The 114,252-nt window shown below is 70.2% G+C and carries 109 protein-coding genes (1 of these 109 only partly in view); 52 read left to right on the top strand and 57 right to left on the bottom strand.

Translation table 11 applies throughout. The features are described from left to right. The 4 genes in view from IT780_RS36375 to IT780_RS36360 are tightly spaced (at most 1 nt apart) and all read right to left on the bottom strand, a layout consistent with a single transcriptional unit that may run on beyond the window. Positions 1-303: the start of an ATP-binding protein gene (locus IT780_RS36375; protein ID WP_199516394.1), read on the bottom strand. Its footprint begins 1,860 nt before the window's first position; the window shows 303 of its 2,163 coding nt (coding positions 1-303); the start codon lies at positions 301-303; the stop codon falls past the left edge of the window. Continuing rightward, the gene (locus IT780_RS36370; RefSeq protein ID WP_199516393.1) at positions 296-868 is read right to left on the bottom strand and encodes a GNAT family N-acetyltransferase; all 573 of its coding nucleotides are present in this window, start codon (positions 866-868) and stop codon (positions 296-298) included. Before IT780_RS36370 ends, IT780_RS36375 begins: the two co-directional genes overlap by 8 nt. Continuing rightward, on the bottom strand, positions 865-1,404 hold the full coding sequence (locus tag IT780_RS36365) for a DUF6879 family protein (protein ID WP_199516392.1): 540 nt from the start codon (positions 1,402-1,404) through the stop codon (positions 865-867). The genes IT780_RS36370 and IT780_RS36365 overlap by 4 nt, the downstream gene beginning before the upstream one ends. Before the next feature lies 1 nt (position 1,405). Next, on the bottom strand, positions 1,406-1,609 hold the full coding sequence (locus IT780_RS36360; protein WP_199516391.1) for a hypothetical protein: 204 nt from the start codon (positions 1,607-1,609) through the stop codon (positions 1,406-1,408). Between the two features lie 222 nt (positions 1,610-1,831). On the opposite strand from IT780_RS36360, the gene IT780_RS36355 reads away from it, so the two are divergent. Beyond that, the gene (locus IT780_RS36355; RefSeq protein WP_199516390.1) at positions 1,832-2,236 is read left to right on the top strand and encodes a hypothetical protein; all 405 of its coding nucleotides are present in this window, start codon (positions 1,832-1,834) and stop codon (positions 2,234-2,236) included. 146 nt (positions 2,237-2,382) lie between these two features. Here the strand turns inward: IT780_RS36355 and IT780_RS36350 are convergent, their stop codons facing one another. After that, positions 2,383-3,000: a hypothetical protein gene (locus IT780_RS36350; RefSeq protein WP_199516389.1), complete on the bottom strand. Its 618-nt coding sequence runs from the start codon at positions 2,998-3,000 to the stop codon at positions 2,383-2,385. Positions 3,001-3,578: 578 nt separating this feature from the next. Here IT780_RS36350 and IT780_RS36345 point away from each other — a divergent pair. Further along, complete coding sequence (locus IT780_RS36345) at positions 3,579-5,180, top strand: tyrosine-protein kinase domain-containing protein (protein ID WP_199516388.1); 1,602 nt, start codon at positions 3,579-3,581, stop codon at positions 5,178-5,180. Here the strand turns inward: IT780_RS36345 and IT780_RS36340 are convergent. Beyond that, on the bottom strand, positions 5,164-5,745 hold the full coding sequence (locus IT780_RS36340) for an arsenate reductase/protein-tyrosine-phosphatase family protein (RefSeq protein WP_233414070.1): 582 nt from the start codon (positions 5,743-5,745) through the stop codon (positions 5,164-5,166). The genes IT780_RS36345 and IT780_RS36340 overlap by 17 nt on opposite strands. A 42-nt stretch (positions 5,746-5,787) precedes the next feature. On the opposite strand from IT780_RS36340, the gene IT780_RS36335 reads away from it, so the two are divergent. The 5 genes from IT780_RS36335 (at position 5,788) to IT780_RS36315 (ending at position 9,645) form a co-directional block, all read left to right on the top strand. Then, a complete protein-coding gene (locus tag IT780_RS36335; RefSeq protein WP_199516387.1) occupies positions 5,788-6,915 on the top strand; it encodes a DegT/DnrJ/EryC1/StrS family aminotransferase in 1,128 nt (375 codons plus the stop codon). After that, the gene (locus IT780_RS36330) at positions 6,915-7,559 is read left to right on the top strand and encodes a sugar transferase (protein WP_199516386.1); all 645 of its coding nucleotides are present in this window, start codon (positions 6,915-6,917) and stop codon (positions 7,557-7,559) included. The genes IT780_RS36335 and IT780_RS36330 overlap by 1 nt, the downstream gene beginning before the upstream one ends. After that, on the top strand, positions 7,552-8,193 hold the full coding sequence (locus IT780_RS36325; protein WP_199516385.1) for a NeuD/PglB/VioB family sugar acetyltransferase: 642 nt from the start codon (positions 7,552-7,554) through the stop codon (positions 8,191-8,193). Before IT780_RS36330 ends, IT780_RS36325 begins: the two co-directional genes overlap by 8 nt. Positions 8,194-8,425: 232 nt before the next feature. Further along, complete coding sequence (locus tag IT780_RS36320) at positions 8,426-9,175, top strand: helix-turn-helix domain-containing protein (protein WP_199516384.1); 750 nt, start codon at positions 8,426-8,428, stop codon at positions 9,173-9,175. Further along, positions 9,172-9,645 (top strand): NUDIX domain-containing protein, encoded by a 474-nt coding sequence (locus IT780_RS36315; protein ID WP_199516383.1) that lies wholly within the window; start codon positions 9,172-9,174, stop codon positions 9,643-9,645. Before IT780_RS36320 ends, IT780_RS36315 begins: the two co-directional genes overlap by 4 nt. A 106-nt stretch (positions 9,646-9,751) precedes the next feature. On the opposite strand, the gene IT780_RS36310 is transcribed toward IT780_RS36315, so the two are convergent. The 8 genes from IT780_RS36310 to IT780_RS36275 all read right to left on the bottom strand — a co-directional run bounded on the left by IT780_RS36310 (position 9,752) and on the right by IT780_RS36275 (position 20,382). Then, positions 9,752-10,957 (bottom strand): hypothetical protein, encoded by a 1,206-nt coding sequence (locus IT780_RS36310; protein ID WP_199516382.1) that lies wholly within the window; start codon positions 10,955-10,957, stop codon positions 9,752-9,754. A gap of 119 nt (positions 10,958-11,076) precedes the next feature. Beyond that, on the bottom strand, positions 11,077-12,255 hold the full coding sequence (locus tag IT780_RS43560; protein WP_199516381.1) for a polysaccharide pyruvyl transferase family protein: 1,179 nt from the start codon (positions 12,253-12,255) through the stop codon (positions 11,077-11,079). A gap of 1,253 nt (positions 12,256-13,508) precedes the next feature. Further along, positions 13,509-14,705: a glycosyltransferase family 4 protein gene (locus tag IT780_RS36300; protein WP_199516380.1), complete on the bottom strand. Its 1,197-nt coding sequence runs from the start codon at positions 14,703-14,705 to the stop codon at positions 13,509-13,511. A 2-nt stretch (positions 14,706-14,707) separates the two neighbouring features. Next, positions 14,708-15,337, bottom strand: coding sequence for a glycosyltransferase (locus tag IT780_RS36295; RefSeq protein ID WP_199516379.1), 630 nt, complete (start codon positions 15,335-15,337; stop codon positions 14,708-14,710). Positions 15,338-15,885: 548 nt separating this feature from the next. After that, complete coding sequence (gene wecB, locus IT780_RS36290; protein ID WP_199516378.1) at positions 15,886-17,013, bottom strand: non-hydrolyzing UDP-N-acetylglucosamine 2-epimerase; 1,128 nt, start codon at positions 17,011-17,013, stop codon at positions 15,886-15,888. Then, a complete protein-coding gene (locus IT780_RS36285; RefSeq protein ID WP_199516377.1) occupies positions 17,010-18,254 on the bottom strand; it encodes a glycosyltransferase family 4 protein in 1,245 nt (414 codons plus the stop codon). Before IT780_RS36285 ends, wecB begins: the two co-directional genes overlap by 4 nt. After that, positions 18,251-19,336 carry a polysaccharide biosynthesis C-terminal domain-containing protein gene (locus IT780_RS36280; RefSeq protein WP_199516376.1) on the bottom strand — a complete coding sequence of 362 codons (1,086 nt, stop codon included), beginning with the start codon at positions 19,334-19,336 and terminating at the stop codon, positions 18,251-18,253. The genes IT780_RS36285 and IT780_RS36280 overlap by 4 nt, the downstream gene beginning before the upstream one ends. Next, on the bottom strand, positions 19,333-20,382 hold the full coding sequence (locus tag IT780_RS36275) for a polysaccharide biosynthesis protein (RefSeq protein WP_307831566.1): 1,050 nt from the start codon (positions 20,380-20,382) through the stop codon (positions 19,333-19,335). Before IT780_RS36275 ends, IT780_RS36280 begins: the two co-directional genes overlap by 4 nt. Positions 20,383-20,840: 458 nt before the next feature. Between IT780_RS36275 and IT780_RS36270 the strand changes: the two genes are divergently transcribed. The 3 genes from IT780_RS36270 to IT780_RS36260 all read left to right on the top strand — a co-directional run bounded on the left by IT780_RS36270 (position 20,841) and on the right by IT780_RS36260 (position 26,092). Beyond that, positions 20,841-22,580 (top strand): DUF4012 domain-containing protein, encoded by a 1,740-nt coding sequence (locus tag IT780_RS36270; protein WP_199516375.1) that lies wholly within the window; start codon positions 20,841-20,843, stop codon positions 22,578-22,580. Positions 22,581-22,909: 329 nt separating this feature from the next. After that, the gene (locus tag IT780_RS36265) at positions 22,910-24,730 is read left to right on the top strand and encodes a polysaccharide biosynthesis protein (protein ID WP_307831564.1); all 1,821 of its coding nucleotides are present in this window, start codon (positions 22,910-22,912) and stop codon (positions 24,728-24,730) included. 72 nt (positions 24,731-24,802) lie between these two features. After that, a complete protein-coding gene (locus IT780_RS36260) occupies positions 24,803-26,092 on the top strand; it encodes a nucleotide sugar dehydrogenase (protein ID WP_199516373.1) in 1,290 nt (429 codons plus the stop codon). Between the two features lie 19 nt (positions 26,093-26,111). Here the strand turns inward: IT780_RS36260 and IT780_RS36255 are convergent, their stop codons facing one another. The 5 genes from IT780_RS36255 to IT780_RS36235 all read right to left on the bottom strand — a co-directional run bounded on the left by IT780_RS36255 (position 26,112) and on the right by IT780_RS36235 (position 28,696). Further along, positions 26,112-26,669, bottom strand: a complete 558-nt coding sequence (locus tag IT780_RS36255; RefSeq protein WP_199516372.1) for a VanZ family protein — start codon at positions 26,667-26,669, stop codon at positions 26,112-26,114. A 71-nt stretch (positions 26,670-26,740) separates the two neighbouring features. After that, positions 26,741-27,073: a hypothetical protein gene (locus IT780_RS36250; RefSeq protein WP_199516371.1), complete on the bottom strand. Its 333-nt coding sequence runs from the start codon at positions 27,071-27,073 to the stop codon at positions 26,741-26,743. A gap of 103 nt (positions 27,074-27,176) precedes the next feature. Beyond that, on the bottom strand, positions 27,177-27,569 hold the full coding sequence (locus IT780_RS36245) for a hypothetical protein (protein WP_199516370.1): 393 nt from the start codon (positions 27,567-27,569) through the stop codon (positions 27,177-27,179). Further along, positions 27,566-28,066, bottom strand: a complete 501-nt coding sequence (locus IT780_RS36240; RefSeq protein ID WP_199516369.1) for a hypothetical protein — start codon at positions 28,064-28,066, stop codon at positions 27,566-27,568. Before IT780_RS36240 ends, IT780_RS36245 begins: the two co-directional genes overlap by 4 nt. Before the next feature lie 3 nt (positions 28,067-28,069). Further along, positions 28,070-28,696, bottom strand: a complete 627-nt coding sequence (locus IT780_RS36235; protein ID WP_199516368.1) for a hypothetical protein — start codon at positions 28,694-28,696, stop codon at positions 28,070-28,072. Positions 28,697-28,787: 91 nt separating this feature from the next. On the opposite strand from IT780_RS36235, the gene IT780_RS36230 reads away from it, so the two are divergent. From IT780_RS36230 to IT780_RS36215, 4 genes are all read left to right on the top strand, one after another. Next, entirely contained in the window at positions 28,788-29,351 is a 564-nt protein-coding gene (locus IT780_RS36230) for a hypothetical protein (protein ID WP_199516367.1), read from the top strand. 61 nt (positions 29,352-29,412) lie between these two features. Next, complete coding sequence (locus tag IT780_RS36225) at positions 29,413-29,970, top strand: hypothetical protein (protein ID WP_199516366.1); 558 nt, start codon at positions 29,413-29,415, stop codon at positions 29,968-29,970. A 111-nt stretch (positions 29,971-30,081) separates the two neighbouring features. After that, complete coding sequence (locus IT780_RS36220; protein WP_199516365.1) at positions 30,082-30,699, top strand: flavodoxin family protein; 618 nt, start codon at positions 30,082-30,084, stop codon at positions 30,697-30,699. Beyond that, positions 30,696-31,061, top strand: coding sequence for a DUF3253 domain-containing protein (locus IT780_RS36215; protein ID WP_307831563.1), 366 nt, complete (start codon positions 30,696-30,698; stop codon positions 31,059-31,061). The genes IT780_RS36220 and IT780_RS36215 overlap by 4 nt, the downstream gene beginning before the upstream one ends. Here IT780_RS36215 and IT780_RS36210 read toward each other — a convergent pair. Next, entirely contained in the window at positions 31,042-33,126 is a 2,085-nt protein-coding gene (locus tag IT780_RS36210) for a bifunctional polysaccharide deacetylase/glycosyltransferase family 2 protein (protein ID WP_307831562.1), read from the bottom strand. The genes IT780_RS36215 and IT780_RS36210 overlap by 20 nt on opposite strands. After that, positions 33,123-33,674 carry a hypothetical protein gene (locus IT780_RS42360; protein WP_233414069.1) on the bottom strand — a complete coding sequence of 184 codons (552 nt, stop codon included), beginning with the start codon at positions 33,672-33,674 and terminating at the stop codon, positions 33,123-33,125. The genes IT780_RS36210 and IT780_RS42360 overlap by 4 nt, the downstream gene beginning before the upstream one ends. Before the next feature lie 206 nt (positions 33,675-33,880). On the opposite strand from IT780_RS42360, the gene IT780_RS36205 reads away from it, so the two are divergent. Continuing rightward, positions 33,881-35,167, top strand: coding sequence for a methyl-accepting chemotaxis protein (locus IT780_RS36205; protein ID WP_199516363.1), 1,287 nt, complete (start codon positions 33,881-33,883; stop codon positions 35,165-35,167). A gap of 2 nt (positions 35,168-35,169) precedes the next feature. Here the strand turns inward: IT780_RS36205 and IT780_RS36200 are convergent, their stop codons facing one another. Next, the gene (locus tag IT780_RS36200; protein WP_199516362.1) at positions 35,170-35,913 is read right to left on the bottom strand and encodes an EAL domain-containing protein; all 744 of its coding nucleotides are present in this window, start codon (positions 35,911-35,913) and stop codon (positions 35,170-35,172) included. A gap of 89 nt (positions 35,914-36,002) precedes the next feature. On the opposite strand from IT780_RS36200, the gene IT780_RS36195 reads away from it, so the two are divergent. Together IT780_RS36195 and IT780_RS36190 are read left to right on the top strand one after the other, a co-directional pair. Continuing rightward, positions 36,003-37,409 carry a glycoside hydrolase family 5 protein gene (locus tag IT780_RS36195; protein WP_199516361.1) on the top strand — a complete coding sequence of 469 codons (1,407 nt, stop codon included), beginning with the start codon at positions 36,003-36,005 and terminating at the stop codon, positions 37,407-37,409. 12 nt (positions 37,410-37,421) lie between these two features. Next, a complete protein-coding gene (locus tag IT780_RS36190) occupies positions 37,422-38,648 on the top strand; it encodes an ROK family protein (protein ID WP_199516360.1) in 1,227 nt (408 codons plus the stop codon). A 78-nt stretch (positions 38,649-38,726) separates the two neighbouring features. Here IT780_RS36190 and IT780_RS43345 read toward each other — a convergent pair whose 3' ends face one another. From IT780_RS43345 to IT780_RS36170, 4 genes are all read right to left on the bottom strand, one after another. Further along, on the bottom strand, positions 38,727-40,004 hold the full coding sequence (locus tag IT780_RS43345; protein ID WP_307831560.1) for an EAL and HDOD domain-containing protein: 1,278 nt from the start codon (positions 40,002-40,004) through the stop codon (positions 38,727-38,729). 63 nt (positions 40,005-40,067) lie between these two features. Further along, positions 40,068-40,289 (bottom strand): hypothetical protein, encoded by a 222-nt coding sequence (locus IT780_RS36180; RefSeq protein WP_199516359.1) that lies wholly within the window; start codon positions 40,287-40,289, stop codon positions 40,068-40,070. A gap of 125 nt (positions 40,290-40,414) precedes the next feature. Beyond that, positions 40,415-40,867, bottom strand: coding sequence for a G5 domain-containing protein (locus IT780_RS36175; protein WP_199516358.1), 453 nt, complete (start codon positions 40,865-40,867; stop codon positions 40,415-40,417). Between the two features lie 94 nt (positions 40,868-40,961). Continuing rightward, positions 40,962-41,177 carry a hypothetical protein gene (locus IT780_RS36170; RefSeq protein ID WP_199516357.1) on the bottom strand — a complete coding sequence of 72 codons (216 nt, stop codon included), beginning with the start codon at positions 41,175-41,177 and terminating at the stop codon, positions 40,962-40,964. 172 nt (positions 41,178-41,349) lie between these two features. Here IT780_RS36170 and IT780_RS36165 point away from each other — a divergent pair, with 172 nt between their 5' ends. From IT780_RS36165 to IT780_RS36155, 3 genes are read left to right on the top strand one after another with little or no spacing between them, the layout of a single operon-like run. Then, positions 41,350-41,784 carry a glycosyltransferase family 2 protein gene (locus IT780_RS36165; protein ID WP_199516356.1) on the top strand — a complete coding sequence of 145 codons (435 nt, stop codon included), beginning with the start codon at positions 41,350-41,352 and terminating at the stop codon, positions 41,782-41,784. Between the two features lie 18 nt (positions 41,785-41,802). After that, a complete protein-coding gene (locus IT780_RS36160) occupies positions 41,803-42,771 on the top strand; it encodes an RNA polymerase subunit sigma-70 (RefSeq protein ID WP_199516355.1) in 969 nt (322 codons plus the stop codon). 27 nt (positions 42,772-42,798) lie between these two features. After that, entirely contained in the window at positions 42,799-43,560 is a 762-nt protein-coding gene (locus IT780_RS36155; protein ID WP_199516354.1) for an SDR family NAD(P)-dependent oxidoreductase, read from the top strand. Between the two features lie 2 nt (positions 43,561-43,562). On the opposite strand, the gene IT780_RS36150 is transcribed toward IT780_RS36155, so the two are convergent. The 7 genes from IT780_RS36150 to IT780_RS36120 all read right to left on the bottom strand — a co-directional run bounded on the left by IT780_RS36150 (position 43,563) and on the right by IT780_RS36120 (position 48,154). Then, positions 43,563-44,303: a class I SAM-dependent methyltransferase gene (locus IT780_RS36150; RefSeq protein WP_199516353.1), complete on the bottom strand. Its 741-nt coding sequence runs from the start codon at positions 44,301-44,303 to the stop codon at positions 43,563-43,565. A gap of 69 nt (positions 44,304-44,372) precedes the next feature. After that, on the bottom strand, positions 44,373-44,753 hold the full coding sequence (locus tag IT780_RS36145) for an SRPBCC family protein (protein ID WP_307831559.1): 381 nt from the start codon (positions 44,751-44,753) through the stop codon (positions 44,373-44,375). Beyond that, positions 44,750-45,064 carry an ArsR/SmtB family transcription factor gene (locus IT780_RS36140; protein WP_199516352.1) on the bottom strand — a complete coding sequence of 105 codons (315 nt, stop codon included), beginning with the start codon at positions 45,062-45,064 and terminating at the stop codon, positions 44,750-44,752. Before IT780_RS36140 ends, IT780_RS36145 begins: the two co-directional genes overlap by 4 nt. Positions 45,065-45,103: 39 nt before the next feature. Next, the gene (locus IT780_RS36135) at positions 45,104-45,766 is read right to left on the bottom strand and encodes a hypothetical protein (protein ID WP_199516351.1); all 663 of its coding nucleotides are present in this window, start codon (positions 45,764-45,766) and stop codon (positions 45,104-45,106) included. Beyond that, positions 45,763-46,284 (bottom strand): RNA polymerase sigma factor, encoded by a 522-nt coding sequence (locus tag IT780_RS36130; protein ID WP_199516350.1) that lies wholly within the window; start codon positions 46,282-46,284, stop codon positions 45,763-45,765. Before IT780_RS36130 ends, IT780_RS36135 begins: the two co-directional genes overlap by 4 nt. A 9-nt stretch (positions 46,285-46,293) precedes the next feature. Further along, the gene (locus IT780_RS36125) at positions 46,294-47,211 is read right to left on the bottom strand and encodes a phosphotransferase enzyme family protein (RefSeq protein ID WP_199516349.1); all 918 of its coding nucleotides are present in this window, start codon (positions 47,209-47,211) and stop codon (positions 46,294-46,296) included. A 19-nt stretch (positions 47,212-47,230) separates the two neighbouring features. Then, positions 47,231-48,154, bottom strand: coding sequence for a LysR family transcriptional regulator (locus IT780_RS36120; protein WP_199516348.1), 924 nt, complete (start codon positions 48,152-48,154; stop codon positions 47,231-47,233). Positions 48,155-48,225: 71 nt separating this feature from the next. On the opposite strand from IT780_RS36120, the gene IT780_RS36115 reads away from it, so the two are divergent. After that, positions 48,226-48,918, top strand: a complete 693-nt coding sequence (locus tag IT780_RS36115) for a type 1 glutamine amidotransferase domain-containing protein (RefSeq protein WP_199516347.1) — start codon at positions 48,226-48,228, stop codon at positions 48,916-48,918. Here IT780_RS36115 and IT780_RS36110 read toward each other — a convergent pair. From IT780_RS36110 to IT780_RS36100, 3 genes are read right to left on the bottom strand one after another with little or no spacing between them, the layout of a single operon-like run. After that, the gene (locus tag IT780_RS36110) at positions 48,915-49,484 is read right to left on the bottom strand and encodes a mycothiol transferase (protein WP_199516346.1); all 570 of its coding nucleotides are present in this window, start codon (positions 49,482-49,484) and stop codon (positions 48,915-48,917) included. The two genes, IT780_RS36115 and IT780_RS36110, sit on opposite strands and share 4 nt — an antisense overlap. Further along, complete coding sequence (locus IT780_RS36105; protein ID WP_307831556.1) at positions 49,481-49,813, bottom strand: winged helix-turn-helix domain-containing protein; 333 nt, start codon at positions 49,811-49,813, stop codon at positions 49,481-49,483. The genes IT780_RS36110 and IT780_RS36105 overlap by 4 nt, the downstream gene beginning before the upstream one ends. Then, positions 49,810-50,541: a hypothetical protein gene (locus tag IT780_RS36100; RefSeq protein ID WP_199516345.1), complete on the bottom strand. Its 732-nt coding sequence runs from the start codon at positions 50,539-50,541 to the stop codon at positions 49,810-49,812. Before IT780_RS36100 ends, IT780_RS36105 begins: the two co-directional genes overlap by 4 nt. Before the next feature lie 111 nt (positions 50,542-50,652). On the opposite strand from IT780_RS36100, the gene IT780_RS36095 reads away from it, so the two are divergent. The 6 genes from IT780_RS36095 (at position 50,653) to IT780_RS36070 (ending at position 57,661) form a co-directional block, all read left to right on the top strand. Beyond that, positions 50,653-51,501: a phosphatidylinositol-specific phospholipase C/glycerophosphodiester phosphodiesterase family protein gene (locus IT780_RS36095; protein ID WP_199516344.1), complete on the top strand. Its 849-nt coding sequence runs from the start codon at positions 50,653-50,655 to the stop codon at positions 51,499-51,501. Between the two features lie 295 nt (positions 51,502-51,796). Next, positions 51,797-53,398, top strand: coding sequence for a glycosyltransferase family 2 protein (locus IT780_RS36090; protein WP_199516343.1), 1,602 nt, complete (start codon positions 51,797-51,799; stop codon positions 53,396-53,398). After that, positions 53,399-54,400, top strand: coding sequence for a glycoside hydrolase family 26 protein (locus tag IT780_RS42355; protein WP_199516342.1), 1,002 nt, complete (start codon positions 53,399-53,401; stop codon positions 54,398-54,400). Beyond that, a complete protein-coding gene (locus IT780_RS36080; protein WP_199516341.1) occupies positions 54,397-55,941 on the top strand; it encodes a glycosyltransferase family 39 protein in 1,545 nt (514 codons plus the stop codon). The genes IT780_RS42355 and IT780_RS36080 overlap by 4 nt, the downstream gene beginning before the upstream one ends. 83 nt (positions 55,942-56,024) lie before the next feature. Next, positions 56,025-56,990 (top strand): hypothetical protein, encoded by a 966-nt coding sequence (locus IT780_RS36075; protein WP_199516340.1) that lies wholly within the window; start codon positions 56,025-56,027, stop codon positions 56,988-56,990. Between the two features lie 86 nt (positions 56,991-57,076). After that, positions 57,077-57,661 (top strand): hypothetical protein, encoded by a 585-nt coding sequence (locus tag IT780_RS36070; protein ID WP_199516339.1) that lies wholly within the window; start codon positions 57,077-57,079, stop codon positions 57,659-57,661. Here IT780_RS36070 and IT780_RS36065 read toward each other — a convergent pair. After that, a complete protein-coding gene (locus IT780_RS36065; protein WP_199516338.1) occupies positions 57,576-58,826 on the bottom strand; it encodes a S8 family peptidase in 1,251 nt (416 codons plus the stop codon). The two genes, IT780_RS36070 and IT780_RS36065, sit on opposite strands and share 86 nt — an antisense overlap. A 379-nt stretch (positions 58,827-59,205) precedes the next feature. Between IT780_RS36065 and IT780_RS36060 the strand changes: the two genes are divergently transcribed. Beyond that, positions 59,206-68,421 (top strand): LamG-like jellyroll fold domain-containing protein, encoded by a 9,216-nt coding sequence (locus IT780_RS36060; protein ID WP_307831555.1) that lies wholly within the window; start codon positions 59,206-59,208, stop codon positions 68,419-68,421. Positions 68,422-68,448: 27 nt separating this feature from the next. Next, positions 68,449-68,985 carry a suppressor of fused domain protein gene (locus IT780_RS36055; protein ID WP_199516336.1) on the top strand — a complete coding sequence of 179 codons (537 nt, stop codon included), beginning with the start codon at positions 68,449-68,451 and terminating at the stop codon, positions 68,983-68,985. Between the two features lie 22 nt (positions 68,986-69,007). Here IT780_RS36055 and IT780_RS36050 read toward each other — a convergent pair whose 3' ends face one another. From IT780_RS36050 to IT780_RS36040, 3 genes are read right to left on the bottom strand one after another with little or no spacing between them, the layout of a single operon-like run. Next, positions 69,008-69,664, bottom strand: a complete 657-nt coding sequence (locus tag IT780_RS36050) for a response regulator (RefSeq protein ID WP_199516335.1) — start codon at positions 69,662-69,664, stop codon at positions 69,008-69,010. After that, on the bottom strand, positions 69,661-70,815 hold the full coding sequence (locus tag IT780_RS36045; RefSeq protein ID WP_199516334.1) for a sensor histidine kinase: 1,155 nt from the start codon (positions 70,813-70,815) through the stop codon (positions 69,661-69,663). The genes IT780_RS36050 and IT780_RS36045 overlap by 4 nt, the downstream gene beginning before the upstream one ends. Next, on the bottom strand, positions 70,812-71,648 hold the full coding sequence (locus IT780_RS36040; RefSeq protein WP_199516333.1) for a CPBP family intramembrane glutamic endopeptidase: 837 nt from the start codon (positions 71,646-71,648) through the stop codon (positions 70,812-70,814). The genes IT780_RS36045 and IT780_RS36040 overlap by 4 nt, the downstream gene beginning before the upstream one ends. A gap of 145 nt (positions 71,649-71,793) precedes the next feature. Between IT780_RS36040 and IT780_RS36035 the strand changes: the two genes are divergently transcribed. Next, on the top strand, positions 71,794-72,408 hold the full coding sequence (locus IT780_RS36035; RefSeq protein ID WP_199516332.1) for a hypothetical protein: 615 nt from the start codon (positions 71,794-71,796) through the stop codon (positions 72,406-72,408). Here IT780_RS36035 and IT780_RS43340 read toward each other — a convergent pair. Both IT780_RS43340 and IT780_RS43335 read right to left on the bottom strand, forming a co-directional pair. Then, the gene (locus IT780_RS43340) at positions 72,394-72,900 is read right to left on the bottom strand and encodes an SDR family NAD(P)-dependent oxidoreductase (protein WP_307831553.1); all 507 of its coding nucleotides are present in this window, start codon (positions 72,898-72,900) and stop codon (positions 72,394-72,396) included. The genes IT780_RS36035 and IT780_RS43340 overlap by 15 nt on opposite strands. Continuing rightward, positions 72,867-73,220, bottom strand: a complete 354-nt coding sequence (locus IT780_RS43335) for an SDR family NAD(P)-dependent oxidoreductase (RefSeq protein ID WP_307831552.1) — start codon at positions 73,218-73,220, stop codon at positions 72,867-72,869. The genes IT780_RS43340 and IT780_RS43335 overlap by 34 nt, the downstream gene beginning before the upstream one ends. Positions 73,221-73,317: 97 nt before the next feature. Between IT780_RS43335 and IT780_RS36025 the strand changes: the two genes are divergently transcribed. After that, entirely contained in the window at positions 73,318-74,112 is a 795-nt protein-coding gene (locus tag IT780_RS36025; protein ID WP_307831551.1) for a helix-turn-helix domain-containing protein, read from the top strand. A gap of 4 nt (positions 74,113-74,116) precedes the next feature. Here IT780_RS36025 and IT780_RS36020 read toward each other — a convergent pair whose 3' ends face one another. Further along, on the bottom strand, positions 74,117-74,959 hold the full coding sequence (locus IT780_RS36020; protein ID WP_504739630.1) for a DUF72 domain-containing protein: 843 nt from the start codon (positions 74,957-74,959) through the stop codon (positions 74,117-74,119). A gap of 69 nt (positions 74,960-75,028) precedes the next feature. Here IT780_RS36020 and IT780_RS36015 point away from each other — a divergent pair, with 69 nt between their 5' ends. The 3 genes from IT780_RS36015 to IT780_RS36005 all read left to right on the top strand — a co-directional run bounded on the left by IT780_RS36015 (position 75,029) and on the right by IT780_RS36005 (position 78,198). Then, complete coding sequence (locus IT780_RS36015; RefSeq protein WP_199516330.1) at positions 75,029-75,826, top strand: SDR family NAD(P)-dependent oxidoreductase; 798 nt, start codon at positions 75,029-75,031, stop codon at positions 75,824-75,826. 183 nt (positions 75,827-76,009) lie between these two features. Further along, the gene (locus IT780_RS36010; protein WP_233414068.1) at positions 76,010-76,990 is read left to right on the top strand and encodes a glycosyltransferase family 2 protein; all 981 of its coding nucleotides are present in this window, start codon (positions 76,010-76,012) and stop codon (positions 76,988-76,990) included. A gap of 5 nt (positions 76,991-76,995) precedes the next feature. Then, positions 76,996-78,198, top strand: coding sequence for a mannosyltransferase family protein (locus IT780_RS36005; protein WP_199516329.1), 1,203 nt, complete (start codon positions 76,996-76,998; stop codon positions 78,196-78,198). Here IT780_RS36005 and IT780_RS36000 read toward each other — a convergent pair. Beyond that, the gene (locus tag IT780_RS36000; RefSeq protein ID WP_199516328.1) at positions 78,170-78,979 is read right to left on the bottom strand and encodes a class I SAM-dependent methyltransferase; all 810 of its coding nucleotides are present in this window, start codon (positions 78,977-78,979) and stop codon (positions 78,170-78,172) included. The genes IT780_RS36005 and IT780_RS36000 overlap by 29 nt on opposite strands. Before the next feature lie 112 nt (positions 78,980-79,091). Here IT780_RS36000 and IT780_RS35995 point away from each other — a divergent pair, with 112 nt between their 5' ends. Then, a complete protein-coding gene (locus IT780_RS35995) occupies positions 79,092-79,784 on the top strand; it encodes a winged helix-turn-helix transcriptional regulator (protein ID WP_199516327.1) in 693 nt (230 codons plus the stop codon). 53 nt (positions 79,785-79,837) lie between these two features. On the opposite strand, the gene IT780_RS35990 is transcribed toward IT780_RS35995, so the two are convergent. After that, positions 79,838-80,404, bottom strand: coding sequence for a hemerythrin domain-containing protein (locus IT780_RS35990; protein WP_199516326.1), 567 nt, complete (start codon positions 80,402-80,404; stop codon positions 79,838-79,840). Positions 80,405-80,479: 75 nt separating this feature from the next. Next, complete coding sequence (locus IT780_RS35985) at positions 80,480-81,343, bottom strand: alpha/beta fold hydrolase (RefSeq protein ID WP_199516325.1); 864 nt, start codon at positions 81,341-81,343, stop codon at positions 80,480-80,482. Between the two features lie 28 nt (positions 81,344-81,371). On the opposite strand from IT780_RS35985, the gene IT780_RS35980 reads away from it, so the two are divergent. The 3 genes from IT780_RS35980 (at position 81,372) to IT780_RS35970 (ending at position 84,682) form a co-directional block, all read left to right on the top strand. After that, positions 81,372-82,094 (top strand): TetR/AcrR family transcriptional regulator, encoded by a 723-nt coding sequence (locus IT780_RS35980; RefSeq protein ID WP_233414067.1) that lies wholly within the window; start codon positions 81,372-81,374, stop codon positions 82,092-82,094. A 38-nt stretch (positions 82,095-82,132) separates the two neighbouring features. After that, positions 82,133-82,435, top strand: a complete 303-nt coding sequence (locus tag IT780_RS35975; protein ID WP_199516323.1) for a DUF1905 domain-containing protein — start codon at positions 82,133-82,135, stop codon at positions 82,433-82,435. Positions 82,436-82,750: 315 nt separating this feature from the next. Next, complete coding sequence (locus IT780_RS35970; protein WP_307831550.1) at positions 82,751-84,682, top strand: cellulose binding domain-containing protein; 1,932 nt, start codon at positions 82,751-82,753, stop codon at positions 84,680-84,682. Positions 84,683-84,691: 9 nt separating this feature from the next. On the opposite strand, the gene IT780_RS35965 is transcribed toward IT780_RS35970, so the two are convergent. From IT780_RS35965 to IT780_RS35955, 3 genes are read right to left on the bottom strand one after another with little or no spacing between them, the layout of a single operon-like run. Continuing rightward, complete coding sequence (locus IT780_RS35965) at positions 84,692-85,792, bottom strand: DNA glycosylase AlkZ-like family protein (RefSeq protein WP_199516321.1); 1,101 nt, start codon at positions 85,790-85,792, stop codon at positions 84,692-84,694. A gap of 2 nt (positions 85,793-85,794) precedes the next feature. Further along, entirely contained in the window at positions 85,795-86,859 is a 1,065-nt protein-coding gene (locus IT780_RS35960; RefSeq protein ID WP_199516320.1) for a threonine aldolase family protein, read from the bottom strand. A gap of 47 nt (positions 86,860-86,906) precedes the next feature. Beyond that, entirely contained in the window at positions 86,907-87,278 is a 372-nt protein-coding gene (locus IT780_RS35955) for a hypothetical protein (protein WP_199516319.1), read from the bottom strand. A gap of 162 nt (positions 87,279-87,440) precedes the next feature. On the opposite strand from IT780_RS35955, the gene IT780_RS35950 reads away from it, so the two are divergent. Both IT780_RS35950 and IT780_RS35945 read left to right on the top strand, forming a co-directional pair. Next, complete coding sequence (locus IT780_RS35950; RefSeq protein WP_199516318.1) at positions 87,441-87,827, top strand: ArsR/SmtB family transcription factor; 387 nt, start codon at positions 87,441-87,443, stop codon at positions 87,825-87,827. Then, positions 87,802-88,329 carry a GNAT family N-acetyltransferase gene (locus IT780_RS35945; RefSeq protein WP_199516317.1) on the top strand — a complete coding sequence of 176 codons (528 nt, stop codon included), beginning with the start codon at positions 87,802-87,804 and terminating at the stop codon, positions 88,327-88,329. Before IT780_RS35950 ends, IT780_RS35945 begins: the two co-directional genes overlap by 26 nt. On the opposite strand, the gene IT780_RS35940 is transcribed toward IT780_RS35945, so the two are convergent. From IT780_RS35940 to IT780_RS35930, 3 genes are all read right to left on the bottom strand, one after another. Next, entirely contained in the window at positions 88,295-89,533 is a 1,239-nt protein-coding gene (locus IT780_RS35940; protein WP_199516316.1) for an aminotransferase class I/II-fold pyridoxal phosphate-dependent enzyme, read from the bottom strand. The genes IT780_RS35945 and IT780_RS35940 overlap by 35 nt on opposite strands. A 71-nt stretch (positions 89,534-89,604) precedes the next feature. Further along, the gene (locus tag IT780_RS35935; protein ID WP_199516315.1) at positions 89,605-92,823 is read right to left on the bottom strand and encodes a bifunctional diguanylate cyclase/phosphodiesterase; all 3,219 of its coding nucleotides are present in this window, start codon (positions 92,821-92,823) and stop codon (positions 89,605-89,607) included. A 128-nt stretch (positions 92,824-92,951) separates the two neighbouring features. After that, a complete protein-coding gene (locus IT780_RS35930; RefSeq protein ID WP_199516398.1) occupies positions 92,952-93,992 on the bottom strand; it encodes a DNA polymerase III subunit beta family protein in 1,041 nt (346 codons plus the stop codon). Positions 93,993-94,159: 167 nt separating this feature from the next. Here IT780_RS35930 and IT780_RS35925 point away from each other — a divergent pair, with 167 nt between their 5' ends. After that, complete coding sequence (locus IT780_RS35925) at positions 94,160-94,540, top strand: helix-turn-helix transcriptional regulator (protein ID WP_199516397.1); 381 nt, start codon at positions 94,160-94,162, stop codon at positions 94,538-94,540. Between the two features lie 5 nt (positions 94,541-94,545). Then, entirely contained in the window at positions 94,546-94,962 is a 417-nt protein-coding gene (locus IT780_RS35920; RefSeq protein ID WP_199516314.1) for a VOC family protein, read from the top strand. A gap of 12 nt (positions 94,963-94,974) precedes the next feature. Here the strand turns inward: IT780_RS35920 and IT780_RS35915 are convergent, their stop codons facing one another. Together IT780_RS35915 and IT780_RS35910 are read right to left on the bottom strand one after the other, a co-directional pair. Beyond that, the gene (locus IT780_RS35915; RefSeq protein WP_199516313.1) at positions 94,975-97,665 is read right to left on the bottom strand and encodes an alpha/beta hydrolase family protein; all 2,691 of its coding nucleotides are present in this window, start codon (positions 97,663-97,665) and stop codon (positions 94,975-94,977) included. A gap of 43 nt (positions 97,666-97,708) precedes the next feature. Further along, positions 97,709-98,302 (bottom strand): LysE/ArgO family amino acid transporter, encoded by a 594-nt coding sequence (locus IT780_RS35910; RefSeq protein WP_199516312.1) that lies wholly within the window; start codon positions 98,300-98,302, stop codon positions 97,709-97,711. A 66-nt stretch (positions 98,303-98,368) separates the two neighbouring features. Between IT780_RS35910 and IT780_RS35905 the strand changes: the two genes are divergently transcribed. From IT780_RS35905 to IT780_RS35895, 3 genes are read left to right on the top strand one after another with little or no spacing between them, the layout of a single operon-like run. Next, positions 98,369-99,226 (top strand): LysR family transcriptional regulator ArgP, encoded by an 858-nt coding sequence (locus IT780_RS35905; RefSeq protein ID WP_199516396.1) that lies wholly within the window; start codon positions 98,369-98,371, stop codon positions 99,224-99,226. Positions 99,227-99,283: 57 nt separating this feature from the next. Then, positions 99,284-99,811, top strand: a complete 528-nt coding sequence (locus IT780_RS35900; RefSeq protein WP_199516311.1) for an RNA polymerase sigma factor — start codon at positions 99,284-99,286, stop codon at positions 99,809-99,811. Further along, the gene (locus IT780_RS35895; protein WP_199516310.1) at positions 99,811-100,692 is read left to right on the top strand and encodes a LolA-like protein; all 882 of its coding nucleotides are present in this window, start codon (positions 99,811-99,813) and stop codon (positions 100,690-100,692) included. The genes IT780_RS35900 and IT780_RS35895 overlap by 1 nt, the downstream gene beginning before the upstream one ends. A 5-nt stretch (positions 100,693-100,697) precedes the next feature. On the opposite strand, the gene dapD is transcribed toward IT780_RS35895, so the two are convergent. Next, positions 100,698-101,645, bottom strand: coding sequence for a 2,3,4,5-tetrahydropyridine-2,6-dicarboxylate N-succinyltransferase (gene dapD, locus IT780_RS35890; protein WP_199516309.1), 948 nt, complete (start codon positions 101,643-101,645; stop codon positions 100,698-100,700). A gap of 46 nt (positions 101,646-101,691) precedes the next feature. On the opposite strand from dapD, the gene dapE reads away from it, so the two are divergent. After that, positions 101,692-102,765 carry a succinyl-diaminopimelate desuccinylase gene (dapE, locus tag IT780_RS35885; protein WP_199516308.1) on the top strand — a complete coding sequence of 358 codons (1,074 nt, stop codon included), beginning with the start codon at positions 101,692-101,694 and terminating at the stop codon, positions 102,763-102,765. Positions 102,766-102,786: 21 nt separating this feature from the next. Here the strand turns inward: dapE and IT780_RS35880 are convergent, their stop codons facing one another. Continuing rightward, the gene (locus tag IT780_RS35880) at positions 102,787-102,945 is read right to left on the bottom strand and encodes a hypothetical protein (protein WP_199516307.1); all 159 of its coding nucleotides are present in this window, start codon (positions 102,943-102,945) and stop codon (positions 102,787-102,789) included. 200 nt (positions 102,946-103,145) lie between these two features. Between IT780_RS35880 and IT780_RS35875 the strand changes: the two genes are divergently transcribed. From IT780_RS35875 to IT780_RS35855, 5 genes are all read left to right on the top strand, one after another. Beyond that, positions 103,146-103,922, top strand: a complete 777-nt coding sequence (locus IT780_RS35875) for an LOG family protein (protein ID WP_199516306.1) — start codon at positions 103,146-103,148, stop codon at positions 103,920-103,922. Between the two features lies 1 nt (position 103,923). Next, positions 103,924-104,472, top strand: a complete 549-nt coding sequence (locus IT780_RS35870; protein ID WP_199516305.1) for an LOG family protein — start codon at positions 103,924-103,926, stop codon at positions 104,470-104,472. 472 nt (positions 104,473-104,944) lie between these two features. Next, the gene (locus IT780_RS35865; RefSeq protein ID WP_199516304.1) at positions 104,945-105,958 is read left to right on the top strand and encodes a LacI family DNA-binding transcriptional regulator; all 1,014 of its coding nucleotides are present in this window, start codon (positions 104,945-104,947) and stop codon (positions 105,956-105,958) included. A gap of 38 nt (positions 105,959-105,996) precedes the next feature. Next, positions 105,997-109,602 (top strand): ATP-dependent helicase, encoded by a 3,606-nt coding sequence (locus IT780_RS35860; RefSeq protein WP_199516303.1) that lies wholly within the window; start codon positions 105,997-105,999, stop codon positions 109,600-109,602. 11 nt (positions 109,603-109,613) lie between these two features. Continuing rightward, complete coding sequence (locus tag IT780_RS35855; protein ID WP_199516302.1) at positions 109,614-113,174, top strand: ATP-dependent helicase; 3,561 nt, start codon at positions 109,614-109,616, stop codon at positions 113,172-113,174. A gap of 24 nt (positions 113,175-113,198) precedes the next feature. Here the strand turns inward: IT780_RS35855 and IT780_RS35850 are convergent, their stop codons facing one another. After that, the gene (locus tag IT780_RS35850) at positions 113,199-113,564 is read right to left on the bottom strand and encodes a pilus assembly protein CpaE (RefSeq protein ID WP_233414065.1); all 366 of its coding nucleotides are present in this window, start codon (positions 113,562-113,564) and stop codon (positions 113,199-113,201) included. 268 nt (positions 113,565-113,832) lie between these two features. Here IT780_RS35850 and cspE point away from each other — a divergent pair, with 268 nt between their 5' ends. Next, the gene (cspE, locus tag IT780_RS35845; protein WP_015625344.1) at positions 113,833-114,036 is read left to right on the top strand and encodes a transcription antiterminator/RNA stability regulator CspE; all 204 of its coding nucleotides are present in this window, start codon (positions 113,833-113,835) and stop codon (positions 114,034-114,036) included. The last annotated feature ends 216 nt before the right edge of the window (positions 114,037-114,252 follow it).

The raw sequence follows: 114,252 nt of genomic DNA, 5'->3' as shown, positions 1-114,252 counted from the left end.
AGCGGTTTTTCCTACACCGGCCGGTCCGGAGAGAGCCGATATGACGACCGCGGAGTTCTCCGCACCAGAGGCGCCAAGCGATCGATCCAGAGCGGCGTCCAACCTGCGCAGGTCGAACGTACGGTTGACGAAGGCGGGCACCGACGGTGGTAGCTGCCGCGGCCGCGGAGAGCCGAGCTTGCGCGGCATCTGCAGATTGAAGGTGCCGCCCACAGTGCCAGCCTGAACGACTGTATCGGCCCGCCCGGAGAAGTCGTTCCGCAGCGGCGGTGTGACTGGCGATCCAGTGTCGAAGTCAGTCATCTGAAGCCTCGCCGCTGCCAAACTTTCTTCTGAACTCGGTGTCCAGAATGCCCATGACGACCACGTCGCAGTAACGGCCTTGAAAGAACTCCTGCTCTCGGAGGCGTCCCTCGTCGACGAATCCAAGCGACCCGTGCAAGGCGATCGATGCATGGTTGAAGTCGTAGATCGAAACCGTGCACTTGTGATAACGGCGCTCGTCGAACATGTACCGAAGCAACAGCACGGCTGCCTCAGAGGGGAAGCCTTGCCGCTGGTGCGACCTCTCGATCGCCACGCCGTACTCAAAGCTGCCGGCTCTCGGGTCGACCTTTCGGGTGGAGCAAGCGCCGACGAGAATGCGCTGGTCGTTCCGCTCGATACCGAGCGCGAGAGTGTCTCCGCGCGGGAAATTATCGGCGACTTCGGTGGCCTCGCGCCGGTACGCCTCGTCGGATTTCGGTGGCTCGATCATGTACACGCTGCGTGAATCCTGAGAGCTGGCGTTGAAGCGCCTGTAATACTCCCAGTCAGCGCCGGACATTGCGCGCAGGGTGATGAGTTCTGCGGTCCAGACAGAGGTCACCTATGCCCAATTTTCTGATTGTTCATGATGGACAGGTACGCCTGGTATGAAAGTGCGTTTCGCCACGCCACTTCGCGGGCCGAAGCGTACGGTGCCACTTTTACCGGATCGGTAATCGGTTTCGTCCCACTGAACTGATCGTCGTCATTGAAGTTCAGGATGAGGACAGCGCGAGCGTCAAAGAGCCAGAAGTCTTCGTTCGGGAGCGCGAGTTCCTCTGCGGCGCCTCGCGGCAGATAGCGAATGTCTTCTCCCGCCTCGAGGTTGTAGGGCGTGACGGACAACTCGAAGCGCAGGAAGTTGCTTGGAGGTTCGTCGACGACCCGTACCCGCTCGATCCTCCTACCGGCTGCGGTCTTCTCTCGGACGCCGCCGAGCCAGTCGCTCAGCCAATCGGCTCCTGGATCGTCGCCGGCTAGAAATGTCTGGAAGGCGGCGTCTTCCGACGGGATGCCGTACGACCTCCGGACCTCCAATCTGAAGGCGGCTGTGCGGAAGTGTTCCATGAGATATTCGAATGACGTCGGGTCTTCCACTTCACTCCTTGTGGGGAAGGTTGCTCAGCAACTGTCGCGGCACGCGGACGATGCTCTCGCCTGCGGGCACGACGCCGATCTCGCCCATGGTGCCGGAGTCCTCGACCACGAATCCTTGGACGATGAAGTCGCCGGATTCGGTCTCGTAGACGGTGGGGCAGGTCCCACCGTTGCACCCGGTCGTGCTGACAACCTTCAATGTCATTGCCGGCTCCTCGCGCAGGGCTGACAGGTATCGATAAGAACTCCCTAAGTCACCGCGTGAGAGGATGTCAAGGTTCCGGTGTTTGTTTGCGGCCAGTAGCCACATTGGACTGCTGATCTTTTACCCTAGCGAGTGGTCTGCTGGCGGATGCCGTCTGGGTGGTGTGGGCTTGGTAGGGTGTATGGACATCTCGCCGTGGGAGTTCAGACGTGGGAGAAGTTCATGGACCCGGCGCTGCTGGCAGCGATTACTTCCGCGGTGACTGCCACTGCTGCGGCCGCGGGAACGGACGCCTGGAAAGCCTTTCGCACACTTGTTGATCGCGCGACGGTCGGCCGGCAAGATCGACCACAAATCCTGGCCCAATGTGAGACAGAGATCGTTGGTGAAGAGGCGACACGCGTCATCTCGGCCGTCTTGGCGGGCCAGGCCGAGAGTGATCCGGTTTTCGACGCCGACGTGAGAACGTGGCTGAAATCCGCCTCGTCGACGAGTGACGTTCACAATGTGGTGAGTGGATCGGCGCAGGTGAGCGGTCCAGTATTGCAGGGTCGAGACTTCAGCGGCACGTTCCATTTCGGCCCGGCTCCCGAGCCGCGAGGCAGCATCGGACCCGCGTCGAGCTGATTCGAGCCCACGTCGCCACGCGCAGCTGACGTGCCTGGCCGGCAGGAAATCGCGGCGACCGAGCCGGACGGTGACAGGCCGGAGGAACGCCACTGGCCCGCAACCCCGGGTGGGATGCGGGCCAGCTTGCTGCTCAGCTGAGGGTGTCAGCTGACCTTGCGCCGACGCATGGTGCGGCGGGTGATGACCGTGCTGCCGGCCAGGGCCAGCACGCCCAGGCCCGCGGCTGCGAGCCAGGCGCCGTTCGGCTGCGACTCACTGCCGTTGACCGACACGGGCGTGTTCTGTACGCCCGTGGTGGCGCCGGTCGTGAAGGACGCGCGGCGGATGGTCCAGCCGCCGCCCTTCTTCTTGTCGATCACGTAGACCGCTGCCGAAGCGCTCTTCTTGGAGCTCTTGCCCTTGGCCGTGATGCAGAGCATGCCGGCGGCGAAGGTCTTCACGTTGTACGTGAACTTGCCCTTCTTGTCGGCGTACACGGAGGTCGTCTTGACGGTCCGCCAGCGGTTCGAGTTCTTCGGGCGGAAGGTGATGGTGATGGACACCTTCTCCTTGCCCTTGTACTGGCGGCCGGTGGCCTTGACGACCACGCCGTACTTGACGACGCCCTTGTTGACCACCAGCGACGGCGGCGGCGGGGGGTACTGGCCATAGCCACCAGGCGTGGCCGACGCCGCGGTCGCCGTGAAGGCCGTCAGCCCCATGGTCAGCGCCAGGGCGGCGAAGACCGAGGTGAGAAACGCGATAGCCCGATTGCGGCTCATAGCTGCCTCTTCCGAATGATGTAGTAACGCTCAACGTTCAACGGGCTCGAGCCCGTACTCGTTGCGATGTCAGCCGTTCGAGTGCACCGGGAAAGCTCATGTCCCCCGATCAACTCCGGTGCCGGGCCTCACCCCCCCTCCCGGTCGAGGGGACGTACCGCCGGCCGCCCACCGGCGGGACAGAAGATCGGCGCCGGATATCGGTTCATCACCATTCCGGACACGACCGAATGCCGATCACCGGCCACGGTGATCGGCTGTTCGTCAAAGCGCAGGTCACACACGGGTGTCAATCGGTTGCGTGTGGCCACAACGGCCCTGACCAGCGGTTTTGCCTGGCCTCAGCGGCGCTGGCAAATTCATGCTGCCTCTTATGGGTGAATCCCGGAATCCGTCGGAGTTTCTGCGCGGCAAACCATCATCGGAAGCGCTATGGGGCGTTAACCGTGATGAGCCCCGGTTGTGCACGCGGGTTCGTACGGGACAACGCGCAACCGATGACCCCACACATGCGCAGTTCGGCCGGTTCCGGCTGACCGGACGGCGGATACCGGGACACGAATAGAGGAGGCAACCGGATGGACCTGCGCGATTACCTGCGCGCCGTACGGAAGAGATGGTGGCTGGTCGCAGGGGCAATCGCGGTGTCGGTCGGTGTGGCGGTCACCGTCACCCTCCTCACCCCGCCGAAGTACGCGGCGTCGGTCACGTTCTTCGTGAGCACCCGCGGCACCGAGGTGACGCAGGCGTTCCAGGGCGGGCAGTTCGCGCAGCAGCGGGTGAAGTCGTACGTGGACGTGCTCACGAGCAACCGGCTGGCGCAAGCGATCGCCGTGCAGGAGTCCACGGGCCTGACCGCCGAGGAGATCCAAGGCGAGGTCACCGCGCAGGTCGTGCCGGACACCGTCCTCGTCGAGGCCACCGTGACGGACACCGACCGGGCCCGGGCGCTGCGCCTGGCCCAGCGGCTGGCCGCCCAGTTCCCCGAGCTGATCAGCAAACTCGAGACCCCGCCCGGCTCGAAGACATCCACGGTCGGCGTACAGATCATCGCGGAGCCGAAGCTGGCCGATGCGCCCGTGTCGCCTCAGCCCGTACGCAATGTGGGGTTGGCCGTTGCCCTTGGTCTGATCATCGGTGTCGGCGCGGCGGCCCTGCGGGAATCGCTGGACAGCACGATCCGTACGCCGGAAGCACTGCACGACGCGGCGTCGGCGCCGGTGCTCAGCGCCATCCCGTTCGACCGCAAGGCGGAGAAGGCCCCGCTGATCACCGAGGGCAGCGCGCAGTCGACCCGCGCCGAGGCGATGCGCCAGCTGCGCACCAACCTCCAGTTCGTCAACGTGGACCGGCCGCTGCGCAGCCTCGTCGTGAGCAGCGCGCTGCCCGGCGAAGGCAAGTCCACGACCGTGTGCAACCTCGGCATCGCATTCGCCGAGGCCGGCAAGCGGGTCATCATCATCGACGCCGACCTGCGCCGCCCGCGCATCGCCGAGTACCTCGGCCTGGAAGGCGCCGTCGGCCTCACCAACGTGCTCGCCGGCCAGGCGAAAGTCCGCGACGTGGTGCAGTCGTGGGGCAAGAGCGGCCTGTGGGTGCTGCCCAGCGGCTACGTCCCGCCGAACCCCAGCGAGCTGCTCGGCTCGGGCAACATGGCCGACCTGCTGACCGCACTGGGCACGGCCTTCGACGTCATCCTCATCGACACGCCGCCCCTGCTGCCGGTCACCGACGCCGCGGTGATGTCGACGCTGGCGGACGGCTGCCTCCTGGTCTCCCGCCACGCCAAGACCACGGTCTCGCAAGCCGCCACGGCAGCGGCCGCGCTGGCCAAGGTCAGCGCCAAGCTGCACGGCTGCGTCCTGAACATGACGCCGGCCAAGAGCGCCGGCTCGTACGCCTACTACAGCTACACGACCGAGACGTCCGAGGCGCCCGAGGCCGTGGCCGCGCCCACCCCGCGCGTGCCGGCACCGGCGACCAACCAGCCGCTGCCCGCCTCACCGTTCCGGCGGGACTACAACCCCATCCCGGTCCGAACCGAGGTCAGGCCGTCACGGCATCAGCGCACAGTGGACGCCATCGACACCCCCACGACCGACCTGAGCATCTACCGCAAGGTCGAGGACGGTCACTACGAGGGCACGGCCGCCGTACCCCCGATCAAGCGGCACCGATGACCCCGACGATCGTCCGCAACGACCCCCAAACATCTTCCGCGCAGACGCGGAAGGCGTCGATCGGCTGGTTCACCGGGTCGGGAAGATCATCCGCATCCCCGGGTACGCCCGGAGCAAGGTGCCGGCTGGCATTGACCTCGCCCACCAGCCGCCGCAGCCGACCGGGAACCGTGCCGTCGGTGATGGGCGGCACCGCAGCGGCGAAGCGAGCGAACTGCCGCAGCGTGAAAATGCGACGGACGGCGCTCGGCTCGAGCGTGAGGCAGGCCGACCGCTGGTCCCGCGTGGCGGTCAACACCAGGTCGGCGCCCCGCAAGATCGCGGCATTGACCGTACGGCTGACGAAGCCTTCCGCATCGACGCCGCACTCAGCCAGCACCTGGGCGCTGCCACGGTGCATGGGCGAGCCATCGTACGCCCTCGTGCCGGCGCTCGCCGTGACGACTTCGGCCGCTGCAGTGCCGAACGCGTCGTCGAAAGCACGGCGCGCAAGCCGCTCCGCCAAAGGTGAGCGGCACAGGTTCGCATGGCACACGAAAAGCATTCCGAATCGATCGGCCGTCAACGGCTTCCCCTTCTCTGAGCGCTCCGGAAAGGATGCACCACGATGACCGGACGAATCCTCCTGTCCGCCCCCGACGTCGGTGAACTCGAGGAGGCATACGTCGTCGAGGCCCTCCGCTCCGGATGGGTCGCCCCGGCCGGCCCCGCGGTCGACGCCTTCGAACGCGAGGTCGCCGCCCGCGCCGGAGTCGCCCATGCCGTCGCGGTCAGCTCCGGCACGGCCGGCCTCCACCTCGCGCTCCTCGCGTGCGGCGCCAGCGCAGGTCAGGCGGTCATCGTCCCCACGCTGACGTTCGCCGCCACCGCCAACGCAGTCGCGTATACCGGGGCGGACCCAGTCTTCGTGGACTGCGATCCGCAGACCGGCAACATCGACCCGGTTCTGGTCGCGCAAACCATCGCGGAGCTCCGCGCCGAAGGCCGGACCATCGGTGCGGTCATGCCGGTCGACCTGTTCGGCACCTGCGCCGACTACAACGAGCTAATCCCTTTGTGTGACCAGTTCGGCGTACCCCTCATCGAAGACGCGGCCGAATCTCTCGGCTCCTCCTATCGGGGTCGACCGGCCGGCTCATTCGGCGCAGCCGGCGTGATTTCCTTCAACGGCAACAAGATAATGACAACGTCCGGCGGCGGAATGCTGCTGTCGGACAACCGCGCGCTGATCGAGCGCTGCCGGCACCTGTCCACCCAGGCCAGGCAACCGGTCCCGCACTACCAGCACGAGGAGATCGGCTACAACTACCGGCTCAGCAACCTCCTGGCCGCCCTCGGCCGGGCCCAACTGAGCCGCCTGGACGAGATGATCGCCCGCCGCCGCGCCCTGCGAGACGCGTACGCGAAGGTCTTCGCCAGCGTTGATGGTGTTGAGCTGCTGGGCGCGGACGACGAGGCCAACTGCTGGCTCACCAGCATCGTCGTCGACCCCTCGAGGGCCGGATGGCAAGCCTCGGACCTGGCCCAGCACCTGGCCGGCCAGAACATCGAAACCCGGCCGGTCTTCAAACCCATGCACCTCCAGCCGGTCTTCGCCGGGGCGCGGGCCGTCCTGAGCGGGGCGTCGGAGCGGCTGTTCGAGCAGGGCCTCACGCTTCCCAGCGGCTCGGTCCTGACCGAGCACGACCGGCAGCGAATCCTCGAGACCATCACGGAGTTCCTGGGGAGGAACTGATGATCGACCGCGTACGCCTGCACGACCGGATCCAGCGAACGGTCGACATCGTGGTCTCGCTGGCGATGCTGACGCTGACCGCGCCGCTCATCCTGGCGGTGGCGGTTCTGGTCGCCTGGCGGCTGGGGACGCCGGTCTTCTTCCGCCAGGCACGGCCTGGCCTGCATGGCCGGGTCTTCACGATGGTCAAGTTCCGGACCATGCGGGATGTGGATCATGCCCGTGGGCTGATTACTGACGCTGACCGGATGACTCGGCTGGGGCGGATTCTGCGGGCTACCAGCGTGGATGAGCTGCCGACCTTCATCAACATCTTGAAGGGCGACATGAGCTTGGTCGGGCCTCGACCGTTGCTCGTGCGGTATCTCGATCTCTACACGCCTACGCAGGCTCGCCGACATGAGGTGCGGCCTGGGCTGACGGGGCTGGCTCAGGTGCGGGGCCGGAACTCCCTGTCCTGGGAGGACAAGTTCGACCTCGACGTCTGGTACGTCGACCACCGGACGTTGCGGCTGAACCTCCGGATCATGGTCGAGACCTTCACGACCGTTCTTCGCCGAGATGGGATCGCGGCGGAGGGAGAGGTCACCATGCCGGAGTTCACGGGAAGCCGGGGACGGTTCCGCGGGGTGGCTCGTGTCTGAGCCGTTGGTCATTGTGGGGTGCGGCGGTCACGGCCGCGAGATCTACGGCGTCGTGCAGGCGATCAACGAGGTGTCGGGGGAGCCGTGGAAGGTCCTCGGCTTCGTGGACGACTCGCCCAGTGAGGTCAATCTTGGCCGGCTCGAGCGGCTAGGAGTTCCGTTTCTAGGGGATGTCGGGCAGCTCGCCGGGATGCCCGACGAGGTTCGATACGTCATCGGGATCGGGGATCCTCGGGTGCGTGCGAAGGTTGCCGCAAAGATTGGCGCCTCGCGGGGCGCTACCGCACCGCTGATCCATCCGGATGCGACCGTCGGGCTGGGCAATGACTTCGCCGAAGGTGTGGTGCTATTCGCGGGTGCCCGCGTGACGACCAACGTGACGCTCGGACGCCACGTCCACCTCAACCAGAACGCGACGGTGGGGCATGACAGTGAGCTGGGCGACTTCGTCCAGGTCAATCCACTGGCGGCGGTGTCTGGGGATTGCCGGCTGGGGGAGCGGGTCCTGATCGGTACCACAGCGGCGGTGCTTCAGGGCCTGGCTCTGGGAGCCGGCGCGACGGTTGGTGCCGGGGCATGCGTGGTCAGACCGGTGCCGAGCGACACGATCGTGAAGGGCGTACCGGCCCGCTGAGGCAAGCCGCTCAATTCATGTGAGGGTGAGGGGCACCGAGCCAACCATGCAGCCGAAGTATTTCCGGTGCGGCCTGCAACTGCGCGCCCCTCACCCTCGGTGGCACCCACCGGCAGGGCATCTATTCACCAACCTACGAAGAGCACACCGGCACAGGAACGTCCCGGATACCGTCTGTGCGGACACTTCAATGACCTTTTAGCGTCCCTCAAAGGTCCACTACCGTGCCTCTATGAGCCAGCGACTTCGCAGCGCCTTGCTACGCAAGAACCTCGACCCGTCCGGGCTCGCTGCCGCCGTCGGCGTTGACACCAAGACCGTCACCCGCTGGCTCTCCGGCCGCGTGCCCCGACAGCGCACCCGCCTGGCTGTCGCAGACGTGCTGGGCGAATCTGAAACCGACCTGTGGCCGCAAACCCGCCCCGATCAGGCACCCGGCGCCGATGCCACAGCCGAGGTCGTCGGCGCCTGGGGGCACCGCGCTGACATCCCCCAGAGCTTGTGGACCGCACTGCTGTCCGGCGCGACCGAACGGATCGACATCCTCGGCTACGCCTACCCGTTCGTGTTGGAACTGCTGCCCGACACCATGCAGCGGCTGACCGACAAAGCCGCCGCCGGAGCCCGCATCCGCCTCGCCTTCGCCGACCCCGACAGCGCGCACGTGGTCGAACGGGACGCCCTGGAACAGATCGGCGGGACTCTGCCCGGCCGGATCCGCAACGCGCTCAACTTCTGCGAACCATTGCATCAAGTGGACGGCATCGCGATCGGGCTGCATGCGGTGCACCTGTACAACTCGGTGTTCCGCTTCGACAACCAGATGATCGTCACGCCGCATCTGTATCGCGCCCGCGGGTACCAACACCCCGCGCTGCATCTGCGCGAACTATCGCCGTACGGCATCTTCGCCTCGTTCGCCGACCAGTTCGAACAGGTCTGGCAGACCACTACCGCCTACCCGCCGGAGGCGGCATCGTGAGCAGCCGGCGCGACTACTACCACGATCCGGCCGCACCGCGAGCCAACAGCCTCGTGCCCGGAGGTTCCGCACTGGTCGTCGACGACCAAGGCCGAGTGCTGCTACAACGCCGCGCCGACTCCGGGAACTGGGCGCTGCCCGGCGGCACAATGGACATCGGCGAGACCCTCAGCGAATGCGTGGTGCGAGAGGTCAAGGAGGAGACTGGCCTGGAGATCGAGATCGCCGGACTGCTCGGCATCTACACCGACCCGCAGCACGTGATCGCCTACGCCGACGGCGAAGTCCGCCAAGAATTCAACATCACGTTGTACGGCAGAGCCATTGGTGGCGCCCTGGCCGTCAGCGACGAGTCCACCGACGTGCGGTTCGTTGACCCATCCGAGTTCAGCCGCATCCCCATCCACGACACGGTCCGACTACGGCTCCGTCACCACGTCGAACACCGCGCAACACCTCATATCGGATGATCTCTAACTCTGGGAAGGGAACAATCGTCCGAGAAGAAGCGGTTAGGTGGTAGGGCGAATCGGTGTTCGCCGGTTCACCGGGGTCGGCGGACGAAAGGACAATATGTTAACAGGCTGTCCGCCCAAGCTTAGCCGCTCTGATTGCGTTAGAGCGCATACTGCGCCGACGTAGGACTATGAGTGCAACGAGAATCGGGCCTGCTGACACCATGCTTTGTATGAAGGCAGCGATCGAGTCTGGGTATGTGTTTGTCCATCCAAGAGGCCCGGCGATCGCTAGACTCAGGATGCATAATTTGACCGCTCCGGGGCCAGGATTTCCGGTTCTTAGGAGCAGCAGGACGATGAATGACCACAACGCGAAAAAAAGGACCACGCCGTCGGGTCCGTCGAGGAAATATATCGTTCCCAGCGGCAAGAACGTATACGACGAGGTCTCATCGCCGCCGAGATAGCTATTAATGCGAGCACCAGTAGAGAGAAGCGGCCGGTCTGCGTCCAGGAAGCGAGGGATAAGGCCGTACCTCAACATCTCGTCGACCCCAGGCCGGCCCGGCACGGGAGCAGGAACCTTGAACTTGGCCACACCGGCGATCTGTAAGTCAAACCTGAGTCGGTCCTCAGCAGACACGTCCTCAGAGACGGCAACGCCACCCTTCTCGCGGATCTCATTCCGTATTGCGAAGACCGTAGGCCAAACGAGGAGTATAACAACTACTCCGATCATCATGAACCGTAGGCGCACCACGCCCAACAGCAAGCCGAATAGTCCGACGAAAGTAAGGAACCCAATAACAGGTTGAGTTCGCGCGGTGAGGGCGGTGACGAAAACTTGACATGCTACCAACGCTATTAGCCATCGATATACAGAATTGCGGGGAGCCGACTTTCCTAGCGCCACAGACATGAGCAGGCCCACCGCCACGTACTTCCAGCTCGACAATAGCGATGTCGCGCTTACTACAGGAGAGCTGGCAGCTTGTCCAGAGACCTGCGTAAATACCGTACCGCCTCCGAACCATGCATTCGCCGCATCAGCCGCGATGCTCACCGAGCAAACCGCCCGCGCTACTGTCATTGCTTGGCCATACTTGCCGTTTGCGGACGTCGCGTCCATGGCGCTTCTGTAAGGCGAGCGTACAAGAAAGAAGACGGTCTCCAATCCGGTAGCCCCTAATACAGCAAGGCCAACGAGCCAGAAGAGGAATGACGTCTCCGGATTCTTGTACATAAGTGCTTGAGGAAGAATTAGCGCGACGTAAGGAGCCAGCATCACGACGGTGACTGGGTAACGTTGGAGAAGCTTGGTCATAGGTCGCTGAAGTGCGGCGTGGTCGTCCGCCGCAGAGCCCCATAAGCGAATACCGGCAAGTTGACTCACAGCTACTCCGTTTTCAGGCGACCCGTGACGTGACCGAGTGGCGTCTGGGTTCAGGAGGACGGGGAGGAAATGGCCTGGCTGGCTCGCTGTTTGACGTTCCAAGCTAGGCTAAGGCCCTGATATTTGAGAGAGCCGACAGAATTCAATGTGGTTCTCGACCGTCCAACGTGCCCTTCGTCTATGGCGTTCAGCCAGTCGTAAACTACGCGCCGGGAAGGCGGCACGGAGGGGTCATCCGCGATCGGCCTCAGCTTGGTGTCAAGGACTTCGAGACCCCGGTATGGCTTTCCGAACATACTGGCCGTTTTAGGCGCGTAGAAAATCGGATACATTGGAACGTCGGCGGCGCCCCACACTGCACTTGAATGGAGCTTCATCGATATTGCAACGCTGCAGGCGTTCATGTCCCTTATGAAATCTACAATCTCGGCGCCGCGATACTTACGCAAGGTCGTACGCCTGTGGCGCAGATGAGCCATCACCGCTTCGGTGAATGGGACATCAGGGCCTCGGTCTCCTGGCGCTTCTAGAACGTAAAAATTGATCGAATCCACGTCTTCACGTGTTGCAACGTTATCTATGTGCGCAGCCAGCGTGCTTGGCCCTAATCCGGGCCAGGCACGGACCGCGACGCCAAGTCGGCGGGCGGTATTGTCGTGTTGAGAAGAATGAACGAGACCGAATTGTCGAAGAAACGCTGCATCTACAAAATCGTGACAACGTTGGGCCTCCCAACCGAGTCTCGTCCGCGCGTATTCGATCGACTCAGCATCCCGAAGGTAGCAGTCAGTAAAAGGTGATCCTAGACTCCTTAACTTAGCTTGCCACTTCCGCGTGAGTGGACCGATTCCGATTCCGACTGCAAGAACCGGAATCAAAGGCTTCGTGCGTGGCAAGTACCTAAGCCAATGATACGGCCTGTACGGATGGTGGCTTGTCTCGAAAAGGCCTCCGCCCCCAAAGAGTACGACATCGCAATCCGAGAACAGCCGAGCGTCTTGCTGAGAGCCCGGGAGATCTCGACTGCTTCGTTTGGCATGCGGCGAGAGATCGGTGCCCAATTGGGTGGAGATCGAGGGCCAGTCGAGCCGGTATCCGTAGCCCGTGAAAGAGATTTCAGAGTCGGTGAGAGCGGACGTAATTGCTTGACTAATTGCGATCAAAATCAAGTCGTCGCCGAAGTTTCCGGCTTCTCCTAGGCCGACTACTCCGACCCTTCGGACTGTCATGCGTGCCTTCCTTCGCTAAGGATTCTCGTATAGCTCCACCACCAGACCAAAGCACCTACGGCTGCCGTGGCAGCCATGGCTATGCTTGCCCCTAATGCACCTGCAACGACACCGCTGATCGCGATCGCAGTAATTCGAGCGGGGGCAATGCACAGCCGGACGATGAGTGTTCGTCGGCTGGCCGCCTCAATTCGATGGCCAGCAAAAGCAACGGCACTGACCGCGGCGAGGATTACTTCGAGGGCGAGCGCTGGAATCAAAGGTGCAGCGAATTGCCAACTTATCCCTGCGATCTGGTATCCAAGGAAATCTGGCAGAAAAATTAGGCCACCCGCGATTGGAACGATCGGGGTTATAAGCAAACAGGTGGCTGTCAAGGCCGCTCGAAGCCTTGCCTGTGGCGGCGCATCGCGGACGCGTGCGAGATATGGAATAAGCAAGCCCCGGGCCGTGCCTAAAAGCAGAGTAATCGGACCGAGCAGAGTGCCTGCGGCCCGCAAAGCGCCCACGGTGACCGTACCAGCAACAGAAGCTAGGATTGCGGTAGTCAGCTGTGCGGAGCCGGCTCCTGCGAGGTAGTCGACTCCGAAGCTTACCGAGGTGCTCGTGTTGTCTTCAGTTTGTGGCCAACCCGGCTTGAGGGAGAAACCGATTCTGTGTGCGCTCGCACATCCAGCGACACACCCAACCAGCGACCAGGCAATGAACACCCCAATACCTGTAACGTAGCCAGTGAATGTTAGCCCAGAAAACGTGAGGACTACTGCTGTCCACACGGACTCTTGGGTCAGAGCAACACGTGCTTCACCAGTGGCTAGGCTCATAGCCTTGACATAGTCATATAGGACAAGCCCTGGGAGACAGAGGCCGAGCGTAAAGAAGAACGTCGACCTGCCCCATAAAGCCATGGCAACAAGAAGCGCACCGCCGACTGCACCTATCAGGAGAGCGCGTCGTGCACCTGCATGCTGCTGCGGCCGACAGGCCCGTCGGGCGAGGAGCGACTCTGCGACCAGGGCTTGTGCTAGTCCAACTGCGAGCGTGTAGACCGAAAACGCCACCGCAAATTTGCCGAGGTCATTGGTAGAGCTGCTGCGCGCGATAGCGATAGCGAGAACAAGGTTGCCGATGCTTGATAGCACGTTAGTGAGCAGCGCCGTCCGAGCGCGCCAGGAGCTGGCGAGCCTGCGAATCTCGGCGAGTGCAATCATGCGACAGGTAACATTTGGCGAAGGTTCGAGAAAATCAGGAGACTACGCATTGAGCAGGCTGTCGTACGTGCGCGTGAACGCCCTCAGAGTTGCGTCCGACGAGAATAGCTGAACGCAACGCTCACGCGCCATCCCGCTCATTTTTTCTCCATCAACCTCGAGGACTTCCTGGATGCGCCTAGCAATACCGCAAACGACGGCATCCTCGGAAGTCTGCTGCACCAGGTGGCCAGTGAGCTCTGGTTCCACCATTTCTCTCGCGCCATGGGTTTCAGTAGAGACCACCGGAAGTCCGCTTGCCATCGCCTCCAATGCGGACAGCCCCAATCCTTCCTCGTGTGAGCCCTGAATGAAGACGGACGCGGAGCGATAGAGATTGGGAAGTTCGGTGGGATGAACGTCGGCTCGAACTAAAACATGGGGTCCCATTCCCAGTGCTTCAATCTGTGCTCGAAGGTCATCCGGAAAAGGTCCACGGCCGGCGAGTACCAACCCGGGTGCGCCTTTAAGGCTGCGCCGAACCTTCGAGTATGCGTTCAGAAGGCGGTCTAGACCTTTGCGGGGATCACTCAAACGGCAAACCGAGAGAATTGGCCCACTCTTCTGCCATCCCGCTGGATGAGGTGCGAAAGTCGACACATCCACACCGGGTGGGGCGATCATCACCTTACTTTGGCCAGCGGCCTGGACGTATTCCAGCATCGATGAGTTCTCGACTAGAACGGTGGATGCCATACGAACCGCGGAATCCTCGATGCGAGTCGTTGCGGCAGTCATGCTTCGGCGCCAGGGTCGGGAAAGGCCGTTCCATGAACCGATCTGTGACTTGCGCTCCCAGACGGCCCTGGTTGCGACTTGTAGAACGACCGGCACATCGACCTTCGCCGCAACTGCCCCCCATGCAGGCGAGCCGGCGACCACCTGAACTAGATCGAATCGGTTGAGTTTCGCTGTCAGTTCTTTGCGCGGCCTGTAGCGCATGAACTCGAGCTCGACGCTGTTGGCTCCCCAATGGCGTTCCTCGGCTTCGGATGACTGGATGCCTTGGAGGCTCTGACGCATCCATGATCGAGGACGGGCAAGACGGCGGCTGAGGCCGTCGTTGCTCGAGGTCGCGAGGTCGTAGATCTCGACGCTGTAATGGCCGGTAGCTTCGAGTGAATCTCGCAGCCACCTCGCTACCGAAGGTACGCCACCGCCTAAGCGGTAGCCGTGCGTGAGTAGGGCGACCTTCGTCATAATTAGGAGGAAAATCCTTTGCTGTTCAAGCGCCGGACTGCGCGCTCAAGGATATTTACGTCGTTCGTGTGGTGCCGCCATCGCCGGTATGAATCGCCGACTCGAATTCGAAGATCGCGTCTTTCGTCCGCCGTCATCCGGGAAAAGCGTTGAATTTCCTTCGATAGCAAATCTGCGCTGGGGCTACTCAACGCGATTCCTCCTCCGCCCGAAAGGACGTCACTCCACGGAGTTTTGTCGGAGCAGATGACGGCGCAGGATGCAGAGAGGCTTTCTGCTATTACGTGTCCGAAATTCTCACCCAAAGTTGGGAAGATGAACAAATCGTACTTCGTGAACGTTTCCCGGACGGCTCCCGCTGGAAGTACCCCCCGGTAGCATACATCGATGTTGATCGGTATACCCTGAATGATTTCTAGGCATTTATTCCAGTACGCCTCGTCCTCGATTGGTCCGTATATTGAGAATGTTATCGGATCAGTGCACAGAGACAGGGCTCTCAGCGTGGTGTGAAGATTCTTCATCGGAGATATTCGGCTGATGAAGACGGCTTTTAGCGGCGCTTCCGGCATGCTTTCGGGTATTGCGGGTTCGAGCGGTAGATCAATTTGATCCTCGACGACCTCGATCATTGCTTTCGGCCATACTCGCCGAATGTCTGCTGCCTCCAGGTCGGTCGAGGCGTGCCACAGAACCGCGTCGGACCTTAGCAAAGGCTTCCATACCGCTAAGAATGATCTTTTTTTTCTTCTCTTGAGTCCGAGTGCCCCAGGCGAAAGTTCCCCGCGTGGCGCGAGTAGGATCCGTCGGACAGGGATTAAGCCCAATCTCGCTGCCAGAATGGGAAGGACCGAAAAGTGCGGCTCCCACAAACTGTTGCAATATATAAACGTGAATCGCTGTCGCTGGATCTGCTTTATGAGCTTAAACCATTGTCGCACGCTCGACGTATTGAGATAAAATACTTTTGTCGATCCGCGCGAGACCCACTTTCCGCTGAGTCCACTGTATGGCGTTGGTGAACCCAGATCTCGATCGCGCGTCAAGGTCTTGATCGTTATGTGGCTTCCGGCGGTGTCTATGATTCGCGAGATCGAACGAACCGGTCCGCCGGCGCGATTTCCGGGCTCAAAATACGCGGTTGTCAATAACACATTGCAGGAGTTCTCGCGTGTGTTGCTCATCGTTTTCCGCGCCTAATGCCCTGCCAGTGGTGGTGTCGTCGCACTGTCGACAAAATGAAGTGCAGCACTCGCCCAGAGGTATTGTCGACTTCATAATCTGCGGGAGGGTTGGGGATTGAGTCCGACTCTGTAATCGTAGCAATGGCCTCGATTAAACCGGAAGCTTCAAGGCCGGTCATGACGATTGATCCAGCGTCCAGAGCCTCGGGGCGTTCGATTGAGTCCCGAAGCGTTATTGCAGGAAAGCGGAGAATAGCCGACTCTTCGCTGACAGTGCCGCTGTCCGATAGGGTGCACTTGGCCTTCGTCTGAAGGTGCACGTAGTCGAAGAATCCGAATGGCTCGTGGAAGACGATGTTCTCCATCGAGGCCGGGTCGTCGGTCCGTTCCTCAAGCCGCTTACGCGTCCGGGGATGGGTCGACACCAGGACCGGCAGACCCCACCGGTCGCGGACCGCCCGCAGGCAGTCGAGCAGTTGCCCAAGGCGTTGCGGGTCGTCGACGTTCTCCTCGCGGTGGGCACTTACCAGGAAGTACTCGCCGGCCGTCAGGTCCAGCCGCTCAAGCACGTTGCTGGCCTCGATCTTCGGCCGGTAGTGCTCCAGGACCTCGCGCATCGGCGAGCCGGTGTGCATGATCCGCCGCGGATGAAGGCCTTCGGCCAGCAAGTTCCGCCGGGCGTGCTCGGTGTAGACGAGGTTGAAGTCGCTGACGTGGTCGACCATTCGCCGGTTGGTCTCCTCCGGCACGTTCAGGTCGAAGCACCGGTTGCCGGCCTCCATGTGATAGACCGGCACCTTCATTCGCCGGGCCATCAAGGCCGCGATGCAGCTGTTCGTGTCGCCCAGGACCAGGAGCGCGTCGGGCTGCTCCTCCTTGATGGCCTCCTCGACGCCGGCCAGCACGCCACCGAGGACCCGGCCGAGCGACGAGGTGTCGACGCCGAGGAAGCGGTCCGGCTTGCGGAGTTCGAGTTCTTCGAAGAAGACGTCGCTGAGCATGTGGTCCCAGTTCTGGCCGGTGTGGACCAGGACGTGGTCGACGGTTTCGTCGAGTCGGCTGATGACCCGGGAGAGGCGGATGATCTCCGGGCGGGTGCCGACGACGGTCATCACCTTGGTCATGGCTTTCGCTTTCCGGTTGCGGCGGCCTCGGTCAGCATTTCTTCGAGCTGGTCGATGCCGGCTTGGCGGGACATCCGGGTCTGGTAGACCGTGCGGGCGCGACGGGCCATCTGGGCGCGCTCGTCGGCGGGGAGCTTTGCGGCCTGGCGGAAGCGGTCCGCGAGGAGCCGCCAGTCGTCCGGCGGGCAGGCGAGACCGACGCCGTTGGTCTCCACGAACGATGCGCAGTCCCCGGGTACGGAGACCACGACGGGCGAGCCGCAGGCCAACGCTGACTGGAGTTTCGACGGGATCGTGCCCTGGAAGATCGGCAGATTGCGGAGGCTGACGAGCTGGAAGTCTGCGGCTCCGTAGAGGGCTGCCATGTCGGCGATCGGGCGGCGGCCGAGGAAGCGGATGTTGTCCGCTCGCAGCTCGGTGGCGAGGTCGCGGGCCGCCTGTTCCTCGGTGCCGGAGCCGGCCAGGACCAGGTCGATCTCGCCGCTGGCGGAGAGGCTGGCCGCTGCTCGTACGGCCCCTTCGATGTTCTGGAACGGGCCCATGGTGCCCGAGTACATGATCGTGCAACGGTCGCGATAGCCGATGTCCTGCCGCGCGGCGGGCGTCGCGGCGACCGGGTGGAACAGGCTCTCGTCGGCCCAGTTGAGGATGACCCGGGTGGTGGCCGGATCTGCTCCGCGGTCGACGACCATCTCGCGCATGGTCGGGGCGATCACCGCAACGCCGGACGCCGCGCGGTAGATGCGACGCATGACGGTGTGGAGGGTGCGTTCGACCGTACGGCCGACCGGGCCGGACGGCGCCATCGAGGACGAGGTGACCGACTCCGGCCAGATGTCCTGCACGTGGATGACCGTCGGGATTCCGCGCAGGGCCTTCAGCAGGGCGGGCGCGGCGAAGACGGTCGCCGGCGTCAGGTAGACGTAGACGACGTCGGCGTCGCCGAGGAAACGCATGGCCGCCGAGCTTGTCGCCGCATAGGAAAGGTAGTTGGCCGCCCGGCGGAGGCCGGACGAGTCGTGGTTCGCGTAAAGCGGTACGCGCCGGATGGCCACGCCGGCCTCGTGCGACCGCTCGTTCCAGCGCTGTCGGTAACCGGGGTAGATCTTGCCGTCCGGATAGTTCGGGAAGCCAGTGAGAACGCGGACCTCGTGACCTCGGGCGACCAGGTCCTCGGCGAGATTGCCCGGGATGACGACCGGTTCGGGGGCGTACCACTGGGAGACGATGCCGATCTTCATTCGACCGGCTCCGCGTACGTGTCCGGGTTGGCCGGGTCGAAGAGGTCGTTCGACCAGAACAGCGTGGTCAGCTCGCCGTCGCCGACGTTGGTGATGTTGTGGGCCCACATGGTCGGCATGTCGACCACCGCCGGCTCCTTGCCGGAGACTCGGAAGCGCAGCACGTCATCGTGCAGGACCCGTCGCAGGCAGATCTCCGCCTCGCCGCGCACGACGACGAAGCGTTCGACCTTCGCCAAGTGGAAGTGCTGGCCGCGGGTGACGCCCGGCACGGTCGACGAGCAGAAGGTCTGGCCGCCACCGCCGTGCACCTTGACCGTCTCGACGAGGCTGCCCCGGGCGTCCGCGTGACGGGTGAGGCCGTACGGCGCCGGCGCGAGGTGGGATCGGTACGTGTTGAAGAGGCGTACGTCGAAGCGGTCCGCGAGCTCGGGGATCTCGGCGGTCCGGTAGGTCGAGGCGAAGCGACCCAGCTGGTCGGCCAGCTGCCGGACGGTGCGGCGCACCGTCGGCTGATCGTCGGTCGTGCCCAGCAGGATCGCGGCCGCGTCCGTGGCGTGCAGCAGGTCGAGCTCTCGGTCGCCGCTGACTTGCGGCGTCCCGCCGTCAGCCAGGACGCGGCAGAAGGTGGCGACGACCGAGTTGTAGTGGGGGCGGCCGTGTTCGCCGAAGAGGTTGGGCAGCAGCACGTCGACGAAGTCCGAGCCGAGCCAGCGGGTGGTCTCGGAGAGCAGGACCGCTGCGGCTGCCTTGCCGTCACCGTACGGCGTGTTGTTGCCGGCCTGGATGGAGTTGGCGAACACCACCGCCTTTGGTGGGGTGCTGCAGGCCCGGAGTCCGGCGCAGAGCTGGCGGGACAGCTCGATGTTGCCCGCGGCGACCTCGTCGGGTTCGCCGCGGTTGATGCCGGCGATGTGGATTACGCGGTCGGTGCCGTCGAGGGCGTCCGCGAGGCGGGCCGGGCTGGCGAGCGTCGACCGGTCGATGGTGGTCGGTTCCGGCAGGCCGAGGCTGCGGGCGAGGACGCGGACGTGCCAGCCCAGGAAGCCGCCCGCGCCGGTCAGGACGAGGGATGCGGTCATGCCGTCACCGATTCCGGGAGGCGGTCGGCGGCGGCCAGCTGGGCGCGGACCTCGGGGAGGCCGAGCAGTACGGACTCGATCTCCGGCACGGTCAGGCGGGGCGCGTTGGACGAGTTGAAGTCGAAGACCTGCTCCCGCTCGACGTCGCCCTCCTCGAAGTAGAGGGCGTAGTTGAGGTCGCGGGTGTCGAGGGGTACGCGGAAGAAATCGCCGAAGTCCTGGGCGTGCTCGAGCTCCTCGCGGCTGGCCAGGGTCTCCGCCATTTTCTCGCCGTGGCGGACGCCGAGGATGTTCATCTTGAACGGGACGCCGAACAGGTTGCAGAGGGCTTCGCCGAGGTCCGCGATGGTCGAGGCGGCCGCCTTGCGGATGAAGATGTCGCCCGGGGTGGCGTGGGTGAACGCGTGCTCGACGAGGTCCACCGATTCGGCCAGCGACATGAGGAAGCGGGTCATCTTCGGCTCGGTGACCGTGATCGGCTGGCCGGCGCGGATCTGCTCGATGAAGAGCGGGATCACCGATCCGCGGGAGTACATGACGTTTCCGTAACGCACGCAGGAGACGTTGGTGGCGCCGTTGGGGTTGTTGCGGGCGTGGGCCTGGGCCACCTTCTCCATCAACGCCTTGCTGATGCCCATGGCGTTGATGGGCTGCACGGCCTTGTCGGTGCTGAGGAAGACCGCCGAGGTGACGCCGTTCCGCTCGCAGGCCTCGATGACGTTGGCGCTGCCGAGCACGTTCGTCTTGACCGCCTCGAGCGGGAAGAACTCGCAGGACGGCACCTGCTTGAGGGCGGCTGCGTGGAAGACGTACTGCACGCCGCGAGCCGCCTTGGTGACCGACTCCAGGTCGCGGACGTCACCGACGTAGAACCGCACCCGGTCGTCGCGGAGCCGGCGGCGGAGGTCGTCCTGTTTCGCCTCGTCCCTGCTGAAGACCCGCACTTCGGCCGCACCGGCGGCGAGCAGACGGGCCACCATGGTCTGGCCGAACGACCCGGTGCCGCCGGTGATCAGAAAGTGTTGGTCCTTGAGCGAGGGCAGCAAAGGGTCCTCCGAGCATCGCTGAGAGACGATCGATTCACCCGGGGTCAACGACGGGTCCGCACCCGGGTGTCGGACTGCGCACGAAGGATTCGGCCGTCTTGGGCGTTGGCCTGGAATTCACTACAAGGGGGTAAGCCGAACACCCCCGGACCCGGTGTTCCGTTAGTCAGGGATGGCCGAAGTTCGGACACTCCCGGCGGTGATTGCTTGCGTCGGGAATTTTCGGCTCGTTAATCAGTCTGCGACCGCCTGTCGGCGCTTCACTTTTTTCTTGAGGAATCTTTCGCGTGCCCAACGAAGATCAGTCATCGCCGCCGAGCGGTCCGGATCGGTACTCCTTCACGCCGCCGCCCGAGGCCGAGTCGCACATTGAATTCAAGAAAGTGCGGCGGGCGTCCGACGGTGCGACCGCGCCTCGGCCGAAGCAGCGGCGTCCGGGCCGGCGCAAGGCGATCATTTTGACCGCGGCCGGGCTGGTCGTCGTGCTGGCCCTCGGTGTCGGCTGGGTCGGCATTCAAGGGGTGCGGGCGAAGGGTCACCTGCAGACCGCCGCCGGGCTGTTCGTGCAGATGCAGCAGCAGATCCGGGCGGGCGAGGTGAGCGCGGCGAAGGGCACGTTGGCTGCTCTTCAGCTGGAGACGAAGGCGGCGCGGGACGAGACCGACGGGTTCGGGTGGTCGATCGCAGGGAAGACGCCGCTGCTCGGGGATGATCTGACTGCTGTGCGTACGGTGGCGAAGGTCTTGGATGACCTTGCCGTCGACGGCCTGCCGGCGCTTCTCGACGTGGCGTCCGGGCTGGACCCGAAGGTGTTGGCACCGCGCGACGGGCGGGTCGACCTGGCGTCGCTGTCCACCGCCGCGCCGAAGATCGCGTCCGGGCTGACGGTCATCAAGCACGCTCGGGCCGAGGTGGACGGCATCGACTCCGACGGGCTGATGGACCAGGTGGGCGCGGCGGTCGGGCAATTGTCCGATGGGTTGGCCAAGGCCGACCAGCTGGTCTCCACGGCGGATCGTGCCGCGCGTCTCCTGCCGCGGATGCTGGGGGCCCAGGGGCCGCGGAACTACCTGGTGCTGTTTCAGAACAACGCGGAGATCCGGGCGACCGGTGGCATGCCGGGTGCGTACATCGTCGTGCATGCCGACGGCGGTGCCGTCACTATTACCGACCAGGGCACGGCGGCCAGCGACCTCAAGGTGTTCGACCCGCCGGTGCAGCAGCTGGAGCCGGACCTGACCGCGCTCTACACCGACCGGCCGGCGGTCTTCCCGGCCGACGTGAACCTCACGCCGGACTTCCCGACCGCGGCCGGGCTCATGCGGGCGATGTACCGCAAGCGGTCCGGCGTCACCGTCGACGGCGTACTCGCCACCGATCCCGTGGCGCTGTCGTACCTGCTCAAGGCGACCGGCGCGGTGAAGATGCCCGAGGGGGAGCCGCTCACGGCGGACAACGCGGTGCGGGTGCTGCTGTCGGAGGCGTACGCGAAATATCCGAACCCGGCCGACCAGGACAAGTACTTCGCCAAGGCGGCTCGGGCGACCTTTGAGGCCCTGATCAAGGGGCAGGGTGACGCCAAGGGCATGGTCACGCAGTTGGCGCGGGCCGCTGGTGAGCGCCGCCTGCTGATGTGGTCGGCCGACCAGGCCGAGGAGACCGCCCTGACCGGGACCGTGCTGGAAGGTCGCCTGCCCACCGATCAGGCAAGCCGGCCGACGGTCGGGGTTTTCCTCAACGACGGCACCGGCGCGAAGCTGGACTACTACCTCTCGCACGCGGCCGAGCTGTCGGTCGGGGATTGCGACGAGGAGGGCGGCCGCGAGTTCCATCTCAAGCTGACCCTCGGGTCGACCGCGCCGACGGCGAACCTGCCGGATTACGTGACGGGGCTTGCTCTTACGGGGGACAAGTACACCTCCCGGACGAACGTGATGATCTTCAGCCCTACGGGTGGTGGCGTCGTCGAGGCGACCTCGGACGGCAAGGAGGTGCCGTTCGGCACCGGCCTGGAACGCGACCGGGTCGTCGCCGTGTTCACCGTGGAACTGCCGCCCGGCACTACGAAGACGTACGACGTGACGATTCAGCCCGGGGCCGCACCGGAGGACGGCGATGCGGTGCGTCCGGAGCTCTGGACCACGCCCGGCGTCCGTCCGTGGCAGGCGTCCGTGCAGCCGGGAGTTGCCTGCTCCTAGCATGGGAAAGCGTTGATGAAATGCCTCGCCGCGTCGCGCGGCGAGGCATTTGCCATTCACGCTCAAGGACTAATCCGTATCCGCCGGACGGTCACCGTGTCCCGGCCGATCTGCGCATATGTCCGAGCCGTCCACGCGCGTTGTCTCTATCGGATCGGTCGCCTCGCACCGGACCTCGAGAAACGCCCGTCCGCTTTTCATGTTCGTCAGCGGTGCGGAGTCCCGTCGAAAGTCGAAAACTTCTCTGAAGAGGCCGTATGTCATTCGCAACGCGGATTCGGCAGTCTGAACACCCGGCACCACGCACCCGAGTCCTCGGTCCGTGGCTGGTGGACGCCGGAGCGTGGGCCTTCGGCCTGCTCGCGGCGATCCTCGCCCGCTTCGACGGTGAGCTGACCGCCGCGCCCATGGCCGCGACCGGCGTCGCCGTGGCGGCGGCGGTGCTGCTGCACACGGTCATCGGCCACCAGCAGTTCCTCTACCGCGGCCGGTACGGCTTCGGCACCTTCGAGGAAGTCCGAGCCGTTTCCATGACGGTGCTCATGGTCGCGCTTCTGCTCTTCGCCGCCGACCTGGCCATGCCGCAGCGTCCGCTGCCGCTGAGCGTCGCGCTGGTCGGCGGTCCGGTCGCGCTGGTCGTCATGTTCGCCATGCGATATGTACGGCGGTTGCAGCACGAGCGGGGGCTGCGGCCGGACGCGCAGCAGGCCACCCCGGTGCTGCTGTTCGGTGCCGGTACGGCCGGCCAGCGCCTGCTCCGCTCGCTGATGCAGGATCCGCACAGCCAGTACGTACCCGTGGGCCTGATCGACGACGACCCGCGCAAGCGGCACTTGCGGGTGAACGGCATCCCGGTGAAGGGAAGCCGGAACGAGATCGACGCGGCCCTGGCGGCGACCGGCGCGAAGACGCTGATCTTCGCCGTGGCCAACGTGGACGCCGCCGTGATCCGCGACATCCGGCGCCGGACGCTCGATGCCGGCGCGGCCTTCAAGGTCGTGCCCTCGTTCAGTGAGCTGCTCGACGGCACGGTCAGCGCCTCCGACGTTCGGGACGTGAACATCGCCGACCTGCTCGGCCGGCACCAGGTCGACACCGACCTGGACGCCATCGCCGGGTACCTCAAGGGCAAGCGGGTGCTGGTCACCGGGGCCGGCGGGTCGATCGGGTCCGAGCTGTGCCGGCAGCTGCACCGGTTCGGGCCGGCCGAGCTGATGATGCTGGACCGGGACGAGTCGGCGCTGCATGCCGTACAGCTGTCTATTCACGGGCGTGCATTGCTCGACAGTCCGGAGCTGGTCCTCGCCGACCTGCGTGATGCCGAAGGTATCGCGGCGATTTTCGCCGAGCGCCGCCCGCAGGTGGTGTTCCACGCGGCCGCGCTCAAGCATCTGTCGCTGCTGGAGAACCACCCCGGCGAGGCCGTGAAGAGCAACGTCTGGGGTACGCAGACCGTGCTCGAGGCGTGCGCCGCCGCCGGCGTCGAGCGGTTCGTGAACATCTCGACGGACAAGGCCGCGAACCCGACGAGCGTGCTCGGCTTCTCGAAGCGGATCACCGAGCGGCTGACCGCGCACGCCGCCACGACCGGCTCGGGCACCTACCTCAGCGTGCGGTTCGGCAACGTGCTGGGCAGCCGCGGTTCGGTGCTGACGGCCTTCGCCGCGCAGATCGCCGCGGGTGAGCCGGTGACCGTCACGGACCCCGAGGTGACGCGGTACTTCATGACCGTCCAGGAGGCGGTGCAGCTTGTCATCCAGGCGGCCGCGATCGGGCGCGACGGTGAGGCGCTGGTGCTGGAGATGGGGCAGCCGGTGAAGATCGCGCAGGTTGCCCGGCAGCTCGCCGAGCAGTCGGACCGGCCGGTCGAGATCGTCTACACCGGCCTGCGGCCCGGCGAGAAGCTGCACGAGGACCTGTTCGGCGAGGGCGAGAAGGACGTACGGCCGCTGCACCCGCTCATCTCGCACGTCGAGGTGCCGGCGCTGAACCCGTACGAGACCAAGATTCTCGCTCCCTACGCGGAGCCGGAGCAGATCACCAAGGAACTGGCGAGCCTGTGCGAGGCCCGCGAGCCCGTTGCCGCGGCGGCCGCCCACATCGGACGTCAGCCCGGACCCATCGACCTGCGTGCCCCGCACGCCGTCTGAGCCCTCTGATACGGAGATTTGATCACTGTGAAGGTCGGAGAAGCAGCGCTGCCCCGGTTGTCGCGTCTCGAGATGCCGATCCAGCGCCCCGCCCGGACCAACCCCTTCCGGTACGACGTGGCGGTCGTCGGTCTCGGGTACGTGGGTCTGCCCACCGCACTCGCCCTGCGGGCGGCCGGGCAGCGCGTCGTCGGCATGGAGATCAGCTCGGAGCGGATCGCCGAGATCCGTGCGGGCTCCGCGGACCTGCTGGACTCGGACCGGGCCCGGCTGCTCGACGCGCTGGACGACGGGGACGGGTTCCGCATGACCACCGAGCCGGCGGAGAGCGCCACGGCGCGGGTCGTGCTCGTGTGCGTACCGACGCCGATCGACCACCACCTGGCCCCGGACCTCGAGGCGCTGCGCGCGGCCTGCCGCAGCGTGGTCAAGCACGCCGTGCCCGGTCAGACGCTCGTGCTCACCTCCACCACGTACGTCGGCTGCACCCGGGACTTCCTGGTCGAGCCGCTGCGGGAGCGCGGCCTCGAACCGGGCAGGGACGTGTTCGTCTCGTTCGCGCCCGAGCGCATCGACCCGGGCAACGAGCGGCACGTGCAGAAGCAGGTCCCGCGGGTCGTCGGCGGGGTGACCGCGGAGTGCGTGCGCCGTACCACCGACCTGCTCGAGGGCTGTGCGAGCTACGTGCACCCGGTCAGCAGCGTCGAGGCGGCCGAGCTGACCAAGCTCTACGAGAACACGTTCCGGACCGTCAACATCTCGATGGCGAACGAGTTCGCCGACATCAGCCGGGGGATGGGATTGGACATCACCGAGGTCATCGACGCGGCGGCGACCAAGCCGTACGGCTTCATGCCGTTCTACCCGGGGCCGGGCGTCGGCGGGCACTGCATCCCGTGCGACCCGCACTACCTGCTGTGGCAGCTGCGGGGCGACCGCGTCAGCTCCCCGCTCATCGAGACCGCGATGACGCAGGTCGCGGCCCGCCCGAGCAGGGTGGTGCAGCGTCTCGTGGAAGTCCTGGCGGCCGACGGCAAGGCGCTCGGCAAGGCCAAGGTCCTGGTCGTCGGGGTGTCGTACAAGCCGGGCGTCGCCGACGTCCGGGAGTCACCGGCCCTGGAGATCATCGACCGGATGCGGGACGCCGGCGCGTCGGTCTCGTTCACCGACGACCTGGTGGACTCGATCCTGGTCCGGGGCGGTCGCATGTCGTCGGTCCGGGTCACCGACCCGGCGGAGTGGGACGCCGTGCTGGTGCACACCCTGCACCCCGGCGTGGACCACGCGTGGCTGGTGGATGCGCCGGTCGTGCTCGACGCCACCTACCGGCTGAACGAGGTGGCGCACCGCGCCGTGCTCTGACGAGGAACGCAGGCGGCGGTCACCGGGGTTGCCCCACCGGTGACCGCCGTTCCGCGTCGTCCCTGGACAGGTAGACCACCGCCGCGGTGGCGACGGCGGCGAGGAACGTACCCAGCACGTTGTTGCGGATGTCCGTGATCGAGCCGGCCCGCCCCGGGATGGCGTACTGAATCGTCTCGATGGTGAAGACCAGGAGGAAGCCGGCCAGCGTCGCCCGGGTCGTGCTGCGCAGCAGCAGCCGGCCGAAAACGCCGAGCGGGACGTAGAGCGCGATGTTGGCGATCTGCTCCATGTCGGAGGGGGCGGCGATCAGCTTCGCCAGGATCAGCCGGGGCTCGTCGAGCTGGGTGAGGAAATGCGGCGGTATCGCCGCGAACGAGGCCGGGTCCGCGTAGCTCGGGGTGGCGGTGAGGGCGACGATCATGCCGGCCGACGCGACGAACAGGGCCGCGACGATCCGCCTGCGCCTGTCCCGGCCGGCGAACCGGCTCAGAGGCCACGCGACCGCGAGGAAGATCGCGAAGACGACCTGGGGGACGGGGTTGCTGATGAAGGTGATGAAACTCTGGGTCGTCATCGGCGGAACGGTGCCCTCAGTCGCATAACCATCACGCTACGCACCATAGAGCCGGCGGCGGCGCGTCAGGTCTAGTTCTGGTCCGGGACCTTCGCGCGGGCGACCCGGTCCGGGCCGAGCTGGTACGTGCTGAGGTTGAGCAGCTCCTCGGGCAGGTGGTGGCGGCCGGTGTCGGACAGGTCGTCCCAGTCGTCCGAAGCGGACAGGCCGTCCAGCCACAGGCGGTGCGCCTCCTCCAGCGCCTCCGCGTCCGGTGCTTCCGCGGCCGGTGCGGCGGTTCGCTGTGCGGGGATCGGAGGGCGAGTTGCCCGGTGGCTGCGCCAGTACAGGATCGCGACCAGGACGGCCAGCGCGCCGAAGGTGGACCACAGGATCGTGAGGATGGTTGTCAGCGAAAGCTCCACGGCTTCGACGGTAGTCAAAGCGGACGCAACCGACACCCGCTGCTCACCGTTTCGGGTTAGTCACCTCGGGTGAGCCTTGTGGATGAACGTCGGGCAGCCCCATCTATGCCAGGCCGTCGACCACGCCCGCACTCCAGGTCGTCCCGTCGTCGGCGCTCACATGCAGCTGCTGGCGGCCCTTGTCGGCGTAGACCTTGCTGCGATTCAGGACGCCGTCGCAAGGCCAGGTGTCGACGTCGCGTTCCTCGTTGTACTTCACCGTGACGCTGCCCTTGCCGTTGCAGCGCAGGAACAGCGTGTACCCCTCGGCCTGCGGTGTAAATGCCGGCAGGGTGGCGTCTCCGGTCCTGCGTACGGTCGGCACCAGCTTCTTGTGGCCCTCGGGCAGGACGACATCTTCACGTGGGGGCGGCTGGGCATCGTCGTGGCTGGGCTGGCTTGAGCATCCGCTCAACGCGCACACCAGCACGACTGCGAGAAGGACCGGCGATCTCATGGTCGGTAGAGCTCGGCGATCTTGGTGAGCTGGCCGTTGCGGATCGTCACGTGTACGGGTGACCGGGCGTCCGCGAGGTCGCTCATGTACTCCCGGCTGACCGAACATTTCGCCCCCTCGGTCATGTCCCCGATGCACTCGGGCTCCCCGGTGCCCACGCCGAGCAGCTTCACCCCCTTGGCCAGCGGGAACGTCACCTTCGTCTTGCTGCCGTCGATGACGTACTCCTGGGCGCACCGGCGGTCGATGGGGTCGAGCTGCAACGCCTTGCAGTAGTCGATGCCTGGCAGGAAGAGGGCCGGTTCCACGATGGCCGCCCGGTCCTTCGGTTCGAAGGACAGCAGGAGGGCGATGGCGTCGCCGTCCTTGGTCACGTCCGGGAACGGGTCTTTCGTCTCGGTGATGCTGGGGGAGGGTGCGGCCGGCGTTGGGGTCTCGTCGGCGCTGCAGGCGGCGACCGACAGAAGCAGCAGGGCCGGCAGGAGAAGCAGGCGCATGGTCTACATCCTCAGGATGCGGCCGTCGGGGAGCCGGTTGCCGGATGCGTCGTACGCGGCCAGCTGGGCCCAGCGGTCGTCGTCGTGGACGTCGGCCGGGTCGAACCAGAAGACGGTGATGGTGGGGTCGTGGCTCCAGCGGGCGAGGTGGGCCTGGATGGGGCGGCCCGCCTCCTGGACGGTGATGGTGGCCGGGGTGCCGGCGTAGTAGCCGTACGCGGGCTGCACGGAGCCGTCGCCGAGTTCCTTCTGGCCGTTCATGGGGTGGAAGCCCGGTGCCGAGGGTGAGCCCACCCATTCGGTGAGGGAGTCGTCCGCGGTGACCTTGTTCTTCGGTTCGCGGAAGCCGATGGCGAAGCCGAAGTCCTTGGGTGAGCGGGGTCCCCCGCCGGTGATGCCGTAGATGACGTATTCGTCGCCTTGCGGGTCGTGCAGGCCGGTGGGGATCAGGGCGCCGACCGGGCCCTTGAGGCCGTTGGGGCTGTCGATCGTCAGCTTGGGGCCGGGCGATGCCGGCGTGGCGGGCGGCCGCGAGGGCGGGACGACGGCGTCCGCGACCGGGTCGCGGTCGGCGTCGGCGCAGCCGGCGGCGAGCATGAGCACCGCCGTCGCCAGGGCCAGGATCCGCATGGCTATCGATCATGTCAGCCGCGTGCACGCCACCTCCCGGCGGCCACCTCATCCAACAGGTTTCTGACAACCGCCGCCCATCATCGTCGGCATGATCGGTGAGGGATTGCGGTGGGCCGCTCTCGGTGTGGCGGTGGTGGGCCTGGTCGCCGGGTGCTCAAGCGGCGACGATGACGCCGGTGGGGGCAAGGTGGCCACTCTCGCCAGCGCCGATGGGCCGAAGCCGTCGGCGTCCGTCGGTGTGGATGATCAGCGGCCGGTGATCCGGTTGGACGCCACGGAGGCCGAGCGGGAGCAGCTGTGGCACATGTGGGAGGCGTGCCTCGTCAAGGAGGGCGGCTCCGAGTTCCGGGGGCAGAAGGGCGTCTACCTGGAGAAGCTGCACGGCGAGGACCCCACGTACAAGCCCGTCTTCGCCAAGTGCGCCGCCAAGGAGCCCGAGGACTACGTGAGCCGGCTGGAGCGTACGGACCCCGCCGCCTCGAAGGACGCGTGGCACCGGCTGTACCTGTGCGTGAAAGGCAAGGTTTACAAGGTCAACTCGCCGGAGCCGGACACCGGCGCGTTCGGGTTGTCCGAGATCGGACCGCAGGGTGACTGGGGTTCGCGGGGGATCAAGGACTGCGAGAAGCAGGTGTACGCGCAGGGTAAGTAACCCGACCGGGTTGCGCGTCCCGGGCCCGTATCCAGGGGAGATCACTTAGCGTCAGTGCGTCATGCTCCGCCGTTATGTGCTGCCCGAGATCGTCGGCACCGTCCTCGCCGTCGCCGCCGCGTCGGCGCTGCACCGCACGTCGCCGTACGCGGCGGCCTGGGCGGGCAGCATCGCCGAGGGGATCGGTTACTACGGGACGCTGCTGTGGCGCGACACCCGCGGGCATCGCGGCGCGGGCCGGCTGCGGGCCCTGGTCAGGCAGGTGCCGGGCACGCTTGTCGAGTTCGGTACGGCCGAAGCACTCGACACCCTGCTCGTCCGCCCCGCGCTCATGTACGCCGGCCCGGTGCTCGTCGGCGACCCGACGCTGGGCGTGGTGGCCGGCAAGCTCGCCGCCGACCTCGTCTTCTACCTGCTCGTGTTCGGCGGGCGGCTGGCGCGGCTGCGGCTCGAGGCCGGGTCAGAAGCCGAGGCCGTTCAGGATCTTCAGGACCGTGTCGCTCGCCCGGCCGCCCGGGCGCTGATCGGCGCCACCGTCACCGTCGGCGAGGAGCAGGATCACGTCGTCGACCCGGGCGACGACGTCGGCCCGGCCGGCCTGCTCCGCCGCCTGCCGTAGCTGGGCGGCGATCTTCAACATGGAAGTGACCCGCGGATCTTGCGCGTCCATGCCCCCCACCATAAGCCCGCGCTCACGTTTGGGTGGGCACCCGCCGGGCACGACCGGCAGATGACCGACTCACCGACGCTCAAAGCCCTCGTCCTGGGGTGTTCCCTCAAGACCACGTCCGACGAGTCGAGCAGCGAACTGCTCGGCCGTCAGGTTCTCGACGCGCTCGCCGACCACGACGTCGAGGGCGAAGTCCTGCGCGTCGCCGACCTCGGCGTCAAGTTCGGCGTGAGCACCGACGAGGGCGACGGCGACGGGTGGCCCGCCGTACGCGAGAAGGTCCTTGCCGCCCACATCCTGGTCATCGCCACGCCGATCTGGATGGGCCAGCCGTCGAGCGTCGCCAAGGTGGTCCTCGAACGTCTTGACGCCGAGCTGTCCGAGACCGACGACCTGGGCCGCCCGTCGATGTACGGCAAGGTCGCCGTGGTGGCGGTCGTCGGCAACGAGGACGGCGCGCACCACGTCTGCGCCGAGGTGTTCCAGGCGCTCAACGACGTCGGCTTCACCATTCCCGCGGCGGGTGGGACGTACTGGGTGGGGGAGGCGATGGGCAAGGTCGACTACAAGGACGCCGGGCCGAAGCCGGACACCACGGGGGCGGCCGCGAAGACGCTCGCCGCGAACGCCGCGCATCTGGCCCGGCTGCTGGCGGCCACGCCGTACCCGGCTTCGTGACCGCGGACCGCCTGCTCCAAGAGCTCAGGAGTGAGCTGGCGGAGGCCGGGACGCGGGCCGAGGACGCCCTGCTCGCGCTCGGGCAAGGCGGCGACCGGCGGGTACGGCTCGCCGCGGCCATGCGGGCGCTGCTGCGGCACCGCCGGCCCGACGCGACCATCTGCCCGAGCGACGCCGCCCGGGTCGTCGGGGGCGACCAGTGGCGTGACGTGATGGACACCGCGCGAGACGTGGCCGCCGAGCTGGCACGCGACGGCGTTCTCACGGTCCGGCAGCGCGGCGCCGAGGTCGACCTCGCCACCGCCGTCGGGCCCGTACGCCTCGGTCGTGGCCCGGGCTGGATCAGCGGGAGTCGCTGCTGACCAGCGCGAGGTCCGCCTGGCCGGTGCGGTGCATGCGGTGCCAGCGCTGGCGGTCGCCGAGCAGGGCCGCCACGGTCGCGTGCACCACCACCAGGTACATCAGCTGGCGGTACACGATCTGCTGCAGCGGGAGACTCCACAACGGTCCGTAGCGTTCGCCGTCGAGGCGCAGCGCGTACGCCGCCGTCAGGGCCTGCAGCAGCTGGAAGCCCGCCCAGGTGGCGAGAAGCTGCGGCCAGGGCAGGAAGATCATCCCGTACGCGGCGGCCACGTCGACCGCCGGCGCGGTGAGCGGCAGCAGGACCTGGAACAGCAGCAGGTACGTCAGCCCGCGCCGGCCGAGGCGGCCACCGTCGCCGCGCTCGATCACGCAGCGGCGGTGCTTCCACATCGCCTGCATCGTGCCGTAGCACCAGCGGTAACGCTGACGCCACAGCTGCGCGACCGTGCCCGGCACTTCGGTCCACGCGACGGCGTCCGGCTCGTACACGACCCGCCAGCCGGCCCGGATCACCGCCATGGTCAGGTCGGTGTCCTCGGCCAGCGTCGCGTCCGGCACCCCGCCCACGTCGGCGAGGGTCTCCCGGCGGAACGCGCCGATCGCGCCGGGCACCGTGGGCATGCAGCGGGCCAGGTCGAACATGCGGCGGTCGAGGTTGAAGCCGATCACGTACTCGAGGTGCTGCCAGCGGCCCAGCACGCCGCCGCGGTTGGCGACCTTCGTGTTGCCGGACACCGCGCCGACGGAGAAATCCGCGAACGGCTGCACCAGCCGCCGGATCGCGTCGGGGGCGAAGACCGTGTCGCCGTCGACGAGTACGAGCAGATCCCCGCTCGCCGCGCGGATCCCGGTGTTGAGGGCCGCGGGCTTGCCGGCGTTGGCCTGCCGGATGACGTGTACGCCGGGCAGGTTCAGCCGCTCCACGATCCCGGCGGTGTCGTCGCTGGACCCGTCGTCCACCACGATGATCTCGACCGGCTGGTACGTGCTCGACCGCAGCGACCGTACGGTGTTCGCGATGTTCGCCGACTCGTTGTACGCGGGCACGACCACGGTGACCGTGCCGAAATGGGCGTCACGGTGCCGGCGGATGCGCGTACGCCGGATGTGCCGCCGCGAGTAGTACACCTGCAGCAACAGCCGGGCGACGCCGAGCACCACGGCCACGATCAGCAGCACGCCCATCGCCGCGGCCGCGTACCCGCCGAGGCGCTGCAGTCCGGCGATCGCGTGGCCCCGCAACGTCAGCGCGGCCGGCGTTCCCGTGAAGCGCGGCAGGTCCAAAGCCGTGGAGACCGTCTCGAAGCGGTAACCGGGGAGGCCGGTGAGGAGGCGGTCGACGGCGGCGACGGTCTGCGTACGGTCACCGCCGCTGTCGTGCAGCATCACCACCGCGCCGCGGCCCGCGGCCGGGGTGCCGGCCCGGACGATCGCCGCGGCGCCGGGCCGCCGCCAGTCCTCGGTGTCCAGGTCCGTGAGCACGTTCAGATAGCCGTCCGCGGCCGCCCGGTCCAGCGCGGACCCCTGCGGCGCGGTCACCGCGCCGGGCGTCGACGAGTACGGCGGCCGCAGCAGCCGAGTGCGCACTCCGGTCGTCGAGGCGATCATCGACTGGGTCGCCGCGATCTCGGCCCGTTGCCGCCACGCCGGAAGGGTGGCCAGGTCCGCGTGGGTGTACGTGTGCACGCCCAGCTCGTGCCCCTCGGCCACGATGCGCCGGGTCAGATCCGGGTACCGGGCCACGTTCGCGCCGAGCACGAAGAACGTAGCGCGGGCGTGGTGGCGGCTCAGCACGTCGAGGATCTGCGGGGTCCAGCGCGGGTCCGGCCCGTCGTCGAAGGTCAGGGCCACTGTGCGCGGCGGCATCCGCAGGCCCCGCGTCGCGCGGTCGGCCGTCAGGCCCTGCACGGGACCGCCGGCGCGCATCGCGGGGGCGGCCGGTTCGGGCGTACGGACCCCCTCGGCGCCGATGTGGTTGACGTAGCCGTTGGCGCACAGGCTCACGAACAGCACGGTGAGCACGGCGCCCAGCAGGACCCAGTGCGTACGCGGCGTCCGCGTCACCGGTTCCGCCCGGGGTTGCTCTGGCACGGCGACGGGGACGCGGTCGGCCTGGCCCGGCGCTGCGCGGCCCGCTCCTGACCACGGTTGCAGGCGGCCCGGCCGTGCGTGACCTCGGCCTCGGGGGACGCCGACGGCGTGACTGCGGGCGCGGGGGACGACGCGGGCGGTGCGGAGGTCGGGACGGCGGTGGTGGTGACGGCGGTCGTGATGATCAGCGGGGCGCTCGTCGGCACGGGCGACGCCGGGGCGTGCTCCTCCGGGTGGAGGACCACTGTCGTCCGGGTGATCAGCGGAACCCGGACCGGCACCGGCGCGGGGGACGGGCTCGTCGTGGCGCCGCGGGTGGTGGCCGGCTTGCGGGCCGACGGGGCGTCCGGCAGCGACAGCAGCGGCAGCGACCCGTCGCCGGCGAAACCGATCAGGGCGGCGAGCGCCGCGCCGGTGACCGCGAGCAGTCCGGCGCGGCCGGCCAGCACCAGGCGCCGGCGGCGGCGCCCGGACGGGTCGACGAACACGGGGGGCTCGCCGCCCGGACCATCCTGAGTCACCCAGACCTCCGAAGAATAGGGGCAATCCGCCCATTCAACGAGGGTCAGGGGGTGCGGGCAGCGGCTCAGCGCGCCGAGGCGCTCCGGCGCAGCAGGGCCTGCACGTGCGTACGCAGCGCAACCGGGCTGAACGGTTTCTCCAGCCAGCGGTCCTCAGTATGGGAGAAGCCGCCTTTCCCGGTGTGGGTTTGACCCAGAATGCAAGCATGCTTGCTCGCGCCGGACGGCTGCCCCGTGGTGCCCACCTGTCCGCCGAGTCCTGGGCGGCCCGGCACCGGATCAACACGGTGCTGCTGTGGTGCCACGTACCGGTCTTCGTCCTGCTCGGTCTGCTCGGGCCGCGCCCGGCGTGGGAGGCGCTGGTGCTGCCGCTCGGCATCGCGGTCATCGCGGGCCTGTCCGCCGCCGTACGCCCCACCAAGGCGAAGGCGTCGGTGACCAGCATCGGGCTGATCGCGTGCACGTTCGTGGCGATCGAGCTGTCCGGCGGTGCCCTGTCCTGGCACATCCACCTGTACGCAATCCTCGTGTTCGTCGCGCTCTACCAGCAGTGGGAGCCGCTGCTGTGGGCCGTGGTGATCGTGGTCCTGCACCACGGCACGCTCGGCCTGATCGTCCCGGAACGCGTCTTCGGCATGGACCACATGAGCGCCGTCGAAGGTCTCGGGATGGTCGCCCTGCACGCCGGTCTGGCGGCCGTCGAGGTGACCGGCATCGTCATCCTGTGGCACTTCGCCGAGCAGGCGGAGCGGGACAACGAACTGCTCGCGGTGGAGGCGCAGTACCAGCGGCGGCTCACCGAGGAAGCCGAGGAGCAGGCCCGTCAGCGGGCCGCCGACGACCTGCAGGTCCGCTCCGCCGAGGCGGCCGACCGCGCCCGGCGCGTCACCGCCGACGTCGCGGTGATCGGCGGGGAGGCCCGTGCGGCGATCGATGCGGTGGCTGAGGTCGACCGGCAGCTGGCCGCGCTGGCCGCGTCGGTGCAGGACATCGCCGCCCGCTCCGGCCAGGCGGCGACGACCGCGGCGACCGGCAAGGACGCGGCCGCGTCGGCGGCCGACAAGGTCAAGGCCCTGGAACGCTCGGTGTCCGAGATCGCCGACGTCAACGCGCTGATCGCCTCCCTCGCCGAGCAGACCAACCTGCTCGCGCTGAACGCCACCATCGAGGCCGCCCGGGCGGGCGAGGCCGGCAAGGGGTTCGCGGTGGTGGCGAGCGAGGTCAAGGACCTGGCGAGCGAGACCGCCACCAGCGTCGACAAGGTCAACAAGGTGATCACCGCCATCGTCGCGGAGACCGACGAGGTGGCGCGGACGTTCGCCTCGACGGCCGGCGCGGTCGGGGAGATCACCGAGCTGCAGACCGACATCGCGGCGTCCGTGGAGGAGCAGGCGGCGGTGCTCGGCCAGGTCACCGCCCAGCTGTCGACGGCCACGACCGCGGCGGGCCAGGTGCTGACCGGCCTCGACCGGCTCGCCACCCGCGAGGAATAGCTTTACAGCAGCGGCTCGATGTGGTGGCTGGGCAGCGCACCCGGCTTCGCGATGTAGTAGCCCTGCCCGTGCCGTACGCCCAGCGAACGCAACTGCTCGTGCTCGGCGTACGTCTCGATGCCCTCGGCGATCAGCAGCGCGCCGACGCTGTCGGCGAAGGTCACCAGCGCGCGGGTCAGCGCGATCCGCACCGGGTCCGTGTCGATGTCCCGGGTCAGGCCGATGTCCAGCTTGATGATGTCCGGCCGCAGCTGCAGGATGTGGCTCAGGCTGGCGAAGCCGGCCCCGGCGTCGTCGACGGCGATGAGGATGCCCGCCGCGCGAAGCCGGTCCAGCACCTCGCCCAGCGCCCCGTAGTCGCGCACCGGCACGTGCTCGGTGACCTCGACCGCGAGCCCCCGGTGCGCGTGGGCCAGCAGCATGGCGACGGTCGCCGGCGCGAGCAGCGCCTCGACCGACGCATTGAGGCTGAGCCACGCGCCGGCCGGCAGGTCGTTGAGGCGCAGCAGCGCCCGCCGGATCGCCAGCTGCTCCAGCTCCACGCCGAACCCGGCCGTCGTCGCCGCGGCGAACGCCTCCGCCGGGTTGGCGAAGTGGTCACGCTCGAAGCGGGCGAGCGCCTCGTAGCCGCGCACCATCCCGTTGTCGAGCTGCACGATCGGCTGGAAGGCCGTACCGACGGCCTCCGTACGGAGAACCTCGTGCAGGGCACCCAGCTGAGGGGTGGTCACGTGCGCCATGGTCATGCCGTCCTCGTTCGGCCGGAAACCTCAACGCCGCCTCCAGCACTGCTATGGTTCGCTTATTTTCCGGCAGAACTAAAGCGGGGGAGTGCATGGGCTTCGTCCACGTCGAGGGCCGCGAGATCGTGGATGCGGCCGGTCGGCCTCTGTTGCTGCGCGGCGTCGGGCTGGGGAACTGGCTGCTGCCCGAGGGGTACATGTGGAAGTTCGGCGATGGCCTGGCCTCGCCCCGGCAGATCGAGGCCCGCATCGAGCGGCTCGTCGGCCCTGAGGCGGCCACGGACTTCTGGAAACGGTTCCGCGACGTGTTCATCGCCGAGGAGGACATCGCGCGGATCGCGGCGCTCGGGTTCGACCACGTACGGCTGCCGATCAACTCCCGGGTCGTGCTCGGCCCTTCCGCGGCGGACGGCTTCGCGCTGATCGACCGGGCCGTCGAATGGTGTGAGCGGCACGGGCTGTGGATCCTGCTCGACCTGCACGGCGCCCCGGGCGGGCAGACCGGTACCAACATCGACGACTCGCCGAACGGCAAGCCTGAACTGTTCATGGACGAGCGCTACCGGAAACAGACTGTCGACCTGTGGCGCGAGATCGCCCGGCGCTACCGCGACCGTACGGCGGTGCTCGGGTACGACCTGCTCAACGAACCGCTGCCGGAGGAATGGCAGTACGTCTACCCGCGCGAGCTGATGGCCCTCTACGCCGAGCTCACCGCCGCGATCCGCGAGGTCGACCCGGACCACCTGATCATGTACGAGGGCCCGCAGTGGTCCACCGACGTCTCGATCTTCACCGAGGTGCTCGACCCGAACTCGGTCCTGCAGTTCCACCGTTACTGGTGCGCGCCGGAACGAGCCGCGATCAGCGACTACCTCGAGGCTCGCGACCGCCTCGGCATTCCCGTCTACATGGGCGAGGGCGGCGAGAACACCGCGGAGTGGATCTACACCGCCACCCGCCTGTACGAGCAGCACGGCATCGGCTGGAACCTCTGGCCGTGGAAGAAGCTCGACACGCTGACCTCCCCGGTGTCCGCCCCCACGCCCGACGGCTGGTCCCGGATCGCCGACCCCGCCGACGACGTGGACGCGCGTACGGCCCAGGGCATCCTCGACGCCATGCTCGACAACGTCGCCCTGGACCGGTGCGTGCAGCGCGACGACGTGCTCAACGCCCTGTTCGCCCGGGCGCCCCTGCACCTGCCGGCCTGGGGGTACGCCGAACCCGACCCGGCCGCCCCCAGCCGCTTCGCCGGCCACGACCCCGCCACGCTCGACGCGATCTGGCACCACACCGCGGGTGAGCCGTACGCGGAACCGCTCGGGATCGCCGCCGGCCCGGGGCAGGAATTCCGCTTCCCGCTGGCCGATCAGCCCCGCGCGTGGACGATCCAAGCGTCCGACCCGGCCGCGTTCGACGCCGAATGGTCCGGTGGCGCCCTCGTCGTACGCGCGAAGGCGGACGGCGTCCTGCACAGCGTGCAGCTCGCTGACTAGGGTCGGAGGCCTATGAGCGTGAGTTTCAGCTCGGGGCGGCAGCGCCTCGTCGTCCCCGAGGCGTCCACGGTGACGTCGCTGCGGCACCGCAACCGCTCGCTGGTGCTGCGGCACATCATCCTGGCCCGGGAGACCACGCGCGCGAAGCTCGGCCGGGTGTGCGACCTCTCGCCCGCCTCCGTCACCAAACTCGTCGGCGAAATGATCGCCGAGGGGCTCGTCCAGGAGAACGGCTCGGTGTCGTCCCGCGGCGGGCGGCCCATCGCGCTGATCGGCCCGCGCCCGGAAGCCGCGTACTCCATCGGCGCCGACATCGGCGAACGCGGCGTCGCTGTCGAGCTCTTCGACCTGACCATGAACCGGGTCGACCGCGAGTTCCGCGGCGGCCGCGAGGAGGAGTCCGCCGACACCATCGCGCACGACCTCGGCGAGGCCCTCGACGCGCTGCGCGACCGCAACCCGGAGGCGTGGACCCGGCTGCTCGGCATCGGCCTCGGCCTGCCGGGACTCGTCGAGACCGACGCCGCCGGCGAGCAGATCCTGTACGCGCAGACGCTCGGCTGGCCGCCCGTACCCGTCGACCGGCTGATCTCCACCACCCTGCCGGTCTTCGCCGACAACGGCGCCAAGACGCAGGCCAAAGCCGAACTCTGGTTCGGCGCGGCGCAGGAGGTCGACCACTGCCTGGTCGCCCTCCTCGGCCGCGGCGTCGGCCTCGGCATGATCAGCGACGGCCGGATGACCCACGGGTACGCCGGCAGCGCCGCCGAATGGGGCCACACCAAGATCCAGCGCGGCGGCCGCCGGTGCCGCTGCGGCGGGCAGGGGTGCATCGAGGCGTACGTCGGCTCCGACGCCATCCTGACCGCCTGGCAGCGCGAGGGCGGCACCTTCGACGGCACCGGCTGGCGCGCGATCGGCGCCTTCCTCGAGGCGGCGGAATCCGACGAGGTGGCCGCCCGCCTACGCGACGAGGTCGTCGACGTCGTGGGGATCGGCCTGGCCAACCTGGTCAACCTGGTGAACCCGCAGCGGATCATCATCGGAGGCTGGGTGGGGCTGCGGCTGATGGAACGCCTGGGGGAGCGGCTGGAGCAGGCCATCCGGGCGCACAGCCTGGCCCGGCCGGGCGCCCAGTTCGACCTGCGGCCGTCGACGTTCGGCGGTGACGCGGTGGCGCTGGGAGCGGCCATCATGCCGGTCGAAGCCATGATCGCCGCCGACACCACCACCGGCTGACCGGCCGGCCGCCTGCGCTCGGTACTGCAAACTGCAGCGTTTTCGCTGTACAACGCAGTCGTGCGTGACAGACCTGGGTCAGGAGACCGCAAGGGCCTGGCGGCGGGGGCGGGGGCCCTCGTCGGCGTGGGTGGCCGAGACCGTCTGCGTGGACCAGCGCATGGCGTCCATGACCGCGCCGGTCAGGTCGTTGCCGGCCGGGGTCGCGCCCATCAGTGCGAGGTCGCCGTGCTCGTACGCGTCGACCACCCGCAGCATCCGTCCGAGGCGGCCCGTGCCGCGGGTCAGGGCGGCGCTGATGTCGCCGGTCAGCGGAAGGTGGTTGACCAGCGAGGATGCCGTGATGCCCAGCAGGTCCGCGACCGCGGTGACGAGCCCGGCCACGAATGCGGCGTCCGGGTCGACCTCGAACCGCGGGGCGAGGTTCTGGCAGAGCCGGGCCCGCATGAGCGCGTCCGTCAGCTGCGCCTCGGTCGCCTCCGCCACGTCGTCGACCACCATCAGCATGGCCCAGCGGCGGATGTGGGCGAGGCCCAGCATGACGACGGCCTGCCGGATCGACGACACCCGCCGGATCGTGCCCACCGCGGCGCTGTTGCTGGCCCGCAGGACGCGCATGGTCAGCGCCGGGTCGCTGGAGATGATGGAGACGACGTAGTCGATGTCGGCTTCCGCCGCGCTCAGTGCCCCGAGCAGCTCCAGCCGGCGCAGCTTGAACGGCGTGATGCACGCGGCCGTCATCACCTGGGGGCGGCTCAGCACGAAACCCTGGCGCAGCTCGATGCCGTACCGGTCACACAGGGCAAGGTGCTCAACCGTCTCCAAGCCCTCGGCGACGATCTCCACGCCGGGGAAGCTGCGGAAGAACGCCAGCTGGCCGGGCAGCTCCGCCTCGTCGGCGGAGGGCAGGTCGAGTTTCACGTACGAGGCCAGCGGGAGCAGCCGCTCGTGGCCGGACTTCCACACGAAGTCGTCCAGCGCGATGCGGTAGCCGGCCGCCACGAGGTTCGACACGCCCGCCACCACCGCGTCGTCGACCTCGACCGTCTCGAGCACCTCCAGCACGACGTTCTCCGGCCCGAACGGCAGGATCAGGTCGCCGGTGAGGAACTCGCGGGTGAGGTTGATGAAGCACATGCGGTCGCCGACGACCTCGTCGAGGCCGAACTCGGTGAACGCGTTGACCAGCACCTGGCTGGTCGCGTACGCGTCCCGCCGCCCGGCCTCGACGGCGCTGGTGTTCCCCCGGAACAGCAGCTCGTAGCCGGCGATGTCACCGGAGGCGTCGAAGATCGGCTGCCGCCCGATGTGCACGAGGCGGGTGCCCGGCTGAGGGAACCGCGACTGGTTTTCCACGGCGGAACGATCGGCGGCCTTGATCTTGCCTTGAGGATTCCGTGCGGAAAACTTGAGCCCGGCTCAGCGGGACCCGCCGTTGTCGCGCTTGTGCCGCCGGGTGGTCGGCGGGGCGCCGGACTCGTTGGTGCCCGGGTCGCGCTTGGGGGTCCAGGCGCCGGTGTTGTCGCCGCGGCCGTAGTGTTCCCGGACGGCTTCGAGGTCGGCTTCCTGACACGGCCAGGGCAGCCCGCAGCGGCAGCGGCGCAGGCGCAGCGGCCACCATCCGGTTCGTGGTGCGTGCATCCTCCGAGTCAAACGCACCGGGCGCCGGGAGCGCTCCCGCCGCGCGGGTCGTTCCGTGCAGACTCCATGCTGCATTGTTCCGCCGCATCGACTTAACCGCTTCGAGTGACGGCGGGCCCGGGGGCTCAGTAGCTGCCGACCGCGATCACCTCATCGATCGGCTTGCGGGTCACCTCGTTCTTGATGAGCTTGCGCGAGGTCTCCTTGCCGTCCACGAGGACGACCTCGTACGTGCGGGTGCGCACGCCGTCGATCCCCTCAGTGCGCTTCTCCTTGGTGCCCTTGGGCAGCCAGTTGTCCTTGATGGTCCGCGTCTTGAACTTGATCGGCTCGGTCTTCTTCTCCGTACGCTTCTGCTTGCCGGCGACGGTCTGCGTCTCCGCCGCCTCCGCCGACGCCGAGCCGGAGGGCTGCTGGACCGGCTGTTCCACCCGGCCCACGACCTGTGCGGGCTCGTCGTCGCCGAGGGCCGCCGTCACGCCCAGGGCGCTGCCGCCGGCCACGGCCAGCGCCGCGACGATCAGGCCGGCCTTGTGCCAGGTCTTGAGCCGGGACCACATAGATGTCTGGTTTGCCACCCGAACAGTGTGGACGCCGGGTCCGTGGCCCGACTCATCCGTTCGGGTGATCCGGCGACCCGAAAGAGCCTAGCTGCCCACACATCTTTCGAGCTCAGGATCCTCCGGTGGAGACCGTGACGTCCGAGGACGACGCCGGCGACGGCACCGGGCGGTCCGGCGACCCGCGCGACACGCCGAAGGCCAGCAGGCCCAGGAGTCCCACGAGGAGCAGGGTCGCAATGGCAAACTCGAGCTTCTCGCGCGGCCGGGCGCGCCAGAGCCCCTGCTGGGGGACCTCGTCGTACCACCGAGGCTGGTGATCGGGCACGGTCTCAGTCTTCAACGGAACCCCCGGGCTGTGATCGGCGAAAGAAGCAAAAGAATTTAGCCTCTTACCGGACCACTATATGTCCCTTCGGTTCGTCATCGCACGCCCCTTCTTGCCCGGGTGCTGAGCCGGCGATGAGGTTGCATTGAGGTTGCGGCCCGATCTCTGGGGCATGAGCCAGCCGAACCTCCTCGCCGTGCCGCCCGTGGTCGTCGCCGGGCCCGCCCGCCACCTCACCGTCAAGCCGTTCCCCTACGCCGTCACCGCCGTCGAGCTGAGCGTCGTCGTGCCGTTCCGCCGCCCGGACGAGCGCCTGCTGACCGTCCTGCGCGACGTCAGCCGGATCCTGCACGCCCAGGGCATCTCCTTCGAGCTGATCGCCGTCCCCGCCGGCCGGCTCGACGGCGACCCGGCCCTGCTGGAGAAGCTCGCGTACACCCGCGTCGTCCGTTCCCGTGACCAGCAGGACAAGGGCGCGGCGATGGAGGTCGGCTTCGCCATGGCCACCGGGGCCTGGGTCTGCTTCCTCGACGCCGAGGGCGACGACGAGATCGACGCGTACGAGCTCGCCGAGCACTTCCACCGCGCGCGCGAGGGCGACGCCTGACCGTGCTCTGATGGGCGCATGGACGAGACCCGGTTGCTCGCTGCCGCCCGCGGCGGGGACGCCGACGCCTTCGGCCGGCTGAGCGGTGCGTACCGGGCGGAGCTGCTCGCGCACTGCTACCGGATGCTGGGCTCGGTGCACGACGCCGAGGACGCGCTGCAGGAATCCCTGGTCCGGGCCTGGCGCGGGCTCGGCACGTTCACCGACGGCTCGATACGGGCCTGGCTCCACCGCATCGCCACCAACCGCTGCCTCACGCTCATCGCCCGCCGGGCCCGCCGCGAGCTGCCGGCCGACCTCAGCCCCGGCGCCCCACTGAGCGAGGTCGCCTGGCTCGAACCGTGGCCCGGCCGGACCTCCGCCCAGCGCAGCGCGGAGGCCGCCGCCGAAGAGCGGGAGAACGTCGAGCTGGCGTTCGTGGCCGCGCTGCAGCATTTGCCCGGCTCGCAGCGGGCCGTGCTGCTGCTGCGCGACGTGCTCGGCTTCACCGCAGCCGAGACCGCCGGCCAGCTCGGGACCACCGTCGCCGCCGTGAACAGCGGACTGCAACGGGCCCGGGCCACCCTGGCGCGGCGCCGCCCCACCCCGGCGCGCCGCCCCTCCGACGACACCATCAAGGCCCTCACCCACCGGTACGCGGCCGCGTGGCACGCCGGCGACGTCGACGCGATCGTGGCGCTGCTCGCCGAGGACGCCACGTACTCGATGCCGCCGCTGCCGCAGTGGTTCTCCGGCCGTACGCGAATCCGTGCCTTCCTGCTGGAACGGCCCCTGCTCCACCGCTGGCAGTTCCTGCCGGCCCGGGCCAACGGCCAGCCGGCCTTCGGCACCTACCTGTGGGACGACGCGAGGGAGCGGTGGACCTGGGCCGGGCTCGACGTGCTGCGCCTCGAGGGCGAGCACGTCGCCGAGGTGGTGTCGTTCCTGCTCGCGCCGCCGGGAGATTTCGGTCTGCCCGATGAGTTCGTGACGCCGCCGGGGTTGTAGGGGGACGACCCCTGCGAAGGAGACCCCATGCTGCTCGAGCACAAGAACGCGATCATCTACGGTGGCGGCGGCCGGATCGGTGGCGCGATCGCCCGCGCGTACGCCCGCAACGGCGCTTACGTCTTCCTCGCCGGACGCACCGTCGAGCCCCTCGAGAAAGTGGCCGGCGACATCCGAGCGGCCGGCGGGTGCGCCGACACCGCGATCGTGGACGCCCTCGACGAGCGGTCCGTCGACCCCCACGCCGACGAGGTGGCCGCCACCGCGGGGAGCATCGACGTCTCCGTCAACGTCATCGCCGACAGCGACGTGCAGGGCACCCCGATGGCCGACATGTCACCCGCGGACTACCTCAGCCCGGTGCTCACCGCCGTACGGTCCAAGTTCCTGACCTCGCGCGCCGCGGCCCGTCACATGCGCGCCCAGCGCTCCGGGGTGATCCTCGCCTTCGGCGGCTCGGGTGACCACACGGCCGCACGCCGCCACGCGCTCGGCGGGCTGCTGACCGGCTTCGAGGCCGTCGAGGCGATGCGCCGCCAGCTCGCCACGGAGCTCGGCGGGCACGGCATCCGCGTGATCACCCTGCGGACCGGCGGTGTGCCGGAATCGATTCCGCACGGGTTCGAGGGTCGCGACCGGATCGAGGCGGACCTGGTCACGCGGACGCTGCTCGGGCGTACGGCGACCCTGGAGGACGTGGGCAACGTGGCGGTGTTCGCCGCCTCCGACTGGGCCCGCACGATCACCGGCGCGGCGATCAACATGACCTGCGGCGCGGTCCTCGACTGAGGTCAGGGGCGGTGCGCCTGGATCAGGAACCGGTGGGCGGTCACGGTGAAGTGCCCGTACGTGCGGATCTTGGCGTCGATGCGGCGCAGCTCGCGGTCGTAGCGGGCCGGGTCGAAGCCGCGGACCTGCCACGGCACCGCCCGCAGCTGGTAGACGAGCGCGCCGATGTCGTGGAACGTCAGCGGTGGCCGTTCCTCGCGGACGTCGCTCACCTCGAGCCCGGCCGCGTGCAGCGCCGCGACCGCCTTCTGCGCGGTCCACGTGTGCGGGTACGGCGGCGGCGCGCCCAGCTCGGCGTTGAGGTCCGCCAGGTCGTCACTGCCCACCTGCTGGGTCAGCACCGTGCCGCCGCGCTTGAGCAGCCGGGCGATGTCGGCTGCCGGGAGCCGTCCGTGCCGGCTCAGCACCAGGTCGAACTCCTCCTCGCCGCCGGGCAGCTCGGTGAGCACCGACACCCCGAACGGGGTGAGCCGGTCCCGCGCCACCGGGACGTTGGGCGCCCAGCTCTCCACCGCGACGGTGTGCGCGGGCAGCGGCGCGAGCTCGGCGAGCAGCTCACCGCCGCCGGTGTCGAGGTCGAGCACGCTGCCCGCGCGGCGCAGCAGGGGCCGGGCCAGGCCGGGGAAGGACCAGGAGGGGTCGGAGCCGACGGCACGCCCGTCCAGCCACGCGAACTCCCAGCCGATGATGGGCACACCGGCGGCCTCGTCCACGAGGTGGTCATAGTGCCGTCCGGAACGCATGGCCCGACCGTAACCGGGCGCTGACGCCGGTAGCCCGCCCGATACGCCGTCGTTACGGAAGCTTGGCCGTTATGGAAGCTGCGCCGTCATCCGGCCCAGGATGGTGGGCCAGCCGCCGCCCATGCCGCGGAAGGCCCGCTCGTCGGTGAACCCGGCGTGTTCCAGGAACAACCGCGTGCCGTCGCCCTCGGGGACCAGCCGCCAGGTGATCGTCGTGTCCAGCGTGCCCTCGGCGAACGTGTACCGGAGCAGGCGGCCGGCCTGCACCTCCAGGACCTCGCACGGCTGCTGTCCCCACGAGCCCATGTCCAGCGTGAAGCGGTGCCCCACGATCGGCTTGATGTCGCCGGTCGCCCACCAGCGCGCGAGCAACTCCGGCTCGGTGAGCGCCCGCCAGACCACGTCCGGGGCGCGGGCGATGAACTGGTCCAGCTCGATGGTCCTGCTCACAGGAAATCCTCACTCTCGGCGACGTTCTTGAGCGCGGTGAGCCGGTCCCGCCAGTACCGCTCGAACGGCAGCAGCCAGTCCTGCACCTCGGCCAGCGGCTCGGCCGCCAGGTGGTAGTAGCGGTGCCGGCCGCGCGGCTCCTCGCGGACGAGGTCGGCGTGCCGCAGCACGGCCAGATGCTCGGAGACCGCGGGCCGGCTCAGGGCGAACAGCCCGGCGAGTTCGCCGGCGGGCCGCGGTCCGTCGCGCAGGGCGACGAGCAACTGCCGGCGTACGGGGTTGGCGAGCGCTCCGAACACATCCTCGGTCACCCGCCCATAATGCGTCGGAAATCTCCGACACGTCAAGCGCTACTTCGTCGCAGTGCCGCCCGGCGCCCGGTGCGCGGGCGGCGGTTCGGTGGTGCACGTGAGTGGCACGCCGGTGGGCACGAGGCGCTCGACCGAACCCGGGTTGCCGCCGACGGACGCGAGCTGCGCCGGAGACAGGTAGCCGATGAACAGCTGTTTCCCGTCGGGCATGGCCGCGGGCGTGAACACGAAGGTCACCTTGCCGTCGCTGCCGCGCTCGCCGCGCATCACCTGGTCGACCCCGGGACCGACGCCGCTCGGGTTCAGGGCGCCGTCGTCCTGCGGCCCCCGGCAGAACTCACCGGTCTTGATGAGTACGGGGAAACCAGCCGCGCGCAGGGCCTGCTGCAGACCCTCGTGGTCCTCGAAGTAGCGCTGCTTGTCCCACGTCGCGTGGACCGTACCGTCGTCCTGGCTGTCCACCGTGAAGGCGACCGTACGGATGTGAACGCCGGTGGCCGGGGTGTCGGAGATGCTGAGCGTGAGACCGGTCAGCGCCGCCGTACCGGCCACCACGCCGGCCGCCGTACCGAAGAGGCGGCGGCGCTGCCGGGCCCGGCCGGCGGACACGATCCGCTCCGCCGGGGTGGACATGCCGACGTCGCTGAACGACTCCCGCAGGGCGTGCAGGACGGCGCCCGATTCTGTGTCGTGCTCGCTCATGGCCCAACCTCCAGTTGTTCCTCGTCGACCAGATGTGCGCGCAGCGACGCGACGGCCCGGGACAGGTGTGCGGTGACCGTGCCGGGGGCGATCCCCAGCACGGTCGCGGTGCCGGCGGTGTCCAGGTCCAGGAACACCCGGCACGCGAGCACCTCCCGCTGCCGCCGGGGCAGCCGGCGCAACGCGGTGAGCAGCGCCGGATCCAGGCCGGAGTCCCCGGCGGAGACATCCTCGACCTCGTGGGTGCCGTCCCACGCGACCTCCCGCCGCTGCCGACGCCACCGCGAGACACGGACGTTCAACGCCGTACGGACGATCCACGCGCGCGGGGCGGGATGGCGGCTGACCTTGTGCCACGACGTCCACGCCCGGGTGAACGCCTCCGCCACCAGGTCCTCGGCCAGCTGCCGGTCACCCACGCTGACCAGCACGGCCCGTAAGCACGCGGCCTGGTCCGACCGGTAGAACTCGGTGAACTCTCGCTGCTTCACATCGGGTACACGCCGGAGGGAGCGCATCCGCTTACCTCACTCGAGCAGAAGCGCCAGCCGGGTGCGGCTGTGCGGGTCGTCCAGCACCTCGCTGATCCAGGCCGTCGCGGCCGCGCGGTCCGGGGAGCGGGGACCCGGGTTCAGCCAGTCCGACGCCGCCGCCTCGGTGATGTGCCCCAGCTGGGCGATCAGCATCGAGAAGTCGCCGCGCCGGCTCAGCGTCGCCGGACCGCCCGCCGATCGGTACGCGGCGGTCAGCGCGCGGACCCGGCCCCGGTCGTGGCGGGCGAACTCGAACAGCGCGCACGCCAGCTCCTGCGCCGGGTCGGCGGCACCGCTGTTCTCCCAGTCGATGACGCAGATTCCGCCGTCCGCGGTGGGCAGCACGTTGTCGGCCCACAGGTCGCGATGACAGGTCTGCAGGTTCGCGGGCGGCTCGATCCACGACTCCAGCGCCACCAGCTCGTCGCGCAGCGCGGCCAGGCGATCGGCGAAGGGCGCGCCCTCCCGGCGCAGCGAGGCGACCAGCTCATCCCACCGGTGCGGACCGACCGGTTCGGTGTACCACGGGTGCACCGGGCCGGCGGTTTCCACGCGTACGCGGTGCAGGGCTGCGAGGGCCGTTCCGACCAGTTCGGGGTCCAGGTTCGGGTCGGGGGCGCCCAGGTCCACCCACTCGTACACGCGTACCCGAACACCGTCCACAGAGGCGAACACCTGGCCCTCGGCCGTGCGCCGTACCCGCGGAGCCGGAACGCCGGCGGCGCAGGCGGCCTCCTGGAAAGCAGCGGACCCGCCGTCGTCGGCGGGGTGGAACGGCACCTTGACCGCCCACCTGCCGTCGGCCGTGTCGAGCCGCCAGACGACGCCCTGCTTGCCGCGCGCGACCGGGCCGTCGGACAGTCGGGTGGCGGCGCCGAGGCCGAAGAGCCGGGCGATGGCGGAAGCGTTCATCCGCCAGCTCTACCACGCCTCACCAGTGGCGGGCCTCCGTAATAAGCGCCTCGCGTACCGCCCGCGCATGGTCGTCCAGGGTCGCGCCGGCGCGGTGCGCCAGGTAGATGGTGTTGATCGGAGCATCGGCAGGCTCGTGCAGAACCCGCAGGTCTCCGGCCTCCACCTCGGCGGCGCACAGATAGCGCGGCAGCACGGTGATGCCCGTCCCGGCGACGACCGCCGCCAGCACCGCCCGCAGGTCCGGCACCACGAGGGCCGGCCGCGACGGCGGGCGCCGGTGGAACACGTGCCGCCAGTAGCGGCGGACGATCGGCAGGTCCTCGGCGTAGCTCACCCAGGGCAGATCGTCGAGAGCCGGCCCGTCCTCCGCGAGCACGCCGATGCTCTCCGCCCATCCCGAGCCCGCCACCAGCACGAACTCCTCGTCCATCAGCGGCACGGCGGCGACCGCCCGGCCCCGGGGGCGTACGGCCGACAGCACCAGGTCGAAGCGGCCGGCCCGCAACCCGTCGAGCAGGTCGTCGGCGAGCCCGGTGGTGACCCGTAGCGCCACGTCGCGGGCCACGAGCGGGGCCAGCGCCGGCAGCACGCGTACGGCCAGCAGCTCCGCCGGCCCGCCCAGATGGACCGGCTGTTCGGCGCGGGCGCCGGCCGGGGTGGGTTCGGCCACCGCGGCCAGCTGGTCGAGGGGCTCGGCGACCTGGGCCGCGAGGCTCAGGGCGACCGACGTCGGGGTGACGCCGTGCGGCAGGCGCTCGAACAGTTGCCGGCCCAGGCGCTGCTCCAGCGCGCGGATCTGACCGGTCACCGTGGGCTGGGAGAGCCCGAGCAGGCGTGCGCCCGCGGTCAGCGATCCGGCCCGGTGCACCGCGAGGAAGGTCCGCAGCAGCATGAGATCGAGCGGACGCCCGTCCGGCCCATCAGGTTTTCGATCGCTCACCACGGCAAGGCTATTGGTTGGGCGGGGATGACCGGGCCTACGGTCGAGGAAACGAGAGAGGAATGACGCAGATGTCCAAGATTCTGTTTGTGATGACCGGTGCGGACCACCTGACGCTCAAGGACGGCACGCGGCACCCGACCGGCTTCTGGGCCGAGGAGTTCCTCGCGCCGTACCGGGCGTTGATCGCCGCGGGTCACGAGGTCGTCGTCGCCACCCCGGGCGGGGTCGTGCCGCCGGTGGACAAGGGCAGCCTCGCGCCGCAGGCCAACGGCGGTGACGAGGGGGTCGCCGACGCGCTCGCCGCCGTCACCGAGCTGAAGGATCCGCTGCGGCTGGAGGATGTGCGGCTCGCGGACTACGCGGCCGTGTTCTACCCCGGCGGCCACGGGCCGATGGAGGACCTGGCGCGCGACGAGGCCTCGGCCGCCCTGGTGCGCAACACGCTCGCCGACGGCAAGCCGCTGGGCCTGGTCTGCCACGGGCTGGCCGCACTGCTGCCGGCCGCCGGCGGCGACGGCACCTGGCCGTTCGCCGGCTACCGGATGACCGGCTTCACCGATGCCGAGGAGACCGCCGCCGGCCTGGCCGGTTCGGTGCCGTGGCTGCTGCAGAGCCGGCTGGTCGAGCTCGGCGCGCAGTTCGACGAGGGTACGCCGTGGGCCTCGAACATCGTGGTGGACCGCAATCTCTACACGGGCCAGAACCCCGGCTCGTCCGCCGACCTGGCCGCGGCGCTGGTCGACGCGCTGAAGGAGGGCTAGCTCTGCCGGGCGCCGCGGGGCTGCCAGCCGGCGGGCGGGTCCTCGCCGACCCGCCCGTCGACCGCCTCGCGCAGCAGGTCCGCGTGGCCGGTGTGGCGGCCGTACTCCTCGATGAGGTCGCAGACGAGCCGGCGCAGGCTTGCCCGTTGGCCGTCGGGGCCGCTGATGTGGGTCGGCTGGTCGAGCCCCCCGTCCGCGAGCGCGGCGGTGAGCGTGGCGCGGGCGCGTTCCACCGCGCCGTCCCAGAGGGCGTACAGCTCCGCGGGGGAGTCGTCGGCGGCGGACGTGAAGTCCCAGTCCTCCTCCGTCGCCGCCGGACGCCAGATCTCGCCCGGTGACTCACCGCGGAACTTCGTGTGGAAGGTGTAGTCCTCGACCAGCGCCAGGTGCTTGAGAAGGCCGCCGAGGGTCAGCGCGGAGGAACCGAGGCGGGCGCGCAGGCCGGCCGCGTCGAGCTCGTCCGCCTTCCAGCGGAACGTCGTGCGCAGCCGGTCCAGGGCGCCGGCGAGGTGCTCGGCCTCCGTGCCCGCGAACGGCGGTTCCCACCAGAAGTCGCTGCCGGTCATCGCGTGACCGTACCCTCTTCCGCCTGTTCGACCTGCTGGATGAGTTGCTTGAGCTGGGCGATCTCGTCGCGCAGGGCCGCCTCCCCGGCGGGAGTGAGGGCGACCCACGTGCGGGGGCGTTTGCCCTCGTAGCCCTTCTCGATCCGGATCAGCCCGGCCTTCTCCAGCACGGTCAGGTGCTGTCCCAGGTTGCCGGCGGTCAGCTGCAGGGTGGTGCGGAGGAATCCGAACTCGACCTGACGGGCCTGGTGGGCGACGGTCATGATGCCGAGGCGTACGCGCTGGTGGACGACGTCGTCGAGGCTGTTCGCGGGGTGCTCGGTCGTCACGCGCGAGCCTCGGTGCGCGGTCGGAAGGCGGCGAAGGCGGCCGCGCCCAGGAGCAGCACCGCCGCCGGAACGAGCAGGTACGGCAGGAAGAACCACGGCGACGACGACCGGATGACGTGGTTGCCCTGCACCATCCCGATCGCCAGGTAGACGACGGTGTACGCCAGCAGCGCCCAGTGGCGCTCGACCCAGGCGAGCACCAGCAGCGCCAGCCCGATCACCGCGAGCGGACTGGCCAGCCCGTTGATGAGCCAGCCGGCGGGTCCGGCCTCGAGCTGCGCCGGGTCCGCCGAGAACGGGTCGGCGGGCGGGGGGAGAACGGGGTGGAACGTCAACCAGATGGACACGGCTGTCATGAGGATGGCCAGCACGACGCCGACGACGACATAGGGGCGGATCGGGGTGCCCACGCCGCGTCGCCGGGACTGCCGGATGTAGAAGGCCGCGATCGCCGTGTAGGCGAGCAGCAGCGCGACCGTCCAGTAGCCGAGCTCCGTCGGGCTGGGCGTCGGGCAGACCTTCTGGTCCGGACGGGAGCGGCAGGTGCCGAAGACGTCGAGATAGGGGGCGTACCGGTAGACGGGGATCGCGAGCAGGGTGATCGTCGCGAAGACCAGCAGCGGGAACCAGGTGCCGCGCTGGGCCGCACGAACGCGGCGCGTCAGGTCGCGCATGGTCGCCAGCAGCTCCTGCGGGCTGGCCGGCTGCGGAACAGATTCGTCTGCCATGAAGTTAGCTTTGCATTACAGACCTAACTGCGCAAGAGACTATGTCGCGCGCGGGCGCGGGTCTCTACCGTCAGGAGGATCCGGCGAGACACTCCTGACGGGAGGACCGTGATGATTCGTCGAACCCTGGCCACGCTCGTTGCGGTGTGCGCGCTGCTGGCCCAGCCGGCCGCCGCGTACGCCGGCAGCGGGCACCGCGTCACCCCGCTGCCCCAGGCGCACGCCCACAACGACTACGAACACGACCGTCCCCTGTACGACGCCCTGTCGCACGGCTTCGCCAGCGTGGAAGCCGACATCTATCTGGTGGGCGGGCAGCTGCTCGTCGGCCACGACCCCGGTGACCTCGAGCCCGGCCGTACGCTGCAGAGCCTCTATCTGGATCCGCTCGCCGACCGGGTCCGCGCCAATCACGGGCGGGTCTACCGTGGCAGCTCACTGTCGCTGCAGTTGCTCGTGGACATCAAGGCCACCGGAGCCGCCACGTACGCCGAGCTGGACCGGGTGCTGCGTGACTACCGCCGGATGCTGACGTCGTACCGGTTCGGGCGCGTCTCGCCGGGTGCCGTCACGGTGGTGATCAGCGGGGACCGGCCACGGGAGCTGATGCAGGCGCAGCGCGTGCGGTACGCGTTCTACGACGGGCGCAGCACCGACCTCAACTCGGGCGCGCCGGCGTCGTTCATCCCGTTGATCAGCGACAACTGGACCAACCTGTTCACCTGGCAGGGCGTCGGGCCGATGCCGGCCGCGGAGCGCGCGCGGCTGCGGCAGTTCATTGAGGACGCGCACGCCGACGGGCAGCGGGTGCGCTTCTGGGCCACACCGGACCAGCCGGGAGCCGCCAGGGAGGCGGTCTGGCAGGAACTTCTCGACGCCGACGTGGACTACATCAACACCGACGACCTGGCCGGCCTGGAGGCTTTCCTGCGGGCGAACGCGGTCGCGGCGGCAGCGTGAGAGGTGTCAATTCGCGGTAACCCGCCGGTAACCTTGGTCACCTCACGGCCATCCGGGGGCCCGGCGGGGGTCTGCGACCTCTGTCACAAATTGATCAAGTTCGCAGGTCAGGACCGGTATGGACGATCGATCGCTGAGTTGACATGTCTCTCTGCCATCGTGGAGCATCGTCGGACGCCACCCGGACGGGTGACGGGCCGGGAAGCAGAGCTGTTGCAGCACGGGGGTGTCAGTGCAGCCGACAAGCGTCGCGGACGATGACGTTATAAGACCACATGAGACGGCCGTTCTCGGGGTGCCCGATTCGTTCCGCATCCCGCGCCAGCGCGGCCGGCAGGACGCCGTCCCGTCACCCGGCAAGCGCCCCACCTACGCCCCGGTGCCGCTCCCGCCCACCGACACCGAGAAATACCTGTACGCGAAGCGCCGGCTCGCCCCGATGACGCTCGTCTCCCTGATCAGCTTCGGTTGCCTGCTGGTCAGCCAGGTGGCGTTCGTGCGTACCGCGCCCTGGCTGCTCTTCCTGCTGCCGCTGACCACGTTCACGGTCATCTACTACCTGGTGTCGCTCGCGGTGAACGCCTTCACCAAGGGCTTCGACCTGCAGCAGCACCTCGCGCTGGTGCGGGCGTACAGGCCGGCGCGCTGGCCCTCGGTCGACGTGTTCCTCCCCGTCTGCGGCGAGGCGCCGCACGTGCTGCAGAACACCTGGGAGTCCGTGCGCAGGATGGCCCTGGAATACCCCGGCGCGGTGGACGTGTACGTCCTCGACGACTCCTCCGACACCGTCATGGAGCGGATGGCGCTGCGCTTCGGGTTCATCTACCAGCGCCGGCCCAACCGAGGGTGGTACAAGAAGGCCGGCAACATGCGGTACGCGTTCGAGCGGTCGATGAGCGACTACATCCTCGTGCTCGACGCCGACTTCGCGCCGCGGACGGACATGCTGCAGGAGATGCTGCCGTACATGGAGCGCGAGCCCGACCTGGGCATCGTGCAGTCCCCGCAGTTCTTCCGCGTCCACCCCGGACAGGGCTGGCTGGAGCGCGGCGCGGGCGCGGTGCAGGAGCTGTTCTACCGCTCGGTGCAGGTCTCCCGGAACAACCACGACGCCGCGATCTGCGTGGGCAGCTGCGCGCTGTACCGGCGGGCCGCGCTCGCCGAGATCGGCGGCAACACGCTCATCGACCACTCCGAGGACGTGCACACCGGCTTCGACCTGCGGCGGGCCGGGTGGCGGCTGCGCTACATCCCGGTCGCGCTGGCCGCCGGTGTGTGCCCGGCCGACGTCAACTCGTTCTTCACCCAGCAGTACCGCTGGTGCGCCGGCTCGATGAGCCTGCTCGGCTCCAAGAAGTTCTGGCAGCAGAAGCTGTCGCTGCGCGGGCGGCTCAGCTACATCTCCGGGTTCTGCTACTACCTGCACACCGGCATCTTCACGCTGGTCGCGCCGATCGTGCCGCTGCTGATGCTGCTGGTCTTCCCGGAGAACGTCGGTATCGCCAACTACCTGCTGATCGTGCCGAGCATCCTCTACAACTTCGTCGTCTTCCCGCTGTGGCACCGCTGTCGGTACGGCTTCAGCTCGTTCACCGTCAAGATGATCTACGGCTGGTCGCACCTGTTCGCCGTCGTGGACATCCTGCGCGGGCGGCGCATGGGCTGGCAGCCCACCGGCGGAACCAAGAAGAAGAGCAAGACGCGGCGGCTGTGGATCGCCATGTGGGCGTTCTCCGGCGGCACCGGCGTGCTCTGGGCCGGCGGCGCGGCCTACCGGATGATCACCGAGGACCCGATCACGTACGCGCCGCTGTTCCTGACCGGCATGTTCTTCCTGACGATCACTGCGCAGGCGGTGCTGGTCGACCCGGAGCACGATCGCGCGGAGGTGCTCTAGGTGCGCACCCGGCACCTGCTGATCGGCTCGGTGATGTCCGCCGTGGCCGTCCTCGAGTTCGCCATCGCCCAGAACATCACCTTCCACGCCGACCCGGCCGGCCCCGGCAAGAGCTCGGCCTCCGGCGCCGCGGCCCCGGCGCCGCTCCCACCCGTGTACGACATCAAGCCCCTGCTGCGGCCCAAGGGCAAGTTCCTGGGCGTCTCGCTGGGCGGCGACCCGACGGCCGTGGACAACGTGAAGGCGTACGCGCAGCGCATCGGCAAGCAGCCCAACATGCTCACGATCTTCGAGAGCTTCGACGACCAGTTCGCGGCGTCGCAGGTGCGGACGGCGTACCAGCAGGGGGCGCTGCCCGTGGTGCGGTGGGAGCCGTTCAACGCCAAGCTCGCCGACATCGCCGCGGGCAAGCACGACGCGTACATCACGGCGTTCGCCAAGGAGATCCGGCGGGTCAACGTGCCCGTCGCGATGACCTTCGCGCACGAGATGAACGGCAACTGGTATCCGTGGGGCGCGAAGAAGGTCAAGCCCGGCGTGTACGTCGCCGCCTGGCGCCACCTGCACCAGCTTTTCGAGGCCGCCGACGCGCGCAACGTCATCTGGACGTGGACCCCCAACGTGATCAACCCGGTGCCGTCGGTCAAGCTCAAGCCGCTCTACCCCGGCGACAAGTACGTCGACTGGATCGGCATCGACGGCTACTACACCCACCGCGGCAAGCACACGTACGCGGAGCTGTTCGGGCCGACCAAGCGGGCCGTACGCCGCTTCACCGACAAGCCGTTCCTCATCGTCGAGACCGGCGGCGAGCCCGGCAGCGAACGGCCCGGCTGGGTCCGCGACCTGGCCCGCGGCGTCGCCCGGGACGACGACATGCTCGGCTTCGTCTACTTCAACCAGAACGGGTCCGCCCGCTGGAAGATCGACGCGGACTCCGCCGCCCAGCAGGCCATGCGCGACCGGGTGGACAACAAGACGTTTGGATTCACGGTCCGATGACAGTTGCCGCCCCCGAGAAACCCCAGGTCGCCCGGATCCCCGGCGCCCACGAGCCGCGCCGCACCGGTCCGGCGGGCTGGACGGCCTGGCTCGCGCTGCTGCCGGCGGTGGTCATCGCCGCCGTCAGCCTGATCGGTGCCGACCAGCGCGAGATGTGGGAGGACGAGTACGCGACCTACCACGCGATCTCCATCACGTGGTCGGAGCTCGGGCGCCTCTTCACCCACCTCGACATCGTCCACGCGCTCTACTACGTGCTCATGCGCGGCTGGATCGCCGTCGCCGGCGACTCCCTGACCGCGCTGCGGATCCCGTCGATCGCCGCGCTCGCGCTCACCGGAGCGATCGTCGTCCTGATCGGACGCCGCCTGGTCAGCACGCCGGTCGGGGTGGTCGCCGGGCTCCTGCTCGCCGTGATCCCCGCCTTCTCCCGGTACGCCCAGGAAGTGCGGTCGTACGCGCTCGTGACGCTGCTGGCGACGCTGTCGACGTACCTGTTGCTGCGGGCGCTGGAGCGTCCGGTCGGCCGGCGGTGGGCCGCCTGGGCCGCGGTGACGGCGGTGACCGGCCTGGTGCACTTCATGGGCATCACGGTCGTCGGCGGCCAGCTGCTCTACCTGCTGCTGGCCACGTCGCGCACCGACGAGGTCCGCCGCTGGCGCTTCGCCGGCGCCCTCGGCGCGGTCGTTCTCGTGGTCATCCCGCTGCCCGCCATGGCGCAGCACCAGTCCTCGCAGGTGTCCTGGATCAGGGCCGACCTCGACACGGCCCGGGCCTTCCTCGGCCGGGTGTTCCTCTCGACCGGCCTCGCGTGGGTCCTGGTCCCCCTCGCCCTGCTCGGCGCGGTGATGCTCTGGCAGCGCAACCGGCCCGCGACGGCGATGCTGCTGGCGTGGTCGGCGGGACCGATCGTCTTCGGCTACGTCACGGTCTCGGTCCTGCACCTGTTCGTCGGCCGCTACATGCTCTTCACGCTGCCGGCCTGGGCGCTGCTCGCCGCCACGGCGATCTGCCACGTGGCCCGCCCGCTGGGCCGCAGACCGCACGGCACGTGGTGGGTGCTGGGCGCGGCGCTCGCCCTGCCCGGCCTCACGTACCTGTCGCTGGCGGACCATCGGGAGGTCCGGGAGAGCCCGGTCGGTGGCCAGCCCGACTACCGCACGGCCCTGTACTACGTCCGCGACCACGCCCAGGCCAAGGACGGCATCGTCTACAACGACAAACTGGGCGGCCGCAGCGACCTCGCCCGCGCGGCGGCCGAGTACGAGCTCCGCGACGGCGGGCCGAAGGACGTGCTGCTGTACCGGACGGCCGGCCAGACCGGCTACTTCGGCGCGGCCGAGTGCCCGGACCCGGCGCCGTGCCTGTCCGGGAACAACCGCCTGTGGCTGGTCAGCACGTCGACGTCGAAGAACGCCTGGGACGGCATGAAGCCGGCGGCCGCGGACATCCTCAGCAAGAACTTCCAGGTCAAGGAGGACAAACGGTTCCCCATGGTCCGCGTCGTCCTGCTCGTGCGGACGGGCGCTGCGAAGAAATAGGGAACCGCTCGGGCGTCCCCGGAATCACGGACGTTCGGGCAGAAGCGTTTACTTTCCGATCTTGGCGTTCCAGGGTGGGGGCCATGTCCGTCACCTGGCCCGACGAGGTGCAGTCGGTGTTCGCCGGCGACCTGGTCACCGTCTCCGCCTACCTCACGCCCGCCGGCGGCGCAGTCGTCGTCCCGGTCAGCCCGATCGGGCTGGTCGACCGCGAGGCCGGCAGCCTCGCCCTGACGACGTCGCTCGCCTTCCCCGCCAAGGTGCGGCGCCTGCTCCAGGAGCCGCGGATCGCGATGGCGTACCACACGCGTGACCAGGGCTTCGCCACCAGCTCACGGTTCGTGCTCGCCCAGGGCACCGCCGTCGTGCCCGCCGAACCGTCGCCCGAGCGGCTGGCCGTGGTGACCGAGCAGGCCGAAAAGTTCTTCGGCGACCTGCCCACCGGCCGGTTCTGGACCTGGGCGATGCGCGAGTACATCGAATACCGGCTGATCATCGACATCCCGGTGAGCCGGATCGTGAGCTGGCCCGACCTCGCTGCCGCCGGCACGCCGGAGGTGTTCGGCGCCGTCCCGTCCGGGCCGCCGGAGCCGCAGGACCCGCCCGCCAAGGGCACCGGCCCCCGCGTCGACACCGCGAAGGTCGCGCGGCAGGCCGGGAAGATGCCGCACCAGGTGATCGCGTACCGCGGCGGCGACGGCTACCCGGTCATCGCACCGGTACGGGTCACCGGCCACAGCGACCGCGGCCTGCACCTCGACGTCACCCCCGGCCTCCTGCCCCCGGGCGGCCGCCGCGCCGGGTTCGCCGCGCACGCGTTCCGCCCCCAGGCGGCCGGCGTGTCCAACCGCGTCGGCACCGGCTGGCTCGAGGTCACCGAAGGCGCGGCGGTGTGGGCGCCGCACACGGCCGGCGGGTTCAGCTCGCCGCCCAACAAGACACTCCACCTGCTCGGCAACGCGCTGCTGTCCAAGTACCTGATCCGCAAACTCCGCCGCGACGGCACCCTCGACGCCCTCGACCGCCTGCGCGCCGAAGCCCTGTCCTGAGCCGCCACTCCGCGGCTACGTGGATCACCGTCGAGTCCGGACAGAGCGGCAGGCAGGCTTGAAGGGCTCGATCACGGAAGGCCGGTGTGGCACAGTTCTCGCACGTGGGGCGGATCGAATCAGGAAACTGGAAGACGAAGGTGCGAAGCCAGGTGCGCGCGCCACGCCATTGGCTGGCCATCGGCATCGGGACGGTTGTGCTGGTTGCCGTCGGCGCGTGGCTGTTGTGGCCGGACAGCAACGCAACCTCGCAGTCCGCGACGCCGGTTCACAACGTCGGAGGCAACTTCCGTGCCTGCCTGCTCGCCGGGACTGACGGGGCTACCGCCTCGCAGGCGTCCGCCGATGCGGCGATCTGGACCAGTTTGACCCAGGCGGCGGTTTCGGGCCGGATCAACGTGCAGCGTTTCCCGGTGCCGACATCCCCGGCCGCCGCCGCGATGCCGTATGTCAACGGGGTCGTCGTGCAGCACTGCGATGTGATTGTGTCGGGCCCGAGTACGGCCACGGTGGCGACGAAGGCGGCCAAGGAAAACGCTGCTCAGCAATTCCTTGTCGTCGGCGTGGTCACGCAAGGCCGCAACGTCACCTCGGTGGCGGCCGGCGAGACCCGCCCTGCGACGATCGGCGAGATGGTTCGGGACCGGATCGTGCAGATCGCCGGTCAATGATCGGCTGTCGGGGACGGCGCCATCGGCGGAGTGCCATACCGGCTCCCGCCAGTGCCGCAAGGCCAACGCTGCCGTAGACCACCAGGAGCAGCGGTCCGGTTCGCCCGCGATGTGGCTCACGCGGTTGAACCGCTGCGGCCGCTTGGGGCGCCTCGAACAGCGGATTCGCTGTATCGGGGGAAGGCACCTCGGTGGTCAGTGCCCGGCCGGCGTCCATGATCCCGTAGCCGACCTCGCCGGTGCGATCGGCGGCGTGATCAGCGGTGCTGGTCAACCGAGTAATGATCTGTGTGGCGCTTTCATTTCGATACCGGGAGCGCAGCAGGGCGGCGGCTGCGGCGACATGAGGCGCCGCGAAACTGGTGCCCGTGACAGTGACGTACGACCCCTGGCGGCCCGTGGTGTAGATGTCTACCCCCGGCGCGGTCAGGCCGATGTAGCTTCCGGTTTCACTCTTGGCCCAGCGATGGCCGTTCACGTCGGATGCGGCCACAGCGAGGACTCCGGGCAGGGCAGCGGGGTACTGGGGCGAGTTGCCGTCCAGGCCGTCGTTTCCCGCGGCGGCGACAACGACGATGTCCTGGCGGATCGCTTCGGCCACCGCGTCGCGAATCTGTGGATGAATGATCGGCGTGCACAGCGAGATATTGATGACTCTTGCGCCATGCGTTGTGGCGTAGTCGATGCCCTGCGCGACCGCGGTGAGATCGCTTACAGCGCCGTCGGCGACGCGAATCGGAAGGATGTCAGCTTCGGGGGCGAGGCCGGTTACGGCTGCACCGGCCCGGTTGCGGCCGGTTCCGGCGATGATGCCGGCGACTGCCGTGCCGTGCGAGTCCGGCGACACGTCCAGCCGGCCGTCCGCGGCGTGACCCGTGAAGTCGGCGCCGGGCAGCACTCGCGTACCGAGATCCGGATGGCCGGCGTCCACACCGCTGTCCACGACGGCGACCGTCACGCCGTCACCCTTGCTGCGCTCCCAGAGGCGGGGGCCGTTCAGGTGCTGGGTGTCGAGCGCCCACTGTCGAGCCGCCGGCACCGAAGGTGCGGCTGACGCCGGCAGAGAAGTGACCGCAATCCATGCCGTGGCAACGGCAGCCAAGCAGAGACGCCCGAATCTCACCACGTCACGATAGTGAGCAGAACCCGAGAAGCTGTGTGGCATGTCTCACACATTTAAGGCTCCGTAAAGACTCCCATGAATGGCACTGTCCTCGGTGGACCGCCATCGATCACGGCGACTCCGTCGATGGTCCTCCACGGTTGGTCCTGGTCTCTTGCGGGGGTTTGTTGTGGCGTTGCTGAGTTCGCGTGCGTGCCGGGTCGCGCTGTCGGCGTTGATGGTGACCACGCTGATGGTGACGATGGCCGAGGTTCCCGCCACCGCGGCGCCGACCCCCGGTGCAACGGCTGCCACCCCGGACACTCCCGACCAGGTGTGGGGGACGGCGGCCGGCAAACCGCACCGGGTAGCGGCCACGGAAACAGCGCCGCGCAAAGGTGCGAAGACGGTGGGTGGCCATCCCCGACGACCTCGTGGGTCCGTGCCTCAGTTCACGACCCATCGAGCGAAAACCCGGGAGAAGGACTCGGGATCCACGGTGCACCGCGACCCCGTGGTGAAGCAGCACCCCGCGCGGCGGGTACGCGGCTTCGATCCCGCGTCGAGCAAGCCCCGGCCCGATCTGGGTTCGGCGACGACGACCGTCTTCGAGAACGCCGACGGTACGTTCACGGCCCAGATGCACCGCATACCGGTCAACCGTCGGACCGCCGACGGCCAGTGGGTCGCCGATCCGACGCTGGCTGCCTCGGCCAAGGCCGGCGGCGCGGCGCAGGCGGCCGGCATCACCAACCCGACGGGTTCGCGTACGACGTCCGACAGCACCTACGTCAAATCAGGTGTCACCCAGAATTTCAGCTCCGACAACGCCCTGTACGTGGGGGCGCACGAGGGCTACCGCTACAACTCCTTCATCAAGTTCGACGGGTTCGCGAGCCAGTTCCCCAACGCCTACGTCGTCAGCGCGAAGCTCTATCTCGACACTGAGTATTCGGGTCTCGGGAGCCTGCAGACCTGCGAGTCGACTCCGGTGAGCGTGGCGCCGGTGACCAGTTCGTGGAGCCCCACGACGTTGAAGACGTTCCCGGGCCCGAGCACCGGAGCGGTGATCGGTACGGGCAGCTGGGCCGCCGGCGTCAACTGTGCCCAGGGTAGGCAGTGGGGCGCAGTGCCGTTGAATCCGCGGACGCTGACCAACTGGGCACACGGCTACGCGCCCAACTACGGCTTTGCGGTCACCGCTGCCTATGCCGAGGCGTCGTGGAAGGAGTTCAACCCGGACAACGCCTACCTGTCCATCGAATACGCCGCAGACGGCGCCGGCGCCTCGTACGCCGAGACGCTCTACACCTCACCGTGGAACAACAAGACCGGCTGGGCGAACGTCACCATCCAGAACGAGGGATCCGCTACCTGGACTCCCTCCAACGGCTACCAGCTCGGATACCAGATCTACACGGTGGCCAACGGCACGCGGACGCTGTTCTCGACGTCGAACTATCTGACGCCGATGCCGAAGACGGTGGCACCCAACAAGTCCGTCTCGGTCACCGCCACGTTACCCGCACTGACCCCCGGCAAGATTTACGAAGTCTGCTGGGACATGGTGCACAGCGGCCAATACTTTTCCGGGCTGGGCATCCCACAGACCTGTTACGCGCTGGACGTGGTCAACAACGCGCCCGTCGTCGACGCGTTGTTCCCCTACAACAACTCGACGCAGTTCACGCTGACGCCCGCTCTGTCGATGTCCGCCCGGGACGTCGACGCCTACCCGGGCAACGCCCTGACCTATACCTTCAACCTGTACGCGAACGGCTCGTCCACCGTTCTGGCGACATCCGGTTCCAGTACCGCCTCGACCTGGGTCGTGCCCGCCGGCAAGCTGGCGTGGGGTGGCGTCTACTTCTGGTCCGCCCAGGTCAGCGACGGCAACAAGGCGTCCGCCTGGTCGCAGCCCGCATACTTCACTGTGCCGGCGCCCGCGCAGCCGTTGGTCACCGGGCATCTCGGGGTCGTGGCGGCCGATGCGACGGTGCAGGGTGTGTCGCCGGCAGCGGGTAACTACTCGACGCAGGCGGTGGACGCTTCCGTCCCCGGTATCACGGTCGGCCCCCAGTTGGAGATCCGCCGGACCTACAACAGCATGGATCCCCGGCTGGCGAACGCCTTCGGCAGCGGGTGGTCGTCGTTGCTGGACATGCGCGTCGTGCCGGACTCCGACGGTTCCGGCTCCGTCGTCGTGGTTATGCCGGACGGCCACGAGGAACGGTACGGGCGGAATCCCGACGGCAGCTACACCCCGCCGCCCGGTGGACGACGCGTGCTCACCGATCAGGTCGGCACCGACTACACCTATTACTGGGTGAGGGATCCGTCCGGTCTCACCTACACGTTCCGGGCGGCGTCGACCGACCTTGTCACCGGCACGCCCGTCGTGCGGATCTCCGAGGTCTCGGACGACGACAAGCATGTCGTCCAGTTCTCCTACAAATCGGTGTCCGTCCCGCAGCCCTCCGGTGGCACACAGGAGTACTGGTTGCCGTCGGACATGGACCGCGACCCGAATGACTGGTGGGGCACGGGCTTGCTGAGTGCCGTCAACTTCACGTGGGGCAGCGCGCAGATCGCCACCAGCACCGGCGCCACGGTGGTCGTTCCCCACATCAGCGCCGTGACGCTCCAGCAGAACGATCTGCGTTACCGCACATGGAGCTACGGCTACGACACCCAGAACGCCCTGACCTCGGTGTGCGCTCCGGCGGCTCCGGACTGTACGCGGTACGGCTACACCACCGGCACCAATTCCGGGTCGCGATTCACCTCCATGGTCACGGACTCGAATCCGAAGGCGTACTGGCGGCTCAACGACGCCCCCGGGGCCACGCGAGCCGTCGACAAGGTGGCTGTCAATGTCGGCACCTACGACGCCACCCTGAGCAACGTCACGCTCGGGCAGCCCGGCGCTTTGGCCGGTTCACCTGCCACGTCCGCCGGTTTCAACGGCTCCAGTTCCCGGATGGCATTGCCGGACAATCTTGTGGCCGGCAGCAACCCGACGGTCGCCATGTGGTTCAAGACCACCCAGGCCGGCGGGACCCTGTTCAGCTATCAGGGCAAGCCCGCCGGTACGACGGCCACCTCCGATTTCGTACCGGCGATCTACATCGGCACGGACGGCAAGCTCCGGGGACAGTTCTGGAACGGCTCTCTGTCCCCCATGACCTCGCCTGCCGCTGTCAACGACGGGAAATGGCACTACGTCGTCCTGTCCGGGGCAGCCACGAACCAATATCTCTATCTGGACGGGGCGCGGGTCGCCACGCGCAGCGGAGGAACCATCGCGGCCAGCGGGATGCCGTACGTCACGGTGGGCGCAGGCCAGCTCGGCGGCGGATGGCCCGCCATTCCGGCCGGTAACGCCCTCGGCTGGTTCTCGGGACAGGTCCAGGACGTCTCCTTTCTCAACCGTCCCCTCGGCCTGCCGGCGGTCCAGCAGCAGTACGCGGCAGGGAGGGTCGCCGTTCGCGAGCTGACGACGAACACCCTTCCGTCCGGCAAGACGGTCGCCACGATCGGTTATGACGTGGTGGGGGACCGAGTCACGTCCCTCACCACCGGCGCCGGCGGTACCTACCAGTTCGGAGCTCCGGTCACGACCGGGTCGACCGGCTACTACCGCGGTGCCGTCGTGAGCACGCGCCCGAATCTGGGCTACCCGATGAGCGAGGCCTCGGGAACGATTGCCGCGAACTCGCTGGGACTCGACCCTGCGGACGACGATCCGAAGGACGGTGTCTACAACGACGTGGTTCTCGGCGCCCCAGGCATCTTCGGTGCTTCGGGTGACACCGCCGCGGCCCTGAACGGGAAGTCGTCCTACGTCGCGCTTCCGTCGAAAGCGATCGACGACACCACGGGAAGCGCCTCCGCCGTGCTGTGGTTCCGCACCACCACGGCCGGCGGGGTCCTGCTGTCCTACCAGTCCGGGCCCATCGGCACGACCTTGACCGGCAGCTACGTACCGGCGCTCTACATCGGCAACGACGGCAAGCTCCGCGGGCAGTTCTGGGACGGCGCGCTGTCACCGATGGTGTCCGGCAAGGCCGTGAACGACGGCGTGTGGCACATGGTCGCGCTGACCGCCTCCGGCAGCAACCAGACCCTGTGGCTCGACGGGCAGAGCCAGGCCACCCGCACGAAGAATGCGATCACGGGTCAGGCTGCGAGCGCCGGCCTCACCACGGTCAGCATCGGGGCCGGGTACATCGCCGGCGGCTGGCCCGCGCAGCAGGCGGGTAACCCCCAGGGGTACTTCGACGGCCAGATCGCCCAGGCCGCCCTCCACACGCTGGACATCGACAAGGTCGCCCCCGGCGCGGCCGCGACGCTGTTCCAGGCCAAGGGATCCGCCACAGCGCCGACCCCGGCGACCACGGTGGCCATCACCGAACCCGGAGGTGGCCGAGCCACGATCACGCTCGATCCGGGCAACGGTATGCGGACCACAGCGGTCACCAACGCGCTGGGCCAGACGACCGGCTATACGTTCGACACGCGCGGACATCAGACGAGCGTCACGGACCCTAATGGGCACACCACCAGTCGCGTGTACGACACCAACGGCAACGCGATCCAGCGCACCACGTGCCAGACCGCCGGATCCTGCCAGACCACGTACAGCAGCTTCTTCTGGAACGCGGCAGACCCGAGCGACCCGACCAACGGCAAGATCCGCTACTCGGCCGACGCCCGGGCCGGAAGCACCGGTACGGCGAACACCGCTTACCGCACGAGCTACACCTATACCCCCGCAGGACGGGTTGCGACGGTCACCGGCCCGCCGACCGCCGAGGCGCCCGCCGGCCGGACCACGACGTACACCTATACCACCGAGTCCACGCCGGCGATCCCGAACGCGCCGGGGCAGTCCCTGACGGCGCCACCTGGCCTGCTCGCTTCCGTCAAGGATCCCCGCGGGCAGGTCACCTCGTACCAGTACTACGACGACGGGCAGCTCGGGACCGTCACGGAACCCTCGGGTCAGGTCACCCGGTTCGACTACGACGTCTACCGGGGAACCCTCCTCAAGCAGACGGTCACCTCGGACGCGTACCCGGCCGGCCTGCAGACCTTCTTCAGCTACGACGATCAGGACCGGCGCCTGACCCGGCGGTCCCCCACCACCACCGACGCCGTGACCGGGCGCGTGCACACGCCGTACCAGACGCTCAGCTATGACGCCGACGGGAACGTCAGCACGGACTCGACCGCCGACTGGGGACAGCTCACCGAGATCTATGTCGCGGACGGCAACGCGCTCGTCAAGAAGGTCGTGCCGGTGGAGGGCCAGACCGGCCTCGACCCGACCCGCACCACCACCTACACGTTCACGGCGGGCAACCAGTTGGAGTCCGTCACCGATCCGCTCAACCGCCGGACCAGCTACGGCTACGACGGCTTCGGTCGCAACACCAGCCGGACGGCAGCGGACGGCACCGTCTACCGCTACGGCTACTCACCCGTCGGTGACCTGGAGACCACCACGCTCGTCGGATGGACCGGAGACCCCGCCGCCCCGACCGCCCCGACGGACCTCGTCCTCGAGTCCCGGGCCTACGACCCCGCGGGCCGCCTCGCCTCCGCGACCGACGCGATGGGCCGCACCGCCAGGTACACGTACTTCGACGACGATCGGCTGCAGTCGGTCACCGATGCGGCGGGGACCGCGGATTCCGTCGTGACCGCGACGTACACCTACGACGCCGCCGGCCACCAGGCCTCGGAATGTGCCAACTGGACGCCGGAGGACGGCTGCAGCCGGCTGACCCAGTACACCGTCGACGCGGCGAACCGCATCACGAAGACGGTCGTCGACCCGTCCGGTGTCAACGTGTCGACCAGCCGTACGTTCGACCGCAACGACAACGTGCTGACCGAGACGCTGACCGGGGGCGGGGAAAGCCGCCTGACCACCTACGGGTACGACACCGCGGGACGCCTCGCGTCCCAGAAGGTCACCAACGGCTCAAAGACCCTGACCACCACGATGGCCTACGACCAGCGTGGCTTGCTCACATCCCGCACCGATCCGCGCGGGAACGAGACCGGCGCCTCGCCCGCCGCCTTCACCACGACATTCCGGTACGACGAGGCGGGTCGGCGAATCAGCGTCACGACCCCGCCCGCCCCCACCGAGAACGTCGGTGGCACGTCGGTGTCCGCCGTGGCGACGGCCCTCACCGGCTACAACACCTTCGGCGACACGGTCGAGACGCAGAGCCCCACCGGCATCATCGAGACGAACACCTATGACACCGGCGGTCAGCTCAAAGCCACGGCCTGGCCGCCGTACAAGGCGCCCGACGCGGCCGGTCCGGTTACCGCAGTCGTGCAGTACGGCTATGACGAGGTCGGTCAGCTGAAGAAGCTCACCGATCCGCTCGGCCACGACGTGTCCTTCACGTACGACCAGCTCGGCAACCGGGTCGCGACCACGCGGCAGGACGGCCGCGTGAGCCGGACCAGCTTCAACACCGTCGGCGAGGTGCTGTCCACGACCGACGCGACGGGCGCGCGTACCGAGGCCACCTACAACGCCCTGGGTCAGCAGATCACCTCCACCCAGATCGTCCGCAAGCCCGCACCGGCCGCGTACACCGCCACCTATGGCTACAACGCGGCCGGTCGGATCGAGTCCGTCAAGGATCCGCTCGGCAAGACGACCCTCCAGACCTACAACAGCCTCGATCTGCTGAAGACCGTCACGGATCCTCTGGGACACACGACCCGGTTCGACTACAACCTCGTAGGCCAGCCCACGAACCGGCTTGCGCCCGACGGCACCGCCTCGGTCAACGTCTACGACCAGGCCGGCCGGCTGACCGCCGTCAAAAACCTCGACAAGGCCGGCGCAACGCTGCGAACCGTGACGTACGACTACGACGCCGCCGACAATCAGGTCACTGTCACCGACCCCCGCAACAAGACGGTCACGTTCGACTACGACGCACTCAACCGGGTCAGCCGTCAGGTGCAGCCCGGCAGCCCGGGCCAAACCATCACCACGACGTTCGGGTACGACGCCGACGGCCACCGGACCCGCTACACCGACCCGAACGGCAACATCACCACCTACACCTACAACGTCCTCAACCTGCGCGAATCGAAGATCGCCCCGAGCGTGGCAGGGAAGACGGCCGCCGCCGACCGCACCACGGTGACCCGATACAACGCCGCTGGTAGCCCCATCTCGGAGACCCGGCCCGGCGGTGTCACCACCACGAACACCTACGACGACACCGGCCGCCTCCGGATCCAGACCGGCGCCGGAGCCGAAGCGGCCACGCCCGATCGCTCCTTCGACTACGACGACGCGGATCGCCTGATCACCGCCAAGGCGGGCGCCACCACCGAGACGTTCACGTACGACGACCGTGGCTTGATGCTCACCTCGAGCATGCCCGGGTGGAATTCGTCGTTCGGCTACGACGCCGCGGGCCGCGTCAAGAGCCAGACCAACCCCTCCGGTACGAGCACCTTCGACTACGACGACGCCGGGAACCTGGCCACGCAGGTCGACGCGCTGAGCGGCAAGACCCTCACTTTCGGCTACGACACGGTCGACGCTCTCAAATCGATCAGCTACGGCGCGTCCGGCCCCACCCGCGCCTACGGCTACAACGATCTCCATGAGCTGACGTCCGACGTCCTCAAGAACGCGGCCGGCGCCACGCAGTCCTCGGTGACCTACGACTACGACGACGCCGGGCACGTCGAGTCGAAGACGACCACGGGCTTCACCGGGAGCGCCGCCAACACCTACACCTACGACGACGCCGGACGGCTGGCCTCGTGGACCGCCGGGTCGGTGACCACGCCGTACACGTACGACCCTGCCGGGAACCGCACCCGCGCCGGTCCCACGACGTACGGGTACAACGAGCGCTCCCAGCTCACCACGGCGACCACCGGCGACAAGACCGCCACGTACACGTACACCAGCCGGGGCACCACCGCGACGGTGTCCGCGAACGGGTCCACCACCACGTACGGATCGGACGCGTACGACCAGCAGGTAACGGCCGGCAATGCGACGTACGGCTACGACGCGCTCGGCCGTCTCACCACGCAGACCACTGCGGCGGGGACGCGCTCGCTCACGTACGACGATCTGACCAACACCGTCGCGAGCGACGGCACGCAGACGTTCAATCACACGCCCGGCGGAACGGCCATCTCCGTCCGGGAGAACGGCAACAGCGCCTTCACCAGCGTCGACCGCCACGGCGACGTGACGGGCAGCTTCGGCCTCAGCAGCGGCACGCAGCTCAGCTCCGCCACCTACGACCCGTACGGCAACGTGGTCGCGAGCAGCGGGAACCGTCCTCGGATCGGCTACCAGGGTGGCTGGACCGACGTCACCACCGGCTTCGTGAACGCGGCCTCTCGCTGGTACAACCCCGCCAACGGCGCGTTCACCAGCGCCGATACCCAGGAGAACGCGCCCGCGCCGGCGGTCAACGCCAACCCGTACGCATACGGCAACGACGACCCACTGGGCAACAGCGACCCGACCGGACACGATGCGTGCAGCGCGCAGATGGAAGCCGCAGCTCGCATCCTCCGGGACAGAGCCAGGGTTGCCGCGGCATTGCTGCTCGGCACGCTCTTGATGGAAGCGCACGCCCGTGCAAACTTCCTGTCCTTCATGCGCCTGGCCCGGGCCCGGCAACTCCAGAACGCCCGGGAATGGGCAGCTCACGAAGCCGGGCTCAACGCCTACATCCGGTCGTTCAACGCTTCGGTCCGGGGAGGCTTCGGCAGCTCCGGCCACTCTTACTACGGCCCGTACCGCTCCGGAAGCAGGAGCGCCTCGGCCTACGACGCAGGCATGACGGGACTCCAGAACTCCCGCCCTTCGAAGGGTGGCTTCTCCATCACTCTCATCAGTGAGAACGTCGGATGGGGACTGTTGGGAGTCGCTGGGGTCGGCTTGGCGATCGCCGCGTGGCCCGCCACGGTCGCTGGAGCGGGGGCCGCGGCAGCCATCGGAGTGGCTGCTGACTATGCGCTCGCGGCGTCCGACAGCAGCTGCACCGCCGCCAATGCCCCGCCCAAGCCCAAGGATGTTGCACCGGAACGCGGCAAGGGACCTGCCAAGGCGACCGGCCAGACGAACTTCGCGAATCAGGCCGATCCGGGGCTGCCCGCTTCGGTGACCGCTCCCGACAACGCACCCGAGGCAGATGCCCTCGCCGCCCCCGCACAGGCCCAGCTCGACGATGCCTGCTTCACTGGAGCGCTCCAGCGTTCGGACGGGACTCGCTCGGCCGGAGTGTGGGAGTGTGGTGCCGGGGAAGGTGAAGGGCCGGAGTCGGCGCCGCAGGATGAGTCGCCTCCGCCCTATAATCGCGACGAGTACGACGACGTGCCTGAGGGTATGCGTAACCACATCCTCACGAATGATCCGGTGTGCCTGTACTGCCGCGATGCTCGGTCAACTCAAGTGGACCATATCTATCCGCTGAAGGCCGACTGGCTGAGCGGTGGATACAAGGATTCCCGGGAAGTTCGCAGCGCCCGAGTGAACGCTGAGAGCAACCTCGCCGGTGCGTGTGGACCGTGCAATGCGTCGAAGGGGGCGAGGGAGTTGTGGGTGACCTGGCTGCCGCCGATGTTCCAAGAATATTTCTGAGCGGGCCAAGTGATACGGACGGAATTCATGTCGCTTCGAGATGCCGTGGCAAAACACTATTCAACGAAATTTGGCGAGCCGGCCGAAGTGCGGCCATACAGCAGCGGCGACGCTGACATCGCAATCTCGAAGTGGGATGTGTCGCCGAGCACGGGCGGAACGAGTCTTTACTGTACGAACGGCTGCTCGGTATTCCGGGACGACGAGGGAAAGTCGGTGGAGATTCTCGTCGGCCTGTTGCCGGAGTGCGACGAGGTCTACAACTCCTTGGCCGACATGGCGGGCACGATTGTCCTCGGCCAGAGCGTCCAGCACGGTGGGACGTGGAACATGGGAGGGCCGCTGTGGAAGGGCACCCAGCTGAGCTTCTTCATGACGCTGCACCAGCACACCACCCTCGATCCCCTCGACGAAGGCGACACCCACGTCGAGTTCTACAACGGCATTCTGCTGTTCGAATACGAGGCCGAGCTGAAGCGGGAAAAAGGGCTGGACGCGTTGAAGCAGCATTGGCGGGAGGGTCGCGTCAGGTTCTGGGATCCCCGGCGGCTCCCAGCCGGCTGACATACGTGGGAGGCCGACCGGGTCAGGTGACGATGCCGCGGCGGTACGCGTAGACCACTGCCTGGACCCGGTCGCGCAGGTCGAGCTTCGTCAGGATGCGGGAGACGTACGTCTTCACCGTCTCCTGGCTGATCACCAACGCCGCGGCGATCTCGCTGTTGGAGCGGCCGTCCGCGATCAGGCGGAGCACCTCCAGTTCGCGGGGGGTCAGCGCGTCGTCCGCCGCACCCTCGGCCGGGCGGATGCGGGCCGCGTACCGGCCGACGAGCTGGCGGGTGACCTCCGGGGCCAGCAGCGCCGCGCCCGTTGCCACGGTGCGGATGCCGTGCAGTAGTTGCGCCGGTGGGGCGTCCTTGAGCAGGAAGCCGCTCGCTCCCGCGCGCAGGGCCTCGTACACGTATTCGTCGAGGTTGAAGGTTGTCACCACCAGGACCTTCACCGGGTTCGTGACGCCCGCGCCGGCGAGCTGGCGGGTGGCTTCGATGCCGTCGAGGATCGGCATCCGGACGTCCATCACCACCACGTCGGGGTGCAGGCGGGTGGCCAGGTCCACTGCGGCGCGCCCGTCGCCGCACTCGCCGACCACCTCCATGTCCGGCTGGGCGCCGATGATGGTCGTGAAGCCCGTCCGGATCAGCTCCTGGTCGTCGGCGACCAGCACGCGGATCGGCGCGGTCATGACGGGCTCCCGGCCGGGATGCGGGCCCGGACGACGAAGCCACCGCCCGGCCGCGCGCCCGCGTCGAACTCGCCGCCCAGCACGCCGACCCGTTCGCGCAGCCCGGCGAGGCCCCGCCCGCTGCCGCCCGGGGACGCCGCGGACGACCCCGTCCCGTCGGTGCTGACCTCCACCGTCATCTCCTTCTCGCCGTGCCGGACGTGAACCGTGGTGGGGCGGCCGTGGGCGTACTTGAGGGCGTTGGTCAGCGCCTCCTGCACCACCCGGTAGGCAGCGGCCTCCGCGCTGCCCGCCGCGGTCGTCGGCTGCCCCTCCTCGGTGAACTCGACGGGCTGCCCGGCCTGCCGGGTCTGCTCGACCAGGTCGCGCAGCTCACCGACGGACGGGGTCCGCGGCTCGCTGCTGTGGTCCGGGTTCAGCAGGTCGAGCAGGTGCCGCAGGTCCCCGACGGCGCGCCGGCCGGTGTCGGTGATCGCGGTCAGTGTCTTGTCGAGGCGCTCCGGCGCGGCGGTCAGATAGCGCGCTGCCTCTGCCTGCACCACCATGGCGGTCACGTGATGGGTGACGACGTCGTGCAGCTCGCGGGCGATGCGGGTGCGTTCGGCCGCGCGGGTCGCCTCGGCGACGTGGCGGCGGCGTTCCTCCTCCACCAGGCGGCTCTGCCGCAGCCACCCGCCCATGGCCCATGCACCGGCCAGCAGCACGAAGAACGTCGCGAAACCGGCGAAACCCTCTCCGGAACCGAGCCGGTCCAGCGCGACAGACAGCGCCGCGTACGCCGCGATGGCGACAGCCATGACGATCCGCCGGTGCCGCTCCACGTAGGCGCCGGCGGTGACCAGCGCGAACGCCAGGCCGGTGCCGGCCACCGAGTGGTAGGCGCGGAGCTGGTCGATCGCGAACCCGAGCGACACCAGCGCGAGGCAGACGGTCGGCCACTTGCGGCGTACGGCCAGCGGCAGGGTCTCGAACGCGACGGCGACGACGGCGAGCCCGTCGAACGGGCGGGCGGGCAGGTCGCCGACCTGCGTGCCGTGGTTCTCCGCCACCGGTAGCCACGAGGCGACGGCCAACACCAGCGCCAACGGGAGATCCCGGACCGTGACGTCCAAACGCCGCCACGTGTCCGGGAGCCTCCGGAGGTCGATCACTGGGAAACCATAACGGCCGGCGTCTCGCGGACCGCCCGGCGGCGGCGCGGAACGATGTGACCGCGGCGGCGCGCCAGCATCAGGAACACCACCGTCAACAGCACCCCCGCCGCCAGCGTGTAGAGGCTGCCCTCCGGGCCGAAGTCGCCGCCGGTCAGCGCGGCGGGGCCGGACATGGTCGCCTCCAGGAGGCCCTTCGAGTCGCCGTTGCCGGAGACCACGACGCTGAAGATGCCGCCGGCCGCGAAGTTCCAGCCGAAGTGCAGGCCGATCGGCACCCACAGGTTGCGGGTGGCGGCGTAACAGGCGGCGAGCATGAAGCCGGCCTCGATCGCGATGGCCGTCGCGCCCCACAGGGTGGCGTCCGGGTTCGCCAGGTGCATGGCGCCGAACACCAGGCCGGTCAGCAGCAGCGCGATCCAGGTGCCCGTACGCTCCTCGACGATGCGGAACAGCACCCCGCGGAAGAGCAGCTCCTCGGTCACCGCCGCGGCCGCCATGAACCCGAGCAGCCCCAGGGCGCCGCTCACCGAGCCGAGCCCCTTGACGTGGTAGCCGTCCAGGAACGCGATGTTGGCGATGACCGCGGCGAACATCGCGAAGCCGATCAGCACCCCGCGGGTCAGGCGGGCGGCGGCGCCGGTCCGCGTCAGCTCCGTCACCTCCCGGCGTTCGGTGCGCCCGACCACCCAGCGGTAGACGAGGACCGCGAGCGCGGCCGTGACGATGCCGAGCACCAGCGTGAGCCACGGGTTGCCGGACACCGCGTTGACCGCCTGACCACCCACGGCGGCGATCGCCACCACCGCGAGCAGCTGCTTGATGAACCTCATGACGCCTCCTTCGTGACCCGCGGCCGGGGCGCCTGGGGTCACCAAGAAAGTTATGGATTTCCGGGCCGGGAATCGTCACCGCGCGGTGGACACTTCCGGGTAGCTCGCACGGGGGACAATCCACGACGGACATCAAGGAGGTCCGATGATGAGACGGCACGCTTCCGTGCTTCTGGTCGCCGTGGGGATCGGTGTGGCCGCCGGCCTGCCGTACGCGCTGACGGCCGCGAGGAAGTCCCCGACCGCCCCGGAGGCGGCCGGCACGGTGACGGTGCAGGACCGGTACGGCGTCGTGCGTTACGACACCGCCAAGCACCGCTGGGTCGTCGCGGGGGAGTCGCCCCTGCGCGGCAGCGGCCTGACCGGGGTGTCGTGCTCCACGACCACGGGCAAGCTCACGGTGTCGTTCACCCCGCTGAGCACGATCGGCACGTTCACGGTGGACGAGGACGACGTCTACGCCGGCCGCTATGCCGCCGGCGCCACCGTGACGACGAAGAGCCTGACGATCACCGTACGCAAGGTCTCCAGCGGGGCCGTGGTCTCGTGCAACTCCACGCAGCTGCGCTTGGCCGGAAGCAGCCTCCAGGTTTGGGTGCGTGGCAGCGTCGTGAGTACATCCCCGCCGACGACTGCGCCGACGCCACCCGCGCCGTCGCCGACCCGGCCCAGCACCAGCCCGACGGCCCTGCCGCCTACGACAGTTACGGCTCCGCCGCCGATCACCGACTCCGATCCGCCGGACTCAGCCGTCGGCTGAGGCGGCCAGGTCGCGCCACTGGTGCCAGGTGTCGAGGCGCTGGGCGTACGCCTTCTCCGCCACCGGGTACGGGTACGTGCCCAGGAACAACCGCAGCGGCGGCTCGGGCAGGTCCACGAGCGCGAGCATCGCCTTCGCCGTGTGCCCGGGGCCGGCCGGTTGCCGCCCCGCCGCCGCCGACCGGCGCGCCTCGCGGACGGAGTCGTACGCGGGCAGCGGCTCGGCCTGCACCGCGGAGCTGCCGGACCAGTCGGTCCCGTACGGCCCGGGTTCCACGACCGTGACCCGCACGCCCGCCGGCGCGACCTCCTGGGCGAGCGCCTCGCTGAACCCCTCGAGCGCCCACTTGCTCGCGTTGTAGATGCCGAGCAGCGGGAACGCGGCGACGCCGCCGATGCTCGACACCTGGATGATGTGCCCGCCGCCCTGGCCGCGCAGGATGGGCACGGCGGCCTGCGTCACCCACACCGCGCCGAGGAAGTTCGTCTCCATCGGGCGCGGACCTGGGCCTCCGTCACCTCCTCGGCCGCGCCGAACAGGCCGTACCCGGCGTTGTTGACGACGACGTCCAGCCTGCCGAAGCGTTCGTGGGCCTCCTGGACCGCGGCCAGGGCCGCGGCCCGGTCGGTGACGTCGAGCGGGAGGGCCAGCGCGGAGTCCGGGTGCGCGGCGACGAGATCGTCGAGCCTGCCGACGGTACGGGCGGTGGCGACCACCCGGTCGCCGCGCTCCAGTGCCGCCTCGGCCCACACCCGGCCGAAGCCGCGGGACGCGCCGGTGATGAACCAGACCTTCGAGTCCTGAGATGTCATGCCTCGATCGTCTGCCGGGCCCGCGAGGGCTGCCAGTACCCCGTCACGGTCACCATCGCGCCTTCGAGGAGCCGGTCCGCCGAGCTACAGTGCGGTCGTGGCGGGCGACAACCGGTTCGGTGAGTTCCTGAAGGCGCGCCGGTCGCTGGTCACGCCCGAGGAGGCCGGCGTACGCACGAACGGCCGTCGCCGGGTCGCGGGCCTGCGCCGCGCCGAGCTGGCCGCGCTCGCCGGGGTCAGTGAGCCGTATCTGGTCCGCCTGGAGCAGGGTCGTGACCGCAACCCGTCCCCGCAGGTGCTCGCCGCGCTCGGCCGGGCGCTGCGGCTCGACGAGGACGGCGTGGCGCACCTGCGCCGGCTGGCCGCGCCGGAGCCCGTCCCGGTCGCGCCGGAGCGGCTGGCCGACGGCATGCAGGAGCTGCTGGACGCCTGGTCGGGGGTGCCGGCGTACGTCCGCGGCCGGCACTTCGACGTGCTGGCGAGCAACGCGCTCGCGCAGGCCCTCGTGCCCGCCCACCGTCCGGGGCGCAATCTCATCCGCGACGTGTTCCTCGATCCGGACACCCGCGACCGGTACGCCGACTGGCCGGCGGTGGCCCGCTCGTCGGTGGCGGCCCTGCGCGCGGCGATCGGCACGGATTCGGACGATCCGGTGCTGCCCGCGTTGGTGGAGGAGCTGTGCGCGGCCAGCGCGGCGTTCCGGGACCTGTGGGCGCGGCACGACGTGCACCCGACCCGCGACGAGACGAAGGCCTTCGCGCATCCGGTGGCCGGCCGGTTCGCGCTGCGCCGGCACGTCCTGCACGTCGACGGCTCGCACGGCCAGGTCGTCATCGCGTACCGGCCGGAGCCGGACAGCCCGGCCGCCGCCGCGCTCGCCCGCCTGGCCTGAGCTTTCAGAAGAGGGTCAGCGGTTCGGTTTCCGGCAAAGGCTCCAATCCGGGTACGCGGGCCCGCACCTCCTCGTGGAACCGGCGGGCCAGCGCCGGCGCGTCCGCGTTGTCGGGCGTGTGGATGAACACGGTGGGGGAGCGCCCCTCCCGCAGCCAGCCGGCCGTGACCGCCACCCAGCGCTGCCAGCCCGCGACCGTCTCCTGTTCGGCGTCGCGCCCGAGGTAGCGGACGATGGGCCGGTCGGTCAGCGCCCGCGTCCGCAGGGACACCCGAGGCTTCTTCGTCCAGGCGTCACGTTCCCCGTCGCTGGTCGGCGGCGTACGGAAGAACGCGGTGGTGTCGAACGGGATCCACTCGGCGCCGACCGTGGCCAGCACCTCCTCCAGCTCGGCCGTCGCCCGCCGGTCGTCGAAGAACGCGGGATGCCGCACCTCCACGGCGTACCGGTGGGAGGCGGGGAGCCGGGCCAGGAAGGCGGCGAGCGCGGGCACGTCCGGAGGTCCGAAGGAGCCGGGAAGCTGGATCCAGTACGCGTGGACGCGCGGGCCGAGCGGTTCCATCGTGTCGAGGAAGACGCGCAGGGGCTCGTCCGCCCCGGCCAGCCGGTGCTCGTGCGTGATCACCTTCGGCAGCTTCAGCACGAACCGGAAATCCGGCCCGGTCTGCTGCGCCCACGACAGCACGGTCTCCCGCGCGGGTGTCGCGTAGAACGTCGTGTTGCCCTCGACCGCGTTGCACCAGCCGGCGTACGCCTGCAGCTTCTCGTGGGTCGGCAGCGGATGCGGGATGAAACGGCCCTGCCATGCCTTATGTGTCCACATCGCACAACCCACATGAAGACGCATGGGAAAACGGTACGCGCTCGCGCGGAAACCGCGTTGCGGGGCGCAGGCGGGGCGGCACAGACTCCCCGCATGAGGCATGTCGCGCTGGTCACCGGCGCCAACCACGGCATCGGCGCGGCGACGGCGGAGGCGCTGGCGGCCCAGGGCGCGGCGGTGGTGTGCGCCTACTGGACGGTCGAGGAGGAGCCGGACCCGGCGGTGCCCGCGGCGTACCGAACAAATCGGGCGCAGACCGCCGACGCGGTGGTGACGGGCATCCGCGAGCGCGGCGGTGACGCGGTAGCGGTCGCCGAGGACCTCACCGACCCCGAAGCGGCGCGGCGGCTCTTCGACCGGGCCGAGGCGGCGTTCGGGCCCGTCGACATCCTCGTCAACAACGCCTCCGGCTGGGTACAGGACACGTTCAGCCCGGCCACCGTCGACCAGCACGGCCGCACCCTGCAGCCGGTCACCGCGTCCACCTGGCAGCGGCAGTTCGCCGTCGACGCCATGGCGCCGGCCCTGCTGATCGCCGAGTTCGCCCGCCGGCACGCCGCCCGCGGCGCCGGGTGGGGCCGGATCGTCGGGCTCACCTCCGGCGGTGACCTCGGCTTCCCGCAGGAGGTCTCGTACGGGGCGGCGAAGGCGGCGCAGAACAACTACACGATGTCGGCGGCGGTGGAGCTGGCCCCGCTGGGCATCACCGCCAACGTGGTGCACCCGCCCGTCACCGACACCGGATGGGTGACCGACGAGGTCCGCGCCTTCGTCGAGCGGAGCACCGCCCACGTCCACGTCGCGACGCCCGCCGAGGTGGCCGGCGTGATCGCGTACCTGGCCTCGGACGCGGCGTCACTCATCACCGGCAACCTCATCACGCTGCGGTGATGCGGTGCGCACAAGCGCGTGAGCGGCCCCGAAGGTTGCAGCCGTGGGCAAGGTGAGATGTATGTCTCGGACGGCTTTCCGCCGCAACTCCCACCTATGTGCCACGTCGCCGGGAAATGACCCGGCTTCGCCGGCTCCCGGGCCAACCTCTTCCCCGGTAGTGATCACGTAGGGGAGGGCCAGATGAGTGTCGTGACGCCGATGCCGCGGTTGTCCGTCGTTGTTCCGGTGTTCAACGAGGAGGACGTCCTGCCGCTGTTCGCGGAGCGGCTGCGCCCGGTGCTGGACGGGCTCGGTGAGACGTACGAGGTGCTCACCGTCGACGACGGCAGCCGGGACGCCACCCCCGCGGTGCTGGAGAAGATGCGCCGCGAGTGGCCGCAGCTGCGGGTCGTCCGGCTGCGCCGCAACAGCGGGCACCAGAACGCGCTCACCGCGGGGCTGCAACGGGTCCGCGGGCAGTACGTGGTCAGCATCGACGTCGACCTGCAGGACCCGCCGGAGGTCATCGCCGAGATGCTGGGCCTCGCCGAGCGCGAGGGCCTCGACGTGGTGCACGGCGTCCGGACCGACCGCACCACCGACAGCCCGTTCAAGCGCTGGACCGCGGGGATGTACTACCGGCTCATCCGGCGCGTGGTGGGGACGTCCGTACCGCACAATGCGGGGGACTTCCGGCTGCTCAGCCGTACGGCCGTGGACGCCCTGACCGAGCTGCCCGAGCAGGGGCCGGTCTACCGCCTGCTCGTGCCCTGGCTGGGGCTGCCCAGCGGCGAGGTGACGTACGCCCGGGAGCGGCGCGCCGCCGGCCGGTCCAAGTACCCCCTCGCCAAGATGATCCGGCTCGCGCTGGACAGCATCACCGGCTTCTCGGCCGCCCCGCTGCGGGTCGCGACCTGGCTGGGCTGCGCGGGGGTGGCGCTGTGCGTCGTGATGGGGGCGGCCGTGCTCGCGGCGTACCTGTGGGGCAATGTCGTTCCGGGCTGGACCTCGATGTTCGTGGCGCTGGTCTTCCTCGGCGCGTTGCAGCTGCTGTGCCTCGGGCTGCTCGGCGAGTACGTGGCCCGTATCTTCACCACGATGCAGGGGCGCCCGGCGTACGTGGTCACCTTCGACTCGGCCGTGACCAAGCGGACCCGCCCGTACGCGACCACCGGCCGGTGAGCTCCTTGACCGTCACGCTTGACCAGCCGGCGACCATCAGCCCCGCCATACCCGACGTTGCCGAGCCGCCGGTCCGCAGCCCCTGGCGATCGGCGTTCCTCGCCGCCCTCGCCGTGTGGTCGGCCACCCTCGTGGTGCACCTGCTCGTCAGCGTGCTGGCGTGGGTGCCGCGCGGCGGCAAGGCCCCGGACCTGTGGCACGTCCTGCTCATGTGGAACAAGTGGGACGCCGGCCACTACGTACGCATCGCCGAGAGCGGGTATCACCTCGGCCCCGGCTTCCCGGCGTTCTTCCCGCTCTACCCACTGCTGATCCACGTCGTGGACGCGGTGCTGCCGGGCGGCGCGCTGATCAGCGCCCTCGTCGTCGCCAACGCCGCCGCGTACGGTGCGATCGCCGTGCTGTACCGGCTGGCCGATCACGAGTTCGGCCCCCAGGTGGCCCGCCGCGCCGCGTGGTACCTGGCCGCGTTCCCGATGGGGTTCTTCCTGTTCATCGGCTACAACGAGTCGCTGTTCCTGCTGCTCGCGGTCGGTGCCCTGTACGCCGGGCGCCGCGGGCACTGGTGGCTCGCCGGTTCGCTCGGGGCGCTGTCGTCGGCCACGCGGCTGTTCGGCGTGCTGCTCATGGCCCCGCTCGCGTTCGAGTACCTGCGTCAGCACGGCTGGCGGCTGCGCCGGATCCGGGCGGACGTGCTGGGGATCGCGCTGGTGCCGCTGGGCGTGGTGGCGTACAGCATCTACTGCCTGGTGGAGCTGGGCAGCCCGCTGGCGTTCAGCATCGCGCAGGACCAGTGGGGCCGGCGGTACACGTTCCCGGGCGAGGCGTGGCTGATCGCCGTACGGCAGCCGGGCGGCCACAGCCTGCTGTCCCCGACTACGCTGGGCGCTGCCCTCGACGCCGGTACGGTCCTGGTCGCCGTGGTGCTGCTCGTGTTGTGCGTCGCCGGTCCGTACAAGTTCCGCCGCGACCAGATGTACCTCGTCGTCCAGGGCGGCCTGACCCTCGTCATGTTGATGTCGACGGAGGTCGGCGGGCGAGCCATGCAGTCCTCGGCCCGCTACGCCATGGAGGCCGTGGCGATCTTCCTCGTGCTGGCCCGCATGGGCGCCAAGGAGGCCGTCGACCGGTCGGTGCTGGTCGTCGGGATGGCGCTGCACGCGGTGTTCCTGATCATCTTCATGGCCGGGACGTGGCTGGTGGCGTGACCCGGCGGCCGGTGTGCAGCAGGTACTCCCACTCCATCGCGCCGCCGCCCACGTCGTGCCGCCGGGCGAGGTCGGCCAGGTCCGCGTCGAGCGCCGCCCGCCGCTCCCCGTCCGCGCCGACCGCCCGGTACACCGCGATCGTCGGGCCGTAGTTGGCCCGGAAGTAGTCGCGGAACTCCTCCGCCGTCCCGAACCGGTCCACCCGCAGCACGGCCCGCCGCGCGGTGACGTCGGTGAGGCGGTCGCCGAACAGCGCGCCGACGTGGCCGGGGTCGCCCCACAGCGGCGGCGGCTGCGCGGACGGCGGCGCCGGCGGAACGTACGGCTTCATGGCCGCGAACAGCTGACCGATGAAGCCCTCCGGTGTCCAGTTGATCATCCCGACGACGCCGCCCGGCCGGCACACCCGCACCAGCTCGTCGGCCGTGCGCTGGTGATGCGGGGCGAACATGGCGCCCACGCACGACAGCACGGCGTCGAACTCCCCGTCGTCGAACGGCAGCGCCTCCGCGTCCGCCTCCTGCCAGCGCACCTTGACGCCGCGGCGCTCGGCCTGGGCGCTCCCGGCCGCGAGGAGCTCCGGGGTCAGATCGGACGCGGTCACGTCCGCGCCGGCGAGCGCGGCGGGGATCGCGACGTTGCCCGTACCCGCGGCGACGTCGAGCACCCGCTGCCCCGGCCCGACGCCGCACGCCTCGACCAGCACCGGCCCGAGGGCCGGGATGACCTCGGCGGCGACGGTGGGATAGTCGCCGAGCGCCCACACTGCCCGAGCCGTCATGTCTGTGCCCCCTCGCGTGCGGTGATGCCCCGACCGTAGGGGCCGTGGGGAGCAACGAACCAGTACAGGATCTGTACTGGCCCGCGCGGTGCGGGCGGCATACCGTACCGGCATGGGCGCGTCCTACCAGCAGTTCTGTCCCGTCGCGAAGGCCATGGAGGTGCTCGACGAGCGGTGGACGCTGCTCGTCGTGCGGGAACTCGTGGCAGGCAGCCGCCACTTCAACGACCTGCGGCGCGGGCTGCCGCGGATGTCACCGTCGCTGCTGTCGAAACGGCTGCAGCAGCTCGTCGCCGCGGGCGTCGTCCGCCGCGAGCCCGCCGGCACCGAGGTGCACTACCTGCTCACCGCCGCCGGGCGCGAGCTCGAGCCGGTCGTCCTGGCGCTGGGCGCGTGGGGCGTGCGCTGGATCGGCGAGCTGGGCGACGCGGACCTCGACCCGCGGCTGCTGCTGTGGGACATGCACCGCCATGTGGACCACGCCGCGCTGCCCGCCGGCCGTACGGTCGTGCACTTCCGCTTCCCCGGCACGGCACCGCGGCTGCGCGACTGGTGGCTGGTGCTGACCGCCGCCGCCGCCGACGCCGACGTCTGCGACGCGGACCCGGGCCACCCCGTGACGGTGACCGTGACGGCCGGGCTGCGCTGCCTGACGCAGGTGTGGCGCGGGGATGTCAGCTGGCGGCAGGCGCTGCGCTCGAGCGACCTGCGGATCGACGGGCCGGAGACGCTGCGACGAGCGCTGCCGGGCTGGTTCCGCACCACGGCGTTCGCCGAGGTGCCGCGCCCACCGGTCCCGGCATAGACATCGGCCGCATCCCCGGTGCGGGTGATGCGGCCGACTGCACGAACCGTGCGTTACTTGGTGGCGCGGCCGGTCAGCTTGTCGCGGAGGCGGTCCACCAGCCCGACGCCCGGCCCCACGAGCTTGTGGAACACCTCGTTGTTGGGCGCGCCCGGGTGCGGCCGGGTCGGGGCCAGCTTCTTGGCGGTCTCCACCTTGCCGGCCAGTTCGGTGAGCTCGTCGGCGGGGATCAGCCGGCGCAGCTCCGGGAACTGCTCGCTCTCCTCGTCCTGCACGTGGTCGGCCAGCACCGTCTCCAGCTTGCGCAGCGCGGTCTCGAACTCGGCGCTGGACACGTCGAGGTCCTCGAGCGCCTTCATGGTCTGCTCGAGCTCCTTGTGCTCCTCGACGTCGTGCTCCACGGCCTTCTCGCCGTCGGGCAGGTACTTCTTCATGGCCGGGTAGACGTACATCTCCTCGGCGACGGCGTGGCGCACCAGCTCGCTGATGGCGGTGTCGGTGAGGTCCCGCCGGATCATCGGGTCCTTGATCGTCCAGATCTCGCCGATCAGCGCGGTGACGTCGCGGTGGTCGCTGGTGAGGACATCGATCACGTCCCTGCCGGTCTCACTAGTGCTCACGATTCCTCCAGGATCAGCCGGCCCACGACTGGGCAGCCGTGATGACGAGTGCGTCGTACCCGCGAAACCGGCCACCTACTCCTGGGCGGGGCGTGCGAGGTGGGCCGTCAGCCAGGGCACGAGGATCGGCAGGACCGTCCGCGCCTGCATCGCCGCGATGTGGTCGGCGCCGGGGACGAGCTCGACGGTCCAGCCCCGGGCGGCCAGCTCGTCGCGGTGCTGCTTCAGCCCGTCGGCCAGGCCCACATACGCGTTGCCCCAGCGTTCGCCGTACTGAATGTTGTCGTTCTCGCCGGCGAAGGCGAGCCGCGGCACCACGACCTGGTCCAAGGCGGCTAGCTCGTCGAAGCCGCGCAGCGACTCGTAGAGGGTGAGGTACTGCCCTGCCTGCTCCGGGCTGAGGGTGACCTCGGTGGCGTCCCAGTCGCCCGGCTGCACGTCGGCGGCTGGAGCCGGAGGATCGTCGCGGTTGGCGAGGGCCATACGGTAGGTGGCCTCGGTGACGGTCAGCATCGGCTCGTAGGGGCCGCCGAGCGGCGGGAAGCCGCCCATGGCCAGCGCGGTCAGGCGGTCGGTGCGGATCGCGAGCTGGAGGCCGGCCAACGCGAGCCACGAGTAGCCGTAGTAGGCGAACCGCTCGGCGCCCGCGGCGTCGGCGATGGTGAGCAGGCCCTGCGCGACCTGGGCGGCGGTGAGGGTGTGGTGCTGGGGATGGGCGGCGAGATGACCCTCGTAGTCAGCCGCGACGACCCGCAGGCCGGCATCGGCGAGGGCGGTGGCCAAGGTGCGGCCGAGCGCGGGGTCGGCGCCCCACGCCCGCATCTGTTCCGCGGCCTCGCCGTCGGGAACCCGCGTGCTGACCGGGAGCAGAATCGCTGGTCCGTCGCCCAGGATGGTGAGGTCGAGGGCTGCGTCGTCGTGGAGCCGGGCCGTCGTCATGGAAACACTATACGATGTAAGGAGTATGATGGGCGACCCCTCCGAGGCGCATGCCCGCCGGCTCTGGCGGCACCGGGGCGCGACCGTGCCCGGCCCGAGGCGCGGCCCGCAGCGGCAGCTCGACCTCGACGAGATCCTGCGGATCGCCATCGAGATCGCCGACCGGGAAGGCCTGGCGGCGGTGACCACCCGCTCGGTCGCGGCGGTGGCCGGCAGGACCGCGATGGCGCTCTACCCGTACGTCGGCACGAAGGAGAACATGCTCGCGCTGATGCAGGACCACGCCTCCGCGATGCCGGCCTGGGAGGACCCGGAGGCCGGGCTCGCGGAAGGGCTGCGCGCGTGGGCGGAGGCGCTCTTCGAGGTGTACGTCGCGCACCCCTGGCTCGCCGGGAGGCCGTGGTCGCAGGCCAGTCAGGGCCCCAACGAACAGGACTGGCTCGAACGGCTGCTGCGGATCCTGGACCGGTGGGACGTGCCGCGGCAGGCGCGAGCTGTGGCGGTCACCATGCTCTATGCGACCGTACGGTCCACAGCGGAAACCGCCGCCGCGTACGCCAGGCTCGACCGGAACGGCGTGGAGGAGTGGACCGCCCAGGTGGAGGCCACCCGCGCCGTGATCCCGGACTTCGCCGAGCGGTACCCGTTGTCCACCTCGCTCGAGCCGGTGACGCCGGACTGGCGGGAGGCGCCCAGGGAAGCGCTGCGGGGTTCGGTGCGGTTGCTGGCCATGGGGCTGTCGGGGACCTGAGGCCGGGTTTTGTCGTACCCGCGTGGGACGCTGCCGCCGTGGAAGTGGTTTTCGAGTCGGAGCTGTGGCTCTGGGAGGCTCGCAAGGTGGAGAGCTGGACGTTCGTCAGCCTGCCGGTCGACGTCTCCGCGGAGATCCGCGATCGGGCCGGTGGGCTGAGCCGCGGGTTCGGATCCCTGCGGGTGCGCGTGACGATCGGCGGGAGCACGTGGCGCACGTCGATCTTCCCGGATGGGGGGCGGAAGGCGTATGTGCTGCCGGTGAAGCGGGCCATCCGGAAGGCGGAGTCGCTCGAGGCGGGGGACATCGCGGCGGTCACCGTGGAGGTGGTCGACCTCTGAGCGCGCGCCGGCCCGGCGGCCGTGCCCGGTCCGGCGGCCGTGCCCGGTCCGGCGGCCGTGCCGGGATCGCGCGGCGTTACTGACTCGGTTCATTGACAGCGATCTCTGGGCGGCGGAGTATGGGAGCGCTCCCACACCCGACCTCAGCTCCGGGAGATCACTGTGCACATGGCCCCCGTGGGGCCCCCCCCGCCCCCCCCCCCGCCCCCCGCCGCGGCCCCCCCCCCCCCCCCCCCCCCCCCCCCCCGGCCCCCCCCCCCCCCGCCCGCGCCGGCAGCCGCTGCCGGCACCGCCGACGTCACCGTCGATGTCGACGTGCGGTCCGGGCTCGCCACCGTGCCCACCACCGCCATCGGCGTCAACCACGCGATCTGGGACGCCGAGCTCGGCAAGCCCGCCGTCTCCGACCTGCTCAAGAACGCCGGCGTCCGGATGCTGCGCTACCCCGGCGGCTCGTACGCCGACATCTATCACTGGCGTGACCACACCGCTCCCGGCGGCTACGTCGCGCCGGGGACCGACTTCGACACGTTCATGGCCGGCGCTCAGCGCGCCGGTGCCGAGCCGATGATCATCGCCAACTACGGGACCGGGACGGCTCAGGAAGCCGCCGACTGGGTGCGGTACGCCAACGTCACCAAGGGGTACGACGCCACGTACTGGACGATCGGCAACGAGAACTACGGCAACGGGCACTACGGCTCCGCGTGGGAGGCCGATGACCACGCCGACAAGAGCCCGTCCCAGTACGCGTCCGAGGTGGTCGCGTACTCGCGGGCGATGAAGGCGGTCGACCCGGACATCAAGGTCGGCGCGGTCCTGACGATGCCGGGCAACTGGCCCGACGGCATCGTGGCGGCCGGCGACGACGGCACGTGGAACCAGACGGTGCTGCGGCTGGCCGGAGCCGCGATCGACTTCGTCGACGTGCACTGGTATCCGGGGGGCGGCTCCGCGGCCGAGGCGCTGAGCCGCACCGAGCACATCGGTGACGCCGCGCAGCTGCTGCGGGAGCAGATCGACCGGTACGCGGGTCCCGGCGCCGGCCGGATCGGCATCAGCATGACCGAGACCAGCGTCGGCGTGGGCCCGGACACGCAGCCGGGCGCCCTGTTCCTGGCCGACGCGTACAGCGGACTGCTGGAGAACGGCGTGTTCACCGTGCAGTGGTGGAACGTGCACAACGGCATCGGCACCGTCTCCACCGTCGCGGGGCAGACCGATTACGGCGACTTCGGGCTGCTGTCCAGCGGCGGCTGCCTGGCCGACGGGTCGGTGTGCGAGCCGGCCCTGAACACGCCGTTCGCGCCGTACCACGGGCTGGATCTGGTGGCCGACTTCGCGCGGCCGGGTGACCAGCTGGTCCGGGCCGGCACCGGCAATCCCCTGGTGACCGCGCACGCGTCGCGGCGGGCGAACGGTGATCTCGCCGTGCTGCTGGTCAACAAGGATCCGGACCGGGCGCACACCGCGGCCCTGCAGTTCCACGGGTGGACGCCGTCCGCCGCCGCCCCGGCCGTCTCGTCGTACCTCAACGGTGGCGCCGCGGTGCAGACCGGCGGCACCGGTGACGTCTCCGGTCAGGTGCTCCCGGCGTACTCGCTGACGCTCCTGACCTTGCACCCGGCCCGCACGGACGCCGCGCCGCCGCAGCAGCCGGGCCGACCGGTGGCCGGCGCGGTCACCGACCGCACCGCGACGATCTCGTGGCCGGCCGCGCGGGCGGGGTCGCGCCCGATCGCCAAGTACGAGGTGTACCGGCAGACCGCCGGCGCGAGCGAGCAGCTCGGCGAGACGACCGGCACCTCCTTCACCGCCCGCAACCTCGAGCCGGGCCGCCGGTACACCGTGACCGTGGTGGCCCGCGACACGGGCGGCACGGCCTCGTGGTCGTCGCTGCCGCTGACGTTCACGACGGCGGCCCCGGCGCAGTCGGCATGCACCGTGCGTTTCGCCGACACCAACGACTGGGGCAATGGCTTCGTCGGCTCGGTGGACATCACCAACAACACGGCCTCGCCGGTGGCGGGCTGGACGCTGACGTTCACCTGGCCGACCGGCTGGCAGAGCGTCAGCAGCGGCTGGAACGCAACATGGCAGCAGACCGGCACGACCGTACGCGTCACCAGCGACGCCGCCATCGCCGCCAACGGTACGACGTCGGTGGGCTTCGTCGGCTCCTACAGCGGCCCCAACGTGCTGCCCGCCGCGTTCACCCTGAACGGGACGGTGTGCTCGGCCGGCTGATGCCGACGGTCAGCCCGGGAGATCGAGGTCGAGGTGCAGCCAGTGCGCCAGGTCCTCGATCTCCCGGCGTACGGCGGCCGCCAGGGTCTTGCCGAACGGGGCGTCCTCGTGCACCGCGTCGACCCGGAGCATCCCCGCCCTGCGGTCCGCCGTGGCGTCGAGCTTGCCGACCAGGCGGTCCCCGTACAGGATCGGGAGCGCGTAGTAGCCCCAGCGGCGCCGCGCGGCCGGCTTGTACATCTCCAGCGTGTAGTCGAACTCGAAGTACTCGGCCATCCGCTTGCGGTCGAAGACCAGGCGGTCGAGCGGGGACAGCAGCGCCGCCCGTCCGGAGAAGTCCTGGTCCAGGTACGCCGGATCGACCCGCCAGACGCCCTTCACGCCCTCGACCACGGCCGGCTCGCCCGCCGCGCCCACGTCGGACGGCTCCACCGGGCACTCCGGGCCCCGCGGCCGGGCGATCCCCAGCGCCCGCAGCCGCCGCTCGTTGCGCAGGCGCAGCGCCTCCTCCTCGGGCACCATGTCGTCGGGGTAGATCCGGGTCGCCAGGTCCCACAGCCGCTCCCGGCCGCGCCGGCCCGCGCTCGCCACCTCGCCGCGCTGCACCATGAAGTCCAGCAGCTTGGTGACGTTACGGTCGTCGTTCCAGCCCGACGACTTCCACCGTACGGCGCACGTGTCGGGCAGCTCGGACACCGGCAGCGGTCCCTCGGTCTCCAGGCGGCGCAGGATGTCGCGGCGGCAGTCGTCGTTGGCGTCGACCCACTCGCGGACATCCTCCTCCCACGGGCGCAGGCCGGTGCGCGTCGCCCAGCCGGCCATCTCGGCCCGGTAGAGCGCCACGTCCTCGCGGGGCAGGATCCGGCCGCGCAGCTCGATGAGGGTGTGGTCCGCGAGCGCCGCGGCCAGCTCGGCCGGGTCGTACGCGGAGCCCAGCCGGCTCCACAGCACCAGGTCCGCGCTGGGTGCGACCGCGGCGGTCTGGTCGACCTGCAGCATCGTCAGGTGGCGTACGACCTCCGGCATCGTGGCCGGCCGAGCGCGGTGCAGCAGTTGGGCCCGTACGGCGATCCGCCGCGCGTCACGCCGGGTGAGCTGGTGGGCGGTCACGGTCAGTCACACAGCCCCGTGAGGATCTCGGCGATCGCGGCGGGTTTGTGGCGCAGCGTGGCCCGGCCCACCGAGAGTTCGGTGCGGACCACGCCGGGGTCCCCGGTCGTGATCGCGCTGGGCCACACCCACAGGCCGGTCTCCTCGGCGAGCCGCTTCGCGTTGATCCGATAGGCCTCGGCGGACGTCGCGAACAGCAGGTGCATCATCGGCGTCTGCGGCGGGTCCGGCACGACGCGGATCTCCGGTACGCCGGCCAGCGCCTCCGCGATCGCCCGGGCGTGGCGCATCCGCGCCGGCATCTCGTCGAGCGCCGCGTCGAGCAGGGTGAGCGCGGACGAGGCCGCCGGCCACATGCCGTACAGGGTGCCGCCGAGCCGGCCGCGCCACTCCCGTACCTGGTCGACGTCGTTCTCCGAACCTGCCACGCAGCAGCCCGGCAGCGCGCCGACGCCCTTGTAGAACGACACGTACGCGGTGTCGAACAGCGCGGCGATCTCCGCGGAGGAGCGTTCGTAGCCGGCCGTGGCCTCCCAGAGCCGGGCGCCGTCGAGGTGGGCCGCGGCGCCCCGGTCGCGGGCCCAGCCGGTCTGGGCGACGAGGTCGTCCCAGGGCGGGAGCCGGCCACCGAGGTCGCGCTGCGGCAGTTCCAGCAGCAGCGCGGCGACCGGTTCCGCGACGGCCCGCAGGTCGCCGAGGGTGAGCGGCCGCTCCAGCTCGCCCGCGTGCCGCCCGACGAGCTGGTGCAGCCGCTGATGGGCCTGCCCCTCGTGCCGGTCGAGGTGGCAGTACGGATGCCACACCACGGTCCGGGGGCCGCGGGCGTCGGCGTGCACCCGCAGGGTCGCCGCCTGCGCCATCGTGCCGCTGGGCAGGAAGACCGCGGCGGGCTTGCCGAGCAGAGCCGCGACGTGCCGTTCCAGCTCGGCGACGACGCCGCCCTCGCCGTACGTGTCCGGCACGGCGTCCGGGTCGACGGTGGCGATCAGGTCCCGGGGCCGGACGAGGCCGTTGCCGAGGAACGAGTCGGTGCAGGCGGCCCACCGGGCCCGGGTTGCCTCATCCACGCCCCCAGTCTCGCGGGTCCGCGGCGACCTGTCAGGCCGGTCGGGCGCTAAAGGTCCATCGTCTCCTCGATGCGGCGCAGCTGGTGCCGGGCCATCGCCAGGTTGGCCTTGGCCCTGTTCAGCGCCAGGTAGAGGAAGAGGCCGGCGCCGCTGCGCGAGGTGAGCGGCCGGACCAGGTGGTACTGCCCGTCCATCGTGGTGAGGATGTCCTCGATGGAGTCGTCGAGGCCCAGCATCTGCATCGTGCGCAGCTTGGCCCGTACGACGTCGGTGGTGGCGGCCGCGGCGACGGTCATGTCGAAGTCCGCCGTCCCGCCGACGAGCCCCAGCGCCATCCCGCTCCCGGAGTCGACGAGCGCGGCGCCGAGCGCGCCACTGATCTGCATCGCGTCCTTGAGGGCGACGTCCATCTCGGGCATGGGGTCCTCCTGTCATGACTGGTGTCGATGCCGAGGATGGCCCGGACGGCGGCGCCGGGATCGCACCCGATGTGCGAACTTCTTCAACTGCTCAATTCAGCAACGTACGGCCGTCGCACCCGGCGTACGTCGTCCCGGGCGGCGTTCTGCCATGGTTCAGGCGTGTCCAAGCCCCTCTACCAGGCGAAGGCGGAGCTGTTCCGGACCCTCGGGCATCCCGTCCGCATCCGGGTGCTGGAGCTGCTGCAGGACGGTCCGCTGCCCGTACGCGACCTGCTCGCCGAGATCGACGTCGAGGCGTCGAACCTGTCGCAGCAGCTGTCGGTGCTGCGCCGCGCCGGCATGGTGACCTCGACGCGGGAGGGCTCGCTGGTGGTGTACGCCCTCAGCACCCCGGACGCCGCGGCGTTGCTGGCGGTCGGCCGGCGGCTGCTCGGCGCCGTGCTGACCGACCGGGACGAGCTGCTCGTCCAGCTGCTCGGCGGTGTCGCGGCGCCCACCGGCGAGCTGGTAGGCAGGAGCCATGCGACTTCGTCCGTACGCCGATGAGGACCGTGGGCTGACCCTGCGGCTGGAGACCGACCCGCAGGTCGTGGGACATCTCGGCGGCACCGGTGACGAGGAGCACGCCGACCGGGTGCACCGCCGGCGGCTGGCGGAGGTCGCCGCCGGGGATCTGATCTTCACGATCCTGCCGGAGGGTGAGGCGGCGCCCGTCGGGGTCATCGCGATCTGGCGGTCGGAGTGGGAGTCCCGGCCGATCCACGAGCTCGGCGCCATGCTCGTGCCCGGGCATCAGGCGCGCGGCGTGGCCTACGAGGCGTTCCAGCAGCTCCTTCCGCGGGCGCGGGACCGCGGGGTCGGGCTGTTGCACGCCTTCCCCGCGGTGACGAACGGCCCGTCGAACGCGATCCTGCGCAAGCTCGGCTTCACCCGCGGCGAGGACTGCGACCTCGACTACGAGGGCCGCCCGCTGCGCTGCGCCCATTGGGTCCGCGACCTGCGCGCCGATCCCGTCACCGGCGACGCAGCACCCCGTTCAGCTCCGTGAGCGTGGCCAGCAGCCGGTCGATCTGCTCGTCGGTGTGCGCGGCGGTCATCTGGATGCGGAAGCCGACCTGATCCTTCGGTACGCCCGGGTACGGCGCGAGCGTCACGTAGATGCCCCGCTCCAGCAGCGTCTGTGCCACCTCGGGCAGGTTCTCGCCGTCGGTGAGCGGGATCTGCACGAGCGGGTAGCCGGACACGTTCGGGGTCTGCACGCCCATGCCGTCGAGGTGGTCGAGCACCCGCCGGGTCTTGCGATACAGCTCCCCGCGCAGCACCTCGCCGCGGGCGTCGTTGACCTCGAGCCCGGCCAGCACGGTCGCGAGCGACGCGGTCGGCACCGGCCCGGAGTAGAGGTACGGCGGAGCGGCGATCTTGAGGTGCTCCTTGACCGGCGTGGTGCAGGCGACGAAGGCGAGCATCGACGAGTACGCCTTCGAGAAGCCGCCGACGAGCACGACGTTGTCGTAGTCGAGCCCGTAGTGGCGGATCACGGCGTTGCCGCGGCTGCCGTACGGCGAGGTCTCGTCGGGTGTGCGCTCGCCGATGATGCCGAAGCCGTGCGCGTCGTCGATGTAGAGGGTGGCGCCGTGACGGCGGCACAGCTCCGCGAACGCGGGCACGTCGGGGGTGTTGCCGGTCATGCTGTTGACGCCGTCCATGCAGACCAGCACCGGCTCGCCCGCGGGGATGGCGGCGAGCAGCTCGGCGAGGTGTTCCACGCTCTCGGAGCGGAACCGCTGGACGGTCGCGCCGAGGGCCCGGGCGTGCACGCACCCGTCGTAGATCGTGCGGTGGGCCCGTGAGTCCATGAGCACGTGACCCTTGCCCGCGAGGGCCGGGATGACGGAGAGGTGGATCTGGCTGATCGTCGGCAGCACCAGGGTGTCCGGCGCGCCCAGCAGCGCGGTCAGCCGCTCCTCGATCATCGGGTAGAGCCGGGGGCTGCCCAGCATCCGCGACCAGCTCGGGTGCGTCCCCCAGCGCCGGACCTGGACGTCGATCGCCCCGATGATCTCGTCGTCGAGGTCGAGGCCCAGGTAGTTGCAGGACGCGTAGTCCACGAGCCAGCGGTCGCCGATCCGGATGGTGCGACCGTCGATCTCGTCGACGACCTGGTCCCAGAGCCCGGCGCGGGCGAGGTCGGAGACGCTGCGGTAGGCGGACTCAGCGGCGGGAGAAGACGAGGTCGGGGCGGGGAGGAGCATCCGCGATGCTGACATGGGGAAGGATGCATCGTCCAATTAACAGACCTTAATGTGACGATGGGCTCAGTGGGTCACGCGTCCGGTCCGTCCGCCACCCGCCGGTGGGCATCCTCCTCGGCCAGCGGCCGCGCGAACAGGAAGCCCTGTCCCAGCCGGCAGCCCGCCTCGGCCAGCAGCCGGTGCTCCTCCGCCGTCTCGATGCCCTCGGCCACCACGTCCAGGTTCAGCGTGCCGGCCAGCTGGATGATGCCGCGGACCAGGTCGAGCTGCTGCTGCGAGCCGGTGATGGTGTCCACGAACGACTTGTCCAGCTTCAACGTGTCCACCGGCACCCGGTGCAGGTAGCTCAGCGACGAGTAGCCCGTACCGAAGTCGTCGATGGACATCTTGATCCCGGCCCGGCGCAGGCGGGCGATATCGGTGTGGATCCGCTCGTGCTCGCCGAGCAGCAGGCTCTCGGTGATCTCCAGCGTGAGCAGGTGCGCGGGCAGCCCGGAGCGGGTCAGCTCGTCGAAGACCTGATCCACGAAGTCCGGCGAGCGGAACTGCCGGACCGAGACGTTCACGCTGATGTACGGCGTGTCCCGCGGGTGCTCCCGGTGCCAGGCGGCGGCGGTGGCCACGGCCGTCCGCAGCACCCAGGCGCCCAGCTCGACGATCAGTCCCGACTCCTCGGCGAGCGGGATGAAGGTCGCCGGGGACACCATGCCCCGCTCCGGGTGCTGCCAGCGCAGCAGCGCCTCGAAGCCGACCGTACGCGTGCTGCTCAGCTCGACGATCGGCTGGTACGCGAGCCGGAACGCGTCCTCGGCGAACGCGCGGTCGAGGTCCTTGCGCAGCTGCATTCGGTCGAGGACCTCCTCGTGCAGGGAGGCCTCGTAGCGTCGCCAGCGCGGCCCGTCGCCCGCCGACACGGTGTCCAGGGCGACGTCCGCCTGACCGACCAGCTCCTTCGCGGTGTGGGCGTCGGCGGTAGTGGACACACCCGCGCGCAGATACGCGGCGACCAGGCTGCCGCCCGCGTGGAACCACTCGGTGGACACGCCCACCACCTGGTCCGCGAGCTTCTCCAGGTACGCCACGTCCGGCGCCTCGCGGACCACGATGCCGAACTCGTCGGCGCCGAGCCGGGCGACGCTGCCCCGGCCGGCGAGCGCGGCGGACAGCCGTTTGGCGACGGCGATCAGCAACTCGTCGCCGACCTCGTGGCCCATCGTGTCGTTGACCGTGCGGAACCCGTCGATGTTGCAGACCATGACGCCGCAGGTGCCGCCGTCCCGCCCGGCGGCCGCCGCGGCCACGTCGTCCTGGAACTGCAGCCGGTTGCCCAGCCCGGTGAGCGGATCCACGTACGCCCGGGCGAGCAGCTCCTGCTCGAGGCGGCGCCGCTCGGTCACGTCGCGCAACGTGATGACCAGGCCGTGCACGCCGGGCTCCGAGCGCATGTCGCCGATGGCCGCCTCGGTGTAGATCATTTCGCCGTCGGTACGGCGTACCCGCCACAGGTTCAGCGCGTCCCCGGGCGGCCCGCTGCGGGCGGCGTCCAGTTCCCGGCGGACCTCGTCGCGCTGCGCCGGATCGATCAGGTCCAGCACGCCGGTGCCCACGAGGCCGGCCGTGCCGATCACCGGTTCCGCCGCGGGGCTCGCGTACGTGATCGTGTTGTCGTCGCCGACGATGGCGATCACCTCGGTGGCGTTGAGCACCAGCGTCCGGAAGTACGCCTGGCTGTCGCGCCGGCTGATCTCCCGGTTCAGCCGGATGCGGTCGATCATCGTGGCGGCCTGGCCGGCGAGCACCGGCAGCGCCTCCTGCAGGTCGACGATCGCCCGCTCCTCGGTGCCGACGTACAGGTCGCCGATCCACGTACGGCCCACCGCCAGCCGGCAGTGCAGTGCCAGCTCGAAGGCCGCCAGCGGCTCGGCGGCCTCGGGCGGCAGCGTCACCACGTACCGCAAATCCGGCGCGCCACCCGGCGATCCGGCGGGCGCCGGGTCGGCCGGGGTGACCTCCGGGTCGTCGTGCACCCTCAGCACCACCCGGTGCAGCGTGCCGGGCGGCAGCATGTGCCCGACCGCGCGGCGCAGGACGTCGGTCGCCTCCTCGGTCCCGGTGCAGACCAGCAGGGCCTCGCACGCCAGCCGCAGCTCGCGTTCCCGGGCCAGCGTCTGGCGCAGGCTCGTGGCGACGGCCGAGATCCGGGCCAGTGACAGCAGGATGAGCGCCGCCGACACGACGGCGATGAGGATGCCGTCGGTGACCGGGCCGCGCAGCGCCTGCACCAGCAGCGCGACCGGGGCCAGCAGCGACGCCACCGTCAGCACGGCCCGGCGCAGCGAGATCTGGGTGCTGCTGAGCACCTGCGGCTCGGTGGCGCGGATCATCGACGGGTGCAGGGCAGCCGCGCCGCCGGCGATGCAGAACAGCAGCCAGCCCACGTCGCTGGGGCTGCCCAGCTGCCAGAAGCCACTGAGGCGGCTGAGGCCGTACAGCGTGTCCGCGGTCAGCAGCGCGGCACCGGAGATCAGCAGGAAGACCAGGCTGGTGTTGCGGGTCGCGCTCACGCCCAGCCGGGCCAGGATCGCCAGGACCAGCAGATCCGTCAGCGGGTACGCGATCGAGACCGCCTTCTCCAGCGGGCTCAGCGTCGGGTCCTGCAGGAACGGATTGATCAGGAACGTCCAGGCGAGGAACCCGACGCCGACGGTGAGGATGACCGCGTCCAGCATGCCGGCGCGGTCGGGCAGCCGGGCGCCCGACCGGGTCAGCCCGAGCAGGCCGGCCACCAGCAGCGGCGACGAGACGCCCAGGAACACCAGGTCGGCGGGGGAGGGGAACTCGCCCGCATTGAACAGGGCCACCACCGTGCCCGCCACGAAGGCGACGTACCCGCCGCTGAGCAGCAGCCACGGTGTGCGGCGCCGGGGGGAGTTCAGCGCGACGCCGACGGCGAAGGCGGTCAGGGAGGACAGGACGATCAACGCCCACGCCGCCACCACGGGTCCCGGGAACGCCAGGTAGACGCCGACGAGGCAGAACGAGAGGACGAGGTGGGCCAGCATGGCCCGGCTCAGCAGCGCATCCCGGCGCGTCCGCTCCGCGTCGGTCCCGGCCCCCGAGCCGGCCGCCTCGAGACGGCGCAGGACGCCGAGGTCCGGACCGGGCCCCGCGCCGACCGGCCGCTCCTCGACCGGGACGGCCACGCCCGCCGACGAGCGCCGCCCGGCGGCACGCCAGCGGCGCGCGTCGCCTGGGCGACCCTCGACGGAGAAGCGCTCGTCTGTACTCAAGGCAACCTGCCCGGGCCGCATCTGTGCCTGCCGGTGGTAACTGGCGTCACTACCTCGTGATCGGCATCGGGGGTTCAGGACTGAAGTTCTCGGGATCGTACAAGCCGGCCTGCGACGACGCTACAGGTTCAATGGCGTACCGGCATGAGAATGGAGAAGCCCGTGGTGCCGCGGACGGCCAGCGGCTTGATCGGACCGTCCAGTTCCAGCACCAGCTGGCCCGGCCCGCCCGCGTCCAGCGCCTGCAGCAGGTACTCGCGGTTGACCGCCACGTGCGCCTCGGCGTCGGCCGCCCAGGCGTGCGCGTCGGCCGTACGCAGCTCACCGGCCGGGCCGACGGTCAGGATCGCGACCTCGAACTCGCGGCCCTCGTGCTCGCGGGTCACCGTGGTGGCCGCACCGAGGGTGGCGCGCAGCTCGGACCCGTCCACGGTGAACCGCCGGGCGCCGGGGGCGTCGAGCGTCACCAGGCGGCGGTGGTCCGGCCAGTCCACGTCCAGGGGCCGAGCCTCGACGCGGCCGCCGGGCGTCTCCGCGACCAGCGTCCCGTCGTCCAGGTGCAGGGTGACCGTGCCGGTGAGCAGCGGGCGCAGCTCGTCCGCGAAGGACAGCGGCGCGGCGACCCGGACCGGCGGCCCGGCCACCGTGGCGGCGGCCTCGGAGACGGCGAGCCGGAACCGGTCGGTGGCGGCCACGGTCAGCACGCCCTCCGCGTCGGTCTCCAGCAGCACGCTGTTGATCATCGGCAGGGCCGGGTCCGCGCAGGCGGCGAAGCGGACCGCGTCGAGGGCGGCGGCGAGCGCGGCGGCGGGCAGGGTGATGCGGGTCATGGTGGTCTCCTCGGCGTCCAGCAGGTGATGGAGTCGGGAGAGCTCGCGGCGGGCGTCGGCCAGGCCGTCCTCCAACCGGCGCAGGTGCTCGTCCAGCAGCTTGCGGACGGCCCGGGGGTCGGGCAGCTCGGCGACCGCCCGGCCGATGTCCGCGACCGGCATGCCGACCCGGCGCAGCCCGGCCACCAGGCGGGCGGCGAGGATCTGCTCCTCGCTGTACCGCCGGTAGCCGGTCGTCGGATCCACCTCGGCCGGCACCAGCACGCCGGCCCGGTCGTAGAACCGCAGGGCGCTGACCCCCAGGCCGCTGGCCCGGGACACCTCGCCGATCCCGCGCATCTCGCTCTCCACACCGCAGAACCCTGGTGCCTCGACAAGGTCGAGGGTCAAATCCCGCACGTCTGTGTCATCGTGCACGTCATGGCACGTGAGTCGAGATCGTGACGGGCCGGCGGCGCGAGGGCAAGAGCGACGACCTGCCGCTGCTGCGCCGCGCCCGGGACCGGATGGACCGCGAGTACGCCGAGCCGCTCGACGTCCCCGCGCTGGCGCGTACGGCGCACATGTCCGCGGGTCACTTCGCGCGCCGCTTCCGCGCCGAGTACGGCGAAACCCCGTACTCGTACCTGATGACCCGCCGGATCGAACGCGCCAAGGCCCTGTTGCGTCGCGGCGACGTGAGCGTGACCGAGGCGTGTCTCCGGGTGGGCTGCACGTCGCTCGGCTCGTTCAGCTCCCGGTTCACCGAGCTGGTCGGGGAGACGCCGAGCGCCTACCGCGCCCGCACCCACGACGGCGTGGCCGGCATACCCGGGTGCATCGCCCGTGGCCTGGGCCAACCGATCAGATCCGGAGAAGCGCCCGGGGCCCGCAGCGCCCTAGCGTGAGCGGCATGACGATTTCGCTGTCGCACTGCTTCCTCATCGTGCACGACTACGACGAGGCCCTGACGTTCTACCGCGACATCCTCGGTCTCGAGGTGCGCGCCGACGTGGAGTTCGAGGATAACCGGTGGCTGACGCTGGGGGCGCCGGACCAGCCCGGCGTCGAGATCGGCCTGGAGATCCCGGGCTACTTCCCGCACACCTCCGACGCCGACCGGCGGGCCACCGCGGACCTGCTGGCGAAGGGGTTGCTGCCGGGGATCATCTTCCGCACCGACGACTGCGACAAGACCTTCGACCGGGTACGGGCGGCCGGCGCCGAGGTGCTCCAGGAGCCGATCGATCAGCCGTACGGCGTCCGCGACTGCGCCTTCCGCGACCCCTCCGGGAACATGGTGCGGTTCTCCCAGTACCCGGAGGGGTGACGCGGCGGACGGTCAGTCGCCGGTGACCGTACCGGTGACCGTGCCGAGGCCGTTCTCCTCGCTGAACTGCAGCTGCACGATCTCGTCGGACTCGGCGGCGCTGTCCGTCACCGTCGGGACGGTGATCTCACCGCTGGTCTTGCCCGGTTCGATCGTCGTGTACGGCGTCAGGTACGTCTCCGACAGCGGCCGGGACGGCTCGGGGTCCTCGTACGCGTACTCCTGGAACCAGGCCGGGTCGACGTCGGTGCTGGACAGCTCGGTGCCGCTCGCCGGCTTCTGCGGCGACGCCCAGATGTCGAACGGCGTCTCGGCGGGCGCGGACAGCTTCACCTGCCAGCGCAGCGTGCCGCCCTCGGCCACCTTGTCCGTCGCCGTGCCCAGGCTGAGCTTCGGCGCCGGGTCGTCGTTGCGGACGTCGATGCCGCCCTGGTAGTCACCGATCACGAAGCCGCGTTCGGCCTTGGCGCCGACCATCTTGCCCTCGTTCTGGCCGTACAGGGTGTCGCCCTTCACCTTGACCGGCACCGGGATGGTACGGGCGCCCGGCCGCACGGTGGCGAGCCACGACGTGCTCTTGTACGTCACGGCGTCCATCATGAACAGCCGGACCGTGCCGCCGCCCCGGCCCGTGATCTTGACCGGAACCTGGTACGTCTTGGTGCCGGAGTTGCCCTCCTTGACCTTCAGGCTGCCGATGTCGATGCGCGGCAGGGAGGTCTCGCGCGGGTCGGGGGTGCCCGGGTCCCAGCCCCAGGCGTCGATCAGGAACGCCCGCCCGCTCGCCGTCCGCGGCGTCAGCTCCAGCTTCGCGACCTTGCCGCGCAGGCCCTTGAGCGGTACGCGCAGCTCCTGCGCCCACCACGACGTCGTGTACTCCGTGCCGGGCAGCCCGTCGGCGCGGACCTCACCCAGCTGCGTACGGTGCCCGTCCGTGCCGATCACGGCGACGCCGAAGCGGTTGCCGGTGCTGTTCGGCGCGACCATGAGCCGCAGCGTGAGGGCCTTGTGCCCGGCGAGCGTGACCGGCTTGGGTGCCTTGAGCGTGACCGGCTTGTCCGCCGTGGTCCATGTCAGGTCGGCCGCGTACCGGCCGGGCTCGGGCGACACGCCGTTGAACGAGACGAAGTGCGCCGAGCGCTCCGTCCAGTTGTCCGGCTCCAGGCAGGCGCTGGCGTCGTCGGCGATCTCGGCGCAGATCCGGGCACCGCTGGTGGCGACGGACGGCGACGGGATCAGCGCGGCGGTGCGCTTGGCGCCGATGGCGTGGCTGAGCACCCGCGCGGGGTCGGCCGACGGCGCACGGACGCCGCTGCCGTCGAGCAGCGGGCGGACCCGGTCGTCGCGGCCCACGAACAGGCGGGCGGCGGCCGCGATGTACGTCGCACCGGCCTTCTGCTCCTGCGCGGCGGTCAGCCGGGTCGGCGCGCCGGGCGAGCAGACCGGGTCGGGCTCCTCGCTCCAGAAGTCGTCCCACGCCGGTGCCGCAGCCTGTCCGGGCGTCCACTCGGTGTTGAAGTAGTTGTGGTTGGCGCCGACCACGTACAGCGAGCTGTGCAGCGCCTTGCCCCGGCTCACGCCGCGGGTCTCGTCGATGAAGATCTGTCCCTGCAGGTCGGAGACGTCGCCGTCACAGCCCGGCAGGATCGTCGCGGACGGCACGTCCGGCACCGGGTTGTGCCCGAAGATCGTCGGGCCGATGAGCAGCAGGCCGCGGATCGTCCAGCGGACCTTGCCGTGGTAGCCGTCCTGCGCGGAGGGCGGCGGGGTGAGCGTGTCCATCGCGGCGCGGCTGACGCCCTCGCCACCGCGGGAGTGGCCCATCAGGAACACCTTGGACAGGTCTGCGCGCGGCGCGGAGCGCACGATCGAGGGAGCGCCGGAGCGGCCGCTGCCGGCCCAGGCGGCCCACTTCGCCAGGTGCTGGCGGACCAGCGAGGAACGGGCCTGCGCACCGCCGTCCTCGGCGGCGTAGTCCTGGCCGTTGATGCCGTTGGCCGAGATCGACACCGTCACGTAGCCCTGCGAGGCGAGCAGCTCCTGGGCCTGCAGGTAGCCGCGGTAGCTCGGGATCGGCTTGGTGCCCCGGGGGCACGGCCAGTCCTGCGGGGCGTCCTCGTCGGCGCCGTTGTAGCAGATCGAGTGCCGGCCGTGCAGGAACAGCGCGAGCGGCCGCTTGCCCGGCGCGCCCTTGGGCGCGACGACCACGGCCTGCATCTCGACCTTCTTGCCGAAGTCGGGGAGCTTGACGCCGGCCAGCGAGTACTCGCCGCGGACCGTCCGGTAGGGGCCCTTGACGCCCGGGTCGACCGGGTTCTTCGCCTGCGGCGCCGGGGTGCTCACCGCGGGCGCCGCGGATCGGCGGCCGGCCGACGGGGCGGCCTCGTCGAGGCGCTTGCCGCCGGCGCGGACCTGCAGCGAGTCGAGGCTGGACACCTCGCCCAGGTCCAGCCGGAACGTGCGCTGGTCACGCTGGGCGAGCGGCCGCCCCAGCAGCCTGTTGCCGGCCCAGAACTCGACAGCGGCGTCGCCCATCGGCACGCGCTTGTCGGAGTGCCAGGTCAGGTGTCCGTCCTGGACGGACCAGCCGGCCGGAAGGCCGGCGGAGGGTGAGGGGTCGGCCGGCGGGGCGGCCCAGGCCTGCCCTCCGGATCCGATCACCACGGCCGCGGCGAGCGCGGCCGACACGAGAAGTCTGCGCATGCGCCCGTGTTTACTCGATACGTGCAAATCGGTCGATGGCCGTCTAAACAAGCAGGGCGATGCCGAGGGCCGCCATCACGGCCGCAATCAGACCGTCGAGCACCCGCCACGCCCCGGGGCGCGCCAGCACCGGCGCCAGCCGCCGCGCGCCCAGTCCCAGCCCGGTGAACCAGACGGCGCTGGCCGCGGCGGCCCCCAGGCCGAAGAACCAGCGGTGCGGATGCTGCTGCGCGACCGCCCCGAGCAGCAGGACGGTGTCCAGGTACACGTGCGGGTTCAGGTACGTCAGCGCGAGGCAGGTGAGCAGGGTCGCCCGCAGGGTGGCCGGGCCGCGGTCGGTGGGAGACAGAGCTGCCGGCCTGAGTGCACGCTTCGCGGCTATGGCGGCGTACGCGAGCAGGAAGGCGGCCCCGGCCCACCGGATCACGGTGACGGCCACCGGGCGCGCGGCCACGACGGCGCCGAGGCCGGCGATGCCGGCGGTGATCAGCGCCAGGTCGGAGACGGCGCAGACGACCACCACCGGGAGTACGTGCTCCCGCCGCAGTCCCTGGCGCAGCACGAAGGCGTTCTGCGCGCCGATGGCGACGATGAGCACGACGGACGCGGCGAAACCGGCGAGGGTGGAGGTGAGCACGTCCTCGACGCTAGGGCGGTGCCATGCTGTTCTCCAGCTAAAGAATCTTCAGGAAGTTAAGGAGAACTGATGGACGCCGTGCAGCTTGCCACGTTCCACGCGGTGATCGGCGAGGGCAGCTTCGACGCGGCCGCGCGGGCGCTGCACGTGACCCCGTCGGCGGTGAGCCAGCGGATCAAGGCGCTCGAGCAGGCCGTCGGTCAGGTGCTGGTCCGGCGCACGAAGCCGGCCGAGCCGACCGAGGCGGGCCAGGCCCTGGTACGCCTCGCCGGCCAGGTCGCGTTGCTGGAACGGGAGGCGCTCGACGCGGCCCGTGGGGCGCTCGGCGGCGGTGGCCGTACCCGGATCGCGGTGGTGGTCAACGCCGACTCCCTGCACACCTGGTTCCTGCCGGCGCTGGCCGCCCTGCCCGGGGACCCGGCGCTCGGCTTCGACCTGCACCAGGACGACCAGGACCACACCGCCGACCTGCTCCGCGCCGGTACGGCCATGGCCGCCGTGACCGCCCAGCACACCGCCGTGCAGGGCTGCAGGGTCGAACGGCTGGGCGCGATGCGCTACCTCGCCGTCGCGGCGCCCGGGGTGTTCGACGACTTCGCCACGACCCCGATGATCGTGCTGAACCGCAAGGACCGGCTGCAGCACCGCTTCCTCGCCTCGGTGACGCGCCGGCACCTCGACCCACCGGTCCACTACGTCCCGGCGGCGGCCGCCTTCGTCGACGCGATCCGGCTGGGCCTGGGCTGGGGCATGGTGCCGGAGCAGCTCGCCCGCCCCGACCTGGCCGCCGGCCGGCTGGCCGAACTCACCCCGGGGCGCCACCTCGACGTGCCGCTGTACTGGCAGTACTGGCGCCTCGAGTCGGCGATTCTGACAACCTTGACCGCAGCCGTCCGCGCCGCCGCCGAAGAAGTTCTGCGCTGACCGGCGAGATTCGCATCGTGCCGGACAGGAAGGGGCAACCGAGGGCGGAGGAACCCCATGACCGAAGAAGAATTCAACGGGTTCTTCGCGGCGAACTTCACGGACGTGTGGGGGTTCGCCCGCCGGCGTACGGACTCCGGTTCCGACGCCGACGACGTCACGGCCGAGACGTTCGCCGTCGCCTGGCGCAGACGTACGCAGATACCGCCTGTCGACGGCCGGTTGTGGCTGTTCGGCGTGGCCCGCAATGTGCTGGCGAACCACCGGCGCTCGGCCCAGCGGCAGCGCGACCTGCACCTGCGGCTGGCGACCATGCACGGCGAACCGGTCGCGGACCAGCAGGACGGGCTCGTCTGGGAAGCGCTGGCCGAGCTGTCCGAGGAAGACCGGGAATTGCTGCTCATGCGCGCCTGGGACGGATTCAGCGTCTCGGACATGGCGACCGTTCTCGGCGTCACGCCGGCGAATGTGTCGTCGCGCCTCTACAAAGCACGGGCCCGTCTTTCCCGCGAACTCGAGCGGCGAGATTCTCCGGATGCCGCACAGGTACGGACCGAATCCCGCGGAAAGGGGAGTGATCGCTGATGACCGCCGACGACGACCGTGGAATCGAGCGGCTCGGCGCGCTGGATCCCGTTCTCCGTGACGCCCCTCCGGCGCCGGGATCAGCCCGTTACCGAGCCATTCTGGAGAAGGCCATGACCCAGACCACCACACCGATCCGTGCCGCCGAGACCCCCGCGGCGCCGCGGCGGGGAAAGCGCCGCGCCCTGTTCGCCGCGATGGCCACCGGGGTCGCCGCCGCGGCTGTCGCGGTGACCGTCGCCGTCACCGGGAACTCGCAGCCCAGTGTGTCGCCGACCACCTCGCTCCCGTCGATCCTGCTGGCCGCCGCCGAGAAGACGCAGAACGTCACGTCGCTGAAGTTCAGCGAGGCCGTACACGGCGGCGGCGCCTTCAGCGCGGAGGGCGAGGTGAACGGCGACGACTACCGCATCGTCACCAAGGGCGAGGGAACCTCGGAGACCATCATCGTCGTGGGGAATCAGCAGTACACGACGCCGGCCGGCGGCAAGACCACGCGCACGAAACTCTCCGCCGACGAGAAAATGGTGCCGTTCACCAAGGCGGCAGGTGATGTCGTCCGCGCCGCCGTCAGCGACGGAAACGTGCAGAAGATCGGCACGGAAAGCGTCCGCGGCGTGGAGGCGACGCATTACCGCCTCACCATCGCGGAGCGTACGAGCGACGCCGACCCCGCCGCCGCCCTGACGAAGCTGCCGGACACCGAGCTCGGCTGGTTCGGCCTCGACGGGGTCGCCGGTTACAGCTCCCAGGTGACGGTGGACATCTGGGTGGCCGACAACCTCGTCCGTCGCATCGGCGGCACGATCCAGGGGCAGGACCCGCTCGCCACCATCGACTTCTACGACTTCAACAAGCCGGTCACCATCAAGGCGCCGTAACTCGTTCAGTCGTTGGCGTGCAGCGCCGCGTTGAGCTCGATGCCCGTTCCCTTCCGGGGGCGGGCCTCGAGCGCGCCGGTGACGGAGTTGCGCAGGAACAGCAGGTTGTCGACGCCGGACAGCTCCCGCGCCTTCACCACGCGGCCGTCCGGCAGGGTGATCTTCGAGCCGGCGGTGATGTAGCAGCCCGCCTCGACCACGCAGTCGTCGCCCAGCGAGATGCCGATGCCCGCGTTGGCGCCGAGCAGGCTGCGCTCGCCGATCGACACCTTGTCCTTGCCACCGCCGGAGAGCGTGCCCATGATCGACGAACCGCCACCGATGTCGGAACCGTCGCCGACGACGACGCCCTGCACGATCCGGCCCTCGACCATCGACGTGCCCAGCGTGCCCGCGTTGTAGTTGCAGAACCCCTCGTGCATGACGGTGGTCCCGCTCGCCAGGTGGGCGCCGAGCCGCACCCGGTCGGCGTCGGCGATGCGTACGCCCGAGGGCACCACGTAGTCCGTCATCCGCGGGAACTTGTCGACGCCGTACACGGACAGGTGCCGGCCGGCCGCGCGCTCGATGAGGCGCAGCTCGTCCACCCGGTCCGGCGGGCAGGGGCCGGCCGAGGTCCACGCCACGTTGGCGAGCTGGCCGAAGATGCCGTCGAGGTTCTGCTCGTTGGGGCGTACCAGGCGGTGCGAGAGCAGGTGCAGCCTCAGGTACGCGTCCGCGGAGTCCTTGATCGGGTCGGCCAGCGAGGCCACCTCGGTGCGCACCTCGACGGTGGCGAGCCCGGCGAGCGCCTTCGGCCCGACGAGGCCGGCGGGCAGGGTGGGTGCGTCCTCCGGCAGGGCGCCGAGGCCGAGATGGCCGGACGGATACCAGGTGTCGAGCACCGTCCCGTCGGTGGTGACGGTGGCGAGGCCGATGCCCCAGGCTGCCGAGGTCGAGATCGCGCTACTCACACCGCGGAACACTACTAGGGCACGTCCGGCCGGTAGTGTGCGGCTCATGGGCAACCCCCTGACCCCGGACGTGCTCGTCGACCCCGTGGTGCTCACCCGCACGCTTGTCGACATCGAGTCTGTCTCGCGCGACGAGAAGGTCATCGCCGACTGCGTGGAGGACGTCCTGCGGCAGGCGCCGCACCTGAGCACCGAGCGCCACGGGAACACGGTGATGGCGCGGACGGACCTCGGCCGCGACCAGCGCGTCGTGCTCGCCGGGCACCTCGACACCGTCCCGGTCAACGGCAACCTGCCCTCGACCGTGGTGGACGACCTCATCTACGGCTGCGGCACCGCGGACATGAAGTCGGGGGTGGCCCTGGCACTGCACCTCGCGGCCACCCTGCCCGATCCCCGCTACGACCTGACGTACCTGTTCTACGAGTCGGAGGAGATCGAGAGTCAGTTCAACGGGCTGCACCTGCTCTCCCAACACCGTCCGGAGTGGCTCGCCGCCGACTTCGCGGTCCTGCTGGAGCCCACGTACGGGGTGGTCGAGGCGGGCTGCCAGGGCACATTGCGGGTGACCGTACGCACCCGCGGGCGCCGGGCGCATCCCGCGCGGGCGTGGCGCGGAGTGAACGCCATCCACGCGGCGGGGGAGGTGCTGCGACGGCTGGGCGACTACCGGCCGCGCACGGTCACCATCGATGGGTGTACGTACCGTGAAGGGCTGAGCGCCGTACGGATCACCGGCGGCGTGGCCGGCAACGTCATCCCGGACGAGTGCGCCGTCGAGGTGGACCTGCGCTTCGCCCCGGACCGTACGGAGCAGCAGGCCCTCGACCACCTGCACGAGGTCTTCGCGGGCTTCGAGCTCGAGGTGACCGACTCGGCGCCCGGGGCGCTGCCGGGGCTGGACGCCGCCCCGGCCCGCGACTTCGTGACCGCGGTGGGCTCGGAGCCGGCCGCGAAGCTGGGCTGGACCGACGTGTCGCGGTTCTCGGCGCTGGGCGTGCCCGCGCTGAACTACGGGCCGGGGGACCCGATGCTGGCCCACGCCCCGGACGAGCACGTCGAGATCGGCAAGATCCGCGACGGTGCCGCCACGCTGCACCGCTGGCTGGCGGCGTACTGAATCGGCGGCCCTGCCGGGATCTCAGGCCTGCTGCGGCCGCGGTATCTCGACCGTGGTCTCGGGGTCGAACGCCGGGTCCGCCGGCGGCCGCAGGGCGAGCGCCAGGCGGCGTTCCTCGACGACCTGCCGGATCCGCCGCTGCATGCGGCGCTGCATCTTCATGCGCTCGTAACGGGTCATCACGGTGGCTCCTTCGCCCAGATGCCCGGCCGGAGCCGAGCGCCGTGCCTGCCGTGCGGGTGGGTCGGTAACTGTACAGACGTCGCGGAGCTACCGTCCGTGGCTTCAATCTGGCAAAAACGCCGCGGGGCCGCAATCCTCTTGCCGAAACCCAACCGGTTATTCACCGGTTACGGACCGTCCGCACTACCGTGGGTGCCATGACGGACAGCACCAACGGCCGTGAGCGCGTACCCCAGGAGCGTCATCGCGGCGCCGTCACGCTGCGGCGTGATTCGATACCGCCGAGCACGGCCGACGAGAAACTGCTCGACTCGCACCACCGGGGTGAGTGGAAGACGAAGGACGCCTGGCGCGCCCTGCGGATCCTGTCGGAGTTCGTCGAGGGCTTCGACACCCTCGCGGACCTGCCGCCGGCGGTGAGCGTCTTCGGCTCCGCCCGCAGTTCCCCGGACAGCCCCGAGTGCGAGCTCGCCACCCAGTTGGGCGCGGCCCTGGCCGGGGCCGGCTACGCGGTGATCACCGGCGGCGGCCCGGGCGTGATGGAGGCGGCCAACCGCGGCGCCACCGAGGCCGGCGGCATGTCGGTCGGGCTCGGTATCGAACTGCCGTTCGAGCAGGGGCTCAACGACTGGGTCGACATCGGCATCGACTTCCGCTACTTCTTCGTCCGCAAGACCATGTTCGTCAAGTACGCGCAGGCCTTCGTCGTGCTGCCGGGCGGCTTCGGGACCCTGGACGAGCTGTTCGAGGCGGTCACGCTCGTACAGACCCGCAAGGTGACCCGGTTCCCGGTGATCCTCATGGGCACGGAGTACTGGGGCGGCCTCTTCGACTGGATCAAGCAGCGGCTGCTCGCCGACGGCAAGGTGAGCGCGGACGATCTTGACCTCATCACGGTGACCGACGACGTCGAGGAGGCGGTCAAGATGATCGTGGACGCCGACCGCGCGGCCAACGGCAACGGGAAGCGGTGACGTGGCGGCCATCTGCGTTTTCTGCGCCTCCTCGTCCGCGATCGACCGCAAGCACCTCGACCTGGCCACCGCGTTCGGCAAGGCCCTCGGCCCGCGCGGGCACACGCTCGTCTCGGGCGGCGGCTGCGTCGGCATGATGGGCGCGGTCGCCGACGGGGCCCGGTCCGGCGGCGCCCACACCCTCGGCGTGATCCCGCAGTCCCTGGTGGACCTCGAGGTCGCCGACCCCTCCGCCGACGAGCTGGTCGTCACCACCGACATGGGCGCCCGCAAGAACATCATGATCGAGCGCTCCGACGCGTTCGTGACCCTGCCGGGCGGCCTCGGCACCCTGGACGAGCTGTTCGAGGTGTGGACGACCGCCACCCTCGACCTGCACCGCAAGCCGATCGTCGTCCTCGACCCGGACGGCTTCTACGGCGGACTGTGGCGCTGGCTGGGTGAGATCACCGGGACCGGGTTCGTCCGCGGGCCCGCGCTCGCCCAGGTCACGCTGGTCACCTCGATCGACGCCGCGCTGGACGCCGTCGAGCGGGCGCTGACGGCCTGAAGGGTTGTCACGCCGGGGGCGGTAGTCATCCGTCCCCGGCGTGACCGGGGCCTCGGCAGCCCGCCGGGCGACGCGGTGGGCGCGCCGGGGCATGCTCTCACCGGACGCGCGCCCCGGTGCGCGACGCTCCCGCGCGGCCGGCGGCTTGACGCTGCCGGGCCGGGTTCTCGTCGCCGCGGTGCCACGGCGGCCCGCGGCGGCGAAGGGGCGCCGCGGATGCCGGCGGCATACCGGCCACCGCCGCCCGCGGGTACGGGGTCAGGCGGGTCCGTGGGGCGTCCCCGGCCCTGCCGAACCGGTGCGACTGCGGCTGCCGGCTCGGCAGGGGGTCTGCTAGATGGGTTTAGCGCTGACGCTCCTCGCTTCCTTGCCGGGCGTCAAGGGTTGTCGATGTGCCAACACCTGCGTGAAGTTTCGCGAAAGGCGCGGAGCCGCGTCGGCGCCGTGGACCGCGCGTGGAACACTTTGCGCCATGCCTCAGCAACGGGCCACCCTGCTGCAGGTCGCACAGCGGGCCGGTGTGTCCCGCAGTACGGCGTCCTTCGTCCTCGCCGGACGCCACGTCGACATGCGGATATCCGAGGACGCCCGGCAACGGGTGCTCCGCGCGGCCCAGGAGCTCGACTACCGGCCCAACCTCATGGCGCGGAGCTTGCGGACCAAGGTCACCAAGACCGTCGCGCTGGTCTCCGACACCCTCGCCTCCGACCCGTACGCCGGCCGCGCCATCCACGGCGCCCTCGCCGCCGCGGTCGCCCACGGACACCTGCTCTTCATCGGCGAGACCGAGGGCGACGCGGTCGTCGAGGAGAAGCTGATCTCCGACTTCCTCGACCGGCAGGTCGACGCGTTCGTGTACGCGAGCATGTTCACCCGCTACGTCCGCATCCCCAAGGTGATCAAGGGCCACCCGGTGGTGCTGCTCAACTGCCTGACCCGGGCGGCGAGACCGGCGTACCACTCGGTGATCCCCGACGAGGTGGGCGCCGGCTGGAGCGCCGCCAAGACGGTCATCGAGGCCGGCCACCGCGACGGCATCCACCTCGTCGGCAGCCCCGCCCAGCACGTCTTCGCCGGGCGCGAACGGCTCGCCGGCATCCGCGAGGGCTTCGGTGCCGCGGGGGTCAGGCTCGCCGGCACGATCGACTGCGACTGGTGGCCCGAGCCCGCGTACGAGGCGGTGCGCGCCGCGCTGGTAAACGGGCTGAAGCCGCGGACGCTGATCTGCCTGAACGACCGGATCGCGCTGGGGGCGTACCAGGCGTTGCGTGAGGCCGGACACGCCATCCCGGACGACGTGTCGGTGCTCTCCTTCGACGACTCCGACCTCGCGGCGTGGCTGCGACCCCAGCTGACCAGCATCTCCCTGCCGCACTACCAGCTCGGATGGAAGGCCGTGGAGCTGCTCCTCGGCCCCCCGGGCGAACCGCAGGTGCACCGCGTGCCCATGCCCGTACGCCTGCGCGCCTCGATCGGGAAACCCTGAAGCGGATTTTGTCGTAGCTGCGTGGTGTCATTGGTGCCGTGACTTCGACCCCCGCGGCAGTGCGCCGGCCCGCGTACCGGCTGGTGCGCCGCCCCGCGCCCGCCGCGGCGCCGCTGCTGGACGACCCGGTGCAGCGGTATGTCGCCGGTCATACGGACGGTCCGCTGCTGGTCGTCGGCGGCCCCGGCACGGGCAAGACCACGGTGCTGGTCGAGGCGGTCGCCGAGCGCATCGCCGCGGGCGTCGACCCCGAGCGCATCCTGGTGCTGACCTTCGGCCGCCGCGGCGCCACCGCGCTGCGCGACCGCATCGAGGCCCGGATCGGCGGCGCGACCTACCACGAGCCCTTGGTACGCACCTTCCACGCGTACGCCTTCGGCCTGCTCCGCCGCGCGGCCGCCGAGCGCGGCGAACCGTCCCCCCGGCTGCTCACCGGTCCGGAGCAGGATCTCATCATCCGCGAGCTGCTCGAGGTCGTCGGGGACGACCAGGCGCCGGACACGGTCCGCTGGCCGGAGGCGCTGCGCCCGGCCCTGCCCACCCGCGCCTTCGCCCAGCAGCTCCGCGACCTCATGCAACGAGCGGCCGAGCGCGGCATCGGCCCGGTCGAGCTCGCCCGCCTCGGCGAGAGACTCGGCCGCGACGACTGGCCCGCCGCGGCCCGCTTCCTCCGCGAGTACGTGGCCGTCCTCGCCCTGCGCGACGTCACCACCCGCGGCTCGACGGCCTACGACCCGGCCGAGCTCATCCGCGCGGCCGCCGGCCTGCTCACCGACGACCCGGGCCTGCTGGAGGCGGAGCGCCGCCGCCTGGCGTACGTCTACGTCGACGAGCTCGCCGACACCGACCCGGCCCAGATCGACCTGCTCACCCTGGTGGCGGGCGGCGGCAAACCGCTGGTGGCGTTCGGCGACCCGGACTCCTCCATCTACGGCTTCCGCGGCGCCGACCCGGAAGCGATCGACACCTTCCCGGCCCGCTTCCGCACGGCATCGGGCGCGCTGGCGGAAGTCATCACGCTGCACACCAACTACCGCGCCCGCCCGGGCCTGCTGGCCGCCACGAGCCGGGTCGCCCGACGCATGCGCGGCCGGGTCCGCCACCGCCCCATGCACCCCCCGGCCGCACACGCACCCTCCGCGCCCGCCGCTACGCCGGCTGGTCCTGCTTCCTCGGCCGGATCCGCCTCGCCGGCGCCTGAGGCGGTCGTGCGTACCTTCCGCTCGCCGACCAGCGAGACCGCGTTCGTCGCGCACGCCCTGCGCGAGGCCCACCTGCTGCACGGCGTCCCCTGGTCCCGGATGGCCGTGGTGCTGCGGTCCACCAGCCTGCAACTGCCCTCCCTGCAGCGCGGGCTCGCGGCCGCCGGCGTGCCCACCGTCACCCATGCCGAGGACATGCCGCTGCACCTGCAACCCGCGGTCGCGCCGTTCCTGCTGCTCCTGCGCTGCGCCCTCGACCCCGCGGTGCTGGACGAGGAGGCGGCGGTCGCGCTGCTGCACTCGCCGCTGGGCGGGGCGGACCCGCTGGCCGAGCGGCGGCTGCGGCAAGGACTGCGGGCGCTCGCGCTGGCGGCCGGCGACCGCAGGCCCTCCGGCGAGCTGCTCGTCGACGCGGTGCGCGACCCGGCCGGCCTCGACATGGTGGAGCGACGCTGGGCGGCGCCCGCGCAGAACGTCGCCCGGCTGCTCGCCACCGCCCGGGAGGCGGCGGCCGCGCCGGCCGCGACCGCCGAGCAGGTGCTCTGGTCGGTCTGGCGCGCCGGCGGTCTCGCCGAGAAGTGGTACGCCCTCAGCACCCGCGGCGCCCCGGCCGACCCCGGCGGCGAGGGCGGCCGGGCCCGGCAGTGGCGCGCCGAGGCAGCCGACCGCGACCTCGACGCGATGGTGGTGCTGTTCGACGCCGCCGCCCGTTTCGTCGACCGGCTGCCGGGTGCGCGTACGGAGGTGTTCCTCGACCACGTGCTCGGCCAGGACCTGCCCGCCGACTCCATCGCCCCGAGCGCGGACCGCGGTGAGGCCGTACGCCTGCTCACCGCGCACGCCGCCAAGGGCCTGGAGTGGGATGTCGTGGTGCTGGCCGGCGTCCAGGAGGGCATCTGGCCGGACCTGCGGCTGCGCGGCAGCCTGCTGGGCTCGGAACGCCTCGTCGACGTCCTCGCGGGCCGGGCCGCCCCGGACACGGCGGCGATCGCCGGTCAGACCTCGGCGCTGCTCGACGAGGAACGCCGCCTCTTCTACGTGGCCACCACCCGGGCCCGGCAGCGGCTGGTCGTGACCGCGGTGGCCTCGGCCAGCGTGGGCGGCGCGGACGGCGAGGAGCAACCGAGCCGCTTCCTGAGCGAGCTGGCCATGCCGGACCGCCGCGGCGGAGGCGACCCACCGCCCGCCGGCCCGGGCGGCCCAGGCGGCCCGGGCCCCACGGAACCGGGCCCGGACGACCCCGGCCCCCCGGAACCCGAACCCGACGACGACCCGGACGCCCGCGAGCCGGACCCCACCGACGCCGGCGCCGGCGAGCCGGACCCCGGCAACGCGGACATCCAGAAACCCGGGGAGGGCGAGGGTGACTTCGAGCTGCCCTTGGGCCGCCCGCCCCGCGCCCTCACCCTGTCCGCGCTGGTCGCGGAGCTGCGTACCGTCGTGGTAGCGCCCGACGCCACGCCCGCCCGGCGGCATGCCGCAGCGGCCGAGCTGGCCCGGCTCGCCCAGGCCGGGGTGCCCGGGGCCCATCCCGACGAGTGGTGGGGGCTGCGGCCGCTCTCCGACGACCGGCCGCTGGTCGACGACGGCGAGCCGGTGAAGGTGACGCCGTCGGCGATGGAGAGCGCTCTGCGGTGCAGCCTGCGCTGGCTGCTGGAACGCCATGGCGGTGCCGCGCCGGCCGGACCCGCGCAGGGGGTCGGCAACCTGGTGCACGCCGCGGCGATGCTGGCCGAGGACGCGAACGCCGACCGGGAGCGGCTCGTCGAGTACGTGTCGGCGCGGTTCGACGCGATCGAGCTGGCGGCGCGCTGGCTGGCCGGGCCGGAGCAGGAACGCGCGCAGGGCATGGTGGACAAGCTGCTGCGCTGGCTGGCGCGCAACCCGCGGCGGCTGCTCGCGATCGAGCACGAGTTCACCGTGCGCCTCGACGACCCGACGCGGCCGATCCAGCTCACCGGGCGGGTCGACCGGCTGGAGGTGGACGAGCAGGGCCGGCTGGTCGTCATCGACCTGAAGACCGGCAAGAGCACCGCGGTCACCGCGAGCGAGGTGGAGGAGCACGCCCAGCTCGCCGGATATCAGGCCGCCGTGGACGCGGGCGCGTTCGACCAGCTCGCCGAGGGCGCCGGCAGCGGCGGGGCGGCGTTGGTGCAGCTCGGGCCGAGCAAGGAGGCGCGCGAGCAGATGCAGGTGCCGCTCGCCGAGGCCGACGACCCGCAGTGGGCGTACGCGATGGTCCGCCGCACCGCCGACACGATGGCCGCGGCGACCTTCTCAGCCGTCGCGAACGCGAAGTGCCGGGTCTGTCCGGTGCGGACCAGCTGCCCGGTCAGCGGTCAGGGCCGGCAGGTCGTCGAACCCGGCCCCGCGCCGTCCACGCGCGCCGGCACCGTCGGCGGGCCGGCGTCCGGTCCGCCCGCCGCGGACCAGCGAGGGTAGAACCGTCCACGATGACGCAACCGAGCCTTTTCGCCGACGCCGAACCCCGGCCGCGGCGGCGCGCCGATGCCGGGCCGCGCTACACCCCGCTGGAGCTCGCCCGGCTGCTGCGGCTGCACGCGCCCACCCCGGAGCAGGCCGCGATCATCGCGGCCCCGGTCGAACCCGTCCTGGTCGTCGCGGGTGCCGGGTCCGGAAAGACGGAGACGATGGCCTCGCGGGTGGTCTGGCTCGTCGCCAACGGGTACGCCCACCCGGACGAGATCCTCGGCCTGACGTTCACCCGTAAGGCCGCCGGCGAGCTGGCCCATCGCGTACGGACGCGGCTCGGTCAGCTGGTCCGCCGGCTGGGGCAGCAGGAGGCGCTGGCCGGGGAGCCGACGGTCGCCACCTACCACTCGTACGCGGCCCGCGTGGTCACCGAGCACGGCCTGCGCGCCGGGTACGAGCCGTCCGCCCGGCTGCTCACCGAGGCGGCCCGGTGGCAGATCGTGGACTCGCTGGTGCGCTCGTACACCGGGGAGATGACGGGGCTGAACCGCGCGCCCGGCACCGTCACCGACGACGTGCTGGCGCTCTCCGGCGAGCTGGCCGAGCACCTCGTCGGCCCCGACGACCTGGCCGCGTGGACGGGACGGTTCTTCGCCGACGTGCAGTCGCTGCCCGGCCGGGTCTACAAGGACGTCGCCGACATGCTGCAGCGCCAGCGGCACCGGCTCACCCTGCTGCCCCTCGTACGCCTCTATGAGCAGCGCAAACTCGACCTGGAGGCGATGGACTTCGGCGACCAGATGGCCCGCGCCGCGCTGGTGGCCCGGAATCATCCCGAAGTGGGTGCGATCGAGCGGGGCCGCTACAAGATCGTGCTGCTGGACGAGTACCAGGACACCAGCCACGCCCAGGTCGTGCTGCTGAACGCGCTGTTCGGCGGCGGCCACCCGGTGACCGCGGTCGGCGACCCCTGCCAATCGATCTACGGCTGGCGCGGTGCGTCCGCGGGCACGCTTGACCGTTTCCCCGCCGAGTTCACCGGCCCCGGCGGTCGCGAGGCGTGGGTGCTGAATCTGACCCGGAGCTGGCGCAACCGTCCCGAGATCCTCCAGGTCGCCAACGCCCTCTCGCGTCCGCTGCGCGCCGCCGGCGCCCGGGTTGCCGAGCTCGTCCCGGCCCAGCGGGTGGCTGATCGCGTCGGTGGCCGCACGGTGGCGTGCGCGCTGCTGTCCACGTACGCGGAAGAGGCGGATTGGATCGCGGACTCGGTGCTGGCCTCGTGGCGGGCGGCGGCCCGGCTGCCGGAGGCGGCGCCGGCGGACATCCCGCTGGAGAAGCGGCCGACCAGCGCGGTCCTGGTCCGGGTGCGCAGCCAGATCCCGGCGATCGAGGAGGCGCTGCGTGCCCGCGGCCTGCCCGTCGAGGTGGTGGGCCTGGGCGGCCTGCTCGACACGCCGGAGGTCCGCGACGTCGTCTGCACGCTGCGGGTGCTCGCCGACCCGACCGACGGCGCGGCCCTGCTGCGCCTCCTGACGGGCGCCCGCTGGCGCATCGGCCCGCGCGACCTGGTGGCGCTGCACCGCCGGGCCCGGGCGATCGCCTCCGCCCGCGCCGCCGCGACAACCGGCCCATCGACGACGGCGCCCGGCTCCGGCTCTACCCCGACGCCCGGTTCCGGCTCTTCTGCGGCGCCCGGTCCGGATGATGCGCAGCAGATCTTCGGGGACCGGCTCGAGGACGCCACGCTCGTCGAGGCGATGGCCGACCTGGGGGCACCCCAGCAGTACTCGCAGGAGGGCTACCTGCGGCTGCGCGCGTACAGCAGGGAGCTGGCGGAACTGCGCCTGCGCCTCGACCAGCCGCTGCCCGACCTGGTCGCCGACATCGAGCGCACCACCGGCCTGGACGTCGAGGTCGCCGTACGCGGCTGGGGCGCGGGTGACGCAGGCCTGGCCCGAGGCCACCTCGACGCGCTCGGAGACGTCGCCGCCCGGTACGCGGGCGAGACCGACGGCGGCACGCTCGCGGGGTTCCTCGCGTTCCTCGCCGCGGCCGAGGAGGAGGAGCGCGGCCTCACCCCCGGCCAGGTGGACGTGGTCGAGGGCGCCGTCCAGATCCTGACCGCCCACGCCGCCAAGGGCCTGGAGTGGGACGTGGTCTCCGTGGCGGGTCTCACGAAAAACGTGTGGCCGGGCATGACCCGGGGCTCGGACAACTACCTGGGCGGCATCGGGGTGCTGCCGTTCCCGCTGCGGGGGGACTCCGACGGGCTGCCGGAGCTGGACCTGGCGGAGGCCGTCGACCAGAAGGACGTGGCCGCGGCCGTGACGGCGTTCGGGCGGGCGTGGCGTGAGCACGACGAGCGGGAGGAGCGGCGGCTCGCGTACGTGGCCGTCACCCGTCCGCGCCGGCTGCTGCTGGCGTCGGGCTACTGGTGGGGCGACGGCGTGAAGCGGCCCCGCGGCCCGTCGGTGTTCCTGACCGAGATCCGGGACGCCTGCGGCGAGGGCGTCGGGGTGGTCGAGCACTGGGCGCCGGAACCGCCCGGAGACGCCGCCAATCCCAGCGCCGAGTTGGTGGCGTCGGCGGAGTGGCCGTCGGACCCGCTGGGCGCGCGCCGCCCGGCGATGGCGGCGGCCGCCGACCTGATCCGGCGGATGATCGCCGCACCGACCCCGGAGGCGGCGGCCGCGTTCGCCGAGCTGGCGGAGTCGGACGCCGAGGTGGGGGCGCGCGCCGGACTGGCCGCCGACCTGACCGGGCTGGCCCCGCCCGCAACCGAAGCCCTCCAGGCTACGGCTCAGGCCGCGGAGGGCCGGCCTGCGGAGCCGCAGCCCGCGGGTGCGGAAGCCGAACCTGCCGAGCCGGCCGCCGAGGTGGATCCGGACGTGCAGCGGTGGCGGCAGGAGGCGGCGTTGCTGCTAGCCGAGCGGGAGGAACGGGTCCGGCGCGACGGCCCGCTCGAGGTGGCGCTGCCGCCGCACTTGTCGGTGTCCCAGCTGGTCGTCCTGCGCCGCGACCCGCAACTGCTGGCCCGCTCCCTGCGCCGGCCGCTGCCGCAGCGGCCCGCGCCCTTCGCGCGGCGGGGCACGGCGTTCCATGCCTGGCTGGAGCAACGGTACGGGTCCGTACGCCTGCTCGACCTCGACGAACTGCCCGGCGCGGCGGACGACGACGCGGCGGCGGACGAGGAGCTGGCCGCGTTGCAGGAGGCATTCCTGGCGGGGGAGTGGGCGGACCGTACGCCGGTCGAGGTCGAGGTCCCGTTCGCCACCACCGTGGCCGGTGTGGTGATCCGTGGCCGGATGGACGCCGTCTTCGCCGAGCCCGGCAACCGCTTCGACGTCATCGACTGGAAGACCGGCCGGCGCCCCGCCGCAGCCGACGCCGCGGCCGCCACTGTGCAGCTCGCGGCGTACCGGGTGGCATGGGCGGCGCTGGCGGGCGTGCCGGTCGCACGGGTACGGGCCGGCTTCCACTACGTCCGCGACGGCGTGACCGTACGCCCGGCCGACCTGCTCGACGCCGACGGCCTGGCCGCGCTCATCGCCGAGCTCCCCGAGGCCGACCCGGGCCGGTGAGCCCCCGGGAGCCCTGGCCCCCGGTCAGAGGCCGGCAGCGGCCAGGAGATGCAACAGAGCCGCCGCGTACGCCTCCTCCGGCGACGCCGCGGTGAACGTACGGTCCTCACCCAGCAGGGTGATGCCGACCTCGTAGCCCGCGTCGCCCCGTCGCAGGCTGCGGAAAGTCCCGCCGAGCAGGTCGCGCAGCTGGTCCTCCCGGGGCAGCCAGAGCGCCTCGTCGAGCTCCACGTCGTCGAGCGCCCACTCGGTGGTGCCGTTGAAGCCGATGACGCGCCCCTCGGGCACCGGGTACACCTCGATGGTCATGTTGCTGAGCACGAAGGTGTCCTCGTCCAGGTCTCGGTCGGGGATGGCGAAGCTGTCCCCCGGGGCGGGCTTCCACCCCAACCCTGCCTCCCTGAGTTGCCGTGCCACTTCCACGCCGATCACGAGCAGACCCCCTTGTGCGTGCTAGGCTCCTACGCGTTGTGTCAGTTTGGTTCCCAAGTACTCAGGAGCGCCTGTGGGGAAGTCTGCCCCAGGCGCTCTTTGTCGTAACCCGGGGTTCTCCGGTACGGGCGATCAGTACGGCAGCACGAGTCCCGCGAAGTGCGAGACTTATTACCTCGTTCCCGTCCATAATGGTCGGGAGCGATCGACCGTCGAGGAGACGATCATGGTTACCGGCGTAGTGAAGTGGTTCAACGCGGACAAGGGCTTTGGGTTCATCACCCCGGACGACGGCGGCGCCGACGTCTTCGCCCACTTCTCCGCCATCCAGACTTCCGGCTACCGCAGCCTGGACGAGAACCAGCGGGTCGAGTTCGAGGTGACCCAGGGCCAGAAGGGCCCGCAGGCGGCCAACATCCGCCCGCTCTGATTCCAGCCCAGCGCTGACGCGCCGGCGCCGGCCCTCCGCGAGGAGGCCGGCGCCGTCGTGCTTTCCGGCCGTTTCGCCCGCCGCCCGCTGCCCGCTGCCCGCTGCCCGCTGCCCGCTGCCCGCTGCCCGCTGCCCGCTGCCCGCTGCCCGCTGCCCGCTGCCCGCTGCCCGCTGCCCGCTGCCCGCTGCCCGCTGCCCGCTGCCCGCTGCCCGCTG

The sequence above is a fragment of the Nucisporomicrobium flavum genome, assembly GCF_016464385.1.
In the GTDB taxonomy this organism is placed as follows: domain Bacteria; phylum Actinomycetota; class Actinomycetes; order Mycobacteriales; family Micromonosporaceae; genus Actinoplanes; species Actinoplanes flavus_A.
This window is presented reverse-complemented; position numbering and strand designations above follow the sequence as displayed.

Coding starts and splice junctions, on each gene's coding strand:
- IT780_RS36360 (WP_199516391.1), bottom strand. CDS start 1,609: ATGACATTGAAGGTTGTCAGCACGACCGGGTGCAACGGTGGGACCTGC.
- IT780_RS36355 (WP_199516390.1), top strand. CDS start 1,832: ATGGACCCGGCGCTGCTGGCAGCGATTACTTCCGCGGTGACTGCCACT.
- IT780_RS36350 (WP_199516389.1), bottom strand. CDS start 3,000: ATGAGCCGCAATCGGGCTATCGCGTTTCTCACCTCGGTCTTCGCCGCC.
- IT780_RS36345 (WP_199516388.1), top strand. CDS start 3,579: ATGGACCTGCGCGATTACCTGCGCGCCGTACGGAAGAGATGGTGGCTG.
- IT780_RS36335 (WP_199516387.1), top strand. CDS start 5,788: ATGACCGGACGAATCCTCCTGTCCGCCCCCGACGTCGGTGAACTCGAG.
- IT780_RS36330 (WP_199516386.1), top strand. CDS start 6,915: ATGATCGACCGCGTACGCCTGCACGACCGGATCCAGCGAACGGTCGAC.
- IT780_RS36320 (WP_199516384.1), top strand. CDS start 8,426: ATGAGCCAGCGACTTCGCAGCGCCTTGCTACGCAAGAACCTCGACCCG.
- IT780_RS36310 (WP_199516382.1), bottom strand. CDS start 10,957: ATGACCAAGCTTCTCCAACGTTACCCAGTCACCGTCGTGATGCTGGCT.
- IT780_RS43560 (WP_199516381.1), bottom strand. CDS start 12,255: ATGACAGTCCGAAGGGTCGGAGTAGTCGGCCTAGGAGAAGCCGGAAAC.
- IT780_RS36300 (WP_199516380.1), bottom strand. CDS start 14,705: ATGACGAAGGTCGCCCTACTCACGCACGGCTACCGCTTAGGCGGTGGC.
- IT780_RS36295 (WP_199516379.1), bottom strand. CDS start 15,337: ATGATCGAGGTCGTCGAGGATCAAATTGATCTACCGCTCGAACCCGCA.
- wecB (WP_199516378.1), bottom strand. CDS start 17,013: ATGACCAAGGTGATGACCGTCGTCGGCACCCGCCCGGAGATCATCCGC.
- IT780_RS36285 (WP_199516377.1), bottom strand. CDS start 18,254: ATGAAGATCGGCATCGTCTCCCAGTGGTACGCCCCCGAACCGGTCGTC.
- IT780_RS36280 (WP_199516376.1), bottom strand. CDS start 19,336: ATGACCGCATCCCTCGTCCTGACCGGCGCGGGCGGCTTCCTGGGCTGG.
- IT780_RS36260 (WP_199516373.1), top strand. CDS start 24,803: ATGCCGATCCAGCGCCCCGCCCGGACCAACCCCTTCCGGTACGACGTG.
- IT780_RS36255 (WP_199516372.1), bottom strand. CDS start 26,669: ATGACGACCCAGAGTTTCATCACCTTCATCAGCAACCCCGTCCCCCAG.
- IT780_RS36245 (WP_199516370.1), bottom strand. CDS start 27,569: ATGAGATCGCCGGTCCTTCTCGCAGTCGTGCTGGTGTGCGCGTTGAGC.
- IT780_RS36240 (WP_199516369.1), bottom strand. CDS start 28,066: ATGCGCCTGCTTCTCCTGCCGGCCCTGCTGCTTCTGTCGGTCGCCGCC.
- IT780_RS36235 (WP_199516368.1), bottom strand. CDS start 28,696: ATGCGGATCCTGGCCCTGGCGACGGCGGTGCTCATGCTCGCCGCCGGC.
- IT780_RS36230 (WP_199516367.1), top strand. CDS start 28,788: ATGATCGGTGAGGGATTGCGGTGGGCCGCTCTCGGTGTGGCGGTGGTG.
- IT780_RS36225 (WP_199516366.1), top strand. CDS start 29,413: ATGCTCCGCCGTTATGTGCTGCCCGAGATCGTCGGCACCGTCCTCGCC.
- IT780_RS36220 (WP_199516365.1), top strand. CDS start 30,082: ATGACCGACTCACCGACGCTCAAAGCCCTCGTCCTGGGGTGTTCCCTC.
- IT780_RS36205 (WP_199516363.1), top strand. CDS start 33,881: ATGCTTGCTCGCGCCGGACGGCTGCCCCGTGGTGCCCACCTGTCCGCC.
- IT780_RS36200 (WP_199516362.1), bottom strand. CDS start 35,913: ATGACCATGGCGCACGTGACCACCCCTCAGCTGGGTGCCCTGCACGAG.
- IT780_RS36195 (WP_199516361.1), top strand. CDS start 36,003: ATGGGCTTCGTCCACGTCGAGGGCCGCGAGATCGTGGATGCGGCCGGT.
- IT780_RS36190 (WP_199516360.1), top strand. CDS start 37,422: ATGAGCGTGAGTTTCAGCTCGGGGCGGCAGCGCCTCGTCGTCCCCGAG.
- IT780_RS36180 (WP_199516359.1), bottom strand. CDS start 40,289: ATGCACGCACCACGAACCGGATGGTGGCCGCTGCGCCTGCGCCGCTGC.
- IT780_RS36165 (WP_199516356.1), top strand. CDS start 41,350: ATGAGCCAGCCGAACCTCCTCGCCGTGCCGCCCGTGGTCGTCGCCGGG.
- IT780_RS36160 (WP_199516355.1), top strand. CDS start 41,803: ATGGACGAGACCCGGTTGCTCGCTGCCGCCCGCGGCGGGGACGCCGAC.
- IT780_RS36155 (WP_199516354.1), top strand. CDS start 42,799: ATGCTGCTCGAGCACAAGAACGCGATCATCTACGGTGGCGGCGGCCGG.
- IT780_RS36150 (WP_199516353.1), bottom strand. CDS start 44,303: ATGCGTTCCGGACGGCACTATGACCACCTCGTGGACGAGGCCGCCGGT.
- IT780_RS36135 (WP_199516351.1), bottom strand. CDS start 45,766: ATGAGCGAGCACGACACAGAATCGGGCGCCGTCCTGCACGCCCTGCGG.
- IT780_RS36130 (WP_199516350.1), bottom strand. CDS start 46,284: ATGCGCTCCCTCCGGCGTGTACCCGATGTGAAGCAGCGAGAGTTCACC.
- IT780_RS36125 (WP_199516349.1), bottom strand. CDS start 47,211: ATGAACGCTTCCGCCATCGCCCGGCTCTTCGGCCTCGGCGCCGCCACC.
- IT780_RS36115 (WP_199516347.1), top strand. CDS start 48,226: ATGTCCAAGATTCTGTTTGTGATGACCGGTGCGGACCACCTGACGCTC.
- IT780_RS36110 (WP_199516346.1), bottom strand. CDS start 49,484: ATGACCGGCAGCGACTTCTGGTGGGAACCGCCGTTCGCGGGCACGGAG.
- IT780_RS36100 (WP_199516345.1), bottom strand. CDS start 50,541: ATGGCAGACGAATCTGTTCCGCAGCCGGCCAGCCCGCAGGAGCTGCTG.
- IT780_RS36095 (WP_199516344.1), top strand. CDS start 50,653: ATGATTCGTCGAACCCTGGCCACGCTCGTTGCGGTGTGCGCGCTGCTG.
- IT780_RS36080 (WP_199516341.1), top strand. CDS start 54,397: ATGACAGTTGCCGCCCCCGAGAAACCCCAGGTCGCCCGGATCCCCGGC.
- IT780_RS36075 (WP_199516340.1), top strand. CDS start 56,025: ATGTCCGTCACCTGGCCCGACGAGGTGCAGTCGGTGTTCGCCGGCGAC.
- IT780_RS36065 (WP_199516338.1), bottom strand. CDS start 58,826: ATGCCACACAGCTTCTCGGGTTCTGCTCACTATCGTGACGTGGTGAGA.
- IT780_RS36055 (WP_199516336.1), top strand. CDS start 68,449: ATGTCGCTTCGAGATGCCGTGGCAAAACACTATTCAACGAAATTTGGC.
- IT780_RS36050 (WP_199516335.1), bottom strand. CDS start 69,664: ATGACCGCGCCGATCCGCGTGCTGGTCGCCGACGACCAGGAGCTGATC.
- IT780_RS36040 (WP_199516333.1), bottom strand. CDS start 71,648: ATGAGGTTCATCAAGCAGCTGCTCGCGGTGGTGGCGATCGCCGCCGTG.
- IT780_RS36035 (WP_199516332.1), top strand. CDS start 71,794: ATGATGAGACGGCACGCTTCCGTGCTTCTGGTCGCCGTGGGGATCGGT.
- IT780_RS43340 (WP_307831553.1), bottom strand. CDS start 72,900: ATGGAGACGAACTTCCTCGGCGCGGTGTGGGTGACGCAGGCCGCCGTG.
- IT780_RS43335 (WP_307831552.1), bottom strand. CDS start 73,220: ATGACATCTCAGGACTCGAAGGTCTGGTTCATCACCGGCGCGTCCCGC.
- IT780_RS36020 (WP_504739630.1), bottom strand. CDS start 74,959: ATGCGTCTTCATGTGGGTTGTGCGATGTGGACACATAAGGCATGGCAG.
- IT780_RS36015 (WP_199516330.1), top strand. CDS start 75,029: ATGAGGCATGTCGCGCTGGTCACCGGCGCCAACCACGGCATCGGCGCG.
- IT780_RS36010 (WP_233414068.1), top strand. CDS start 76,010: ATGAGTGTCGTGACGCCGATGCCGCGGTTGTCCGTCGTTGTTCCGGTG.
- IT780_RS36000 (WP_199516328.1), bottom strand. CDS start 78,979: ATGACGGCTCGGGCAGTGTGGGCGCTCGGCGACTATCCCACCGTCGCC.
- IT780_RS35995 (WP_199516327.1), top strand. CDS start 79,092: ATGGGCGCGTCCTACCAGCAGTTCTGTCCCGTCGCGAAGGCCATGGAG.
- IT780_RS35985 (WP_199516325.1), bottom strand. CDS start 81,343: ATGACGACGGCCCGGCTCCACGACGACGCAGCCCTCGACCTCACCATC.
- IT780_RS35980 (WP_233414067.1), top strand. CDS start 81,372: ATGGGCGACCCCTCCGAGGCGCATGCCCGCCGGCTCTGGCGGCACCGG.
- IT780_RS35955 (WP_199516319.1), bottom strand. CDS start 87,278: ATGCCCGAGATGGACGTCGCCCTCAAGGACGCGATGCAGATCAGTGGC.
- IT780_RS35945 (WP_199516317.1), top strand. CDS start 87,802: ATGCGACTTCGTCCGTACGCCGATGAGGACCGTGGGCTGACCCTGCGG.
- IT780_RS35940 (WP_199516316.1), bottom strand. CDS start 89,533: ATGCTCCTCCCCGCCCCGACCTCGTCTTCTCCCGCCGCTGAGTCCGCC.
- IT780_RS35930 (WP_199516398.1), bottom strand. CDS start 93,992: ATGCGCGGGATCGGCGAGGTGTCCCGGGCCAGCGGCCTGGGGGTCAGC.
- IT780_RS35925 (WP_199516397.1), top strand. CDS start 94,160: ATGGACCGCGAGTACGCCGAGCCGCTCGACGTCCCCGCGCTGGCGCGT.
- IT780_RS35920 (WP_199516314.1), top strand. CDS start 94,546: ATGACGATTTCGCTGTCGCACTGCTTCCTCATCGTGCACGACTACGAC.
- IT780_RS35915 (WP_199516313.1), bottom strand. CDS start 97,665: ATGCGCAGACTTCTCGTGTCGGCCGCGCTCGCCGCGGCCGTGGTGATC.
- IT780_RS35900 (WP_199516311.1), top strand. CDS start 99,284: ATGACCGAAGAAGAATTCAACGGGTTCTTCGCGGCGAACTTCACGGAC.
- IT780_RS35895 (WP_199516310.1), top strand. CDS start 99,811: ATGACCGCCGACGACGACCGTGGAATCGAGCGGCTCGGCGCGCTGGAT.
- dapE (WP_199516308.1), top strand. CDS start 101,692: ATGGGCAACCCCCTGACCCCGGACGTGCTCGTCGACCCCGTGGTGCTC.
- IT780_RS35880 (WP_199516307.1), bottom strand. CDS start 102,945: ATGACCCGTTACGAGCGCATGAAGATGCAGCGCCGCATGCAGCGGCGG.
- IT780_RS35875 (WP_199516306.1), top strand. CDS start 103,146: ATGACGGACAGCACCAACGGCCGTGAGCGCGTACCCCAGGAGCGTCAT.
- IT780_RS35865 (WP_199516304.1), top strand. CDS start 104,945: ATGCCTCAGCAACGGGCCACCCTGCTGCAGGTCGCACAGCGGGCCGGT.
- IT780_RS35855 (WP_199516302.1), top strand. CDS start 109,614: ATGACGCAACCGAGCCTTTTCGCCGACGCCGAACCCCGGCCGCGGCGG.
- cspE (WP_015625344.1), top strand. CDS start 113,833: ATGGTTACCGGCGTAGTGAAGTGGTTCAACGCGGACAAGGGCTTTGGG.